Source organism: Ruegeria sp. J8 (genome assembly GCF_056531925.1).
Genome location: NZ_JBQFMR010000003.1, coordinates 285469 through 400811, shown reverse-complemented (window position 1 = coordinate 400811; position 115343 = coordinate 285469). Strand labels below are relative to the sequence as shown.

At 57.0% G+C, this 115343-nt stretch carries 109 protein-coding genes, 1 tRNA gene and 2 pseudogenes (1 of these 112 running past the window's edge); 48 read left to right on the top strand and 64 right to left on the bottom strand.

Going from position 1 to position 115343, the window contains the following annotated elements:
* Positions 1-331: 331 nt before the first annotated feature.
* The 9 genes from ACR0L1_RS08625 to ACR0L1_RS08585 all read left to right on the top strand — a co-directional run bounded on the left by ACR0L1_RS08625 (position 332) and on the right by ACR0L1_RS08585 (position 6216).
* A complete protein-coding gene (locus tag ACR0L1_RS08625; RefSeq protein ID WP_170772661.1) occupies positions 332-1267 on the top strand; it encodes an aspartate carbamoyltransferase catalytic subunit in 936 nt (311 codons plus the stop codon).
* A complete protein-coding gene (locus ACR0L1_RS08620) occupies positions 1264-1782 on the top strand; it encodes a hypothetical protein (RefSeq protein WP_480858264.1) in 519 nt (172 codons plus the stop codon). The genes ACR0L1_RS08625 and ACR0L1_RS08620 overlap by 4 nt, the downstream gene beginning before the upstream one ends.
* Positions 1767-2153 carry a hypothetical protein gene (locus ACR0L1_RS08615; RefSeq protein ID WP_170772665.1) on the top strand — a complete coding sequence of 129 codons (387 nt, stop codon included), beginning with the start codon at positions 1767-1769 and terminating at the stop codon, positions 2151-2153. Before ACR0L1_RS08620 ends, ACR0L1_RS08615 begins: the two co-directional genes overlap by 16 nt.
* Positions 2150-2602 carry a hypothetical protein gene (locus tag ACR0L1_RS08610; RefSeq protein ID WP_480858262.1) on the top strand — a complete coding sequence of 151 codons (453 nt, stop codon included), beginning with the start codon at positions 2150-2152 and terminating at the stop codon, positions 2600-2602. Before ACR0L1_RS08615 ends, ACR0L1_RS08610 begins: the two co-directional genes overlap by 4 nt.
* Complete coding sequence (pyrC, locus tag ACR0L1_RS08605) at positions 2599-3879, top strand: dihydroorotase (protein WP_480858260.1); 1281 nt, start codon at positions 2599-2601, stop codon at positions 3877-3879. Before ACR0L1_RS08610 ends, pyrC begins: the two co-directional genes overlap by 4 nt.
* Positions 3879-4484, top strand: a complete 606-nt coding sequence (gene plsY / locus ACR0L1_RS08600; RefSeq protein ID WP_480858258.1) for a glycerol-3-phosphate 1-O-acyltransferase PlsY — start codon at positions 3879-3881, stop codon at positions 4482-4484. The genes pyrC and plsY overlap by 1 nt, the downstream gene beginning before the upstream one ends.
* Positions 4481-4750 carry a hypothetical protein gene (locus ACR0L1_RS08595; RefSeq protein WP_480504449.1) on the top strand — a complete coding sequence of 90 codons (270 nt, stop codon included), beginning with the start codon at positions 4481-4483 and terminating at the stop codon, positions 4748-4750. The genes plsY and ACR0L1_RS08595 overlap by 4 nt, the downstream gene beginning before the upstream one ends.
* A 194-nt stretch (positions 4751-4944) precedes the next feature.
* Entirely contained in the window at positions 4945-5421 is a 477-nt protein-coding gene (locus ACR0L1_RS08590; protein ID WP_170772674.1) for a YHS domain-containing (seleno)protein, read from the top strand.
* A 261-nt stretch (positions 5422-5682) separates the two neighbouring features.
* Positions 5683-6216: an outer membrane protein gene (locus ACR0L1_RS08585; RefSeq protein WP_480504448.1), complete on the top strand. Its 534-nt coding sequence runs from the start codon at positions 5683-5685 to the stop codon at positions 6214-6216.
* A 53-nt stretch (positions 6217-6269) separates the two neighbouring features.
* On the opposite strand, the gene ACR0L1_RS08580 is transcribed toward ACR0L1_RS08585, so the two are convergent.
* Positions 6270-7253, bottom strand: coding sequence for a quinone oxidoreductase family protein (locus ACR0L1_RS08580; protein WP_480858255.1), 984 nt, complete (start codon positions 7251-7253; stop codon positions 6270-6272).
* Positions 7254-7446: 193 nt separating this feature from the next.
* Between ACR0L1_RS08580 and ACR0L1_RS08575 the strand changes: the two genes are divergently transcribed.
* Complete coding sequence (locus ACR0L1_RS08575) at positions 7447-8304, top strand: DUF2189 domain-containing protein (RefSeq protein ID WP_170785008.1); 858 nt, start codon at positions 7447-7449, stop codon at positions 8302-8304.
* A 15-nt stretch (positions 8305-8319) separates the two neighbouring features.
* On the opposite strand, the gene ACR0L1_RS08570 is transcribed toward ACR0L1_RS08575, so the two are convergent.
* Positions 8320-9306, bottom strand: coding sequence for an NAD(P)H-quinone oxidoreductase (locus tag ACR0L1_RS08570; RefSeq protein ID WP_480858253.1), 987 nt, complete (start codon positions 9304-9306; stop codon positions 8320-8322).
* Positions 9307-9369: 63 nt separating this feature from the next.
* On the bottom strand, positions 9370-10062 hold the full coding sequence (locus tag ACR0L1_RS08565) for a COQ9 family protein (RefSeq protein WP_480858251.1): 693 nt from the start codon (positions 10060-10062) through the stop codon (positions 9370-9372).
* Positions 10063-10173: 111 nt separating this feature from the next.
* Here ACR0L1_RS08565 and rpsU point away from each other — a divergent pair, with 111 nt between their 5' ends.
* On the top strand, positions 10174-10380 hold the full coding sequence (rpsU, locus tag ACR0L1_RS08560; RefSeq protein ID WP_005614280.1) for a 30S ribosomal protein S21: 207 nt from the start codon (positions 10174-10176) through the stop codon (positions 10378-10380).
* A gap of 114 nt (positions 10381-10494) precedes the next feature.
* Here rpsU and ppk2 read toward each other — a convergent pair whose 3' ends face one another.
* Entirely contained in the window at positions 10495-11412 is a 918-nt protein-coding gene (gene ppk2, locus ACR0L1_RS08555; protein WP_170785014.1) for a polyphosphate kinase 2, read from the bottom strand.
* 281 nt (positions 11413-11693) lie between these two features.
* Here ppk2 and ACR0L1_RS08550 point away from each other — a divergent pair, with 281 nt between their 5' ends.
* The gene (locus tag ACR0L1_RS08550; protein WP_480858249.1) at positions 11694-12533 is read left to right on the top strand and encodes a CPBP family intramembrane glutamic endopeptidase; all 840 of its coding nucleotides are present in this window, start codon (positions 11694-11696) and stop codon (positions 12531-12533) included.
* Between the two features lie 2 nt (positions 12534-12535).
* Here ACR0L1_RS08550 and ACR0L1_RS08545 read toward each other — a convergent pair whose 3' ends face one another.
* Positions 12536-12994 (bottom strand): Lrp/AsnC family transcriptional regulator, encoded by a 459-nt coding sequence (locus tag ACR0L1_RS08545; RefSeq protein WP_170772689.1) that lies wholly within the window; start codon positions 12992-12994, stop codon positions 12536-12538.
* Between the two features lie 136 nt (positions 12995-13130).
* On the opposite strand from ACR0L1_RS08545, the gene ald reads away from it, so the two are divergent.
* Positions 13131-14249, top strand: coding sequence for an alanine dehydrogenase (gene ald, locus ACR0L1_RS08540; protein ID WP_480858247.1), 1119 nt, complete (start codon positions 13131-13133; stop codon positions 14247-14249).
* Between the two features lie 190 nt (positions 14250-14439).
* Here ald and ACR0L1_RS08535 read toward each other — a convergent pair whose 3' ends face one another.
* Positions 14440-15201, bottom strand: coding sequence for a mechanosensitive ion channel family protein (locus tag ACR0L1_RS08535; protein ID WP_480504545.1), 762 nt, complete (start codon positions 15199-15201; stop codon positions 14440-14442).
* A 263-nt stretch (positions 15202-15464) separates the two neighbouring features.
* On the opposite strand from ACR0L1_RS08535, the gene ACR0L1_RS08530 reads away from it, so the two are divergent.
* Positions 15465-16163 carry a glutathione S-transferase family protein gene (locus tag ACR0L1_RS08530; protein ID WP_480550339.1) on the top strand — a complete coding sequence of 233 codons (699 nt, stop codon included), beginning with the start codon at positions 15465-15467 and terminating at the stop codon, positions 16161-16163.
* Between the two features lie 40 nt (positions 16164-16203).
* Here ACR0L1_RS08530 and ACR0L1_RS08525 read toward each other — a convergent pair whose 3' ends face one another.
* The 10 genes from ACR0L1_RS08525 to ACR0L1_RS08480 form a co-directional block, all read right to left on the bottom strand.
* Positions 16204-16653 (bottom strand): YtoQ family protein, encoded by a 450-nt coding sequence (locus ACR0L1_RS08525; protein ID WP_170785024.1) that lies wholly within the window; start codon positions 16651-16653, stop codon positions 16204-16206.
* 62 nt (positions 16654-16715) lie between these two features.
* The gene (locus ACR0L1_RS08520) at positions 16716-17675 is read right to left on the bottom strand and encodes a hypothetical protein (RefSeq protein WP_480858244.1); all 960 of its coding nucleotides are present in this window, start codon (positions 17673-17675) and stop codon (positions 16716-16718) included.
* A 262-nt stretch (positions 17676-17937) separates the two neighbouring features.
* Positions 17938-20334: a phenylalanine--tRNA ligase subunit beta gene (gene pheT / locus ACR0L1_RS08515; protein ID WP_480858242.1), complete on the bottom strand. Its 2397-nt coding sequence runs from the start codon at positions 20332-20334 to the stop codon at positions 17938-17940.
* Between the two features lie 78 nt (positions 20335-20412).
* Positions 20413-21216: a CE1 family esterase gene (locus tag ACR0L1_RS08510; RefSeq protein WP_480858240.1), complete on the bottom strand. Its 804-nt coding sequence runs from the start codon at positions 21214-21216 to the stop codon at positions 20413-20415.
* Between the two features lie 98 nt (positions 21217-21314).
* On the bottom strand, positions 21315-21899 hold the full coding sequence (locus tag ACR0L1_RS08505) for a hypothetical protein (protein WP_480858238.1): 585 nt from the start codon (positions 21897-21899) through the stop codon (positions 21315-21317).
* Between the two features lie 38 nt (positions 21900-21937).
* Positions 21938-23011 carry a phenylalanine--tRNA ligase subunit alpha gene (gene pheS, locus ACR0L1_RS08500; RefSeq protein WP_480858236.1) on the bottom strand — a complete coding sequence of 358 codons (1074 nt, stop codon included), beginning with the start codon at positions 23009-23011 and terminating at the stop codon, positions 21938-21940.
* Between the two features lie 70 nt (positions 23012-23081).
* The gene (locus ACR0L1_RS08495) at positions 23082-24452 is read right to left on the bottom strand and encodes a glutamate--cysteine ligase (RefSeq protein WP_170772705.1); all 1371 of its coding nucleotides are present in this window, start codon (positions 24450-24452) and stop codon (positions 23082-23084) included.
* A 64-nt stretch (positions 24453-24516) separates the two neighbouring features.
* A complete protein-coding gene (locus ACR0L1_RS08490) occupies positions 24517-25044 on the bottom strand; it encodes a hypothetical protein (protein WP_480858234.1) in 528 nt (175 codons plus the stop codon).
* Positions 25041-25889, bottom strand: coding sequence for a GNAT family N-acetyltransferase (locus ACR0L1_RS08485; RefSeq protein WP_480858232.1), 849 nt, complete (start codon positions 25887-25889; stop codon positions 25041-25043). The genes ACR0L1_RS08490 and ACR0L1_RS08485 overlap by 4 nt, the downstream gene beginning before the upstream one ends.
* On the bottom strand, positions 25886-26611 hold the full coding sequence (locus ACR0L1_RS08480) for a 16S rRNA (uracil(1498)-N(3))-methyltransferase (protein WP_170772709.1): 726 nt from the start codon (positions 26609-26611) through the stop codon (positions 25886-25888). Before ACR0L1_RS08480 ends, ACR0L1_RS08485 begins: the two co-directional genes overlap by 4 nt.
* A gap of 11 nt (positions 26612-26622) precedes the next feature.
* Between ACR0L1_RS08480 and ubiA the strand changes: the two genes are divergently transcribed.
* The 3 genes from ubiA to ACR0L1_RS08465 all read left to right on the top strand — a co-directional run bounded on the left by ubiA (position 26623) and on the right by ACR0L1_RS08465 (position 29870).
* The gene (gene ubiA, locus ACR0L1_RS08475) at positions 26623-27585 is read left to right on the top strand and encodes a 4-hydroxybenzoate octaprenyltransferase (RefSeq protein ID WP_480858229.1); all 963 of its coding nucleotides are present in this window, start codon (positions 26623-26625) and stop codon (positions 27583-27585) included.
* Positions 27586-27649: 64 nt separating this feature from the next.
* The gene (locus tag ACR0L1_RS08470; protein WP_480858227.1) at positions 27650-29548 is read left to right on the top strand and encodes an OmpA family protein; all 1899 of its coding nucleotides are present in this window, start codon (positions 27650-27652) and stop codon (positions 29546-29548) included.
* 1 nt (position 29549) lies between these two features.
* Positions 29550-29870, top strand: coding sequence for a hypothetical protein (locus ACR0L1_RS08465; protein ID WP_170772712.1), 321 nt, complete (start codon positions 29550-29552; stop codon positions 29868-29870).
* Between the two features lies 1 nt (position 29871).
* Here the strand turns inward: ACR0L1_RS08465 and ACR0L1_RS08460 are convergent, their stop codons facing one another.
* Genes ACR0L1_RS08460 through pgsA form a run of 3 tightly spaced genes read right to left on the bottom strand, consistent with a single transcriptional unit; the run spans position 29872 to position 31237 of the window.
* Complete coding sequence (locus ACR0L1_RS08460) at positions 29872-30318, bottom strand: molybdenum cofactor biosynthesis protein MoaE (RefSeq protein ID WP_480858225.1); 447 nt, start codon at positions 30316-30318, stop codon at positions 29872-29874.
* 1 nt (position 30319) lies between these two features.
* Positions 30320-30565 carry a molybdopterin converting factor subunit 1 gene (gene moaD / locus ACR0L1_RS08455; protein ID WP_170772714.1) on the bottom strand — a complete coding sequence of 82 codons (246 nt, stop codon included), beginning with the start codon at positions 30563-30565 and terminating at the stop codon, positions 30320-30322.
* Between the two features lie 3 nt (positions 30566-30568).
* Entirely contained in the window at positions 30569-31237 is a 669-nt protein-coding gene (gene pgsA / locus ACR0L1_RS08450; RefSeq protein ID WP_170772715.1) for a CDP-diacylglycerol--glycerol-3-phosphate 3-phosphatidyltransferase, read from the bottom strand.
* Positions 31238-31408: 171 nt separating this feature from the next.
* Between pgsA and ACR0L1_RS08445 the strand changes: the two genes are divergently transcribed.
* A complete protein-coding gene (locus ACR0L1_RS08445) occupies positions 31409-32293 on the top strand; it encodes a DMT family transporter (protein WP_480858223.1) in 885 nt (294 codons plus the stop codon).
* On the opposite strand, the gene uvrC is transcribed toward ACR0L1_RS08445, so the two are convergent.
* The 7 genes from uvrC to ACR0L1_RS08410 all read right to left on the bottom strand — a co-directional run bounded on the left by uvrC (position 32290) and on the right by ACR0L1_RS08410 (position 38982).
* Positions 32290-34164: an excinuclease ABC subunit UvrC gene (gene uvrC / locus ACR0L1_RS08440; protein ID WP_480858221.1), complete on the bottom strand. Its 1875-nt coding sequence runs from the start codon at positions 34162-34164 to the stop codon at positions 32290-32292. The two genes, ACR0L1_RS08445 and uvrC, sit on opposite strands and share 4 nt — an antisense overlap.
* Before the next feature lie 290 nt (positions 34165-34454).
* On the bottom strand, positions 34455-35234 hold the full coding sequence (locus tag ACR0L1_RS08435) for an SDR family oxidoreductase (RefSeq protein WP_170789637.1): 780 nt from the start codon (positions 35232-35234) through the stop codon (positions 34455-34457).
* Between the two features lie 18 nt (positions 35235-35252).
* Entirely contained in the window at positions 35253-36215 is a 963-nt protein-coding gene (locus tag ACR0L1_RS08430; RefSeq protein ID WP_170772722.1) for a calcium/sodium antiporter, read from the bottom strand.
* The gene (locus ACR0L1_RS08425; protein ID WP_170789458.1) at positions 36212-36403 is read right to left on the bottom strand and encodes a hypothetical protein; all 192 of its coding nucleotides are present in this window, start codon (positions 36401-36403) and stop codon (positions 36212-36214) included. The genes ACR0L1_RS08430 and ACR0L1_RS08425 overlap by 4 nt, the downstream gene beginning before the upstream one ends.
* Positions 36384-37181 carry a S49 family peptidase gene (locus ACR0L1_RS08420; RefSeq protein ID WP_480504431.1) on the bottom strand — a complete coding sequence of 266 codons (798 nt, stop codon included), beginning with the start codon at positions 37179-37181 and terminating at the stop codon, positions 36384-36386. The genes ACR0L1_RS08425 and ACR0L1_RS08420 overlap by 20 nt, the downstream gene beginning before the upstream one ends.
* Positions 37182-37294: 113 nt before the next feature.
* Positions 37295-38056, bottom strand: coding sequence for an ABC transporter permease (locus ACR0L1_RS08415; protein ID WP_170772727.1), 762 nt, complete (start codon positions 38054-38056; stop codon positions 37295-37297).
* Positions 38053-38982 carry an ABC transporter ATP-binding protein gene (locus ACR0L1_RS08410; RefSeq protein ID WP_480858218.1) on the bottom strand — a complete coding sequence of 310 codons (930 nt, stop codon included), beginning with the start codon at positions 38980-38982 and terminating at the stop codon, positions 38053-38055. Before ACR0L1_RS08410 ends, ACR0L1_RS08415 begins: the two co-directional genes overlap by 4 nt.
* Before the next feature lie 148 nt (positions 38983-39130).
* Here ACR0L1_RS08410 and ACR0L1_RS08405 point away from each other — a divergent pair, with 148 nt between their 5' ends.
* Complete coding sequence (locus ACR0L1_RS08405) at positions 39131-40240, top strand: CaiB/BaiF CoA transferase family protein (protein ID WP_480858216.1); 1110 nt, start codon at positions 39131-39133, stop codon at positions 40238-40240.
* A gap of 62 nt (positions 40241-40302) precedes the next feature.
* Here the strand turns inward: ACR0L1_RS08405 and hemE are convergent, their stop codons facing one another.
* Complete coding sequence (gene hemE, locus ACR0L1_RS08400; RefSeq protein ID WP_480858214.1) at positions 40303-41337, bottom strand: uroporphyrinogen decarboxylase; 1035 nt, start codon at positions 41335-41337, stop codon at positions 40303-40305.
* A gap of 106 nt (positions 41338-41443) precedes the next feature.
* Here hemE and hemC point away from each other — a divergent pair, with 106 nt between their 5' ends.
* A complete protein-coding gene (gene hemC / locus ACR0L1_RS08395) occupies positions 41444-42403 on the top strand; it encodes a hydroxymethylbilane synthase (RefSeq protein WP_480858212.1) in 960 nt (319 codons plus the stop codon).
* 216 nt (positions 42404-42619) lie between these two features.
* On the opposite strand, the gene ACR0L1_RS08390 is transcribed toward hemC, so the two are convergent.
* From ACR0L1_RS08390 to ACR0L1_RS08360, 7 genes are all read right to left on the bottom strand, one after another.
* Positions 42620-43900 (bottom strand): aspartate aminotransferase family protein, encoded by a 1281-nt coding sequence (locus ACR0L1_RS08390; protein ID WP_480858210.1) that lies wholly within the window; start codon positions 43898-43900, stop codon positions 42620-42622.
* 1 nt (position 43901) lies between these two features.
* A complete protein-coding gene (locus tag ACR0L1_RS08385) occupies positions 43902-45005 on the bottom strand; it encodes a mandelate racemase/muconate lactonizing enzyme family protein (protein ID WP_480858208.1) in 1104 nt (367 codons plus the stop codon).
* 109 nt (positions 45006-45114) lie between these two features.
* Positions 45115-46230, bottom strand: a complete 1116-nt coding sequence (locus ACR0L1_RS08380; RefSeq protein WP_480858206.1) for a mandelate racemase/muconate lactonizing enzyme family protein — start codon at positions 46228-46230, stop codon at positions 45115-45117.
* Positions 46227-47333 (bottom strand): mandelate racemase/muconate lactonizing enzyme family protein, encoded by a 1107-nt coding sequence (locus ACR0L1_RS08375; RefSeq protein ID WP_480858204.1) that lies wholly within the window; start codon positions 47331-47333, stop codon positions 46227-46229. The genes ACR0L1_RS08380 and ACR0L1_RS08375 overlap by 4 nt, the downstream gene beginning before the upstream one ends.
* Positions 47330-47905, bottom strand: coding sequence for a dimethylsulfonioproprionate lyase family protein (locus tag ACR0L1_RS08370; RefSeq protein WP_480858202.1), 576 nt, complete (start codon positions 47903-47905; stop codon positions 47330-47332). Before ACR0L1_RS08370 ends, ACR0L1_RS08375 begins: the two co-directional genes overlap by 4 nt.
* Positions 47902-48984, bottom strand: coding sequence for an alcohol dehydrogenase family protein (locus ACR0L1_RS08365; RefSeq protein WP_480504421.1), 1083 nt, complete (start codon positions 48982-48984; stop codon positions 47902-47904). The genes ACR0L1_RS08370 and ACR0L1_RS08365 overlap by 4 nt, the downstream gene beginning before the upstream one ends.
* Positions 48981-51437, bottom strand: coding sequence for an FAD-dependent oxidoreductase (locus tag ACR0L1_RS08360; RefSeq protein ID WP_480858200.1), 2457 nt, complete (start codon positions 51435-51437; stop codon positions 48981-48983). Before ACR0L1_RS08360 ends, ACR0L1_RS08365 begins: the two co-directional genes overlap by 4 nt.
* Positions 51438-51505: 68 nt before the next feature.
* On the opposite strand from ACR0L1_RS08360, the gene ACR0L1_RS08355 reads away from it, so the two are divergent.
* From ACR0L1_RS08355 to ACR0L1_RS08340, 4 genes are all read left to right on the top strand, one after another.
* On the top strand, positions 51506-52393 hold the full coding sequence (locus ACR0L1_RS08355; RefSeq protein ID WP_170772749.1) for a MurR/RpiR family transcriptional regulator: 888 nt from the start codon (positions 51506-51508) through the stop codon (positions 52391-52393).
* Positions 52390-53481 carry an aromatic ring-hydroxylating oxygenase subunit alpha gene (locus tag ACR0L1_RS08350; RefSeq protein ID WP_480858197.1) on the top strand — a complete coding sequence of 364 codons (1092 nt, stop codon included), beginning with the start codon at positions 52390-52392 and terminating at the stop codon, positions 53479-53481. The genes ACR0L1_RS08355 and ACR0L1_RS08350 overlap by 4 nt, the downstream gene beginning before the upstream one ends.
* 78 nt (positions 53482-53559) lie before the next feature.
* Complete coding sequence (locus ACR0L1_RS08345) at positions 53560-53943, top strand: carboxymuconolactone decarboxylase family protein (RefSeq protein ID WP_480504419.1); 384 nt, start codon at positions 53560-53562, stop codon at positions 53941-53943.
* Between the two features lie 35 nt (positions 53944-53978).
* Positions 53979-54764: an alpha/beta hydrolase gene (locus ACR0L1_RS08340; RefSeq protein ID WP_480858195.1), complete on the top strand. Its 786-nt coding sequence runs from the start codon at positions 53979-53981 to the stop codon at positions 54762-54764.
* An 823-nt stretch (positions 54765-55587) separates the two neighbouring features.
* Here ACR0L1_RS08340 and ACR0L1_RS08335 read toward each other — a convergent pair.
* Positions 55588-58719: a CHAT domain-containing protein gene (locus ACR0L1_RS08335; RefSeq protein ID WP_480504417.1), complete on the bottom strand. Its 3132-nt coding sequence runs from the start codon at positions 58717-58719 to the stop codon at positions 55588-55590.
* A gap of 82 nt (positions 58720-58801) precedes the next feature.
* Here ACR0L1_RS08335 and ACR0L1_RS08330 point away from each other — a divergent pair, with 82 nt between their 5' ends.
* The 4 genes and pseudogenes from ACR0L1_RS08330 to ACR0L1_RS08315 form a co-directional block, all read left to right on the top strand.
* Positions 58802-60118 (top strand): tetratricopeptide repeat protein, encoded by a 1317-nt coding sequence (locus ACR0L1_RS08330; RefSeq protein WP_480504416.1) that lies wholly within the window; start codon positions 58802-58804, stop codon positions 60116-60118.
* Positions 60119-60377: 259 nt separating this feature from the next.
* A complete protein-coding gene (locus ACR0L1_RS08325) occupies positions 60378-63977 on the top strand; it encodes a FecR family protein (RefSeq protein WP_480858193.1) in 3600 nt (1199 codons plus the stop codon).
* Between the two features lie 418 nt (positions 63978-64395).
* Complete coding sequence (locus ACR0L1_RS08320) at positions 64396-65202, top strand: hypothetical protein (RefSeq protein WP_480504414.1); 807 nt, start codon at positions 64396-64398, stop codon at positions 65200-65202.
* A gap of 63 nt (positions 65203-65265) precedes the next feature.
* Positions 65266-65557 (top strand): annotated as a pseudogene (locus ACR0L1_RS08315) (transposase); the annotation flags it as partial.
* A 58-nt stretch (positions 65558-65615) separates the two neighbouring features.
* Here the strand turns inward: ACR0L1_RS08315 and ACR0L1_RS08310 are convergent.
* A pseudogene (locus tag ACR0L1_RS08310) lies at positions 65616-66285 on the bottom strand (IS6 family transposase); the annotation flags it as partial.
* A gap of 275 nt (positions 66286-66560) precedes the next feature.
* Here ACR0L1_RS08310 and ACR0L1_RS08305 point away from each other — a divergent pair.
* A complete protein-coding gene (locus ACR0L1_RS08305) occupies positions 66561-67214 on the top strand; it encodes a hypothetical protein (RefSeq protein WP_480504413.1) in 654 nt (217 codons plus the stop codon).
* 517 nt (positions 67215-67731) lie between these two features.
* Here the strand turns inward: ACR0L1_RS08305 and ACR0L1_RS08300 are convergent.
* The 6 genes from ACR0L1_RS08300 to ACR0L1_RS08275 form a co-directional block, all read right to left on the bottom strand.
* A complete protein-coding gene (locus ACR0L1_RS08300) occupies positions 67732-68058 on the bottom strand; it encodes a hypothetical protein (RefSeq protein ID WP_480504412.1) in 327 nt (108 codons plus the stop codon).
* Entirely contained in the window at positions 68051-69592 is a 1542-nt protein-coding gene (locus ACR0L1_RS08295) for a YfjI family protein (RefSeq protein ID WP_480858191.1), read from the bottom strand. Before ACR0L1_RS08295 ends, ACR0L1_RS08300 begins: the two co-directional genes overlap by 8 nt.
* A gap of 322 nt (positions 69593-69914) precedes the next feature.
* Positions 69915-70475, bottom strand: a complete 561-nt coding sequence (locus ACR0L1_RS08290) for a tyrosine-type recombinase/integrase (protein WP_480858189.1) — start codon at positions 70473-70475, stop codon at positions 69915-69917.
* Between the two features lie 53 nt (positions 70476-70528).
* Positions 70529-71230, bottom strand: a complete 702-nt coding sequence (locus tag ACR0L1_RS08285; protein WP_480858187.1) for a DUF6538 domain-containing protein — start codon at positions 71228-71230, stop codon at positions 70529-70531.
* A 373-nt stretch (positions 71231-71603) separates the two neighbouring features.
* Complete coding sequence (locus ACR0L1_RS08280; protein ID WP_480858477.1) at positions 71604-71852, bottom strand: DUF3604 domain-containing protein; 249 nt, start codon at positions 71850-71852, stop codon at positions 71604-71606.
* Between the two features lie 245 nt (positions 71853-72097).
* The gene (locus tag ACR0L1_RS08275; RefSeq protein ID WP_480858186.1) at positions 72098-73147 is read right to left on the bottom strand and encodes a GFA family protein; all 1050 of its coding nucleotides are present in this window, start codon (positions 73145-73147) and stop codon (positions 72098-72100) included.
* Positions 73148-73480: 333 nt separating this feature from the next.
* Between ACR0L1_RS08275 and ACR0L1_RS08270 the strand changes: the two genes are divergently transcribed.
* Complete coding sequence (locus tag ACR0L1_RS08270; RefSeq protein ID WP_480858184.1) at positions 73481-74461, top strand: nuclear transport factor 2 family protein; 981 nt, start codon at positions 73481-73483, stop codon at positions 74459-74461.
* 143 nt (positions 74462-74604) lie between these two features.
* The gene (locus ACR0L1_RS08265) at positions 74605-75558 is read left to right on the top strand and encodes an ornithine cyclodeaminase family protein (RefSeq protein ID WP_170825526.1); all 954 of its coding nucleotides are present in this window, start codon (positions 74605-74607) and stop codon (positions 75556-75558) included.
* Positions 75559-75701: 143 nt separating this feature from the next.
* On the opposite strand, the gene ACR0L1_RS08260 is transcribed toward ACR0L1_RS08265, so the two are convergent.
* From ACR0L1_RS08260 to ACR0L1_RS08240, 5 genes are all read right to left on the bottom strand, one after another.
* Positions 75702-76820, bottom strand: coding sequence for a tetratricopeptide repeat protein (locus ACR0L1_RS08260; protein WP_170789618.1), 1119 nt, complete (start codon positions 76818-76820; stop codon positions 75702-75704).
* A complete protein-coding gene (locus ACR0L1_RS08255) occupies positions 76814-77356 on the bottom strand; it encodes an adenylate/guanylate cyclase domain-containing protein (protein ID WP_170789617.1) in 543 nt (180 codons plus the stop codon). Before ACR0L1_RS08255 ends, ACR0L1_RS08260 begins: the two co-directional genes overlap by 7 nt.
* Before the next feature lie 337 nt (positions 77357-77693).
* Positions 77694-78158, bottom strand: coding sequence for a CoA-binding protein (locus ACR0L1_RS08250; RefSeq protein WP_170789616.1), 465 nt, complete (start codon positions 78156-78158; stop codon positions 77694-77696).
* A 3-nt stretch (positions 78159-78161) separates the two neighbouring features.
* On the bottom strand, positions 78162-78527 hold the full coding sequence (locus ACR0L1_RS08245) for a 2Fe-2S iron-sulfur cluster-binding protein (RefSeq protein WP_170789615.1): 366 nt from the start codon (positions 78525-78527) through the stop codon (positions 78162-78164).
* Complete coding sequence (locus ACR0L1_RS08240) at positions 78524-79879, bottom strand: selenium-binding family protein (RefSeq protein ID WP_480858181.1); 1356 nt, start codon at positions 79877-79879, stop codon at positions 78524-78526. Before ACR0L1_RS08240 ends, ACR0L1_RS08245 begins: the two co-directional genes overlap by 4 nt.
* A 69-nt stretch (positions 79880-79948) precedes the next feature.
* Between ACR0L1_RS08240 and ACR0L1_RS08235 the strand changes: the two genes are divergently transcribed.
* The 3 genes from ACR0L1_RS08235 to ACR0L1_RS08225 all read left to right on the top strand — a co-directional run bounded on the left by ACR0L1_RS08235 (position 79949) and on the right by ACR0L1_RS08225 (position 83222).
* Complete coding sequence (locus ACR0L1_RS08235; protein WP_480858179.1) at positions 79949-80710, top strand: IclR family transcriptional regulator; 762 nt, start codon at positions 79949-79951, stop codon at positions 80708-80710.
* A 96-nt stretch (positions 80711-80806) separates the two neighbouring features.
* The gene (locus tag ACR0L1_RS08230; RefSeq protein ID WP_480858177.1) at positions 80807-81160 is read left to right on the top strand and encodes a putative quinol monooxygenase; all 354 of its coding nucleotides are present in this window, start codon (positions 80807-80809) and stop codon (positions 81158-81160) included.
* 298 nt (positions 81161-81458) lie between these two features.
* The gene (locus ACR0L1_RS08225) at positions 81459-83222 is read left to right on the top strand and encodes an adenylate/guanylate cyclase domain-containing protein (RefSeq protein WP_480503374.1); all 1764 of its coding nucleotides are present in this window, start codon (positions 81459-81461) and stop codon (positions 83220-83222) included.
* Positions 83223-83225: 3 nt separating this feature from the next.
* Here ACR0L1_RS08225 and ACR0L1_RS08220 read toward each other — a convergent pair whose 3' ends face one another.
* The 6 genes from ACR0L1_RS08220 to ACR0L1_RS08195 all read right to left on the bottom strand — a co-directional run bounded on the left by ACR0L1_RS08220 (position 83226) and on the right by ACR0L1_RS08195 (position 89246).
* Positions 83226-84479 carry an NAD(P)-binding domain-containing protein gene (locus ACR0L1_RS08220; protein WP_480503375.1) on the bottom strand — a complete coding sequence of 418 codons (1254 nt, stop codon included), beginning with the start codon at positions 84477-84479 and terminating at the stop codon, positions 83226-83228.
* Positions 84480-84503: 24 nt separating this feature from the next.
* Positions 84504-85064 carry an OsmC family protein gene (locus tag ACR0L1_RS08215; RefSeq protein ID WP_480858174.1) on the bottom strand — a complete coding sequence of 187 codons (561 nt, stop codon included), beginning with the start codon at positions 85062-85064 and terminating at the stop codon, positions 84504-84506.
* A gap of 457 nt (positions 85065-85521) precedes the next feature.
* Complete coding sequence (locus tag ACR0L1_RS08210; RefSeq protein ID WP_480577071.1) at positions 85522-86190, bottom strand: hypothetical protein; 669 nt, start codon at positions 86188-86190, stop codon at positions 85522-85524.
* A gap of 354 nt (positions 86191-86544) precedes the next feature.
* Positions 86545-87525: a CobW family GTP-binding protein gene (locus tag ACR0L1_RS08205; protein ID WP_480577068.1), complete on the bottom strand. Its 981-nt coding sequence runs from the start codon at positions 87523-87525 to the stop codon at positions 86545-86547.
* Positions 87526-87529: 4 nt separating this feature from the next.
* Positions 87530-89002: a guanitoxin biosynthesis MBL fold metallo-hydrolase GntH gene (gntH, locus tag ACR0L1_RS08200; RefSeq protein ID WP_170786520.1), complete on the bottom strand. Its 1473-nt coding sequence runs from the start codon at positions 89000-89002 to the stop codon at positions 87530-87532.
* A 10-nt stretch (positions 89003-89012) separates the two neighbouring features.
* A complete protein-coding gene (locus ACR0L1_RS08195; protein WP_170786518.1) occupies positions 89013-89246 on the bottom strand; it encodes a hypothetical protein in 234 nt (77 codons plus the stop codon).
* Positions 89247-89345: 99 nt separating this feature from the next.
* Here ACR0L1_RS08195 and ACR0L1_RS08190 point away from each other — a divergent pair, with 99 nt between their 5' ends.
* Positions 89346-90680 (top strand): tetratricopeptide repeat protein, encoded by a 1335-nt coding sequence (locus tag ACR0L1_RS08190; protein WP_480858171.1) that lies wholly within the window; start codon positions 89346-89348, stop codon positions 90678-90680.
* A 234-nt stretch (positions 90681-90914) separates the two neighbouring features.
* On the opposite strand, the gene ACR0L1_RS08185 is transcribed toward ACR0L1_RS08190, so the two are convergent.
* On the bottom strand, positions 90915-91826 hold the full coding sequence (locus tag ACR0L1_RS08185; RefSeq protein ID WP_170789599.1) for a LysR family transcriptional regulator: 912 nt from the start codon (positions 91824-91826) through the stop codon (positions 90915-90917).
* Between the two features lie 107 nt (positions 91827-91933).
* Between ACR0L1_RS08185 and ACR0L1_RS08180 the strand changes: the two genes are divergently transcribed.
* From ACR0L1_RS08180 to ACR0L1_RS08160, 5 genes are all read left to right on the top strand, one after another.
* A complete protein-coding gene (locus tag ACR0L1_RS08180; protein WP_480858168.1) occupies positions 91934-92710 on the top strand; it encodes a CmcJ/NvfI family oxidoreductase in 777 nt (258 codons plus the stop codon).
* 12 nt (positions 92711-92722) lie between these two features.
* On the top strand, positions 92723-93688 hold the full coding sequence (locus tag ACR0L1_RS08175) for a TIGR03571 family LLM class oxidoreductase (protein WP_480858166.1): 966 nt from the start codon (positions 92723-92725) through the stop codon (positions 93686-93688).
* A gap of 12 nt (positions 93689-93700) precedes the next feature.
* Positions 93701-94489: an SDR family NAD(P)-dependent oxidoreductase gene (locus tag ACR0L1_RS08170; protein ID WP_480858164.1), complete on the top strand. Its 789-nt coding sequence runs from the start codon at positions 93701-93703 to the stop codon at positions 94487-94489.
* 92 nt (positions 94490-94581) lie between these two features.
* Positions 94582-95427 (top strand): enoyl-CoA hydratase/isomerase family protein, encoded by an 846-nt coding sequence (locus ACR0L1_RS08165; RefSeq protein ID WP_480503386.1) that lies wholly within the window; start codon positions 94582-94584, stop codon positions 95425-95427.
* 81 nt (positions 95428-95508) lie between these two features.
* Positions 95509-96495 carry a zinc-dependent alcohol dehydrogenase family protein gene (locus tag ACR0L1_RS08160; protein WP_480503388.1) on the top strand — a complete coding sequence of 329 codons (987 nt, stop codon included), beginning with the start codon at positions 95509-95511 and terminating at the stop codon, positions 96493-96495.
* Positions 96496-96756: 261 nt separating this feature from the next.
* Here the strand turns inward: ACR0L1_RS08160 and ACR0L1_RS08155 are convergent, their stop codons facing one another.
* Positions 96757-97398, bottom strand: coding sequence for a TetR/AcrR family transcriptional regulator (locus tag ACR0L1_RS08155; protein ID WP_480503389.1), 642 nt, complete (start codon positions 97396-97398; stop codon positions 96757-96759).
* Between the two features lie 186 nt (positions 97399-97584).
* Here ACR0L1_RS08155 and ACR0L1_RS08150 point away from each other — a divergent pair, with 186 nt between their 5' ends.
* The 3 genes from ACR0L1_RS08150 to ACR0L1_RS08140 are packed head-to-tail and all read left to right on the top strand — an operon-like array spanning position 97585 to position 101468.
* A complete protein-coding gene (locus ACR0L1_RS08150) occupies positions 97585-98646 on the top strand; it encodes an efflux RND transporter periplasmic adaptor subunit (RefSeq protein WP_480550232.1) in 1062 nt (353 codons plus the stop codon).
* Positions 98647-98658: 12 nt separating this feature from the next.
* Entirely contained in the window at positions 98659-100056 is a 1398-nt protein-coding gene (locus tag ACR0L1_RS08145) for an efflux RND transporter permease subunit (protein WP_480858161.1), read from the top strand.
* Entirely contained in the window at positions 100026-101468 is a 1443-nt protein-coding gene (locus ACR0L1_RS08140) for a recombinase family protein (protein WP_480858159.1), read from the top strand. The genes ACR0L1_RS08145 and ACR0L1_RS08140 overlap by 31 nt, the downstream gene beginning before the upstream one ends.
* Before the next feature lie 360 nt (positions 101469-101828).
* On the opposite strand, the gene ACR0L1_RS08135 is transcribed toward ACR0L1_RS08140, so the two are convergent.
* Positions 101829-101918, bottom strand: a tRNA-Ser gene (locus ACR0L1_RS08135).
* A gap of 346 nt (positions 101919-102264) precedes the next feature.
* Between ACR0L1_RS08135 and ACR0L1_RS08130 the strand changes: the two genes are divergently transcribed.
* Complete coding sequence (locus ACR0L1_RS08130; RefSeq protein ID WP_480858157.1) at positions 102265-103218, top strand: FecR family protein; 954 nt, start codon at positions 102265-102267, stop codon at positions 103216-103218.
* A gap of 34 nt (positions 103219-103252) precedes the next feature.
* The gene (locus ACR0L1_RS08125) at positions 103253-105487 is read left to right on the top strand and encodes a CHASE2 domain-containing protein (RefSeq protein WP_480858155.1); all 2235 of its coding nucleotides are present in this window, start codon (positions 103253-103255) and stop codon (positions 105485-105487) included.
* An 11-nt stretch (positions 105488-105498) separates the two neighbouring features.
* Here ACR0L1_RS08125 and ACR0L1_RS08120 read toward each other — a convergent pair whose 3' ends face one another.
* Entirely contained in the window at positions 105499-105816 is a 318-nt protein-coding gene (locus ACR0L1_RS08120; protein ID WP_170408475.1) for a DUF3775 domain-containing protein, read from the bottom strand.
* A 342-nt stretch (positions 105817-106158) separates the two neighbouring features.
* Positions 106159-106932 carry a DUF1365 domain-containing protein gene (locus ACR0L1_RS08115; RefSeq protein WP_170789585.1) on the bottom strand — a complete coding sequence of 258 codons (774 nt, stop codon included), beginning with the start codon at positions 106930-106932 and terminating at the stop codon, positions 106159-106161.
* 146 nt (positions 106933-107078) lie between these two features.
* Here ACR0L1_RS08115 and ACR0L1_RS08110 point away from each other — a divergent pair, with 146 nt between their 5' ends.
* From ACR0L1_RS08110 to ACR0L1_RS08100, 3 genes are read left to right on the top strand one after another with little or no spacing between them, the layout of a single operon-like run.
* The gene (locus tag ACR0L1_RS08110) at positions 107079-107735 is read left to right on the top strand and encodes a sigma-70 family RNA polymerase sigma factor (protein WP_170773067.1); all 657 of its coding nucleotides are present in this window, start codon (positions 107079-107081) and stop codon (positions 107733-107735) included.
* 10 nt (positions 107736-107745) lie between these two features.
* The gene (locus ACR0L1_RS08105) at positions 107746-108396 is read left to right on the top strand and encodes a ChrR family anti-sigma-E factor (protein ID WP_170789584.1); all 651 of its coding nucleotides are present in this window, start codon (positions 107746-107748) and stop codon (positions 108394-108396) included.
* Positions 108397-108450: 54 nt separating this feature from the next.
* Positions 108451-108852, top strand: coding sequence for a hypothetical protein (locus tag ACR0L1_RS08100; protein WP_480858153.1), 402 nt, complete (start codon positions 108451-108453; stop codon positions 108850-108852).
* A 3-nt stretch (positions 108853-108855) separates the two neighbouring features.
* Here ACR0L1_RS08100 and ACR0L1_RS08095 read toward each other — a convergent pair whose 3' ends face one another.
* The 6 genes from ACR0L1_RS08095 to ACR0L1_RS08070 form a co-directional block, all read right to left on the bottom strand.
* On the bottom strand, positions 108856-110085 hold the full coding sequence (locus ACR0L1_RS08095; RefSeq protein WP_480503401.1) for a DNA recombination protein RmuC: 1230 nt from the start codon (positions 110083-110085) through the stop codon (positions 108856-108858).
* Positions 110086-110137: 52 nt separating this feature from the next.
* The gene (gene mutL, locus ACR0L1_RS08090) at positions 110138-111997 is read right to left on the bottom strand and encodes a DNA mismatch repair endonuclease MutL (RefSeq protein ID WP_480858151.1); all 1860 of its coding nucleotides are present in this window, start codon (positions 111995-111997) and stop codon (positions 110138-110140) included.
* 254 nt (positions 111998-112251) lie between these two features.
* On the bottom strand, positions 112252-113181 hold the full coding sequence (locus tag ACR0L1_RS08085; RefSeq protein ID WP_480858149.1) for a metal ABC transporter permease: 930 nt from the start codon (positions 113179-113181) through the stop codon (positions 112252-112254).
* The gene (locus tag ACR0L1_RS08080; RefSeq protein ID WP_480858147.1) at positions 113178-114383 is read right to left on the bottom strand and encodes a metal ABC transporter permease; all 1206 of its coding nucleotides are present in this window, start codon (positions 114381-114383) and stop codon (positions 113178-113180) included. The genes ACR0L1_RS08085 and ACR0L1_RS08080 overlap by 4 nt, the downstream gene beginning before the upstream one ends.
* Positions 114384-114386: 3 nt before the next feature.
* On the bottom strand, positions 114387-115190 hold the full coding sequence (locus ACR0L1_RS08075; protein WP_480858145.1) for a metal ABC transporter ATP-binding protein: 804 nt from the start codon (positions 115188-115190) through the stop codon (positions 114387-114389).
* 3 nt (positions 115191-115193) lie between these two features.
* On the bottom strand, positions 115194-115343 hold the end of the coding sequence (locus ACR0L1_RS08070) for a metal ABC transporter solute-binding protein, Zn/Mn family (protein WP_480858143.1). Its footprint extends 804 nt past the window's final position; only the last 150 of its 954 coding nucleotides appear in the window; its start codon lies off the right edge, out of view; it ends in the stop codon at positions 115194-115196.

Here is a 115343-nt window from a genome sequence, read left to right as displayed (position 1 = left end):
TTAACCTGCCCCGCCCACAAGCCAGATGTGACGACGGCAGCACCTGCGCCAGCGGCACAAGTTGCTTGCCGGGCGGCGGCTGCACCCGTCCGGGCTGGTTCCTATGCGAAGAAACCGGCTCGCAATGTCGGCAAGGATTCAAATGCTCAGCCAATCAAGGCTGCGTCCCGGTCAAGGCCGTTGATTGCGGCAATGCCAAATGGTGCAGACCCGGCGAGCGTTGCCTGCCCGAAGGCGGGTGCGAGAAACTGCCCGAGGGGTCGGAACCATAGGTTGCCTTAGCCCCCGCAGGTTTCTATAAGCGGCTCGATTGTCAGACAGGAGCCCGCCCATGCGTTTCGCCCATCGTCACCTTCTTGGCATCGAGCATCTGTCACAATCCGATATCACCGCCATCCTTGATCTGGCCGAGACCTATGTCGACATGAACCGACAGTCGACCAAGCATTCCGACGTGCTGTCAGGGCTGACGCAGATCAACATGTTCTTTGAAAACTCGACCCGAACGCAGGCCAGTTTCGAACTGGCGGGCAAGCGGCTGGGCGCGGATGTGATGAACATGGCGATGCAGGCCAGCTCAATCAAAAAGGGCGAGACTCTGATCGACACGGCTATGACCCTGAACGCGATGCACCCCGATCTGCTGGTGGTGCGGCATCCGCATTCCGGTGCTGTGGACCTGCTGGCGCAAAAGGTGAACTGCGCTGTGCTGAATGCAGGTGACGGCAAGCACGAACACCCGACGCAGGCGCTGCTGGACGCATTGACCATCCGCCGCGCCAAGGGTCGTTTGCACCGTCTGAACATCGCGATTTGCGGGGACGTCGCGCATTCGCGTGTGGCACGGTCGAACCTGATCCTGCTGGGCAAGATGGAAAACCGTATCCGCCTGATCGGCCCGCCGACGTTGGTGCCTTCGACCTTTGCCGAGTTCGGGGCCGAGATTTACGACGACATGAACGAAGGTCTGAGGGACGTCGACGTCGTGATGATGCTGCGCCTTCAAAAAGAGCGGATGGATGGCGGCTTTATCCCCTCGGAGCGCGAATATTACCACCGCTACGGGCTGGATTCGGCAAAACTGGCGCTGGCCAAACCCGACGCCATCGTCATGCATCCCGGCCCGATGAACCGCGGCGTGGAAATCGACGGCACGCTGGCCGATGATATCAACCGCTCGGTCATTCAGGAACAGGTCGAAATGGGCGTCGCCGTCCGCATGGCCGCGATGGAGTTGCTGGCCCGCAACCTGCGCGAGGCGGCATGAACAACCTGACCGTCGCCCCCCATGAACGCGGCGTGATCCGCCTATTCACGCTGGATATGCGCGCTGAGGAGGCCAAGTTCCTGCGCGAACCCGGTGCCGCCGATCAAGTTCTTGGGGTCGATGGTCTGGATACAGGGCAGATCGATATCTTTCCCGTTTCAGACCTCGAAGACCTCGGGCTTTATGGATACCTGCACGAAGGTTGCGGTGTGTCCGAGGATCAGCTGAACCGCGCCACGCTGGACGCCATCGAAGGCTGGGTGATGGTGGTGCGCAGTGCCGCGTTTAACGATCGCGCGGCCAACTTGACGCCTGACGCCCGCCTTCACCTGCAAGGACTTTATACCGAAGAGGCCACCAACTGGACCGGCGGCGCGATCGACACTGAAAGCGCGCGGCCCTTCTCGGCCCCGCAATCCCCGATCGAGACCGGCGCACCCAACCGCATCGGCTCGGCCCTGTTGGCGGTGATCATCTTGTTTGTTGTCGGAGGTGCCCTGTGGCTGATCCTGTAGTCTTCACCCCGAACAAGCGCGCCTATATCCAAACCAACCTGACCCTGGCCGCCATCGCCATGGCGGGCGCGATGATCGTGCTTTGGCTGATCGGAAACCCCTATGTCTGGACCGGAGCGCCCGCCGGGCTTGCAGCCATCGGCATCCGCGCGTGGTATCTGGCGTCCGAGGAACTGAGCAATGCGTGGGAAATGTCTGACAGCACCCTCACCGGTCCCGGCCCGCGCAAGGTTGCGCTGAACCAGATCGAAGCCGTCAACACGATGGGCAGTTTCGTGCAGGTCGTCACCAAAAGCGGCGACAAGCACCTGATCAAGTACCAAGCCGACCCCGCCGCCACCAAAGCCGCCATAGAAAGGGCCATGGGATGAGCGACGACCGGTGGCGCAAGAAAATACCCGACACTGAACAGGTGCTGTGGCATGGGCGGCCTGACCAGGGATATTTTCCTCCACGCCTGAGATGGGCATATGGCATTCAAATTGCCTGCCTTGCGCTCAGTTGGATTGCCAGCCCATGGTTTGCGGAGACTGTGCGCGATTATTGGAAGCTTATCGGTTGCACGTTGTTGTTGGCGTTTTTCATGTGGTGGGAACGGTTGATCCGCACGCGGCGCGTCTACGTCGTGACCAACCGCAACGTCTGGTGGATCAGCGAGATATTCAAAGCAAAATCCTTATCCGTTCATCCCGACCTGAAATTCTATCGCAACGGACACAACATCGTTTTTTCGCAGCTGCGGTTTCTGGTATTCGAATACCTGCCCGACCCGGACGCCGCCATGGCAGCCCTGATCAAAGCCCGAGAGGCCCAGACATGACCGACCAGATTTTCACCAATGCCCGCCTGATCGACCCCGAGGCCGGAACAGACACAGTTGGTTGGCTGCACGTCTCGGAAGGCCGCATTGCTGGCCTCGGCGAAGGTGCCGCTCCGGCCACAGACGCACAGGTGATCGACTGCGGCGGGCAATGTCTGGCCCCCGGCATCGTCGATATCGGAGTCAAGGTTTGCGAGCCGGGCGAACGGCACAAGGAAAGCTATAAATCCGCCGGCTTGGCTGCCGCAGCGGGCGGCGTAACCACCATCGTTACCCGTCCCGATACGCTGCCCGCCATCGACACACCCGAAACGCTGGAATTCGCCACGCGCCGCGCGCAGGCGGATGCGCCGGTCAATGTGCTGCCCATGGCCGCGCTGACCAAGGGCCGCGAAGGGCGCGAGATGACCGAGATCGGCTTTCTGCAAGATGCAGGCGCTGTGGCCTTTACCGATTGCGACCACGTAGTCGCCAATACCAAGGTTTTTTCCCGCGCGCTGACCTATGCCAAATCCTGCGGCGTGCTGGTGATAGCGCATCCGCAGGAACCGGGACTCAGCACCGGGGCCGCCGCTACCAGCGGCAAGTTCGCCGCGCTTTATGGGTTGCCTGCCGTTTCGCCCATGGCAGAACGCATGGGGCTGGACCGCGATATTGCTCTGCTTGAGATGACCGGAGCCGCCTACCACGCCGATCAGATCACCACCGCCCGCGCCTTGCCCGCGCTGGAGCGCGCCAAGCGGAACGGGCTGAATATCACCGCAGGCACCTCGATCCACCACCTGACGCTGAACGAATTGGACGTGGCCGACTATCGCACCTTCTTCAAGGTCAAGCCGCCGCTGCGGTCCGAGGATGACCGGCAAGCCGTAATTGAGGCGGTGCGCACTGGTCTGATCGACATCATCAGTTCGATGCACACGCCACAGGACGAGGAAAGCAAACGCCTGCCGTTTGAAGAGGCAGCATCGGGCGCAGTGGCGCTTGAGACGTTATTGCCTGCCGCACTGCGCCTCTATCACGCCGAGCAACTGGACCTGCCGACCCTGTTCCGCGCCATGGCCTTGAACCCGGCCAAACGGCTGGGGCTGGAGAGCGGACGACTGGCCGAATGCGCACCAGCTGATCTGGTGCTGTTTGACCCGGACGTGCCCTTTGTGCTGGATCGCTTCAGCCTGAAATCGAAATCGCAGAACACTCCGTTTGACGGCCAGCGGATGCAGGGTAAGGTCACGGCAACCTATGTCGCAGGCCAAGAAGTATACCGGAGACCCTGATGCCCCCAATTGACAGTTCCACGGCCCAACTGATCCTTTGGGCCGCATTTGGCTATCTGATAGGGTCGATCCCTTTTGGTCTGATCCTTGCCAAGGTGATGGGGCTGGGAAATCTGCGCAATATCGGCTCGGGCAATATCGGCGCGACCAATGTCCTGCGTACCGGGAACAAACGCGCTGCTGCGCTGACCCTGATCTTTGACGCCGCCAAAGGCGGGGTCGCTGTCCTGCTGGCGCGCGCACTGGCCGGAGAAGACGCCGCTCAAATCGCCGCCCTGGCTGCGTTTTTGGGCCATTGCTTTCCGGTCTGGCTGGGGTTCAAGGGCGGCAAGGGTGTCGCGACCTTCCTCGGCCTGTGGCTGGCATTGGATTGGCGCGTCGGCGTAGCCTGTTGCCTGACATGGCTGGTGACGGCGCTGATCTGGCGCATCTCGTCTCTCGCGGCTCTGATGGCTGCGGCGATGTCGACAATCTGGATCATGGTGCTGACTGAGTCCTCGACATTTGGGCTGGGTGTTATCCTGACCTTGCTGGTCTACTGGCGCCACAGCGCCAATATCGCGCGCATCAAAGCTGGAACCGAGCCAAAAATCGGTCAGTCTTGACCGCCTCGGACACGTTTCTGACCGCATTCTTCGCAATCCCTCTTGGCACGTCTAAGGGGCAGAGCGGCGCCAAATCCTATGTCGTCAGTCGATCCGAGTTGGCAGGTGGGAAATCCCACAAACTGGTGGCCCGTGAACGCGGTGGGCCGGACTATATCAGCCTGAACCTTTATCTGACCAAAAACAGCGGCGCCCTGCTGCGCCCCTGTGAGATGTCGGCACAAAAAGTCACTGAATTCGTGATTTCTTTTCAGCCCGAAAAGTAAGCATCGCCCTTTATTCATGGGCGAAACGCGTTTGTTACCTCATGATCACATTTGATTGTTTTGAACGTGATCAGACCGGCCCCCACTTCGGGGTCGTGACGGCCAATTACCGACCGCACAGAACAAAATCGACAGGGTTGCCCAGATACAATTACTGTGTCGTCCGGTGGCTCAATTCACGAAAGGTGAACACCATGAACAAGATCAAATCCCTCATCGGCGGCGTTGCGCTGTCCGTCGCAGTTGCAAGCACGGCTCTGGCCGCTGGCGTTGAACTGAACGCAAGCTCGACCGGCCTGGCGCTGCAGGGTTATGACCCGGTTGCCTATTTCACCGTTGGCGAAGCCACCAAGGGCGACTACCGCATCACCACACTGCACAACGATGCGCTGTACCGCTTTGCTTCGGAAGAAAACAAAGTTGCATTTGAAGAAAACCCCGAAGCTTACCTGCCCGCATATGGCGGCTACTGCGCATTCGGCACCGCGATGGGCTTCAAGTTTGACGGCGACCCGAACTACTGGAAAATCGTTGACAACAAGCTGTACCTGAACCTGTCGGCCGACATTCAGGAACGCTGGGAAGGCGACATCCCGGGCTTTAACGAGCGCGCAGACGCCAACTGGAAAGACATTGCCGGCAAAACTCCGGCAGAGCTGCAAGCTCAATAATCCACTCACGGATTACCTCGGGGCGGCGGCAGAGAAATCTGCCGCCGTTTTTCGTTGGACAGCTATCTGTAGATAGTTTCCCTTCCGCAAGCAAACTTTCAACCGCACGACGCCCCTATGCCACGTCGGTTCGGTGAAAACCCCCTCCTTCGCTAAATCACCGAGTGATCCAACCCTTCGCTCAAACGTATTCAAATATGCAAGTGCGCGATCCAAACCGGGAAAGGCGCAATAAACCGAGCTGAGGGAAAGAAGCACGACATGAGAAAAAAGATTTTGGCGGCCACTGGCCTTGCGTTTCTGGCGGCGGGATCAGCCGCTGCGCAATCTTCAGGCGACTGGACGGGGTTCTATGGCGGTCTGCAAGTCGGATATGCCGATATCGACACAAACATCTCGGGCATCGACGGCGGCGGTGCGATTGGCGGCATCATTCTGGGCTATGACTACGATCTTGGCGATTGGGTTGTTGGCGGCGGCTTCGACTACGATTGGACAGACGTTGATCTGAGTGGCGCAGCCACGGTCGAGGATGTTTGGCGCATCAAAGCGCGCGCGGGTTACAAAGTCACATCGCAAGGGCTGCTTTATGGCATCGGCGGCTTTGCCGAAGCCGGAACCGATAATCTGGGCAGTGACGATGGTTGGTTCATCGGTGCCGGGTACGAACAGATCGTTGCCCCGAATGTAAGCATCGGTGGCGAAATCCTGTATCACGAGTTCAACGACTTCAATTCATCCGGCGTCGACGTCGATGCGACCACCTTTCAGGCCCGCGCCGCATACCGGTTCTGACCCATTCCTTGCGCACAAGCTTGGTCCCGACCAGAAGTCGGGGCCATGTCAGATCATAGTTCCAGGATGGTGCTGCCCGTTGTCTTGCGTGCCTCAAGCGTGCGATGCGCCTCGGCCACCTGATCCAGCGGGAAACGCTGGTCGATGTGGATTTTGACCTCGCCCCCATCAACTTTGTTGAACAGACGGCGCGCCATCGCCTGGCAAACGCTGTGATCGGCAATATGCGTGAACAAGGTGGGCCGTGTGATCTTGATCGAGCCTTTCTTGGCCAAAATGCCGATGTCGATAAGCGGTACCGAGCCCGATGCATTGCCAAACGAGATCATCATCCCCAGTGGCTTGAGACTGTCGAGCGAGCCGTTGAACGTATCCGCTCCGATCGAGTCCATTACCACGTCCACGCCTTTACCACCCGTGATCTCGGCCACGCGCTCGGCGAAGTTTTCGGTGCGGTAGTTGATGCAATGCGCCGCCCCGTTGAACTTGGCGAGGCTACATTTTTCGTCCGTTCCTGCGGTCCCGATCAGTTTAATCCCCTCGGATTTGGCCCATTGGCAGGCGATCAAGCCTACACCTCCGGCAGCGGCGTGGAACAGAACCGTATCCCCGCGTTTCAACGGCGTCGTGCGATGAAATAGATATTCGACCGTCATCCCCTTGAGCATCATTGCCGCAGCCGTGTCAAATGAGATGCTTTCAGGCAGCGGGCACACTTGCGCCGCAGGCATCACCCGCGCCTCGCAATAGGCCCCGGCTGGCATTGCGGCATAGGCCGCGCGCTGACCGGGTTCCAGATGGGTCACGCCTTCGCCCACTGCCTCGATCACGCCCGAGGCTTCCATTCCCAGCGCGTGTGGCAGCTCAAGCGGGTAAAGACCCGCGCGCTGGTACACGTCGATAAAATTCAGTCCGCAGGCACGGTGACGAATGCTCACCTCGCCCGGTCCCGGCTCGCCCACCGGGCGATCTTCGAGGGTCAGAACCTCGGGGCCACCATGTTTGTGAATGACGACTGTACGTGCCGTTTGCTGCATACTCACCTCCTGTACCCTGACGACAAGCTAACACGCTTGTGACGCAGCGCAATCGGCACAAAAGCGCAACCCGGCGCAAATCGGGAAAAACTGTGCTATACTCGGGGGTAAGCGTTGCCGGCGGGTCCGGCCCAGGGCAACCGATGCCGGATTCTCTCTGCTGCGCCAAGCCGCAAAAGAGGAGGGGATGACGATGGCGAAAACGATTGGAAACCCGGTAAGCTGGGCTGCGCGAAATCTTGGCGCTACCAGCGATCACATCGCGGAAAGCGTCAACAGCCTTGGCAGTGCCGACACACGAAAACTGCCAGTTGTTCGAGATCTGACCATGCAGGACCTGCGGGAATGTTTGAAGGCCGGGGGTCGCGACTTTCTGGAAACCCGCGCGGATGCGGTGTTTGTCGTGCTGATCTATCCGATTGCGGGCTTGCTGATGTTTGGGTTGGGGCTGGACCGCAACATGATCCCTCTGCTGGCCCCTCTGGTCGCAGGGTTCGCGCTGATCGGCCCTGTGGCCGCCGTTGGCCTCTATGAGATCAGCCGCACCCGTGAAAAGGGCGGCGAGGCGCATTGGCTGGACGCGCTGTCTGTATTCCGCTCACCTTCCTTCGGCGCCATTCTCGCGCTGGGGTTCTATCTGGTTATGTTGTTTCTGATCTGGCTGATGGTGGCGCAGAGCATCTATGTGCGAACCCTTGGTCCTGATCTGCCAGAGTCGTTGGGCGCATTTCTGACCCAGACCTTCACGACCGGCGCGGGTTGGACCATGATCCTGTTCGGCAACGCGGTCGGCTTTTTGTTCGCCCTGATCGCGCTTGCGGTCAGCGTTGTCAGCTTTCCGCTGTTGCTGGACCGCAAGGTCGGGCTGCCGGTTGCTGTGGTGACGTCGGTCCGGGTGCTGAGACAGAACCCCGCCGTCATCCTGGGTTGGGGATTCATCGTCGTCGGAATGCTTATCCTGGGCGCGATCCCGCTGCTGCTGGGGCTGATCGTGGTGATCCCGGTTCTGGGCCACGCCACCTGGCATCTCTACCGCCGCGCCGTGGCCTGAACAGGCTGGCGGTGTTTAGCCGCCCACCTTCAGAACGATTTTGCCGATATGGCCCGAGCTTTCCATCCGTGCATGGGCCGCTGCGGCCTCGGCCATATCAAACTCGCTGTCCATTACCGGTGAAATCTTGCCTGCATCCAACAGCGGCCAGACTGCCTCGCGCAGGTCCTGGGCGATTTTGGCCTTAGCCAGATCGGATTGCGGGCGCAGGGTGCTGCCGGTCAAGGTCAGGCGTTTCACCATCATCATGGCAAAGTTCAGCTCGACCTTGGGGCCTTGCAGGAAGGCGATTTGAACCAGCCGCCCATCCTCGGTCAGAGCCTTAACGTTGCGCGGGATATAGTCCCCGCCCACCATATCAAGGATTAGGTTCGCCCCGCCTTCGGCGCGCATGGTGGATACGAAATCCTCATCCCGGTAATTAATCGCCTTTTCGGCCCCCAGTTTCTCGCAGGCGGCACATTTCTCGGCCGATCCGGCGGTGGCAAAGACCCGTGCGCCGAACGCATTTGCAAGCTGGATCGCCGTTGTTCCGATCCCGCTGGACCCACCGTGAACCAAAAACCGCTCGCCCGCTTTCAGACCGCCGCGTGTGAACACATTGGACCAGACGGTAAAGAAGGTCTCGGGCAGACACGCAGCCTCCTTAAGGCCCATCCCCTCTGGCAGCGGCAGGCAATGGGCAGCGGGCGTGGCAACGTATTCGGCATAGCCACCGCCGGGCAACAAGGCGCAAACCTGATCGCCGATGGCGACACCTTCGACCCCTGCGCCGAGGGCAACGACTTCGCCCGACGCCTCAAGCCCCGGCAGATCACTCGCGCCCGGAGGCGGATCATACGCGCCCGCACGCTGCAAAGCATCCGGGCGGTTAACACCCGCATAGGCCACTTTCAACACCACCTGACCAGCGGCGGGCTCGGGCACTGGGCGTTCGGTCAGTTGCAACACATCCGGGCCGCCGGGCTTGGTGATTTCAACGGCGCGCATCATTTGGGTCATAGGCAAGTCCTCCTTGGCGCAATGCCTAGCAGGCGAAATCGGAAAGGCCCAGACACTTACGTGCTACTTGCGTGGGTTCAGCATTCCCGGCAGATCAGCCCGCATCTTCATCGGCGCTTTCACCTGACCGGCCAGCCAATTCGGAACCGCAAGGAAAGGTTTGAACAGAGGGTTGCCGTTCACCTGCGCCTTGAGCTTTTCAAACTGCATGACGTTATCGATGCGACGATCCAGAAACTCCCACGTCTTCTGATGATCCGGCGAATCATCCCCCAGCCAGAACAGCACGGTCGAGGAATAGACCCCCGACAGCGTCGCCCGCTTGGTGTACCAGTTCACATCATTCGAGGTATCCCCCAGCGTGTTCCAGATCAGGTCGCAGGTCTGCCACATCGCCTTCGCCCCATCCGCCGCATGCATCGGCAGCGAAAACAGCGTCATGCCGCGGCGCACCAATTCCTTATCATCGACGGCCTGTAGGCGAAACCGGACCGCAGCGGCGATACGGTCGCGGAACTTCAGATCGCTCAAATCCTCGGTTTTCAAGCGTTCCACCATGGCCGCATCCCCCTGGGCATGAAAAGCCAGCGCCATATCGGCCGCGCCACGGGGGCAGATTGAGCGGGCCAGCGCCTCATCAATATCGCAATCACTGATGGCCATGCGAAAGCTGGTTTCCGACCATCCGTCAAACGGGACATGGTCCAGCATCGCATTCAATAGCTGCTCTTTTGCGTCTTCATAAGTGGTGGTCATGGCGGTTCTCCGGGTTCTGGCACCAGTACTAGACAAGTTAGAACGGCTTTGCTATACGGCCACTTCCTGCAATTTCCTTGCAACTCTATCTAGAAAGGTGGTGACAACCACATGCAGGTTAGTGTTCGCGACAATAACGTCGATCAGGCGCTTCGTGCCCTGAAGAAAAAGCTGCAGCGCGAAGGCGTGTTCCGTGAAATGAAGCTGAAGCAACATTTCGAGAAACCGTCCGAGAAAAAAGCGCGCGAGAAAGCTGAAGCGATCCGCCGTGCCCGTAAACTGGCACGTAAGAAAGCACAGCGCGAAGGTTTGCTCTAAAACCCCGCTCGTCCAGCTTTGGATGACACTATTTGACGACCCCCGACGCATCGCTCGGGGGTTTGTCGTTTCTGGCCCAAAGAAAAACGCCCCGGAACATCAGGGGCGTCAGGATCAGTAGATTTTGGGCACGTGCAGCTCATCCGGCAGAACACGACGTTCATATTCGGGGTTGTACTTGCGATCCGGCAGATTGACCTTTTCCTGCGGTACATCGGTGTAGGGGATCTTGGTCAACAAGTGTTCGATACAGTTCAGACGTTCGCGCTTTTTGTCATTGCCTTCGACGATGTACCACGGCGCTTCCGAGATATTGGTGCGGAACAGCATATCCTCTTTGGCCTTGGTGTAAGCCTCCCACCGGATGCGGGATTCCAGATCCATCGGCGACAGCTTCCACTGTTTCATCGGATCGTGAATACGCATCAAGAATCGCAATTGCTGTTCTTCATCGGTGATCGAGAACCAGTATTTCAGCAAAATGATGCCCGAGCGCACCAGCATCCGTTCAAATTCGGGAACATCCTGAAAGAACTGTTCAACCTGATCCTCGGTGGCAAAACCCATGACCCGCTCGACGCCCGCGCGGTTGTACCATGACCGGTCAAACAGCACGATCTCGCCCGCCGCCGGCAGGTGCGGAACGTAGCGCTGGAAATACCACTGGCTTTGTTCCCGGCGACTGGGCGCGGGCAAAGCCACAACCCGCGCGACCCGAGGGTTCAGACGCTGGGTGATCCGCTTGATCACGCCCCCCTTGCCCGCGCTGTCACGCCCTTCGAACAGGATACAAACCTTGGCCCCGGTATGCTGTACCCAATCCTGCACCCTGATCAGTTCAGCCTGAAGGCGCAGCAGGTTGCGGAAATAGACCTTGCGGTCCAGCATCTCAGGGTGCTGATCCTTATAGATCTTGCGGATCTCCATCGAGAGCATGGGCTCGCTAAACTCGATCTCGAAATCTTCGTCTAGCGTGTCTTCCAGCTCGGCCTCAAGCCAGTCTTTGGGGGCGTCGTTGTATTCGTCAGCCAAGGTCTGCTCCTTACTAGTAACCGGGTTCGGACCCTATCGGGCGCATGTAACCGCCTGATATCATCAGATGAATTGATGAAAGCCCTTTCCTATGCTCATCGGACCGTTACGGCAAGGTCGCGGGTCGGACACGGAAACGGCACCCTTTCCAAATATGTGGACCTGAAAACGCCCAAATGCAAGCAACGGAATTGCCGCATTGCCAATGGGTTGCACTCCGCCGGCTTGCATCAACGTACCCTGTTGCTGCATCAAGGCCGGGTCAAAACCGCGAGAGGCCTGTGGCGTATTTCCTTTCCCTTCTGCCCCTTATTTGGCCCTGGTTCATCCTGATCGCCGCTCAGATCAGCGCGATATCCGGTCGATGGCGTCTTGGCGCATCGTTGCTGAGCCTGTTCGGAACAGTCGCCTTCGCGCAGGGGCTGGTTTCAGCCAGCGCCTTAATGGTCGCGATTGCCGGGCTTGCGGGGGCCGCAGCGCTGCGCCGCACATCCGGGCTTTGGTCTTTGCCCGGCCATTTCGCGCTGATCTTATGGTGTGTGGCCTTGGGTGCGCATATCGTTTCGGGGTTCAACAATCTTCTGGTGCTTGATCAGGTGCAGGCCGGACCCGGAAGTACCGATTTCTCCATGTATATGAATCTGGACAAACCTTTGGTTCTGTTCGCCGCACTTCTGGTCTGGCCCGGACAGAATGCAGGCTTGCCCGCTATTCGCAAAACGCCATTGATCCTGGGGATTTTGACCTTGCCCGCTTTATTTGCGCTAGGCCTGTCCCAGCAAGCGGTGCGCCCCGAGGTTGGTCTGCCACATTGGTGGCTGATCTTTGCGCTGTCCAACCTGTTCCTAACCTGTTTGGCGGAAGAGGCCTTTTTTCGCGGCTATCTGCAATCGGCCCTGTCCTCAAAGCTCGGCGCGGCCTTTGGTATCGCTGCGGCCAGCTTGTTGTTTGGGCTGGTGCATTTTGCCGGTGGCCCGTCGCTTGTCGTGTTCGCAGCTATTTTGGGCGCGGGATGCGGATTGGGATATTACGCGACCAACAGGCTATGGGTGCCGGTTCTGATGCATTTCGCCTTCAACGCCGCACATCTGGCGCTGTTCACCTATCCCGGCCCCGCCTGACGTCAGACCGGCAGCGCCGTAGTCTTGAACACAGTTCTCAGCGCGAATGAGCTTTGCATCTGCGCCACACCCGGCAAGCGCGAAAGGTATTGGCGATGAATGCGGGCAAAATCCTCGGTATTTTCGGCCACAACTTTCAGAATGTAATCCGCCGTCCCGGCCATTAGATGGCATTCCAGGACATCGGGGATACGGGCAACGGCTTTTTCGAACGCGTCCAGAACTTCTTCGGCCTGCCCCTGCAAGGTGATCTCGACAAACACCGTGGTCGGTACGTTCATCTTACGTGCGTCCAGCAGGGCCACATAGTTGCGGATATAGCCCTCAGCCTCAAGCCGTTGGACTCGACGATGGCAGGCCGAGGGCGATAGATTCACCTGCTCGGACAGCTCTGCATTAGACATCCGGCCATTTTTCTGTAACGAGGCCAGAATCTTTCGATCCGTCGTATCTAGGCTCATGGGCGCAACTCCTTTGCGTGGTTGGAGCATCATACAGGAAATTCTCCCGAAAAAAACCGCAAGGACAGGCAGAGTTTCACAGAAATTGCAGCGCAGTTTGCCCATTCTTTAGGCAGTTTATGAACGGAGAGACCAAATGAAAATCGGTTGCCCAAAAGAGATCAAACCGCAGGAGTTCCGCGTCGGCATGACTCCGAATGCTGCGCAGGAAGCGGTTGCGCGGGGTCATGAGGTGATCATCGAAACAGGCGCGGGCCTGGGCTCGGGCTTTGACAATGCCGACTATGTCGCTGCTGGCGCACAGATCGTAGACACCGCCGCCGAGGTATTCGCCACCGCTGACATGATCGTCAAGGTCAAGGAACCACAGGCAGGTGAGCGCAAGATGCTGCGCGAAGGCCAGTTGCTGTTTACCTATCTGCACCTCGCCCCCGACCCGGATCAGACCCATGACCTGCTGTCCTCGGGCTGTACTGCTATCGCCTATGAGACAGTGACGGACGCGAGCGGCGGCCTGCCGCTGCTGGCTCCTATGTCCGAGGTTGCCGGGCGTCTGGCCCCGCAGGTCGGGTCTTGGACGCTGCAAAAAGCCAATGGCGGACGCGGTGTGCTGATGGGCGGCGTGCCAGGTGTCGGGCCCGCAAAAGTGGTTGTGATTGGCGGCGGTGTGGTCGGCACGCATGCGGCCAAGATCGCTGCGGGCATGGGCGCGGATGTGACGGTTCTGGACCGCTCGCTGCCCCGCCTGCGCTATCTGGATGACGTGTTCGGCGGGCAGTTCAAGAACCAGTATTCTACCGCTGGTGCCACCGCCGAGCTGATCCAGACGGCAGATATGGTGATCGGCGCGGTTCTGATCCCCGGCGCAGCGGCACCCAAACTGATCACCCGCGCGCAACTGGCCACCATGAAACCCGGCGCGGTTCTGGTCGACGTTGCCATCGACCAGGGCGGCTGTTTCGAGACGTCGAAGGCCACCACGCATGCCGATCCGATCTACGAGGTCGATGGCGTCATGCATTACTGCGTTGCCAACATGCCCGGTGCCGTGGCGCGCACATCGACCATCGCCCTCGGCAATGCGACGATGCCATTCATGCTGGCTCTGGCTGACAAGGGCTGGAAACAGGCCTGCCAGGACGATCCGCACTTGATGGCCGGTCTGAACGTCCATGCAGGTCAGCTAACCTACTATGCGGTTGGCAAGGCTCTGGGGATTGACGTCGTTTCCCCCAACGTGGTCATCAAAGCCTGAACGGCTCCCGCCCCTGAGAGCGCCCTCTCCCGAGGGCGCCTACAGCGTTGGGCATAGCGCCGCGTCTGCGACGCGGCGCGGAGGGCACAAGACGAACGCTCCCGCAAAACGCAACAGCGCCGCGCGATTAGCGCGGCGCTGGGCCCAACCGGAAAAGGGCATTTCAATGCCCGTATGACGGGCGGGAGATTTACGCCTGCTTGTGAATCTCGACCGAATGCGGGTAAGGGATCGAAACGCCCTTGGCGTCGAATGCCTCTTTCACAGCTTTGGTCAGCTCGAATTTCACGTCCCAGTAATCTCCCGCGTCACACCATAGGCGCGCTGTCAGGTCGACCGAGCTATCGCCCAGATTTGTCACACGTACCCAGGGCTCCGGGTCGCTGTGAATACGCTTGTCGGCTTTGGCCACGTCCAGGATGATCTGCATCGCGGCATCCGCACTGTCGCCATAGTCGATCCCGAACACCAGATCGACGCGGCGCGTGTCATGGGCCGAGAAATTGGTGATCACGCTGCCCCAGGCCTGCCCATTGGGCACGATGATCTGGACGTTGTCAGGGGTGACCAGTTCCGTTGTGAACAGGTTCAGATCCTTCACCGTCCCGGCAGTACCGCCAATATCGACATACTGACCCAGCTTGTACGGCCGGAATACGACCAGCATCACCCCGGCCGCCAAATCGCTGAGCGTCCCCTGCAAGGCCAGACCAATGGCCAGCGAGGCGGCACCCAGAATAGCGACGATACTTGTGGCCTCGATCCCGAAAATGCCCAGAACAGCGACCAGCACCATCGCCAGGATCGCCCACTTCACCAGGCTGGCAACAAAATTCCCTAGCGTCGGATCGATTTGTGGGGTTGCGTTGATGCGACGCCGCACCACGCCCGCGATCATCCCAGCTACGGTCCAGCCCAATACCAGAACAACCAGTGCCTTCACGGCATTCATCACCAGCGGCGCAAAAGCACCGACCTGTGTAGCAACTTCATCCACGCGTTTCTCCTTCTACAAGCCATAAGAAAACCCGCGACGCGCGCGGAGATCACCAAACTGTGAGCGATAAATGCGCGTCAGTCTAGGTGCGGATTTCTCTGCTTTTCCCCGCCTGTTCCCGAATGCACAATATCTGACCAGTAACGCACAGCGCGCGCCACTGGTAGATCGGCACCGCAACACCTAACTGTGTTCGGAACCTTCATACAGGAGCCCCTATGCTGGACGCCGCAAACCACCCGATCACTGCCCGCTGGCCCGCACAGTCACCGGAAAAACTGCAACTCTATTCCTACCCCACGCCCAACGGCGTCAAAGTCTCGATCATGCTCGAAGAGATCGGCCTGCCCTATGAGGCGCATCTGGTCACGCTGGCGGACTCAGACGTAAAAAGCCTCGAATTCCTTTCGCTGAACCCCAACAACAAGATCCCGGCCATCATCGACCCGAACGGACCGGATGGCGAGCCGGTCTCATTGTTCGAAAGCGGTGCGATCCTGCTGTATCTGGCTGAGAAAAGCGGTCAGCTGATCGGAAAAACCGCGGCGGACAAAGCACGTGTGACCCAATGGTTGATGTTCCAGATGGGCGGGCTGGGTCCGATGTTCGGGCAGCTTGGCTATTTCCACAAATTCGCTGGCAGCGAGATCGAAGACCCTCGCCCGCGCGAGCGCTACATCAACGAGGCCAAGCGTCTGTTGAACGTCGTTAACACGCAGCTGGACGGGCAGGACTGGATCGCCGGGGACTACTCGATCGCTGATATCGCCATAGTCCCATGGCTGCGCGGGTTGGACTACTACGGCGTCAAAGACCTGCTCGGATGGTCGGATTTCGCCAATCTTCAGCCTTATGTGGACCGTTTCCTGGAACGTCCAGCAGTCCAGCGCGGATTAACTATACCTGCGACAAGCTAAGGCAGATCGGGGGCGAGGCATTGCCCCGCCCCGACGCCCGCTATCCGGGCAGTTGTCCGGTCAGAACATAGCGCAGCACCTCGACCACCTGAGCGGGGTGCTCGGCGACGGCCAGCGCTGCGGCGTCGACCTCTTTCAACGCGTGCTGATGATCGGAGCCGTGCAGCACGATCAGCGATTTGCCCAACGCGGCGGCGTAACCCGCATCAAACGCGGCGTTCCACTGTTTATACTTGTCGCCAAACCGCACAACGACCACGTCGGCATCCGCAATACCCTTTCGGGTGCGAATGGCGTTGACCATCGCACCTTTGTGGTCGTGCCAGTATTTGTTCGACTCTGCCCCCAGAATGGCCACGCCGCAATCGTCGCTGGCGGCGTGATCGGTGACGGGGCTGTTGAAAGTGACATCCAGCCCCTTGGCGCCATCGATGATCTGTTCCCGCCAATCGGTATGGATTTCACCCGAGAGGTATACGTTCAGGCCCATAGTTAACTCCTTGTTATTTGTCTGCGACCCTAGTCAGAAATCGGTGGCAACCCAAGGGGCGTTCAGAAGCGTAACCGCCAGAAAATCGGCTGATCCTCTTTCACCGCCCGCCGGGCTGTACTGCGATGTTTGCTGCCCAGCATTGGGGGCATCTCGCGCGTTTGTTGGAACCCGAATGCACGCGGCAGTCGGGTATAGATCGAACGCGGCGGTAGCCGACCCCATGTAATCCCTTTCAGTTTAGCGCCGGACTCTGGCTGGTGCATCCAGACATCACGCACGGCAAACTCATCCCGCAGCAGCATCAGGACCGACAGCATCATCACATCGGCCCAGATTTTGGCGTATCTCTGCTGCAGGCTTTGCTCATAGTCGCTGGTCAGCCGCAATGCCCGCGACCGGGGCGCACGATGTTGCAACCGCCGCCGGGCGCGACCTACGAAACGCAGCCAATCGGACTGGATCTCTTCGATCAGGCAATGGCCGCTTTGCAGGTCCAGATCCAGACGACACCAAGCCAGTGTCGGGCGCCCGTGTCTGCGAACCGGGTGCAGGCTGCTTTGATAGGCGCCAACCTCAGCACGCTGTTCGAATTGCCACAGTAACGCCGCGTGTTCGCTTGGGAACCCAAGCTGAACCACCAGATTGTGGTCTTTGCGTGTCGTCTGCTCGCCGGACCAGATGTCGAAGCTCAGGCAGAAATCCAGCCAATCGGATTGATACGCAACCTCCAGCCCCCTTGTCGCCGCCGGGCCCAAAGCCCCAAGCCGCATCGCGCGGTCCGCATGGGCCACGGCCATCACATCGTGCCGCCGCAGGACCCCGCCACAAGACGCCACAATCGGCTGCACCAATGGGCGCGTTAGCAAGCGGGAAAGGTCGGACTGTTTAAGGTCCGAGATCGGCATCTCAGCCTGCATCGACTGGCACAGCAACCATGGGCTTTGCCGGTCCGGATAATAGGGAAAGGGCATCTCTTGCGGCAATATCTGCCGGAACATCGAGATGTCTTGACGTTTCATGACAGCTCTCCAACGGGAAAAAAGGCCCGCCGGAATGCTGGCGGGCAATCAGAAAATGAAAGGCGCTTGGGCGCGTTTGGGATCTGGCATCTGGCAGACTCCGGGGTTTGATTGCGTTAGGAGCGCGTAAATAGGGTGGCTTGCCGATTCTGCTCAACCCCCTGAAAGGGCCCACAGCTTTCTGTTGCGACACGGCAACACCATCCCCAGAAACGAGAAAAGCGCGCCCGCAGGCGCGCTTTGCATTTGGATCAAGGCCGGTTTAACCGCGTAACACGCCGCCAGTGGCCTTGCCGACCTTGGCGATGATCTTCTGGCCAACCGCCTCGATATCTTCTTCCTTCAAGGTTTTGTCCGTCGGTTGCAAACGCACGGTAATGGCCAGAGATTTCTTGCCCTCACCCAAACTACCGCCGATGAATTCATCGAAAACACGCACATCCTCGATCAAGGCCTTATCCGCCCCCGCCGCTGCATTCACCAGCGTCAAAGCCTCGACATCCGCATCGACGACAAAGGCAAAGTCACGCTCGACCGCTTGCAAATCGCGCAGCTCCAATGCCGCACGGGTCGCCCCGGATTTGCGGGGCAGAGGTACCTCGTCCGGCCAGATGGTAAACGCCATCACCGGGCCCCTGATGTCCATCGCCTGCAAAATACGCGGGTGCAGCTCACCGAACACACCCAGCACCTTTTTCGGCCCCAGGCAGATCTTTCCGTGCCGTCCTGGATGCCACCACGCATCACCATCGCGCTGGACCTGCACCTTGGCGGGCGCTCCGATGGCGGCCAGCACAGCCTCGACATCGGCCTTGACGTCGAACACATCCACGGCGCGCGCGGCCCCATGCACATCCTTGGGGCCACCGCGGCCCACCAAGAGACCGGCAATCTGGGTTTTCTGATCGCCGGGCTCGCCATCATGGAAGACCGGACCAACCTCGAACAGAGCGACATCCGCAAAGCCGCGCGCCTGATTGCGGGCGGCCGCCTGCAGCAGACCGGGCAGCAGATCGGGACGCATGTGGCTCATTTCCGAGGAAATCGGGTTTTCCAGCTGCGTCGCGGCATCGCCACCCCCAAACAGGGCGGCCGAGGCCTGATCAATGAAGGTATAGGACACACATTCATTGTATCCCAGCGCCGCGCAGGTCCGGCGCGCCATCGACTGACGGCGCTGCGTCGGTGTCATCACCGCCTTGGGGATGCCATCAGTCACACGCGGCAGCGGTTTGCCCTGCAGCTTGGTCAGGGAGGCGATCCGCGCGACCTCTTCCACCAGATCGGCCTCACCCATGATATCGGGACGCCAACTGGGCACATGGGCCATCTCACCCTCAAGACGGAAACCCAGACGGGTCAGCGTCTGGCGCTGTTCGCTTTCGGGTATCTCCATCCCGACCAGAGACTGCACCCGCGCCGCATCCAACTTATAAGCACGCGCGTGGTTCGGAGCCTTCCCGGCCTCAACAACCGAGGACACTTCACCGCCGCAGATATCCAAAATCATCTGCGTCGCCTGCTCCAGCCCTTCACGGGTGAATTGCGGGTCAACGCCGCGTTCAAAGCGGTAACGCGCGTCCGAGTTAATCTTCAGCGCGCGGCCCGTCAGGGCGATCTGCACATGATCCCAGAAGGCGCTTTCGAGGAAGACATTGACCGTCTCATCGGTACAGCCGGTTTCCTCGCCGCCCATGATACCCGCGATGGATTCCGCGCCCTTGTCGTCCGAGATCACCATCATACCGCGCTGCAGAGTGTATTCCTTCTCATCCAGCGCCACCAGCGTTTCACCACCCTTGGCGCGGTGAACCCGCAGGTTGCCCTGCACCTTGTCGGCATCGAAGACGTGCAGCGGGCGGTTCTGGTCAAAGGTCATGTAGTTGGTGATATCCACCAACGCCGAAATGGGCCGCAGACCGATGGCCTTCAACTGATCCTGCAGCCACTGCGGGCTGGGACCGTTCTTGACGCCCCGGATCACACGACCGGTGAAATGCGGCGCGCCGTCCAGTGTGTCGTCATCAATCGTCACCTTGATCGGGCATTCGAAATCCCCCGGCACTGGCGCGTGGATATGCTCTTTCAGCGTGCCAACCCCACGCGCTGCCAGATCACGAGCGATGCCAGCCACACCCAACGCATCGGGGCGGTTCGGCGTGATCGCAATCTCGATCATCGGATCGACCTTGGACGGATCATTCTCGGCCAGCCAGTCCACGAACCGATCACCGACTTCGCCCGAGGGCAGTTCGATAATGCCATCATGCTCGTCCGACAACTCCAGCTCGCGCTCGGATGCCATCATGCCAAAGCTTTCGACGCCCCGGATCTTGCCGACGCTGATGGTGATATCCAGACCGGGGATATACATGCCCGGCTTGCAGACCACGACGGTGATGCCTTCGCGCGCGTTGGGGGCACCGCAGATGATCTGCAGATCGCCTTCATCCGTCGCCACCGTGCAGACGCGCAGCTTGTCGGCGTCGGGGTGTTTCTCGGCATGTTTCACATGGCCCAGCGTAAAGCCTGCCAGCCGGTCCGCCGGGTTCACAATCTCTTCGACCTCAAGGCCAAGGTCAGTCAGCGCCTCAGCGATCTCATCCACCGACGCATCGGTATCGAGGTGGTCTTTCAGCCAGGACAGAGTGAATTTCATTGCTCGGGGCCTTTTTTGGCAGATATCCAGTCGGCACAGGCAATGACAAAGATTGCGCCAAGGTGCAAGCGCTGCGCGTTACGGATAGGTGGGGGTGCGGCCCAAAAGCTCGTCCAATTGGCGCCCGATCCAGCCATGGGGGATGAAATGCCCGCCCGGATGCGTGTCCAGCGTCACTTGCCCGCGCGCGCAATCGGTCCACTCCATCCGGCTGAGGGTCAGGATCGGCACCACGCTCCAATCTCCGCGCGGGGTGGCATCGTGGCAATCATACGCCGCTCGCCACAGCGCCACCGGGTAGGTGGTGTCGCCGTTGGTGCCATAAGGAAAATCCATCACCGTATCGCTGAGGCCGTGCACATGGCGCGCCTCACGCGGGGCTTCGGGGCACTCTTCAGTCTGGCGGATGCTACCCGCAACGGCCAGCAAGGCGGCAATGTCATTGCCCGACTGGCACACATAGCGCCACGCCATCGCGCCGCCAAAGGAATAACCCGACACGTAGATACGGTCAGGATCAACCGGATAGCGCATAGCCACATCCTCAAGCACCGCATCGGCAAAGGGCACATCGCGCGTGTCCGATGTCCAGAAGTCCCAGCTTTTGCCTAACCCGTTCGGAGCCACCAGCAACACGCCGCGCAATTTTGTGGCCCCAGCGATGCGCTGATGGTTCACCACCACGGTGCCCTGCCGCGCCCAGCCGTGGAAGTGCAACAGAACGGGAAGAGGGGTCTCCCCGTCCCATTCCTCGGGCTCTAACACATGGTACGAGCGGTCACCCAGATCACAGGCGGTGTCGCCATGGCAATCGGATTTCCACGGACCCATGGCGAGTGCAGGGGTAGCGGTCAGCAGCAGGAACAGCAGTCGGTAGATCATAAGCCGGAGCCTAGCCGCCTGACGCGGACTGTCACGTCACAACCGTGTGCGAGTTTGTAATAAGTCACGCTATATTCGACACACCGCAAAAACCTACTTCAATCCGATGCTGAGTGGCGAACATACGGCAAAAGTCTAGTTTCAATCGTGTCCAAAGCCGTAGACAGTTTCTCTGTCAATGAATTAGCCGTCCGATCATACCCGTCCCATATTGCGTCTTCGTATCTCTCAGTTCTTTGAAAATCTTTTTCGGATAACGTGCGCCCATAGTGTGTGCTGTCCCTCATCGCATCTCTAATCTTCCCTTTGAGAGCGACAATCAGTTTTATGCGTGCATCAAATATTGCATCTATCGCCTCTTGAACCGCACTATCTCCAACGAGTGCTTTTTGGCGCACCCCAAGCCGCCTCAACTCGGCATAGTCGTCATTGAGATCAGCCAGTTCATTTAGCCTACGACGGAAGTCATAGGTTCCGTCTTCATCCTCACCGGCCGGTGCTGCAAAGCCCATCGGGTTTCGAACCGCCTGAAATTTACCAATCAGTTCAGTAGCATGAGATATCAATTCTTCCCCGAGATCTGCACGCTTCAGCGTTAGTTTTTCGCCTTTCCATGAATGAAGCTGGCGGTAAGCTACCCATACGCCGGCGGCGACTGAAACTGCGATCGCTACTTGGCTCATAGCAGCAATTCCTTCGAAAATGCCGCTTGATGTCACCGTCACCGCGACAAACCACCATGCAGGTTCGGCATATCCAGCGCCGCGAACCCATAGTGCCGCAACCAACGCAGGTCTGAATCAAAGAACGCCCGCAAATCCGGAATGCCATATTTCAGCATCGCCAGACGGTCGATCCCAATCCCAAAGGCAAAGCCCTGATAAACCTCGGGGTCGATACCACCGGCGGCGATCACCTTGGGGTGGACCATACCCGAACCCAGAATCTCCATCCAGTCGTCGCCCTCGCCGATCTTCAGCTGACCATTGTCCCAGGAACAGCGGATGTCGACCTCGGCCGACGGTTCGGTGAAGGGGAAATGCGAGGCGCGGAAGCGCAGCTCGACCTCGTCGACCTCGAAGAAAGCTTTCACGAACTCTTCCAGAACCCATTTCAGGTTCGCCATCGAGATGTTTTTGTCGATGGCCAGCCCCTCGACCTGATGGAACATCGGCGTGTGGGTCTGGTCATAGTCGGCGCGGTACACGCCGCCCGGGCAGATCACACGGATCGGCGCGCCTTGTTTCTCCATCGAACGGATCTGCACCGGAGACGTATGCGTACGCAGCACATGCGGCGGACGATCGTCGCCCTCGGCACGGTGCATGTAGAACGTGTCCATCTCGGCCCGCGCGGGGTGGTGGCCGGGAATGTTCAGGGCGTCGAAATTATACCAGTCGTCCTCGATCCGGGGCCCTTCGGCCACAGAGAAACCCAGCTCGGCAAAAATCGCGGTCAGTTCCTCGGTCGCCTGGCTGATCGGGTGGATTGAGCCCTGACGGCGTGCGCGGGTCGGCAGGGTGACGTCCAGCCATTCGGTACGCAAACGCTCATCCAGCGCGGCATCGGCCAGCGCGGATTTTTTGGCGGCCAACGCCGAGTTGATCTCATCCTTCAGGGCGTTCAACGCGGGGCCTGCGATCTGGCGTTCCTCGGGCGTCATTTTGCCCAGCTCGCGCATCTTCAGCGCAACCTCGCCTTTTTTGCCCACGGCAGCGACACGGATCGCCTCAAGCGCGTTTTCGTCACCGGCCTCGGCGATTTGGCCCAGATATTTTGCCTTAAGATCGTCCATGACGCCCTCTGAATTTGGTCGCCAACCTGCTATCGGGCCAGCCCTGCGAATGCAAGCGGGACGGTGCGGATCAATAGCTGTATTCGGGATAAATCCGGGTCAGATCGCCGTTCCAGTCGCCATTGTAGTGATCCAGCAACTCATCGGCGGGGACTTTCCCTGTATCGATGCTTTCCTTCAGGGCGTTCAGGAAATGCGTCTCGTCCGGCACCAGCCCGCCTGCGCCGGGGAAGGCGCGGGATTTCAGACCGGCCTCGGAAATCGCCACGACCTCGCGCGCCAGATCGTGCATGTTGATAACGCCAACCTGCGCCTGAAGACCCTGAACGGCAGCCTGAACGCGCAGTTCTTCGCGGGTTTCCGCATCCCAGCCTTTGACCAGATCCCATGCCGCATCCAGCGCGCCTTGGTCATATGTCAGACCAACCCAGAAGGCAGGCAGTGCGCACAAACGCCGCCACGGGCCGCCATCCGCGCCGCGCATCTCCATGTATTTCTTGATGCGAGCCTCGGGGAAGGCGGTTGTCAGGTGGTCGGCCCAATCAGACAGCGTCGGGGTTTCACCGGGCAGCGCAGGCAGTTTGCCCTGCAGGAAATCGCGGAAAGACATGCCCAGCGCGTTAATATATTGACCGTCGCGGTAGACGAAATACATCGGCACATCGAGCGCGTACTGCACATAACGCTCGAACCCAAAGCCCTCTTCGAACACAAACGGCAGCATGCCCGTCCGCGCATCATCCAGATGCCGCCAGATATGGCTGCGCCAGCTTTTCTGGCCGTTGGGCTTGCCCTCAAAGAAAGGCGAATTGGCGAATAGCGCCGTCGCGACCGGCTGCAGCGCCAGCGCCACGCGCAGCTTCTGGACCATGTCGGCCTCGGACCCAAAGTCGATATTGACCTGAACCGTGCAGGTGCGCCGCATCATGGCGCGGCCCATGGTGCCGACCTTTTCCATATAGTCGTTCATCAGCCGATAGCGGCCCTTGGGCATCAACGGCATCTCGTCATGGGTCCAGATCGGAGCCGCGCCCAGTCCGATAAAGCCCACGCCGATCTCATCCGCGATATCCTTCACCTCGCGCAGGTGGGTGTTCACCTCATCGCAGGTCTCGTGGATCGTCTCCAGCGGAGCACCCGATAGTTCCAGCGCACCGCCGGGTTCCAGGCTGACATTCGCGCCGTCCTTTTCCAGACCGATAAGGTTGTCACCCTCGCGCACCTCGGCCCAGCCATGGCGGTCGCGCAGACCTTCCAGCACAGCGACGATCGAGCGTTTACCCTCGAACGGCAGCGGTTTCAGCGTGTCCTTGCAATAACCGAACTTCTCATGCTCGGTCCCGATGCGCCAATCGGCTTTGGGCTTGCAGCCCGATTCCAGATATTCCGCAAGCTGTTCGTGGCGTTCGATCGGCCCGCCGCCGGACTGGGGGATGGACATGAACCGCTCTCCGATCCTGATGTGTCTGTCTTTGGGTGAGTCGTGGGGTGAAATGCCGCCAGTGTCAATGCAGCCGCAGATGCGCCGGTCGCATCGGGCGCTTTTCCCAGATCACCACGGGATGCACCGCACCGCCGTTCAATTCGGCCAGCATCTGTTCGGTTTTCAGCCCCGGCAGGTTCGAGAACACATCAAAAAGCGCCTCGGCCCCCTCGGCATTCACGGGAATGTGAAGCGTTGGCTGGCCCGGCTGAGACAGTACCCAATGCGCCGGGTTCGAGGTCGGGTCCAGTGCCAGCCGTTCGATCTCGCGCGAGGCGACCATGCCGCCGTCCAGCGGGCCCAGATAGGTGATCTGACCTTCGTCGATGGTGACAACGCCGGGGCCGCCTGCCCCCGTGCGAAATCGCGCGCGCTGAAAACCTATGACGGCCAGCGCCACGGCCACGGCAACCAGAACCCAGCCCATCCAGCCCAGCAGGCCACCGGGACCGCCAATCCAGCTCAGGCCAACCAGCAGGACGGCCACGGCAACCAGCACTTCGCGCCAGCGCCACAGGGTCAGTTTGGCTTCGGTTCGGATGAAACTCATGCCGGGTCCTTCGGGTTCTTGAACAGGATCAGCGAGAACTGTCCTGCTGGTTTGAATCCGATTGCCATATAGGCACGCGCCGCCGAATTGGAAGCCGCAAACAGCACCGCGCGCGACACGCCGCTGGCATTTGCCTCGAGCAGATGCAAGGAAACAGCCAACCGCGCATAGCCGCGCCCGCGCAGCTTGGGCGGGGTATAGACCCCGCCGATCTGAACCACATCGGGCAGGCGCGCATTGAACCCTGTCATCGCCACGGGCTGACCATCGACCACAAGTACCCGGTGCGAATTTAGGTCCAGATAGGTCACATAGTCCTTACGCGCTTGCTTCCGCGCGCGGTCAGGAGCGAAATCCATCGCCTCTATCAAATAGTCGCATCGCCATTCTTCGGTGATGTCTCCGTTGAACCCACCCAAAGGCTCAAGCATCGCACCGGTGGTATCGGGCACCACAAGTTGGGTCAGGTCCAGAGTGAACCCCGGCTCGTCACTATTGAGTGTCGCGGGACGGCCCGCCCAGCCCGCAAGCTGCATGATCCGCCGCGCTTGGGTCGCCTCGGCTGCAATCCCGAACAGCGGCCTGCCGCGGATCAGGTCGATCGCGGCCAGCAGATCGGCGTCGGAACAATCGGGGCATTGTGGCAGAATCATACCTTCGTTGGTGATGGCAAAAACGGCCCACGGATCGTCACCCAACACCCAGGCACTCAGCGCGCGCGGGCTGGTTCCGCCCAAGCCGTATTCGCGCAGATTGGCCAGCGGAAACATCGAGGTCTGGACATGCCGCGACAGAAACCGGCGGATCGCAGGCACGTCCGTCGTATCAGCCGGTCGCCAGTTCATGACCAATCCCCCAAGGCCTGCTGCCACATGGTCAAGGCCGCCACCGCCGCCGTATCGGCCCGCAGGATGCGCGGCCCAAGACTGACGACATGGGAAAAGGACAACCCGGCCAGGCGCGCGCGCTCTCGATCCGAAAACCCACCCTCGGGCCCGATCAAAATAGCCCAGGGCTGGCCCGACTCATGGGCAGCCAGACGCAAGGCCGAGCCGACCTCGGCCTCATCACAGAACATCAGCTGACGGTCCTCGGGCCATGCGTCCAACAGTCGGTCCAAACGTTGCAGATCGGCAACCTCTGGCACGTAGGTGCCGCCGCATTGCTCGGCTGCTTCGACCGCGTGGGCCTGAAGACGGTCTTGCCGGATACGCTCGGAATTGGTGAATTCGGTTTGTACCGGCAGAATGCGCGCAGCCCCCATCTCGGCCGCTTTTTCAACGATGAAATCAGTACGGGCCTTTTTGATCGGCGCGAATAGGAACCACAGATCGGGCGGCAGTTGCAGCGGCTTGGTCTGGCGGGCGCAAGTCAGCACACCGCCACGCTTGCCCGCCTCGGCAACGTCGGCCAGCCACTCGCCATCTTGGCCGTTGAACAAGGACACTTGTCCGCCGACGGCCAGCCGCATGACGCCGAACAGGTAGTGGGCCTGATCACGCGTCAAAGGAACCGATTGCCCCGCACCCAAAGGGTGCTCTACATACAGTCTGATCTTTGCACTCATGAGACCTTAATATGCAAGGCAATGCCCCAACACCAGATGGTCAGGTCGCTGATGCCGTCAGCGGCAACTGGGTCGACACTCACGCGCCCGCCTTTACCCGCCCCTATCTGCGCCTCAGCCGCGCGGATCGACCCATCGGCACTTGGCTGCTGCTAATCCCTTGCTGGTGGGGCCTTGTGCTGGCTGTCCTCAGCGACGGCTCGCCCCGGTGGGAGGATCTATGGATCGCCGCCGGATGCGCCATCGGCGCCTTCCTGATGCGCGGCGCGGGCTGCACATGGAATGACATCACCGACCGCGAATTCGATGCGCAGGTTGAGCGTACCCGCTCGCGGCCCATCCCCTCGGGTCAGGTCACGGTGCGGCAGGCGGTGGTCTGGATGGGGCTGCAATGCCTGTTGGCTTTGGGCATTCTGCTCAGCTTCAATCAGACGGCCATAGCAATGGGCGTCCTGTCGCTGCTGCCGGTCACGATCTATCCCTTCGCCAAACGGTTCACGTGGTGGCCGCAGGTGTTTCTGGGGCTGGCCTTCAATTGGGGTGTTCTGTTGGCCTGGGCCGCACATACCGGATCCATCGGTATGCCTGCGATTTTGCTCTATCTGGCCGGGATTGCGTGGACGCTGTTCTATGACACGATCTATGCCCATCAGGACACCGAAGATGACGAACTGATCGGCATCAAATCCACCGCGCGTCTGTTCGGAGAGGACACGGCCAAGTGGCTGAAATACTTCCTTGTGGCCACCGTTTCCCTGATGGGTCTGGCGATTATTGACGCAATAACCACGCAGGCCTCGATCATGGCGCTGTTTGTTGCGCTGGCCGGGCCGTGGGCAATGGGCTGGCACATGGCGTGGCAATTGCGCGGGCTGGACACCGAGGACAACGCCAAGCTGCTGCAGCTGTTCCGCGCCAACCGCGACACCGGCCTTATTCCGCTGATCTTCCTGTGCGTGGCACTGTTGGTTTGATTGCACCTCGGCGCGGGGCTCTGTAAGAGTCCCCCCAACCACCCGAGGAGTCGTCTGCCCGCACATGCGCCTGCCCTATTTCTTAGCTGCTGCCCTGATTTTCCTCGTTTCGGCCGGGTTGTCCCTGCTGGCCGCTAGCTATGCGGTGACCGCGGTCGAGGAAGCATCGGAATTTGCCGTCCGCCGCGGGCTGGACCTGAAAGGCCATGACTGGGCCGAGGTCGAATCGGACGGGTTGCGCGTGGTGCTGACCGGTACCGCGCAGGACGAGGCCACCCGGTTCAGCGCCCTGACCGCCGCCGGGACCGAGGTTGATACCTCGCGCGTCATTGATGACATGGAGGTGGCGCCGACAACGCAGCTGGCCCCACCGAAATTCTCGGCCGAGATTTTGCGCAATGACAGTGGCATCTCGGTTATCGGCCTAATCCCCGCCACCCAAGATCGCGATGCGCTGATCGAGCGGTTGCGCCGCCTGGATGCCGACAACGTATCGGACCTGATGGAAACGGCCGACTATCCCACCCCTAAAGGTTGGGACGACGCGCTGGATTTTGCCATCGAAGCGCTGGTCCGCCTGCCCCGTGCCAAGATCTCGGCCAGTCCGGGGCTGGTCAAGATCACCGCCATCGCGGATAGTCGCCATGAAAAAGAGCGGCTGGAACAAGAGCTGACGCGCGCAGCCCCACCCAGCTTGCGGATAGGGCTTGCAATCTCGGCCCCGCGCCCGGTGATCACGCCCTTTACCCTGCGCTATTTGATCGGAGCCGAGGGTGGTCAGTTCGATGCCTGCTCGGCGCAGGATGAAGATGCCCGTACCACCATCATCGCCGCCGCGCAGGAAACCGGCATGACTGGGCCCTATAGTTGTACGATCGGACTGGGTGAGCCGTCTCCTCGGTGGTCCGAAGCAGCGATTCTCAGCATTCGGGCGCTGGCACAGATCGGTCAGGGGTCTGTCACCATGTCCGACGCAGACATCACGCTTGTGGCCGCAATGGGCACAGACCCAGGCACTTTTGATCGGGTAGTAGGCGAGCTTGAGACAGCCCTTCCCGACGTCTTTGCCCTGCATGCCGTGCTGCCCGAACCCGAAGAAGACGCCCCTGCTGGCCCGCCCGAGTTCTCGGCCACGCGCAGCCCCGAAGGTTTGGTCCAGATGCGCGGACGTCTGGGTGACGAAACCCTGCGCGACATGGTCGACAGCTTTGCCCGCGCGGCCTTTGGCTCGGAACAGGTTTATACCGCCACAAGGATCGCACCGGACCTGCCTGCCGACTGGCCCGTGCGCGTGCTGGCTGGGCTGGAAGCATTGGCGCAACTACACAACGGCGTTCTGACGGTGACACCTGATGACGTCGCCCTGAGCGGCGTCACCCATGACCCCGACACACGGGCCGGGATCACCAGCCTTTTGTCGGACAAGTTGGGCGACGCCCAGGAATTTAACCTGTCGATCACCTATCAGGCCCCACCCGAACCCGAGGACACACTTCCTGACCCCGAACAGTGCGAAGAACAGATCGCGCAGGTCCAGTCCTCCAGCAAAATCGCCTTTGAACCTGGGTCTGCCACTGTCGCCGCTGACTCGCGTGATACGGTCAACCAGATCGCCGAAATCCTGCGGGACTGCGGCCCAATCCGGATGGAGATTCAGGGCCATACCGACAGCCAGGGCCGCGAGGAAATGAACCAGCAGCTCAGCCAGGCACGGGCGCAATCCATCCTGAACGAGTTGCGCGGCCGCCGGGTTCCAACCTCAAGCTATACCGCTGTGGGCTATGGCGAAACGCAACCCATCTCCGATAATGACACCGAAGAAGGCCGCGAGGAAAACCGCCGGATCGAGTTTCGCCTGATCCGTCCTGAACCCGTCGCTGCGACGGAAACCGGGCTTGAGGCAATGGAAACGGACGCCGAACCGACAGAAGACGCCACAGATACCGGCGCGGGGGACCAATAAGTTGAACAGACTGGAATTCATCATCGCCACGGCCATCATCCTGTTCGGCGCGTTCTGTATGGGATGGTTCGCCAATTGGCTGGCCCACCGTCTGTCCCGCGTGCGCCAAAGCGACGTGGCCGATCTGGACCGCATGAGCCAAGAGCTGCACGAGGCCGAGGAAACCCGCGATCAGGCCATAACCTATCTGCAGCAACGCGAGGCCGAGTTGACCAATCAACTGACCCAGACCGAGGCCGAGCTGTCCGCCGCAATGGAAGGCCTACGCGCCGCCCGGCAAGAGGCCGAGGAACTGCGCGGACGCATCAACAACGCGGATTAAGTCACCACCGGCTCAGCGCGTCTTCGTCTTCGTCCTTGGCGGCGACCCAATCGGCGCCTGCGTTGGTGATCTCTTTCTTCCAGAACGGCGCGCGGGATTTGAGGTAGTCCATCAGGTACTCGGCCGCCTCGAACGCATCTTTGCGGTGGGGCGAGGCGGTGGCCACCATCATGATCCGATCTCCTGGAGCCAGCCTTCCGTGGCGGTGGATCACCAGCACATCGCCCAGCGACCAGCGCGATTGCGCCTCGGTCGCGATCTTGGTCAGGGCGCGTTCGGTCATGCCGGGGTAGTGTTCGATCTCCATCACGTCCAGATCGCCCGTGGCCAGGTCGCGCACAACGCCGGTAAAGGTCACGATGGCCCCGTTGGAAGCATCATCCCCAGCAGCAAAGGCGTTGGCTTCTGCCCCCATGTCAAACGGGGCTTCCTGTACGACGATCCGCATCTCAGCCGCCTGTCATGGGCGGAAAGAACGCAACCTCGCGCACGCCCGACAGCGGGGCGTCAAAGTCCGACAGTTCCTGATCCAGCGCCACGCGCAGGGCCGACAGATCAGCGAAGGCAGCAGCATAGCGGTCTTCGCGCGCGCTGAGTTCAGCGACCAGATCGCTGACCGTCGCGGCCTGCGTTTCGACCTTTTCCTTGGGCAGGCCGATGCGTTCGCGCACCCAGGCGAAATACAGCACGTCCATCGCTTAGCTCTCCTTCAGATGGGGCATGGCTTTACGTAGGTAGTCATAGCCCGTGATCAATGTCAGCGTCGCAGCAATCCACAGCAGCCACAGCCCAATACGGCCCGACCAGAACATGCCTTCCAAATGCCAGCGGAGGTGGTTGTGGTCCTCGACCTCGCCAGTCAGGACCTGATCTATGATCGTGGGGTCCATGCCGAAAGTGGCCATGACGAAATAGTGCTCGAATATCCCCTGCGAGAACAGGATGGCAATCGCCACCATCTGCGCCGTGGTCTTCCACTTGGCCAACTTGGTCACTTTCAAAGTTCCGGCTACATCGCCCAGATACTCCCGCAGGCCCGAGACAAAAACCTCGCGGAACAGGATCACGGTAGCGGGCAAAACCAGCCAAGGCGTCCAGTGTTCTGTCGAATAGCCCACAAGGATCATCAGCGCGATCACCACCATCGCTTTGTCGGCAATCGGATCCAGCATCGCGCCAATCTTTGTTTCCTGCTTCCAAGCACGGGCCAAGTAGCCATCGAACCAGTCGGTGATGGCGGCGGACATGAACAGGATCAGGGCAAACCAATCGGCATAGGGCCGGGTGAAATACAAAAACATCACGGCCAGACCTGGCGCCGCCAATAGGCGAAGCACGGTCAGGATATTGGGCAGGTTCCACTTCATGGTTAAAACTTTACATCGCCGGTTCAGGACATGAAAGATGGCCCGTTGAAAATCTGCCCCGATCACAGGCGGTTGCAGTGATTGCGGTCAAAGGGTCGCAACCCCGTTTCCGCGACTTGGCGCGCACAGTGTTTGCGGCCAGATTGGCGACTGGTTCAGACAGAGCGAAACATGACAACCCACATTCAAACCGACCCACGATCGAACCTGATCGGCAGTGCATGGATGATCGCTGCGATGGCTCTGTTCGCGCTTGAGGACGCGCTGATCAAGGCCGCCTCGGCAGCAATTCCGATCTGGCAGGTGCTGGTGCTGTTCGGCGCAGGCGGCGCGGTGATCTATGCGGTGGTGGCCCTGCTGCGCGGCACGCGACTGTTTCAGCCGGATGTGTTGTCGCGCCCAATGAAAGTGCGCGTGGTGTTCGAAATACTCGGACGGTTGTTCTATGTGTTGGCCATCGCACTGACGCCACTATCCTCGGCTACGGTGATATTGCAGGCCACGCCTCTGGTCGTTGTTGCGGGCGCTGCTCTGGTCTTTGGCGAAACCGTCGGCTGGCGCAGGTGGAGCGCCATTCTGTTCGGCCTTGTCGGCGTCGTCATCATCATCCAACCAACCGGAGACAGCTTCTCGGCCCTGTCCATCCTTGCGGTGCTGGGAATGTTGGGGTTCGCAGGCCGCGATCTGGCCAGCCGCGCCGCGCCCGCGTCACTGGGGACCGAGGTGCTGGGGTTCTACGGTTTCCTCTGCATCATCGTCGCCGGGCTGGCCTATCGGTTCTGGGAGGGCACACCGATGCAGCCCCTAAGCACGCAAGTCAGCCTGCACATGGCCGGTGCAATCGTGATGGGCGTCATGGCCTATGCCTCGCTGATGAAGGCAATGCGCACGGGTGAGGTCTCATCCGTCACGCCTTTCCGCTATTCCCGACTGCTGTTCGGCATCGGGTTGGGTGTGGTCATGTTTGGTGAGCGGCTGGACCAGACCATGTGGATCGGGTCGGCGCTGATCGTGGCCTCGGGGCTGTATATCCTGTGGCGCGGGCGGCGGGCCTAGCCCTTGTCGTGGAAGAAATCATAGACCTTCTGCGCCAACCCGGCTGAGATCCCGTCCACCGCTTTCAGATCCGCCAGATTGGCCCGGCTGACCGCCTTGGCGCTGCCGAAATGGGTCAGCAAAGCGCGTTTGCGCGCCGCGCCCACGCCGGGGATTTCATCCAGAGGCGTCGCCCCAACCGCCTTGGCCCGTTTGGCGCGATGGGTGCCGATGGCGAACCTGTGCGCCTCATCCCGCAGGCGTTGAATGAAATACAGCACCGGATCGTTGCGCTTCAGCGCAAAGGCGCGTTGGCCGATACGGTGGAATTCCTCTTTGCCGTGGTCGCGGTCCACACCCTTGGCGACACCGACCATCGGGATGTCTTCGACGCCATGTTCGACCATGATCTCATGCACCGCACTCACCTGCCCCGCGCCGCCATCGATCAACAGCAGGTCGGGCCAATGACCCTTGTCTCGGTCTGGGTCTTCTTTTTGCAAGCGGGTGAAACGGCGAGTCAGAACCTCTTTCATCATGCCAAAATCGTCGCCGGGGGTCAGATCATCGCCCCGGATGTTGAACTTGCGATAGGCGTTTTTCATGAACCCCTCAGGACCGGCCACGATCATGCCGCCCACCGCGTTGGTGCCCTGAATATGGCTGTTATCGTAGACCTCGATCCGCTCGGGTGGCGTGTCCAGATCAAACGCCTCGGCCACACCACGTAACAGTTTGGCCTGCGTGGCGCTTTCCGACATGCGCCGTGCCAGTGACTCGCGTGCGTTGCGCAGGGCTCCGGCGACCAGTTCTTGTTTCTCGCCCCGTTGAGGGACAAGAATTTCAACCTTGCGTCCGGCTTTTTCCGACAGCGCGTCCTGCATCAGATCGGCATTCTCGATCGCATCTGACAGGATCAACTGACGGGGCGGTTCCTTGTTGTCGTAGAACTGACCGAGAAACGCCTCCATCACCTCGGCAGGTGACACATCCGCCCCGACCCGAGGGAAAAAGTCTTTGTTGCCCCAGTTCTGGTTGGCCCGGATAAAGAACACCTGCACACAGGCCTGCCCACTATCCATATAGAGTCCGATCACATCCGCCTCGGCCACGCCGCGCGGGTTGATGCCTTGGGACGTCTGCACCTGCGTCAGCGCGCGAATACGGTCGCGCAGGCTGGCGGCGCGTTCGAACTCCATCGCCTCGGACGCGGCCATCATCTGTTTGGCCAGTTCTTCCTGCACCTTGGTTGACCGGCCCGACAAGAACCGTTCCGCATCCTTGACGCTTTCGCCGTAATCGCTTTCCGAGATCAACCCAACACACGGCCCAGAACAGCGCTTAATCTGATACAGCAGACAGGGCCGCGTCCGGCTGTCGAACATGGAATCCGAGCAGTTACGCAGCAGGAACGCTTTTTGCAGCTGGTTCAGCGTCCGGTTCACCGCTCCGGCGCTGGCGAATGGGCCAAAATAGGCGCCCTTTTCTTTCTTCGCCCCACGATGTTTCTTGATCTGCGGAAACCCATGATCCTTGGCGACCAGAATGTTCGGAAAACTCTTATCGTCGCGCAGCAGCACATTGTACTTGGGCTTGAGCTGCTTGATCAGGTTCTGCTCCAGCAGCAGCGCCTCGGTCTCGGTCCGCGTGGTCAGAAACATCATCGAAACCGTCGCGGCGATCATCTTCTCGATCCGCCCCGAATGTCCGGGCCGCGTATAGTTCGATACCCGCGCCTTCAGGTTTCGCGCCTTGCCCACGTACAGAACCCGACTGTCCGCATCCAACATCCGGTACACACCGGGCGAGCTGTCCAGCGTTTTCACATATCGCTGTATACATTCGTATCCAACGCTTTGGGTTTCGGAGTTCGATTCGTTCTGGACGGTCATGTGCCTGAAATATGATTCCCTCACCATGGCTGCAATCTTGAGCGCCTCAGATCAAGAGAAAACAAATCCACGGTTTCTGTGGATAAGTATGAAGATAAGTTTCCGGGTATCGCGATTTTCCCTTAATTCATTAAGGATTCCTTGATTTGCACAAAAAATAGGCAGTAGACTAACTTCTTGTTTTTAATTGATATTTTTTCATACACAGGACAAGTGCATGAAAAACAATACATTTTTGTAACGCGTTGGTAACAGAAATGAGAGCGGTGCAAAACTTATCTGAGAATTACCTATTCAACGCCCAAAACATCCGGTGTTTGCCAACCAAGATGCTGCCCGCCATCCACGCATAAAAGCTGTCCGGTGACGGCGTGGGCATCCAGAAAATAGCCCAGCGCAGCGGTGATATCAGACGGGTTTGCGCCGCGTTCCAACACTGTGTTTCTTCGCTGCGCGCTAAAGTGATCGGCGCTTTGACGATGTCCCTGCATCGTCGGGCCGGGACCAATCGCATTGACGCGGATAGCCGGGGTCAGCGCCTGCGCAGCGGTACGAGTCAGCGCCCAGAGACCCATCTTAGCGATAGTGTAGGACATAAATTCGGGCGTCAGCTTACGCACGCGCATATCCACCATGTTGACGATCAGGCCGGTCGCCACCGGTTCTCCTGCATCGTCTTTTTCAGGTTCCAACCCTTGTTCAGCCATGGCCTGCGTCAGAACGAAGGGCGCGCGAAGGTTGCTGTCCATGTGGCGGTCCCAGCTTGTTCGAGTGGCCGTCTGAATGTTGTCATATTCAAAGATCGAAGCATTGTTGACCAGACATGTTATCGGTCCACCCAGCGCCTCAGCCGCGCGGGGCAACAAGGTCTGAACCTGCGTCTCATCCAGAACATCGGCCTGTAGGGCGATCGCGCTGCGGCCCATGGCTTGAGCCTTGGCCACAACATCCAGCGCTGGTTGTTCCGAGGTCGCATAGTGGATGGCCACATCATACCCGCGCTGTGCCAGATACAGGGCCATAGCCCGACCAAGGCGAATGCCTGCTCCGGTTACGAGGGCACGAGTCATGATTGGGTCTCCGTCAGGTTAGGCCAGCAATGTGACGATGTAGACCACATACAGCAGGGTCAACAACAGGCCCCACCCGCGGGTGATATCTTTCTTGAAAAAGACGAAGGGGATCAGCAGCAGCGAGGCCGCCAGCATCACCCACAAATCGAAATGCAAGAATTCGGGATCGACCGGGATGCGCCCGACAAGCGTGGCAATCCCCACAATGGCCAGCAGGTTGAACATGTTCGACCCGATGACGTTCCCCAAAGCAACATCCGCCTGACGGCGCAGCGCCGCCATCACGGTCGTCGCCAGTTCGGGCAGAGACGTCCCGACCGCCACCAGCGTCAACCCGATCACCGTTTCGCTGACCCCATAGGTGCGGGCAATGACCGTCGCGTTGTCGACCAGCAGATGCGCACCCATCGGCAATCCGATCAGACCCAGCACAAGATAGATCGAGATTTTCCAATAGGGCATATTCGGATCAGCCTCTTCCAGGCCGTCCAGATCATCATCGTCTGCGCAGGCGTCACCACAGGCTTTGCGGTGTGCATGCGCCTCGCGGAACGCGTTCCACAAGACTAAAGCCAGCGCCGTCAACAGGATGGCCCCGCTGAGCAAGTTGAACACGCCGCAAAAGGCCAACCCGATGAACAGCACCGTTGCCATGATCATGAAGACATAGTTCTTGCGGCTGTCACATTCGCTGGTGTGCAACGTGGCCAGCAGCGCAGGCAGGCCCAGCACCAACAGGATATTGGCCGTGTTTGACCCGACCACATTGCCAAGCGCGATCCCCGGTGCGTTTTCCTGAATCGCGCTGATCGCAATCAACAATTCAGGCGCCGAAGTGCCAAAAGCCACAATGGTCAGGCTGACGATCAGAGCAGGCACGCCCAAGCGCAGGCTGAGGTTCACGGCCCCACGCACAAGCGCATCACCCGCCAGCAGCAGGATCAGCAGCCCGAGCCCCGAAAGCAGCCATGCCGTCATGTACGGCCTCCTTTTTCGCAGGCGCAGGGGCCTTTGCCGATCCTGAACCGCCCGCAGCGCGGACACCGGGATGATTGCAGCCTCTTTTGACCCGGAAAGCGCAGCTTGCCGAACATGGCCAGCACGCCCATGGCAATCAGGAAGAGTGTGACAATCTTGATGATCACGTCACAGACCAAAACGCGCATAGGCCGCGCGCTCCTCAAGCCCTGCAATCGCGTCTTGCGCCACCGACGCACCAACCCGCGACAATAGCGGCTTGCGCAGGCCATAGCGGCGGAATTTGACCTTGTCGCCGAACCGCTCCTGCATCTTGGGTTTCAGATGCGCAATGCCGTCGATCAGACCCAATTCCTGTGCCCGCCGCGCCAGCCAGATTTCGCCAGTAAACAGGTCCTGACTTTCGTCCAGCTTCCCTTCCCGCCGGGTTTTCACATGGGTGATGAAATTTTCGTGAATGTCGCCTAACAGACGTTCTAGACGAGCCACATCTTCTTTCTTTTCGGGCGAGAACGGGTCGAGCATGGACTTCGACGCTCCGGCTGTATGAACCCGCCGTTCGATCCCCTGCCGTTTCAGCAGCACATGCGCGCCAAAACCGGATGAAATCACGCCAATCGAGCCCAGCACCGAACTGTCGTCGGCATAAATTTCATCTGCAGCTGCCGCCAGCCAATACCCACCCGAGGCGGCGACATCTTCGACAAACGCTATGACAGGAACGTTCAATTCCTCAGATAATCGCCGAATCCGCGCCCCGATCAGTGAGCTTTGAACGGGCGATCCACCGGGCGAATTGACCTCAAGCGCGACGGCGGCTGGTTTGCCTTTTCGAAACGCTTTCTCAAGAACTGGCGCTAGCGATGTATCGGACATCGAGCCGCGCCCCGTCATTCCGATGGCGCCAGACAGGCGAATAACGGCCACACAGGGTTGTTTTTTGACGAAGGGCAGGCGCAGTTTCATGGGAGCCGATGTAGAGTGCGGCCCACCGGTAAACAAGGGACGGTTTGAACCTTGGATGCGGGAGGGTCACATTTCTCGGCGTCGATGGGCAAAAATGCAACGTCGATCATTGGCTAACTCCGGATGCGCCAACCGGTTTTGAAAATCCACCAAATGATGCCAAGGCAAATACCTGTGAAGGCAAGAATGGCCAGCAGACTGAACACGATCGGAACGTCAGCCAAACCGTAGAACGACCACCTGAACCCCGAGATCAGATAGACCACCGGATTAAACAACGTGATCGTTTGCCACACCGGCGGCAGCATCGAGATCGAATAGAACGTCCCTCCCAGAAAGATCAGCGGCGTGACCACCAGTTGCGGCACCAGCGACATCTGCTCGAAGTTACTGGCCCAGATGCCGATGATGAACCCCAAGAGCGAGAAACTAAGGCAGGTCAGCACCAAAAAGGCCACCATGGCCAGCGGGTGTTCGATCCGTAAGTCCACAAAGAACGTCGCGGTGATCAAAATCACCACACCCACGAACAACGCCTTGGTTGCAGCCGCTCCCACATATCCGATCACGATCTCGATGAAATTCACCGGGGCCGAGAGCAGCTCATAAATCGTGCCAAGGAATTTGGGGAAGTAGATGCCGAATGACGCGTTCGATATACAAAGCATCACCACTGACAGCATGATCAGCCCCGGCACGATGAACGCCCCGTAGGACACGCCCTCGACCTCTTGAATACGACTGCCGATGGCGGTGCCGAAAACCACGAAATACAACGAGGTCGACAGGACCGGTGACAGAAAACTCTGCGCCAGAGTGCGGAAAAACCGGGCCATTTCGAACCGGTAGATGGCGGCGATGGCGGTCCAGTTCATGCAGGATCTCCTGACACAAGATTGACGAAAATCTCTTCCAGGCTCGATTGCCGGGTCTGCACGTCACGTAACACCAACCCCGCCTCGGCCACGTCGTTCAACAAGGTAGTGATCCCGGTACGGTCGGCATTGGTATCATAGGTATAGACCAGCGAGTCCCCATTGCCATTCAGCGTCAGGTTATGCGCGGCCAGACAATCTGGGATGGCCTCAATGGGTGCGGTCAGCATCACCTCGATCTGTTTCTTGCCCATCTGAGCCATCAAGGTTGCCTTGTCCTGCACCAGCAGAAGCTCGCCCTTGTCAATTACACCGACGCGGTCGGCAATGGCCTCAGCCTCTTCAATGTAATGGGTAGTCAGGATGATTGTCACACCCGCTTGCTTCAACTCGGCCACGATCTCCCACATGTCTTTGCGCAGCTCGACATCGACGCCTGCGGTGGGTTCGTCCAGAAACAGCAAGCGCGGCTCGTGGGCCAGCGCCTTGGCGATCAGCACCCGGCGTTTCATACCGCCCGATAATTCCTTGATGGCGCTTTTACGTTTGTCCCACAGCGACAGCTTGCGCAGAATTTCCTCAATCCGGGCATTGTCGGTGCCATAGCCAAACAGCCCGCGCGAAAACCGCACGGTGTTCCAAACCTTTTCAAACGGCTCCAGCGCGATCTCTTGCGGTACAAGGCCAATCATCCGACGCGCGGCGCGGAAATCCGTTTGAATGTCGTGACCGCCAACCGTCACACTGCCCGAGGTTGGAGTGGTGATTCCACAGACGGTGGAGATCAGCGTCGTCTTACCGGCCCCGTTGGGGCCCAACAACGCCAGAATCTCGCCCTGCTCGATATCCAGTGACACGCCTTTCAGCGCCTCAAAACCTCCGGCATAGGATTTCCGCAAATCCCGGATCGACAGAATTGGTGTCATACATATTCCCCGTTCTGGCAGGGACAGTATCGCGCTGCGCCGGAACAGAACAGAGCCATTTCACAAGCGAGGTACAACCCTGCCCGCTCAAAATCCGCCTTGCAATTCTGCCCAGCCCCGGAAACCCTGCCCTGAAAGGGAAAACACCATGCTGACCGGAACACGCATCATCGAAATCGAAGGACTCGGCCCCGCCCCTTTCGCCGCAATGCTTCTGGCCGATCTGGGCGCCGACGTCATCACCATCCACCGCAAAGGCGGCGCAGTAACGCCAGGTATGCCCGAACAATCGCTTTTGGATCGAGGCAAGCGATCCATTGCGCTGGACTTAAAGGACCCCAACGACCTGAGCACCGCCAAACGCCTGATTGCCACGGCCGATGCCCTGATCGAAGGCTTCCGCCCCGGTGTGATGGAGAAGCTGGGCCTCGGCCCCGCCCCGTGCCATGAGGCGAACCCGACGCTGGTCTATGGTCGCATGACCGGCTGGGGCCAGAACAGCCCTCTAGCGCAGGCGGCCGGACACGACCTGAACTACATCGCCCTGTCCGGCGCGCTCTGGTATGCATCCTCCCCCGGCGACGCACCGCAAACACCAGCCACCCTTGTGGGCGATATCGGCGGCGGCGCCATGTATCTGGTAGCGGGTCTTCTGGCCGGGCTGTTGAATGCGCAGAAAACCGGGCAAGGCACGGTCGTTGACGCCGCCATCTACGACGGCTCGGCCCATATGATGAACCTGCTCATGAGCTTGCGGCAGACCGGCAACCTGCATGACACGCGGGGGCAAAGCCTGCTGGACGGCCCACATTGGAGCCGCACATACGCGTGCTCGGACGCAGGATTCGTCACCGTCCAATGCCTGGAGCCCAAATTCTACGCCGAATTCTTGCGCAAACTGAACCTGTCTGACGACCCGGATTTCCAACAGCAATACAACAGGGAACTCTGGCCAATGCTCACCAATCGCCTGACCGACATTTTCGCCCAACACCCACGCGATCACTGGGCACACCTGTTCCATGGCTCCGATGCCTGCGTCGCCCCGGTCCTCAGTCCCGAACAAGCGCTCGACCATCCAATGAACCAAAGCCGCCAAACATGGACGGCGCAAGACGGCACGCTGCAAGCCATGGCCGCACCACGGTTTTCAACCCATGACTGGCGCCTTAGACCCAGCCCCAAACGCGGCGAACACAATGACGAAATCCGCGCCGAGATCGAAACACAGCCCGAATCCGCCCCTTCATCTGGCTAAAAATATCCCGGGGGATGAATTGGCCAAAGGCCAAGAAGGGGGCTGGCCCCCTTCCTCCCAACTTACCGCGAGCGCACCGTATCAATCATCAACTGAACATTCTCGGGATCCGCATCCGGCGTGATCCCATGTCCAAGGTTGAAAATATGCGGTCCCTTGGAAAACGCCTCTACGATCTTTCGCGTCTCATCCACCAAAGCCTGCCCACCCGTCACCATATGAGACGAGGCCAGATTGCCCTGCACGCAGCCATCCACTTGCACATTGGCCGCCGCCCAATCTGGCGCGACCGAGTTGTCCAGCGCCACACAATCCACGCCGGTGGCCTTGGCAAACCCAACATAGCCCTCTCCGGCCTCGCGCGGGAAACCGATGACCGGAATACCGGGATGGCGCTCCTTGATGGCCTGTGTGATCACTCGGCAGGACTCAACCGCATATTTCTGGAATGCCTCGCCCTTCAGTGACCCGGCCCAACTGTCAAATATCTTGACCACCTCGGCCCCGGCCTCGATCTGGGCCGAGAGATACTCGATCGTCGCCAGCGTGATCCGCTCGAGCACCGCCTCGAACAATGCCACATTCCCCTCGCGCAGCGCATGGGCCGGGCCTTGGTCCGGCGTGCCGCGCCCGGCGATCATATAGGTGGCCACCGTCCAGGGCGCGCCTGCAAAACCGATCAAAGTCGTCTCGGACGGCAATTCCCGCGACAGGATACGCACGGTTTCATAGACCGGCGACAAAGTCTCATGAATCGCATCCACGGGTTTCAACGCATCAAACTCGGCCTGCTGGGTGATGGTCGACAAGCGCGGCCCCTCACCGGTGACAAACCACAAATCCGCGCCCAGCGCCTGTGGCACTAGAAGAATATCGGCAAAAAGAATCGCCGCATCGAACCCATAGCGGCGGATCGGCTGCAACGTGACCTCGGCCGCCAGTTCGGGGTTATAGCACAGCGACAGGAAATCCCCCGCCTGCGCCCGCGTCGCGCGGTATTCGGGCAGGTACCGCCCGGCCTGACGCATCATCCAGATCGGCGGCACATCCTGCACTTCACCTGCCAATGCGCGCAGTATCTTCTTTGTCTCGGCCATCTTTGCCCCCAATCATCCGGTTTGCGCCACGGGTCGGCCCTCAGTGGCAATTTGTCAAGCTCTGCCCCCATTGTCAGGGCAATGTGACGCGATTAAAGCTTGCGCCATGACACTGACCCTGCCCTCCCCCGACTCACCGCTCAAGATCGGAACACGCGGATCGCCGCTGGCGCTGGCGCAAGCCCATGAGACCCGCCAAAGGCTGGGCACCGCATTTGATCTATCCGAAGAGGCGTTCGAGATCGTGGTGATCAAGACCACCGGCGACAACCGCGCCATGATCGACGCGGACCGCCCGTTGAAAGAGATCGGCAACAAGGGGCTGTTCACCAAGGAAATCGAAGAGGCAATGCTGCGCGGCGATATCGACATCGCGGTGCATTCCACCAAGGACATGCCGGTGGAACAGCCCGCAGGTCTGGTGCTGGACACGTTCCTTCCGCGCGAGGATGTGCGCGACGCCTTCATCTCGCCAAGTTTGAATTCAATTCACGACCTGCCGCAGGGTGCGACCGTCGGTACCTCGTCCCTGCGCCGCCGGGCCCAATTGCTGAACCGCCGCCCCGACCTGAATGTGGTTGAATTCCGAGGCAACGTGCAAACGCGACTGAAAAAACTGGCAGACGGCGTGGCTGATTGCACCTTTCTGGCCATGGCCGGCATCCGCCGCCTGAACATGGAGGACGTCCCCGCCACCGCCATCGCGCCCGAGGACATGCTGCCTGCCATCGCCCAAGGCACGATCGGTATCGAGCGTCGCAGCGACGATTCCCGCGCAGCGTGTATTCTTGAGGCGATCCACCACGCCGAAACCGGACAACGTCTGGCGGCCGAGCGCGCGCTGCTCGCGGCGTTGGACGGGTCCTGCGAAACGCCCATCGCGGGTCTGGCCGAACTACAAGGCGGCCAATTGCGCCTGCGCGGCGAGGTGCTGCGCCCCGATGGATCCGAGGCAATTGCCGAGGAGATCTCCGGCGCGGTGGAGGACGGGGCCGAAATGGGCCGCGCCATGGCAAGTACTCTGCTTCAAAGGGCTGGCCCTGGTTTCTTCGACTGGAAAAATTGAGAAAAAATAGCGGTATGTGATCTAGTTCACTGCCAGCGCGCAAAAATCCGCGCATATTGGGATCACACCGATTGAGAAGTTGAGTTGGTCTCGAATAAGTCGAAGTTTTTTGTAAGTCTGTCCATTTTAAGTGGTATTCGAGGGGGCGAGACGCAACCCTGATATCCGATCTGTTAGGGCCGTTGTCAGCGATGACAGCGGCCCGTTTCCTTTCCATTAACCTGCGCGAAGGATTACCTCGACCGCGTTTCGCACTGCATCACGGGTCAGCTCAAGATCGGCATCTTTTACGGCCAAAGACGGGTAGAGCTTACCCGGTGACTTGAAGACACCACTCGCCCTTAAACTGTTATTGTAGAGCGCGTTGCGCTGGGGGTCATCGTGACGGGCACTGCGATAATCACGGCAGGGGCTATCGGTGAAATAGATGTCGAAAAGGGTCTCATCCCCGCAGATCTGATGTGGGATCCCCGCGTCGGTCAGGGCATCTGTATGCATTTTCTGCAGGGCCGCACCGGTCACGCGCAGTTGGTCATAGACGCCGTCGCGCCGCAGTACCTCCATCGTTTTCAACCCCGCGACCGAGGCCACCGGGTTGCCTGATAGCGTGCCCAACTGCATCAGCCAGCCAGCCTCGCCCACCTGATCCTTGTCGAAATGCTTCATGATCTCGGTGCTGGCACCCAGCGCAGCCAGGGGGAAGCCGCCCCCGATGATCTTGCCCATGGTGCAGATATCAGGGGTGACGCCATATTTCTCCTGCGCGCCGCCGTAGGCTAGACGAAAACCGGTGACGATCTCATCGAAGATCAGCAGGACTTTGTGATTGTCACACAGGTCGCGCAGCCCTTGCAGATAGCCCGGCAGAGGCGGGATGATCCGTTGCAGCGGCTCGACCATGATAGCGGCGATGTCGTCATGTTCGCTCAGCAACGCCGCGACAGCGTCCAAATCGTTGAAGGGCGCGATCAGCATCTGCTCGGCCACGCCAGCCGGAATACCCGCGCTGTCGGGCACCGCTTGCGGGAAGTTGACCTGTCGGCTGGGGGCGAGGCTCATTTGCGCCTCGGCGCTCATGCCGTGATAGCCGCCCTCGAATTTCAAGATCTTGTCGCGCCCGGTATAAGCGCGGGCGAGGCGGATGGCGTACATATCGGCCTCACCACCCGAGGCCACGAACCGCACTTGTTCGCAACACGGTACGGCCTCGACAATGGCTTCGGCCAGTTCGATGCCTTTGGCGTTGTTGGCGAAGAAGGTCATGCCCTTGGGCAATTGTTCCAGCACCGCCTCCATCACCTCGGGGTGGCCATGGCCCAGCAGCATGGGGCCGGATCCGATCAGATAGTCGACATATTCATTGCCATCCTCATCCCAGACACGGCTGCCTTCGCCACGGGCGATGATGATACCCGGGTCGAAATTACCAAACCCCCCTGCGGGCAGAACAGCGTTGGCGCGGGCGATCCATTCGGATTGGGTGTTGATCTTGAGCATCTCAGGCGATCTCCAATATCGGGGAACCAAGGATTTCCAGGTCAGGCGTCACGCCCAGACCGGGGCCTTCGGGCGGGGCGATGCGACCGTCTTTGCGGCTGGGGGCATCCGGGCAGAGGCGCGGGCCCACGTATGAGGACAGATCGCAGGTGTTCATCAACGAGCCATGCGGGGTCGAAGCCGCGAAATGCAATGCGGCGGCGGTGACGATATCGGACCCCCATGTGCATTCGGCGCAGATCTCGGCCCCCAGATGCACGGTCAGATCGCGTGCGCGGCGCATGGCCGACAGCCCGCCAAACTTGGACAGTTTCAACGCCACCGCATCCATGCAGCCCAATTCATGCGCACGCAGCAGCGAGGCCAAATCATGGGCGTTTTCGTCGATCTTCATCGGCAGGCCGGTGGCTTGCCGGACGGCGGCGCAATCCTCCAGCGTTTTGCAGGGCTGCTCCAACATCACATCCAGATGCGCCACGGCGCGGCCCGTGCGTGTGGCCTGCAAGCGCGATGCGCCGCAGTTCCAGTCTCCGTAAACGATAGGCCCTGGCCCCACAGCCTCGCGCACTTTGGTCAGGCGTTCGGCATCGGCCTGCCAGTCGGCTTCAACCCCCAGCTTGACCTGAAACTGGCGAATACCGGTCTGATAGGCGGTCTGCGCGATGCGGGCCATCTCATCGGGGTCTATGCAGGTAATCGAGTGATAGAGCGGCATGTCCTTGCGCGTGCGCCCGCCCAGCAGCGCATAGACCGGCTGGCCTGTGGCCTGGCCGAATAGGTCCCATATGGCAAGATCGACGGCGGATTTTGCGTAGCTGTGGCCCTGTAGAAACCCGTCGAGCTTGCGCATCGGGGCATCGGCCCCGAAGGGCGACATTCCGAGGATTTCCGGGGCCATTTCGGTGATCGCCGCTGGGACGCCATCGGCATAAGCGGGCAGATAGTGGGGAATCGGGCAGACCTCGCCCCATCCTTTAAGGCCAGTATCGGTTTCAAGGCAAAGCACATGGGTTTTGACGGTGGCGCAGGTTTTGCCCTCGGCCATGTGGTAGGTTTCGTGGCTGGTGAGGTCGACGGACCAGAGGGTGATGGCGGTGATTTTCATTCAGGCCGTCCTTGGGGTGTTGATGTCGTGCAGTCTGAGGGGCCAGCCCCTCTCTTGGCCTTCGGCCACTTCACACCCCGAGATATTTCTAGCCAGATGAAGGGGCGGATCATCGCGGGGCCTCGTAGGTTGCGATTGGGAGACCGAGGGTATCTTCGTCGGGGTGGACGCCAAGGCCCGGGGTTTCGGGCAGGTGGAGATGTCCGTTATTGTTGCGGGGACCGCGACCGTTGGCGATGTCGACGGTGATCATATCCTGGCAGGCCCAGACGGCATGGCAGTTCTGATCTGGGATGGTGGCGGCCAAATGCAGGGCCTCGGTATCGGCAAGAACGGTGCCTCCGGTGGCCATGACGAACATGTCGATCCCGTGGGCCAGGGCGATATCGCGCATTCGGGCTGCCTTGGTCAGGCCGCCGACGCGGTTGAGCTTGATGCCAAAGACCTCGGCCAGCCCGTCGCGGGCGATGCGGGCGGCGTCTTGCAGAGTGACGAGGCTTTCGTCCACCGACACCGGCGACGCGTGGCGGGGTGCGATCGCAGCGATGTCATCGAGGGATTCGCAAGGCTGTTCGAAGATCACCTGCAAAGGCTCGCAGGCCTTCATCACGCGCAGCGCCTGTTGGCGAGTCCAGCCCCGGTTCACGTCATAAAGGACAATTTCGCCGGGGCGGCGGAAGCTTTCAACATCTTGAACGCGGGCTATGTCGCGTTCGACGTCTCCGCCGATTTTGACCGAATGGGCGATGTAACCACGGTCGCGGTAGCGGGTCATCACCTCGCGCGTTTCTTCAGCGGTTTTGGCACCGACGGACGAGGCAATCGGGCGCGGGGTACGGGACCCGCCGCCCATCAGGTCGGCAATTGGCAGGCCCGCAGCCTGCCCGGCAATATCCCAACAGGCCATGTCGATAGGGCTTTTGGCATAGAGATGGCCGGGGAGCGCCGTATCCATGGCGCGTTCCACATCCAACACGCGACGTGGATCGAGGCCCATAATAAAGGGGGCCATGGTTTCAATCCCGGCACGGATGCCTGGGCCGTGGGCGGGGACGTAGGTATGGCCCCAGGGCGTGCCCTCGCCCCAGCCGATCAAGCCAGTATCGGTTTCAATCTTCACCAGCGTTGCGTCCAGCGTTTCGAATTTCAAACGCCCGCCAGACAACCAATAGGGATGCTCAAGCGGCAGGTCGATTTGGTAGACGGTGATGGTTTTGATCTTCATAGAGTGTACTCCGCCACGGGCGCGCCGAGGCTTTTGAAATCCGGGGTGACACCCAAACCTGGCGCATCTGGCGCGTAGAGTTTGCCGTTTCGCGACACAGCCCCGCCGCATCCGGTCGAGCGGGTGTTGTAGTTCATCAGGTCTGTGGTGTTTTGCAGGTATTCCTCGGGCGTAGAGGCGGCAAAATGGGCGACGGTGGCAGTGGTGATTTCACCGCCCCATGTATCCTCGGCCACCACTGGAATACGGTTTTCAATCAGAAAATCGCGCACCCGCCGAGCCTTGCTGAGCCCGCCGAGATTGGAAAGCTTCAGGCAGCAGATCTCGGCCCCCTGATCCGCGACGATCCGCTGCGCCATGTGCATTCCGGTCAGGCATTCATCCAGCTTCATCGGCTGTTCGGCCACGCGGCGGACCTGCTGGCATTCCTCGTACGTTCTGCAGGGTTGTTCGAGGATAAAGTCCAGGTCGCGCGTCGCCCGAGCCACCCGGATCGCGTTATCCATGCGCCAGCCCTGATTGGCGTCGGCCATGGCGATCTCACCCGGTTGCAGCAAAGGGACCGTGGCCCTGATGCGGTCGATATCCGTGGTCCAATCTACGCCCACCTTGATTTGGAACTGACGGTAACCCTGATCGCGATAGGTGTTCATCTCTGCCACGGTCTCATCCACTGCCTTCTGAGGTGCCACCCGATACATCGGGGCACCGTCCGTCAGCTTGCCACCCAGCAACATCCAAACGGGCTGCGAGCAGGCCTGCCCCAGAATATCCCAGCACGCCGCATCAAACGACGCATTGGCATAGCCGTGCCCCTGCACCAGATGGTCCATCAACCGTTCGATCCGCCCAATCTGACGCGGGTCCTCACCCAGCAGAGATGGGGCCACCAAACGCGCCAGCGCGGGCACGCCTTGGGAATGCGCGACCATGTAGTTTTCGCCGCAAGGTGTGAACTCACCGCAACCCTGCAACCCAGCATCGGTGTCGATCACCACAATCGAGGCGATGGCCGTCTCAATCGCGTTGCCCGCACCCCAGACATAGGCCCCGCCGACATAGGGCAGCCCGGTCTGATAGATGCGGATGCGGGTGATTTTCATGCGGCGTCCATTCGGGGCAAGGCGTCCAGCCCTTCGCCGCGCCACAGCACGTAGGTCAGGATGGGGCTGTCGGTGGTTGTCATGGCGTGGCTTTGCCAACTGGTGTGCAGACGAGTTTGGTTGGGTGTTAGTTCGGCGTCATTGCCAGCGACGTGAAACCTCGCACGGCCGGCGGCGATGAGGTACAGTTCTTCGGCCTGATGGCTGTGCCAATCATAGGCTAATCCCTCACCCCAAAAAGCCACGTAACCCCGCAGCTTTGTCGAGTGGAAATGGCCCGTGGGACCGAACAGTTCATAATAGCCAAAACGGTTCAGGAAGTCGGCACCGACTTCGTCTTCAGTGTAAGTCAGCTTCCAATTGGCGAGATGCGCGGTTGCGCAGATCGCCTTCGTAAGGGCTTGGGTCGGCCCGGCATCGGACTGGATCGCCTGCACGAGAGGAACCGCCGGGATCGCGTTTGGCGACACGTCAACAGCGCACAGATCATCTGGCCAATCACCGAACGCAGCCAGATCAGGATGCGTTTGGTGCAGCTGTCGCGCGGCGTTCAGCACATCAATCAAAGTCATGGGATCACCACGATATTGCCCGTGTGCTGCTTGGCGATGAAAGCTGCTTGCGCCTCGCGCAGCTCCTCCAGAGGATAAGTCGCGGCAAGAGCCGGTTTGATCTCACCCGCCTCGATATATTTCACGAGGTTCTGCATGACCTGCGGGTCAATCACGGTCGAGCCGGTAAAGGTCAGGTCGCGCAGATAGAAGGTGCGCAAGTCGAACTCAACCATCGGGCCCGCGATGGCTCCGGAGCAAGTATAGCGTCCGCCGCGCTCGAGGATGTCGATCAGGGTCGGCCAATAGGGGCCGCCTACTACGTCGGCGACTACCGTGATTTTTTCACCACCCAGCGCGGCACGCAGGTTTTCTGGTGCGCGCGGCAGGATCATGTCAGGACCAAGCTCAGCGACGTCGGCATGTTTCGCCTCGGACGCCATTGCGACAACGCGCGCGCCACGCCGTTTGGCCAGTTGCACCAAGGCGCCGCCGACACCGCCCGAGGCTCCGGGCACCAGAACCGTGTCTTTGTCGTTGACGTTAGCGCGGGTCAGCATCCCTTCGGCGGTTGAGTAGGAGCAAGAAAACGTCGCCAGTTCCGCATCCGACAAATCAGAGGTAATCGGCACTGCATTCACGGCCAGAGTGGTGGCATATTCGGCAAACCCTCCGTCCCGTTCCGAGCCGTAGTAGCCGGTTTTGTCCTTGTTGCCGGGATCATCCGGGTCCCGTAACCAGCCATCGGTGATTACGCGCTGACCGATACGGGCGGGGTCGACACCTGCACCCACGGCTACGATATAGCCACAGATATCCGCCCCCTGGATGCGCGGGAAGGTGATCGGGTTGCCGCCCCAGGTGGGGTCTTCCTCACCCACCTCATCAAACGCGCCACCGGTTGTCGCGTCGGTGACTGTCTTGGAATACCAACCCGACCGCGTGTTGACGTCCGTGTTGTTCAGACCGCAGGCGGCGACCTTGATCAATACTTCATGAGCCGCAGGTTCGGGGCGAGGCCAGTCTGGGTGAAGCACCATCTGCTCGAGACCGCCATGGCCCATCGTGACCATGGCTTTCATTGTATCAGGCAGAGTCATTGTGCGGCCTCCAGTACGGCGTCGGTTCGCGGCAGCAGGCTTTGCGGATCATAGGCTGACTCACCCAATACGCGGGCCGCACGGGATTGACCGTGGATCACGACCTGCAATGCGGTGCCGGGCGTGGCGGCCTCGGGCTTGATGTAGGCAAAGGCGAGGATCTTGCCGACGGTATGCCCATAGACCACTGAAGCGGTCGAGCCGACCACGCGACCATTCAGCATCACTGCCTCACCGCCATGGCCGTCGATCTCACCATCCGGTTCGATTTCCAGATAGGCGCAAATCCACGGAAGGTCGGTGTTCAGGGTCATGTCCTTGCCCAGATACTCCTTGTCGGTGCGCGCAAAGCGCAGCACGTCCGCCTCGGCCAATGTGACTTCATTGGTTAGTTCACCCGCGCCTTTGAAGCCTTTCTCCATCCGCATCACGTTCATGGCAAAGCTGCCGTAGTCGGCGATGCCATGCGGCTCACCCGCACCCCAAAGTGCGTTGTAAACGTCGAGGCAAGCGGCGTTGGGCATGTGCAACTCCCAGCCCAGTTCCCCGGCATAGGACATGCGGAACGCCCAGACCTTGTGGCCTGCGATTGTGATTTCCTGCGCGGACAACCAGCGGAACCCGACATTGGTCAAATCGGCATCGGTGCAGCGCGCCAGTACGTCCCGCGATCGGGGACCGTTCAGCGACAAGGCTGACCAATCGGACGAGAGGGCGGTAATCTGAACATCCTCATCCGCCCGCTGTTGCGTCAGGTGATCCAGCAAGCGCTGTTCGAAGAACGCGGCGCATACCAGATAGAAGCGATCTTCAGCCATGCGGACAATCGTGGTCTCCAACTCGATCCGGCCCCGGCGGTTCAGCATATGGGTCAGCGTGATCGAGCCCACTTTTTGCGGCATCCGGTTGGCCGTCAGCCGATCCAGCAGGGCGTAGGCATCCGGCCCCGAAACCTCGACCTTAGTAAAGGCGGTGACATCCATGATGCCGACGCGTTCGCGCACCGCTTTGACCTCGGCCGCGACCATGTCGTCGGCGGGCGTGCGGCGGAAGGAATAATGGTCGCGCTGTTCAACCCCATCGCGGGCGAACCAGCGGGGGCGCTCGAACCCATAGACTTCCTCATGCACCGCGCCCTTGGATTTCAGCAATTCATACAGGGGCGATGGCTTGATCGGACGCCCTTCGAGACGGTTGAAATGCGGAAAGGGGATTTCGTGGCGCAGGCAGTAATCTTCCTCGGCCTTAATCACCTGCCAGTCCTTCGTGGCATAGCTGCCGAACCGGCGCGGATCGAACTCGCGCATAGAGATTTCGGCGGCCCCATGCACCATCCAGCGCGCCAACTCACGCGTCAGACCCGGCCCCCAACCAATGCCGATCTGCGTACCGCAGCAGCACCAGTAGTTCTGCACACCCGGCGCAGGCCCGATCAGCGGGTTGCCGTCCGGCGGGTGCGAGATCGCGCCGTGCACGTCACGCTGAATGCCCAGTTCGGCAAAGATCGGCATACGGTTCAGGCTTTCCTCAAGCCACGGCATCACCCGGTCGTAATCCGCGTCGAACAGCCAGTTCTCGTATTCCCACGGGCAATGATCATGCCAGACCGAGTTTGGGTTCTCTTTCTCGTAAATCCCGATCAGCCCGCGCTGTTGCTCCATCCGGATATAACCAGAGACCTTACGGTCGTCGCGGATCACCGGCAGTTCCTTGTCCAGATTCTGGAACTCGGGCACAGGCTCGGTCACGAAGTAATGGTGCGTCATCGAGGTCATCGGCAGTTGCAGCCCCGACCATTCACCCATCTGACGGGCGTAAGTGCCGCCTGCGTTCACCACATGCTCGCAGGTTATGGTGCCCAACTCGGTCTCAACTACCCACCCGCCATTCTCGGCCTGCGTGATGTTGGTAGCGCGGCAGTTGCGGAAGATGCGGACGCCTTTTTGGCGCGCGCCCGTCGCCATCGCCATGGTCACGTTGGTCGGGTCCACATGGCCGTCGTCGGGTGTATGCAGCGCGCCCAACACACCGTCGAGATTGTAGAACGGGTGCAACTCGGCCACCTTCTCGGGGCCCACGAGTTCGATGTTGAACCCCAGCGACCGCCCCACCGATAGGGTATGGCGCAGCCAGTCCATCTCATCCTCGGTATAGGCCAGGCGGAAGGAGCCGCAGCCATGCCATGTCACCGGTTGACCCGTTTCGGCCTCCAGCTGACCGGAATAGAGACCGATATTGTAGTCCACGCATTTGCCCAGCCCAAAGCTTGAGGTCGAATGCGTGATCTGGCCCGCCGCGTGCCACGTGCTGCCGCTGGTCAGCTCGGCCTTTTCCAGCAGGACGGTGTCATCGCCCCAGCCCTCATGCGCCAGATGATAGGCCAGACCGACCCCCATGACGCCGCCTCCAACAATGACCACGCGGGCGTGGGTGGGCAATTTCTTCTCGGACATGACATTTCCTCTTCCCGAGTCGCTTTTCTGCTCGACAGGCTAATTCCACATTTGTACCATCGTCAATCATGAATGACACAAATGTATCATCAATCGTTCTCGATCGCCTCACGGAGGAATGGGAGGCCCTGACGCCCGAGGCGCAAAAGGCCGCACGCTATGTGTTGGAAAACCCCACGGATGTTGGGGTTTCGACCGTGCGCGAGATCGCCGAGGCGGCAAAAGTAAAGCCCAACACTTTTGTCCGCATGGCCCGGCAGGTGGGGTTCGAAGGATACGAAGATTTCCGCGCGCCCTTCCGTGATGCGATTCGCCGGGGCGGCGTCTCGTTCCCCGACCGTGCACGTTGGCTGCAGGATATCGGCAAGTCGGGTGAGCTGGGCGGGCTCTATGCAGACATGATCGGTGCCGCGATCCGCAATATCGAAGAGACCTTTGCCGGAATTGACGCCGCCAACCTAAAGGCGGCGGCCGAGGATATCTGGACCTGTCGCCAGATTTTCACGCTGGGCGTGGGCGTTAATAACGCGAACGCACGGAACTTCACCTATCTAGCGTCAACGGGGATGAAGCAATTCCACGCTATTCCCCGCCCCGGATCAACCCCTGTGGACGATCTAGCCTGGGCTGATGAACAGGACGTGCTGATTGCCATCACATGCCATCCCTACCGGACCGAGGTGATCGACGCCATCAAACTGGCTCGGCAACAGGGAATGACTGTCGTAGGAATCTCGGACAGCCCGGCCAGCCCGGTCATTCTGAACGCGCAGCACGGCTTTGTCGTGGCAGCTGATACACCGCAATTCTTCCCCTCCTCCGTCTCGACCATCGCCTTGCTGGAAACGCTGCTGTCCTTCGTGGTGGCCGTCTCCAGCGACGAAATCGTCGAGAGGGTTGAGCGGTTTCATCAACGCAGACACCAACTTGGCCTCTACGCGGAGGAGCCCGAATGAACGCACCCCTGACCCATTCACTGGACGCGCGATACTATACCGACCCCGCGATTTTCGCGCAGGAGCTGCAGGGGCTGCTGGCCCGAACCTGGCAATTCGCGGGCCACGTGGCGCAGGTGCGCGAACCGGGTGATTACTTTGCGTTCGAGATCGCGGGGCAAAACCTCTTCTGCATTCGGGGTCGCGACGGGGAAATCCGCACATTCTACAATGTGTGCCAACACCGCGCGCACGAGATGGTCAGTGGCGCGGGTAATACCCGCGTGGTCGTCTGCCCCTATCACTCTTGGACCTATGAACTGACGGGCCAATTGCGCGCCGGCCCGAATATCAAATCGGTTCCCGGTTTCGACCGCAGCGCGATCTGCTTGACCTCGGTTCGGACCGAAGTGTTCAACGGTTTCATCTTCGTCAACCTCGACGATGACGCCGCACCCATGGACGACTGGTACCCTGGCGTGCGCGAGGAAATCCGCGCGTTTGTGCCGCATATCGACGCTCTGGAACCGCTGGAATGGGTCGAGATTCCGGAAAACTGCAACTGGAAGGTCAGTATCGAGAACTACTCGGAATGCTATCACTGCCCGACCAACCACCCGACTTTTTCCGAAGGCGTCGTCAAGCCCGAGACCTACGACATTCAGCCCGACGCCAGCGGCGGCTATGTCCTACGTCATACGACCGAGTGTCAGAGCCTCGACAAGATGACCTACCCTATCGACATGTCCGTGCCTCATGCGGGCGACTACCAGTCGTGGTTCCTGTGGCCGATGTTCTCGTTCCAGTGCTATCCGGGTAACGTACTCAACACCTATCACTGGCGCGCGAATGACGCCGATCACTGCACCGTCTGGCGCGGATGGTATACCGAGGGCGGATCGGAAAGCGCCGTCATCCGCCAACTGGCCGTGCAAGACCGCGAGACAACGGTCGAAGAGGATATCCGTCTAGTCGAATCCGTCCACCGCGGCCTGAAATCCCGCGGCTATCGCCCCGGACCGTTGGTGCTGGACCCCGGCTGTGGGGTTATGTCCGAACATTCAATCGCACGGTTGCAACAATGGATGCGCGACGCCATTGATGACTGACCTACCCGAGGGCGAAGAAAATTCGACGAATTTTCTCGGCTCAACACACAACAATTGTCCACGACTCCCGAGGTGAAAATGTCAGACCTGTTCAACGAAAACTTGTTTCTAAAAGGACTAGAACAACGCAAGAGCACTCTTGGCGTAGAATATGTGGAAAAGAACCTCGCGGCTGCTGACGACTTCACCCGCCCGTTCCAAGAAGCGATGACAGCCTGGTGCTGGGGTTTTGGATGGGGCGATGATGTCATCGACGCCAAAACACGGTCGATGATGAACCTGTCGATGATCGGCGCCCTGGGCAAGATGCATGAATGGGAGATTCACTGCAAAGGCGCGATCAACAACGGCGTTACGCCCGAAGAGATCCGCGCCATCATCCATGTGATCGGAATCTACTGTGGTGTACCCCAAGCCCTTGAATGTTTCCGCGTGGCGCGCAAAGTTCTGGGGCATACGTAAATCACGCCCCAAGCCCATGCGGATCCGAGCACGCGATGACCGACGAACCCCTGCCACCCGTCCTTTTGCTGACCGGAACAAATGCCGCTGCCTGGACGATGGCGCCCGTCCGCCAAGTCTTCGAACAAGCGGGTTATAGCTGTCACAGCCTGACCTATCGCCACCACGATCTGCCTCCGGGCCCGGATCGGGACGCCAAGCTGATCGGGCTTAGCATTGCCGACTATGTCGAAGATGCACGACGCGCCATCAATGAGATCGGACAAACCCCGATTGTCGTTGGCCATTCGCTCGGAGGCGTGGTCGCTCAGCTTTTGGCGGCACAAGGTCTGATACGTGCCGGAGTTCTGCTGAACAGCAGTATCGTCGATGGTGTCCTGCCCACCACCGACAGAGAGCGCGATCTTGGAAAACTGTTCATCTCTGCCGGAGCTTTCTGGGATCAAGCCTTGGGTCAGGATTTCGAGCTTTTGGCAACCTACGGGTTGAACACTCTGCCAGAGGCGCTGCAACACGACATCCACCAGCGGTTAGGCACCGAGTCCGGTCGGGTGCTGTTCGAATTCGTGTTCTGGATGTATGACAGCGCGCAAACGACCCTGATCGACCCGCACAATGTGACATGCCCGCTCTTGTTCGTTTCTGGCACGGAAGACAAGGCCGTGGCGACCAGCACGGCCAAGGCGATGGCGAACCGCTATGACTCAGCCGAGTTCATGCCCGTCGAGGGGGCCTGCCACTATATACAGTTTGACGCTCAATGGAACAAAACGGCGCAAACTGTGGTGGATTGGGTCGGGCAACTTGACGGAATTAAATGACTCTTTTCTCAGTAAGATGTTTTGTGTGCCGCGCACCAACGCGTAACCGGACTCCGGTAATCCGGTGCAACCCCAAATCGCTGACCAAAGGTATTTTTGGCCCCAATGTAAACAAATGGCGGAGACGAAGGGAGTCTAGACAAAGCGATAAAGTTCAATAATTTATATATAAAACAGATGTTTAACAAGTTACTGATCATTTTTCGCCTTAGAAGCTATGCGGGATTTAATGCGGGAAAATTTGGAAACTAAATCCGAGCACTTGGGGCCAATTAAGCTGGAAGCGTTCAAACGGCATGCCTCCAATGCCAACTGACAATAGTCGTCCTTTTAGTATTTGCTTGCCGTTCCTTCGCTACTGAAAGCTGCGATTTTGGCTCCTCTCGCGATGCGGTCTGTCAAACCGGAATTTGACCGCAGCTGCGAAGCTTGGGCGTAGATGAGCTCACACAAGGCGTACAAAGCTGTTTTTGACAGGCGCGCTTTATGCCGAAGCCCAGACTGGGGGGGCGTTTCCCGTTACAGCTGCGGGAACTTCTTTTCCTCATTTGGGGCATCGGCAGCACTGTTGAAGCGTTTGCGCCTTGCTATAGCTCTTTGGAATGTTAGGCTGAAGCCGCGCCGTCCGCTTATTGGTTGGCCAGAATATATTGTTTATTATACATGCCTGAAACCCAAGAGCTTGAGTCATGCAGCCGGGACGGCGGCAATCAAAAAAATAAGTCCAGAACCTAGCGCCAAATGTTCCGGGCAAAATTATTCTCCGCGTATGTTTCAAGCAAAGCCTGAGAAACAGTTTGCTGCCCATATCCATATATGGTCTTCAATTCACGCCTATAGCAACAAATGGGCCCCAAACTGCCGGATGTGCCAGCTGTTCTGGACCTTCGCGTTCAGCAATAGCTTTCATGGCAATTTGCAAAGCCTCAGCTGTTGAATAACCGCGCGAGTTGCCGCCAATCAGTTGCGGAGTAATAAGCAAAGACGACACGGAAAGGATGGTCCATTGGGTCGCGACGACAGATTGTGATCCGGCTTGAAAAAACGCACTTGCAAGCCCCGAGAAACCTGGCGCCCCCGCTCGTCCAGAAGACGCTCCGGTGTTGCATGCTGACAATACCACCAATCGCGCGCCAATTTTCAGCTGTGCTATTTCGCTAGCTAAAAGCAGACCGTCATCTTGCCTTGTTGGAGCGTCTGGCGGGGTCAGTATCAAAGCCGGTTCCAACAAGCCATCAAAATCGCTTGCAACGACTGCATGGGTAGCGAACACCAAAGTGTCGATGTCTTCAAATTCCATTTTCTTCAGCACGGCTTCGGAGGCTTTGTCGCCTAAGTATAATTCAGTGCTTTCGGAACCATGCATGCGTTCCATTTGCTCAAGCTCCCAGCGACTGTCCTCTAGTGGCTCAAACATCTCCTTTAGCACCGCAGGGTTGGCGAAGCCCCGAGTTGTATCGAATGCATCGTAGTAACCTCTCGCGCCAAACTCACCATCCCCACTCAGAACCGGATCTCCGAAACCGATTAACTTGTCTGCCTGCTCGCCAGCGGGAATGTTCGCGCCCATTAGCAGTTCAAGGTTTGGCAGCAAGGATATAGGGACAGTATGCCCCAAGAAATTTAGATCACGGTTACTGTTTTTGTTCTGAAGCGGACGCCCGTCCTTACGGTCAATTACCAATGTAGCAAGTGACACGGTCTGCATGGCGCCGTCCGGCATAGCATAGAGGTGCTTTGTTTCTGTCAGAGAGTCCGCAAACGCCCCGAAGTATTCCCTAAACAGGTGATGGGCGGGTTTACTCGCAAAATCTGGGAGCGGATTGTTGTTTGCAATGTCCAGGCTTTTTCGTATTTCAATAGCAAAGTCGTTTAGCTCGTCCGCGCCAATTCTTACGCGACGCATGTCTACGGTTTCCTGAGTTATCCAAAATACGTAGCTTTCATTGTCAAAAACAGCCTGCATCCAAATAGCCTGACCTTTATCCAGGGCTGCTTGGAGTTTTGATAGCGGTACGGTCTGCGGCGCGAGAAATGCCATGAGGTCGGGTCGCGAACTCCTGATTTTGGCATCTATTTCCGCAAGATCAGTTTTTCTTTTTGCAATTGAACCGGTTAGGTCAGCAACAATACTGTTGTTGATATGCTCTCGGCGATATTCATCATGAAGTCGTCTCTCAGCAGACCTGATTTCCTTGATCAACTCGTTTCGATTGAAAAGGTCTCCGTCTTGGCTGTGCATCCAGGCTCTTTTGGTCTGCATAGCCGCGCGTCCAGTTTCGTTGAGATGTAGCAACTGTGCTGCTTCAAACAATGTCGAGGCTGCCGACGATCCAGAAGTTTCCCAGACCAACCTAAAATACTGTCCGAGTTGTTGCCTCAATTGCCTGGGTTCGAATTCAGAGGTCACGCTTGACGCAAACGCTGCCTCCCTCATTTGATTTTCGGCATCGGCTTTGTTTTGTGACGCGAGTTCGAGGGCTTCGGGAATACGTTGCAAAGAAATGAGCGCTTCGGCCGTAATTCTGCGGGCTTCTGCGATGCGAGCGATGGTGGCTGCGCCAGTTTCAGTTAGTATTTTTTTAGACCTCGAAGCCAAGTCCAAAGCGTTTTCGTAGTTTCCGTGAACGATCTCTACTTGTGCTAGCGCGTTGAGCGTTGGCGGTGCATCAACCAGGCCGTAATGGCCTTCTGCCCATGCCTCAACTGCCTCTTGCAAGTGCGGCTTCGCTTGATCCAAGCGCCCTGCGCGGAAGAGATTCAGACCGAGCGCAGATACGGCTAGAAGCTTGCTTCGACCCTCCAACAAACTTGGGTCAACTTGCCGAATGGTTTCCAGCGCGTCATCATAAGATCCGGCCAAGGATTGGGCGGTGGACAGCTGAAGAGTTGTGGACAACCAAATTGGATGCTTGTTATCGAATACATTTTTTATGTGTCTTTGCGCAGCTTTGTACAAGGTTATGCTGTTCTCGAGATCTCCGGTCTCCTGAAGTAGTACAGCGCGACGGTGCGTGGTCTGCGCAATGACGTAATGGTCCGCACCCAAAGCAGCGACATAGGCGTCTTCTGCCAAAAAGTTTGTCGCTTCAGCGTTTTGGAAGTCACCAATCGCGAAGTAGACTTCTGATAAGTTGTACAGGGCGGACGCCCTAATCAATTTGGTTTCTTCATCTTGGCCGACTGCAGCGTCAGCGATTTCGCGCAAAGCGACTTCCGCTTCGTTTAACTCGCCGGTAACCAGCTGCAGGCGCGCGTTCAGCAGCTTTTCTTTCAAACCGCCTTCACCTAATTCCGCCAACTGTGAAAGCTCTTCAGAGGCCTCTGACAATTCGAACTCTTGCAAGCTCAAACCCGCTTTCAACTGTAAGATACGACGCAGTTGTTCAATTGTAGAAACTCTGGTGCGTGCCAAGACTTCTGCTTCGTTCCATGAATTTCTGGCGGCGGATGCTTCGCCTAATGATTGAAGCACAACACCATATTCCGTAAGGATGTGCATTTTGATTAAAGTAGTTTCAGCGCCTTCTAGTAATGCAAGACTTTCTATAAAGCTGAATTTTGCCATTTGGTATTTTCTTTGATCCGCGAATACAAACGCTTGATTGGCGAAATAGACCGCCAATGTAGATGCGCTTAAGTTGGAGCGGATTCCGTGAAAAATCGCGATCTCGGATGAAGTCTGGGCATACTCCAGACGGCCCACTGCGCGGGCTTGAACGGAAATCTCATTATTCAAAAACGCAAGAAATTCATCACCTGCCAGATTGGAATTCGCGACAGATGCGAGCAAGTCCTCATAGATACCCAATGCGGTAGAGTTGTCTCCCTTTGCAGCAGCTTCTCTTGCTCTGGCAATTATCAATGCCGGATCTTCTGAGTTGGACTGTGCGTCCGCCGAAGCGCTGGAAACACTGCAAAAAAGACACAACAAAACCACCAAAAAATAACGCATAATGGCAACGTTGTTGCTTCAAATCGTAGGCACCCAGTAACATTTGAAAAAAATTTTCGTGGGGTCAAGGGGCTAATTTTCTATGCCAAATTTTCGTTTTTTCGGTCGTGCGACTGCAGTTTTGACATTAACTGCAGTGAGTTTTATGTCGCTGAACGTGCTCCCGGCCACGGCTCAAGAGAATAGAGCTTTTGAGCAATCATTGTCTCGCGTCCTCGCTAATCCGGCAGATCCCGAGGCTTCGTTTAATTTTGCTCAAGTTGCCTCACAAGAAGGTAGGTTTGACGATGCGATCGCTGCTCTGGAACGTGTTTTGATCCTCTTTCCAGAACTTGCAAACATTAAGTTAGAGCTCGGCGTGTTGTACTTGAGGGTCGGTCAAAATCGATTGGCGGAAAGCTTCATTACTGATGCATTGAATTCGCCCAGCGTCCCTCCTGAAGTGCGGCAGCGTGCACAAGAACTCCTGGCTACTGCGAATGACCGAAATGAGCGACTTACATTCAGTGGTATAGCGTCGTTCGGCCTCTCGTACGACACAAACGCAAACGCCGGACCGGAGTCTGGCGTTGTTCCTGAGGATGAAGGCGAGGAGTCTGCATCCGCGTTTTTCAGGCTTGGCGGCGAATTTTCTTATGACCTCGGTTTTCAAGCTGGCCACAGGCTCGTAGGTCAAGCGGAGTATTTTGGTCGTAGGTACAATGAAACCAGTGATATCAACTTGGATAGATACGTCGCGGGTTTAGGCGTTCTTTTTAATCTGCAGCCAACACGTGAACTACCCACAACCTTACGCCTTACTTTTGATGCCTTAAAATTTGACCGCGACGGCGAGAGTTTCCTGAATGAGTACGGTCCGACAGCGACCCTTTCATTTGCCTACTCCGCAAGCCACTTTGGCCAGGCTTTGGTGAGCTGGCGTGATCAAGACTTCAAGAACACTTCGACCGACCGTGTAAATGATTTACGCGATGGCGATCAGTTGTTCATAGGGTATTCTGGTAGATACGTTATTTCTGAGACACATTCCTTAAGATACGGAGCGTTTTATTCGCGTAAAACAGCTGAGATAGATTCAGAAGCTTATGATTTATTCGGAGTATCGTTGGGTTATACAATCTTAGGCCCGGCGCCGTTTAAACTAAGTGACAAACCGTGGGTTTATTCAATTAATGGCCGGTACGCGTGGCGCGACTACGATGGCTGCCTGCCTCAGGTGTGCGCAGCGCTCGGCATCGAAGAAACGAACAACTACAGGGTCGTTCTCAGTGCTCGTGTGCCTTTAGAGAACCGGTTTGAAGTTATAGGAGAAATCGGCACGAACGGCGCGGTATCGACTTACGACTTTAGAGAGTTTGACAATAATTTTGTGGCCGTAACGGTAAATCGCCGCTTTTGATCAAAGACTAAGTGCACGCCTTAAAAATCGCGCTCAATGGGCTCGAAAACTTAAGACTTGATTTCGAGACGCCTCAAAACCTATAATTTTAGGGAATTTTAAAAAATTAATAGCGCTAACGGATTCTAACGGCCGTTAGCCAATGAACGACTGTAAGTTCAAAAAAACAAAAGGACTTAAACAACTTAATAATTGATTTCACGGGGGATATATAATGTGTGGGTCAAAAGTACTGCGCTCCGTCTCGGCGGTGGCGCTTTTGGTTTCAATGGGCACTTCAACTCCGATTTTCGCGCAAGAGCGAGGTGAAGTCAGGCACATTGTTAATTCCTGCTATACGCCGTGCAACGTGTCGACCAACAGTGGTCAAACGGCTGAGATCATTCTACCCGATGGGACTTCGGTCATTTTCTCCCCCGGAAGTAAGGGGCGCGTATCGCGGGACGCAGACGGCAAGGTCATTGTTAACATCGAACAGGGGCTATTTCGCGTCGCGGGCGGCAAGCAGAATGATACGGTCCCCATCCTTATCAGCACGCCCCATTCAGAAATGGGGCTGTCAGATGGCTCAGCCATTATTGCCGTTGGACAGGAGGGCACGCGCAGTCATCTTTTGCATGGCCAGGAACTGGTCGTGGCAGCGGCCGGGCGCACGCAGCGGCTTTATCGTCCCGGCTTTCAGATCTTTTCGTCAGGCTCACGTGCCACATCGCCGCGTCGGATGGAGTCGTCAGCGGTCATTGCTGACCTAAAAGGCCTAAGTACCGGTTTGACCACAGGATTGCGGCCTCGTGTGACGTCTGGACGAGTGACGCCGACCGCCACTACCCCACGGGTTGCGTCGCTGCGCACGGAAGCGAACAACGCGGAACCGGGCGAAAACCGAGACCTGCTGGCGCGTCGGGATCTCGATAACCGACCCACGCCAATACCTCCGCCTCCCGAACGGGTTCAGGTCTCATTTGGCACACCGGGCGCTGGAGCAATTGGGAACTTACCCGCCGCCTCCCTTGGTGGGAATCTTGTTTCAGTCGGCGAGTCAGAAACGTCGTCAAGTTTTGGAAACACTTACACAAGAATCCAAAACTACGATCCCCAAACGAATTTTAGAGACGGCGTACTTCCAAATGGTGGCACGCCTTCTCCACTCGCAGTAGGGCCGAGCACAAATCGTATTTTGACTAAGGGAGATGGACTTTTTTCGGGGTCTTGGTCATCAGATGGCGCACTTCCGACACCTGGACAACTTCTTTACCCTTATGGTTTTTTCAATGAAGAAACCTCCGAGTTTGAATATATTGTCACTCCACAAGAAGTACGCGATGGTGATTATGACCCTGTGCCCCTCGCTTGGTTCACAAGTGGTGCTATCGATGCCCAGGGCAATGGTGGATATGGTATGTGGGGGTATCGCGCCAAGGACGCCAATGTAACATTCGGTTCCGGGGTTGACGGCGGGGTTGTGTTCGGCTTGATCACTGACGACTTAGTCAGTGACGGAGTTGGGACCACTCTGCCAAGAATTGTAACCGGGGATGGTACAAAAAAGTGGTACTTTTTTGATGCAACGAGCATCCGAGAACGTTTTCAAGACGACCCAGACGGTAGGTTAATAGGGTTTTCTCGTGTTGGTGACCCCGTAGATCTTCCTGGAATAATTTCACCGACGAATGAGCCACTAAGTAGCTTTGTCCCTGATGGGTATTTTGCGGCGATTAAACGCGAATTATCCAGCGGGAGCTCCGAAGAGACACCTGCTTTAGGTATCGGGGCCTTCGCCCAAGGGATCACTTCGTTTCGAGATGGTTCCGGTCGAGGCGAAGAGTTTTTTGACCCAAACAGCGACTATTTTCTGTTGACAGAAGTTGTACCCGCGGTCGCCATGCAGTTTTATATTTCCGACCTAGAGGCGCGATGCCTGGCGGACCCAGATTGCGGGAACTTTTCTGATCCAGAGGATCTTAGGAGAGAGTTGGAGAAGGCGCTTAACAACAGACCTGGCAATGCGGGATGGGTTACCGGCTTCGCTGATTTTGATTTTGAAGAAGGTATTTTGGTGCTTTCACGCTTTGAAGATCCCGGGTACCGCATTGTTCTCGCAACAGGCGATTTGAATGGTCTCCCCGTGTCGGGAGAAGTGGCGAATGTACTCGACGGCGCAAATACCGATCGTTTCGTTCTTGGCGGCAGCGTTGACGCTATACGAAATGCGGTCAGTGGCACGATGTTGGATCGAGCAACGCTCCCAAGTCCAACCTGGACGAACCTTGGCGGAGACAATGCGAACGCGATAAGCGAGCTTCAGGATAGCGGCGTTATCATAGCCTATCCTCAGGCCCCGGTGCTCGGCGACGGATCCAAGCCCGTTCGGGTGTTGCATGCAGATTTTGGGCTGAAGACTGTTGGTGGGCGGCAAGTCTCATCGCTTTCAGCGACCATCGGCACGCTGAGATATGGCGCGGCGCCAACGGAAGATGGCTCTCGCGGCAGTGTCGACGGAATTATCGATGCGTATACGATCGGGACGTCTCAGGCTGGCGGAGCTTCTACAGTTTACAATGGGCCGCTGAAAAGCTCGGCAGTCGGCGGAGGCAACATCGCACTTGAAGGCGATATTGCAGGCCCTGCCTCCGATCCAACTGGTTTTGAGAGCGGTGGACGCGCCGGATTTTTTGTCTGGGAGAATGCGGGTATCATCGTCGATGACGTGAACGGAAATACCCCTCTTAACGGAGGCACAGCTGAGAACCTCAGAGGTGACACTCAGAGTTTTGGTCTGCTTCGCATAGGCGTTGGCGTAGATACGGATGACGCAAATCCACTGGGCGATAATGGAAATTTCAAGTTAACCAGTCGGACGATAGGCTATGCAACTGGCATGCTAGAGCGGTTGAATTCAGCCGGAAATGCCCAATTTTCGCGCTTCACAGTGCCATTTGGTACGACTCCAGTTCAAAGATTCAGCGATTTTCAAAGCGCGAACAGACAGGCCGCTGACGAGCAGAATATAAGCATATTGAGCTTTGCAGGAGATATCGCCGCCTTCAACAACCTCGGGCTTAAGTTTTCCAATCTGGATGTCACCGAAGTAAATCCGGACAGCAGAACTTTCGGGATTGTGCTGGACTCGCCGGATGGCAGCAAGATTACGTTCGGCGCCGACAAATCAGCCTATGTGTCCGGCAAGGAATTTGGCGCTTGGTCCGAGGGCGAAAATGGTAACCTCGCATTGATTTCAGGCGAGGTCGGTTCGGGCGCCGACAGTGGCGGTGCGTCGATTAGCAACGCGCTCGAGGGTAAGTTCACGAAAACCAATAGTAGTGATCCAATACCCGTACCAAAGTCCTCCGAACACACCCAATGGGGCTTTTTCATGGGCGATCAAATTGTTGGCGGCGAAACCGGGCACATTCATGCCGGTGCCTTTACTGCGGGTGATCGTATCGACATGACAAATGTCACCATACCCAATGTAACGGCTGTGTATGAGGGGCATGCTGTTGGAACCGTTGTAGACAATGGATCGTCTCGCTTGGTGGTAGGAACCTACACGGACTCCTTTGACTTTGAAAACAACCAGGGCCGATTCAACATGGACTTTGACCAAAGGGTTTACTCTGGCGAAACATCCGCCTTCAACGCAGGCGCAGGGGGACTGTTGTATGGAGGAATAGGAGGAACCGCAAATGGATCTCATTCGGCAACAGTTTCGGGTGAATTCGTGCACAATTCAAACAGTTTGCCGGACAGCGGCAGCCTCGTTCCCGGTGGACTGATAGGTGCATTCGATATCACCAACGGTGTAGGAGGTTATGAAGCGACGGGATCCTTCGGTGCAAACATGATCGGAACAAGATGAACACCCCACAGCTGGCGCTATTCGAGAGGACGGCGCCAGTTTGGCCAAGATATTGCTTTGGATACTTGGCCCTCGCTTCAGTATTTTGCGTCGCTTTTGCTTGTTCCGCAGTGTTGGTCCACCCGTTTCTTCCATTAGTCCACAGGGCTTTTGAAATTCAAACTATTTTTTTGCATTACCACCTGGGGTAATCTCACCAATTCTTGAAGGAGTGAATGAGCAAATTAGAACGACTTTTCCCACCGAAGACCCGGACATGCGACAAATGCCCCAGCAAATAGTCCGTGCGCGACTGACAGGATTTGTTTTCTGCAGGGATAGAACGACGACTGTTGGACGCGCTTCGCGGCGGTGGGACTTAAGGCCAACGGCCTAACTTCTCAAGGGAGTTTTTCACTGAGTAATTTCGGAGGTGAAGATGTTAAAGGAATCAAAGGAAACAGATAAAAAGACGGCCAAAAGCAGAATAAAATTACAAGTTTCTACAGCAAAAATCTCAAATGGTTGCTACAAAATTAAATGCTCTGGCGGAAGTGTAGGATCAAAAATTGCGCTTTGTCTCGGCACAAATCGCGCGGTGATCGACATATCCAAGGGCTACAGTTATTCAAATTTGCCGAGTCTTCTGAAAGTCATTGATCAAAATAAACTCTGGTCTAAAACAGTAAATGCGTACGCGATAAACTACGAAAGCACAAAAGAAACTCCCGGAACTCGGTCGCTACCGGTTAAGATGGCACTTCCCGTGGAGCCATATAAAGGCGTTTTGTCACTTGAAGCAATCGGCAAGGACCGAAATCTTTCCTATACTGGAATTCAAACGGGCAGGATGCTTCATACAAAAAAAATCAACGGATGGCACCTTATTAAGTTTGGGGGTTTTGCAGAAACTAGCAATAAATTCCGAGGCCTGAATTGCATCACCTATGTTGGCGCTGCATTCGGTAAAGAAAATGGGATGAATGGTTATGGAACTAAGTTGGCCAATGCGCTCGGCGCCAAAAAATGTGAGATGGAATGCAAGTTCAAAAGTGAATTGATAGATTTCTTCAACTCAAAAGGAAAATCCGGCGCTTACATAATGTGGGATCAAGGACATGTCGTAGTTGTCAAAAATGGAATGGTTTACGAATTTACCAATAGAAAAGGCATCAACGGTTTCTCACGCACGCCTGTGAAAACATGGGGCTTCAGCAAGCGACCGTATTGGGTTCGAAAGCTATAGGCTTAGGACCCATTGATTTCCACAATGTGGCGTGATTCATCTCGTTCGAAACGAGCGGGGGACATGCCTGATCTTTTCTGGTTAAACGACGAGCAGATGGCGCGTCTTGAGTTCTTCTTCCCAAAGTCCCACGGCAAACCTCGCGTTGATGACAGGCGTGTCATAAGAGGGATTATTGATCAATCGCAGAGGGTTACAGTAGTGCGATGCACCCAGGGAATATGGATCAAACAAGACGCTATACATTCGTTGGAAGCTACGGAGTGACAAAGGCATCTTCTTCCAGATGTTTGTCGGTTTGGCCACCAAGCGGAGCGAAGAAAAGAAGGTCTTGTTCGATGCAACGTACCTCAAGGGGCTTTGTCGCAGACTTCTCTGAAGAATAAAGGCGGGTTGGAAACTGCTGCGTTGAAGCGGTTAACTTCGCGAACTTTTTGAATGGGCAGTCTCCGACTCCGGATTGGCCCCGTCAGACAATCTGCGCAATATTTATCCCGTCAAGCGTTGCGTAGGCGACCGCAAACGATTTGAACCCGAGCATCGGGCGGACTCGACGTTTCATGAAACGGTGATCTTAGTCCACAAAATAGCTAAGGAACTTTCGTCCAACCATCTCAATCGGAACAGGACAACCAAAGCCCTTCAGCATCTTGTTGATAGTGGCCGAGTTGGCTCTGCTTTTGTCGATCACCTTCTTTCTCAAGAGCCTGTTTAGATCCAGTGCACGAGCGAAGCATTTTGTTGCTGCAGCTTTGTTCAGGCTCTCGGACAGCATGCAATCATGATTCTTTCCGTGTTTCTCGACCGCGCGATCCAGGTAGACTCACTGACCTTGGATCCGCACATAGGAATCGTCCATTCGCCGGGATCGATCGCATAAGCACTTCTTACGACGCACCCGGTCGGCGATCAGTGTCGCATACTTGACGACCCAATTGTTCATTGTCACATGATCGACCGAAAGGCCTCATTCAGCCAGGATTCCTCCGGCTCCCGGCACGGCACTAAATACCGAAGATAGAAGACGATCGCATGAAGGATCACGACTTTTCGGAAATGCACTCCCTTGAATGAAACTGTCACGGCATGCCCCTGTCTGTTTTGGGCACGCGTCTATCAAAACTTCATTCGACCTAGCAGGTATATTCAGAGTTTGCGACAAAGCCACGTGGCTGATAGACGAATGATTTAAGGGCTACCCTAATAATACTTGAATGATGACCATTTATTACATCTGTAGGCTATTGAAGCTCCCTGCCCATCCCAAGCTCCGTTCTACTAACAACACCTTGTTTCCTTAAATCCAGATTTTTGTTATGCTTGGAGCTGTTTCGTTTTTGAGTGGCTTGGAGTTCAAAATGGCTATTTCAGCAGAAATCGATGACCCATTTGAAGGATTAATGGTATATTTGGCAAAGATTTCTTCAAAGATTAAGTCTGACAAGGCGGTTTTGTATCATGGAAAAATTAGTGGTGTCGAAGTCTGGAAGAAATTGGAAGGTATACCTACGAGAGGCTTCCCGGAGGTTGGACTTAAGCAGGGCGATAGAAAAAAAGTAGAAATGCTTTCGGACGTTTTGAGAAGAATAAAACCTCCATCCAACTCCGCTGTAAAATCGAAGAATTTGTTCGAGTACATTGAAACACTAGCTAAGAAAAACTCGAGAGGAGCAAGGCTTATTAGCCCAGATGAAGAAAAAACAATTTGGGCTTGGCTTTCGAAAAAATTCGCAGGAAACTCAAAACCTCTCATGATAATAATGGGGAACAACTTAAAGCTTCACAGCAACTTAATGGAAGTTGAGTTACCGTTGGTGTATGCAAAAAAAAACCTTAGTGAAGAAAAAAGAAAACGGTTAGGGGCAATTTTGAAAAAAAAGAATAAATTAGATAAAGAAGTAGCTGATTTCGATAAAGAGATTTATAATTTCTTGGTAAAAAGGGAGAAAATTTTAAAAAGGTATAGCATCTCTCCTAATTATGCCGGCCTCGGCAGTAGATACTGGAACTAGTTTTTCCTGTGAAATCAATCAGGCCTTGAGCGCCCAAAGTGGATTTTTGTTCCCTAATATTAACTTTCCCGCGCTCACAACTACTTCTCCGCCTTTTGATTTGGCGAAGCCGTGAGCTGTACCATTTATTGCATATCCCTGATGGTTCGCGCAGCAAATATGAAACTCGCCTGACCTCCTTCGCTTTTGACAAATTCAATAGATTCTTCTTCATCCACCAGACCTTTAGGCTGTGTTGACAATAGGGGTTCACATCGTTCAGCGGGTATAATTCAAGCTGGTATCGACGATGGAGACCAGCTTGACACGAGACTAGATCAGCTTTTGCGTTGGGCTTCCGCCTCGGCCACCTAGTCGGCGCGGATGAAATCGCGGAGCACAGCGACTAATAGCTTCGTTGTCCTCCCGTATATCAACAACCCCAATGAAAATGCCCACTCGTCAATTCCTCGAAACTGACTAACACAACACGGCGCAAACAAACCCACGTTACATCCACCGAGAAGGACCCAAACCGCTAGGCCCTCTCCTGGTATTCTTTCATCACCGTCCTAAACGCCTCCAATTCAGCTTCTTCCCTGGATAATCCCTGATCAAATTCTAGAATTGCAGCTCTCTCCTCGAATGCGTGAAGTGCAATCGGATCTAGAGCCATGTACTTTGCGACAAGCGACATTTGCGACTGGTGCTGCAAATGTCCTTGGTGATGGGCACTGTAACCGACTGTTGAGAGTGTTATCGCCGGTTTTGGGGAATTGAGTTCATTGTGAGTTTGACTGCGTACAGACGCTACACGTGGATCCAAAACATCTTCATCAAGGTCAAAGCTGAACAGCTTACTCATTGTGGCACAGCCCCCATTCTTCACGGGTCTCATGCCCATTAATCACAGTTCCGACCGGCAATTCACAAATGTGCCGATGCTCTGCCAGAATGCACAGCAGGCGTTTTACAGTCTTAGTATCCCTAATCGCGCCTGGTCCAAACCTTACGATCGTTCTCTTATCGAAAGGTTCAACTGGATACCGCGCCTTTAGCCAATCGAGCAGTTCCTGCGCCAGTTCCAAAGATTTATCGACAGGACCTGCATCCAAGAGTCGCTGAGCTTCTGCAATGTACCAAGAAGCAAGTTTGATACCGCATGCCATGTCGCGAATGGACAAAGACTCTGCGTCTGGATCAGAAAAAACCGCCAGAACACCGGCAATTCGTACTGCTTGCTCCGCTGCCTTAGATGCAAAGCCAGTTATGTGCGACAGAGATTCATTTGGAAGTTGTTGGGTTTCAACTTTGTTTGCAAATCGTATCAAGAGTGTCTTCGCATCAGGATCTAAAGGCAAAACTCTTGGCTCAAGCTCTAATTGATTTGCACCAGTATTTTTGGATCGGCGTAGAAGTGAAGCCAGCTGATTGTGGTATTTGGTAGGCTTACTTTCGGCCAAACGCCGTTTTTCTAGATAATCATCGGAAATGACAATGAGCCGTTTGCCAATTCGGCTTTGGGGCCAAACGATAAGCATGCGAGAAAGAAGCCCCTGATCTCGTAGAACGTCGTTTCGCAACACACTTTCCGCGATACCTGGTTGAATCATCAAATGAAGAGCTCCGCGCCTGCGCCGATATGTGACTTGCGGGGAACCGGCTCTGGTCCGGTTTAGGGGCGCTGCGTCCCAGAGTTTTGATAACCCGGCTGCGGTCTTGAGCTGATTGTCCTTGCCCATACCGTGTCCACCAAAGAACTGGCCACCTTCGTCGGCGAAGATACCAATCGAGGGATCGCCGTCCTCGAAATGGCGAAGAACGCCTTCAAACGTAATATCGGGCAGTAGCTTTCGAGGCACGACAGGTGGAACAGGCGATTGAGGGGCGGCGTTTTCGACGACGCAACCTTCCTCTGTCTGTGCCTTCAGCGCTTGTCGCTTCATGTTTTCGTATATGGACAACTCGAATTCGTATGCTCTTCGAGCGTCTTCATAGGCCGGGGCTTGAGCTTCTTCCCAGTCCTGAATCGGTTTGGATGCGAGTTTATCGCAAGTCGATTTTCTTTCCCCCGAGGATGCAATGGTAAGCAGAAATAGACTCAATGGAGCTGAACCAGCCAAGGTTTCTACGTCACGAATAGTCTGCGTCGCAAGTGATGCCATCGCCAAAACCGACTGGAACGCAATTTCGATTGGCGCATCAGTTAGGAATGCTATTGCCTCAGTAGCTTCCCGCAACGCACCAAGATGATCTTCGGGCAGAGCTAATCCTAGGTCTCTTTGGCGTAGAAGGGGTTCCGGTGCTTCGTTTTTCGGGTGGTGTTTTGCGGCAGTCGCAAATTGGTTTGAAACAGAGGTTTCAGACACAGCTTCGCCCTTGCCTATTTTCATAGACATTTTTTGAATCCTTCAGTTTTATGCGTAGTTCGATGTGCGAATTACGTCAGCGCCCGCTGGCCACTTTGGGGAGGTGCTTTCGCCGAGACGTAAGTTCATTCAAGGTATAGACAAAACTTGAAGAACGATGCTCATCTAATGGAGAAACCAGACAGAAAGTCAGCAGGTCGATAATCGCAAGATTATTCGACTTCTGAGTTTTCTGGTCTGGGTGAGTTCTTTCGTTGCAAGTGGTGTCATGAGTGACCTCCGTGTATGTATGCAACAATCAAATAATAGCAGATTTTATTGATAATTTATTACAGTACGGTTCGTTGCCATTCTAAAATGCTATCATTGCCAACGCTTCTTTTCGCATCTTTAAACCTCCACCAGTTCCATAGACTGGCCGGGCATATTTGTGCCCCAAGATATCTGCACGCACTCGATCATCGATCCCTGCACTCAAAAGTGCGTCTTCAACATAGTGCCTCAAACTATATACCGTGTGCTGCGGCGTTTCTTTCAAACCGTTCGTTTCCAAATACTTGTTGGCAACTCCAGACCAGGCGTTGGCCTTGTGAGCGTATCTTTTGATACCACCTCGACGGACGATGCGCGTTGCAGCTTCCAAGGATATTCCCAAAAGTGGAATATCACGCGCAGAGTGTCGTTGTTTGAGTTCACGTCCGTGAGCGGCCACGCGAATGAACGGGATTTCACCTTCGAGGCAAAAGTCTTCTAGTGGACATGATAGTACCTCCGAGGGACGCAAACCTGTATTGATAAGCACCAATAGTGTATCCGCGGCTTCAGCGTTCAACCCTTTAAACGCACCGGTCGCCAATAGCTTTGTGTTTACCCACTCCTTGGAAAATGGAGGTCGAGAAATCACGGGATCCACTGATTTGTCAAAGCGCAACCGAGCAAAAGGGTTTTCAAGTGAGTGGTGCCCTTTCAGCTCGCACCACTCTCGAAAAACTTGAGAGAGGTGGCCAAAGTCTTTGTTAGCGGTCTCCGCTCGCGTTTCTCCTGATTGAACCCGCTTCGACCACCATTCGCGGAACGCCAACGCATCTTCGCGTGTGATCTTATCGATGCCAGTAGCTCTTCTTTTGGGAACTGCTCTTTCGAAATTTGAGACAGCTCGCTCTCGAGGTAGCCACCAAAGATGCCGTTGTTGATCCGACTTGCGCAAATGTCGTGTTTTTGTAAGTCCACATATTCTTGGAGAACCTTACGCAATGGGGGCAGAGCGACATTCACGCTGCCTAGAAGCGCCTCAACCACTTCTGGTGGCTGGTGCGAGCACACTGTTCCCGCTGCCGCCATTAAACGCGGCAGGTTCTCATCAAAGGTTCTCTTTAGCAATACTTCGCTCGGAACATAGTCAAAACCATGCGCTTCTGAGATCTGTTTGGCTGCTTGGTATTTCTCGTATGCCAGAGCTTCCTCGCCTAATGCCAGGAATTGCCACTCAGCTCTTTTTAGTTCTTCGAGCTCAAAAGCTTTGCGCTTAGCCACACTCAAATCCGCTGTTTGGAGTGCTTGTCTGATCTGCTTTACTGGCTGCCCATTCTTGCCCAGTACTTTGCCAAAAAGATGCTTTGGGACATTCATTACAAAGTAATAGCGGCCTCGATCCAATGTGATGCCCATGTCAGTGCACTCCTTCAAATTCCGCATCCATGCGGGATTCTATGCGGGATTTCATGCGGGAAACACTGGCATGCGCCGGTTAAAGAAACCTTACGCGTTTGAAAAGAATGCGTTTTTTCCTGAAGAATGCCCATGGTATGGGCAGTTTAGTGGCGGAGACGAAGTCAGCATAATTAAGCCCATAAGATACTGTTAAGTGAGAAATAAATTAGAAGTATCAGGAGAAATACCACGATACCTACCACACACAACTCGATGTCAAGTGATAGGACGTTGGTCAAATACGATAGCAGACTCTCACGCGGATTGCTTCAAACAGCCGCTTTGAGCCCGAAGCAAACCATGCGAATGGCCGTATTGGATTATCAAAAAATCATCTGCGAGGTATGTACCATATTGGCGATAGGTTAGCTCGTTCCTGTAGCGAATGCGGGGCTTCGTTAGGGATCTGCGTTCCGAACACCTTTGCATCGTATGTCGTCCACCGCGGTGTCGGTATTGCCAACACTCTCACGTAGTAGAACGCGCTTTGCGTCGGGTCGTAGTCCGGGTCTTCCCAATATCCGGCGAGAATTGCCTGGCCAATGTCATTTGTCCAAGACGCGTTCTTTACATCCACTATATTGCCAACCGAGCCGTCACACGCCGCGTTTACAAGTTCAGGTACCTTGGGGTCGAACTCGACGACGCGTTGAGCATCGCGGAGAAGATCGACATCTGACGGTTTGACGGACGGCAGCAGCCGTCCGTCATCTCAAAACGGGTTCCGAAGGTTTAGGCGCGAACGGCCGCTCCTCCGGATACCAGACTTTGGATTATTTGCGTTGAATGACCGCCATGCGGGATAAAGCAGAAATCGCTCGGTCACTAAAAAACCTCAGGCGGCTTAGCCAAAGGTCCCCAAGTTTCAGGGTCTGGTAGACCGACACTTGACCACGCTTCTTGCAAAACTCTGGAGTCTGAAGATCTTGTCCGCGGCAAATCATCCAAAATATCAAACCAAGGCATTTTGCTTTCCATTCCGGAGTGGACTGAAGGAGCAAAGTTTTCCGGTTGGTCGAGGCTCGAAGTATGCAGGACCAGATAGGCCGTTTCTCGTGGCTTCACGAGCTTATAAGTTAGGCTTGCCCCGCATCTGGCACAAAAGCCACGATTTGCTATCGGCGTAGTTGCGAAGTATCGAGGTTCCTCGGTGAGAAATCGAACAGCAGAAGCGGGAAAAGCCGCCCATGCATTAACTGCTGAACCAGAAAATTTCCTGCAACAACTACAATGGCAATACCCGGTGCTTATGGCAGGCGCGTTTATTTCATACCGTACCAACCCACAGATGCAGCCACCAGTTATTAAAGTTTTGGCCAATTCATCTTCATCAAAATCCAGAAAACCTCCCTCTTCTCCGGGTTCTGAAACGGTCATGTAGACATGTATTGGACTATCAGTTCTCTTGAGTCTTTTGTGACCGCAATCCGCCAGCGGAAGATCTATCTTGCCCGCTATTTGCGCCATTACTTCTCCTGAAACCGCGATTCCACCTGGTTCCGCTATTGCTTCAAGCCGTGCCGCAGTATTTACGCCGTCTCCGAGAATATCGTCGCCGTGTACAACGACATCACCGAGAGAAACGCCGACGCGTAAGATGAGAGGGTCCTCACTGTTCGACCGGCGTGCTTCGCGTGCGCAGGCTCTTTGAATGTTAATTGCACAATTGACCGCCTCAAAGACACTCGAGAACTCAGCCAAAAACCCATCGCCAGTAGACTTAAAAACACGACCCCGGTTTGCTTCCACCTGCATGCCGATGATTTCACGTTCTAGTCGAACCAACTTAGCTAATGTTCCGCTTTCATCGCGTGATACCAATCCCGCGAAACCGACTATATCGGTGGCCAGAATGGCCGCTAATTTGCGTTCCATCTCCGTTGCTCCGAGCCAACAATCACCAATTGATGCCTGCTTACTTTAACATAAAATCGGTCGCAGCGAGCCACGGTAGCTGAGGTGTTATTTCCAGTTTTGAAAGACCGTTCAGGGCTCAATGCGGTCGTTCGCTGCACCTTGCTTGAACGTCTACTTTGCGGACAAAGCTGACTATGTCTTTATGGCCGCTCCGGCTTGGCCTACACTGACAGGACCTCAGAAATGGAGATCTCGGGAAAGGTTATGCCATGACACGCTTCAAAAGGAACGGGACGTGCGAAGGTCATATTTTTCGAAGCAGTTTTCTGGCCGTCGACGCGACGTTCTGACATGAGAGATACGATCAGCCCCTCACCAGAACTGGCCGCTATAGTGGCACGATGGATCAACGCCTACGGTCGGGGCGATGGTGAGACGGTGGCACATCTTTTTTCTGATGACACTGCCCTGTCATACTTTGGCTCAGCACAGGGCGAGGCTTGGAAAGGCGATGCGCTGCGTCGCGGTATGGAGCAATACATCGGGGAGGTTCCACGGTTCAAGTGGCACCCAAAAGACCTGAGAGGATTTGAATGCGGATCACTCGGTTGGGTCGAATGGGAAGCAAGCATTGAGGGTATTGAAACAGGACAGATCGCGCACCTACGCTCTACGGTCATTCTGAAACTCGACAAAGGATCCTGGAAGATTGTGCACGTTCACAATTCCCTACCGGTCAACAACGTAGAGGGATTTGGGTATGAGGCCAGAGGCTTTGAGGAACTGCTTGATGCCGCCCTCTCTACACCCCACGAACTCGGCCAAAGTGGTATAGCGACCATCATGTTCACCGATATCGCGGACAGCACAAAAATCGCTGAGGCTATAGGCGATACGCTTTGGAGCGACGCCCTCGGAAGACATCTGCGACTTGTCGAAACGCAGATCGTCGGGAGTGGTGGACGTACGGTGAAATCACTGGGAGACGGGGTGATGTCGTCTTTTGCTTCCGCAAGGGCAGCATTGCTGGCAGCTCAAAATATTCAACAGGCGAACGCGGCGGAAACAAACGAGCCAAAGTTGCGGGTTCGCATCGGCTTGCATACCGGCGAAGTGATAACTTCTGATGCTGATCACTTCGGGACCGTTGTCAACAAAGCAGCACGTATAGCCGCCCTGGCAGCACCAAGTGACATCCGCGTCTCGGATGCCACACGGATCATGGTGGGCGGATCACAGGAGTTTCAGTTTGCCGAGCAAATGACTGTTCCGCTTAAAGGTCTCGAAGGAGAGCATACAATTTTCAAACTCAACTGGCTTGAGACAACTTGAGACCGTAGGCATGAAAACAGAAATCCCAATGCAACGAATAATGTACTCGAGCGAGGTCCCAATCTAGACACCCAAAGCTTATGTTAACATGCAATTTGATAGCCTAATCGGGAAGCCGGTTTGCAAAGCGGAGCGGCGCCAACATGACTTCTGAAAGCAAAATAACTTATCTTTCTGACGAAGACTTGGAAGGTTTAGGGATCCAACCTTCGGAAGTTGCCGACGCGATTGAATCTGCGCTGATAGCCAAGGCAAGTAAGCAGCTTCATACGTCCCCTAAGACAGCCATTTTGCCCGGGGATGGACGGTACGCAATGTCGACCTTGGCAGTAGGAGATGATGGGTTCATCGTGACCAAACAGGTAACGGTGTGTCCGAACAATCCGGCAAAAGGGCTCCCTGCGATTAACGGCGCTATCATGGTAATGGACGGGCAAACCGGGGTTCTCCGGGCAGTCTTAGGGGCAAATTGGGTAACGGCTGTTAGAACAGCGGCGCTGTCAGTCGTCGCCGCGCGTCGACTTGCTGATCCCAATGCTGAGACAGTGGCTTTTGTTGGGGCCGGCGTGCAAGCTCACTCCCATTTGCTTGCGTTCTCCGAAGTTTTCCCCTTGAAAAGCATTCGTGTGTTCGGACGTGGCAAAGCGAATGTCGACAAGCTTTGTCGCCGGGCTCGGGACATGGACCTCGAGGCCCAAACAGCCACCAGTGCCAAGGACGCCTTGCGTGATGCCGATCTGGTAGTGACATCAATAACTTTGGACTATTCCATCGAACCTTTTCTGGATGCCCGATGGCTAAAGCCGACTGCCTTCGCCGCCATTACAGATGCCTGCATTCCGTGGCTTCCAGAGGGTATGACCGCTTTCAAAACTGTTATTGTTGACGACCGAAAACAGGAATCTGAAAGCGACAAACCAATGCTGCCATATCAGCGGGTAACAGGGGACTTGACGGAAATTGTCTCGGGAGCAGTCGATACCACTTTAAGCGAGAAACCGGCTGCATTCGCTTTCAGAGGGATTTCTTTGGGAGATTACGCAACAGCGGTACTCGCAGTTCGTCGGGCCGCCGAGGTACGAGCTCGGCAAAAGTAGGAATCTTTCGGCTTTGGGCTCAGAGCAGCCGTTCGCAGAATTTTCTCTAATGACCGCTGAGCGGACAGAGCCGACATGAAATAAGGCCAGGTCAGGGTGGCTTCCGTTTTTGAGGCAGCTGCCTGCCACCGCATTTCCCACGACTAGAAACCTTCTGTTGGGACGAGAGCTTCCAGCAGGGCGGCGCGCTCGGCTCGCAGCAACGGCTTGAGAAAGAACATCGTCGGTTCTTTTGACAGAGCATCGGCAACGGCGTCGTTTGCTGCGGCGGCGTCAGTGTCGCCAAGTTTTCTCAGTACGATTGCCTTGAACCGATGGAGCGTCCAGAAGCCGGGCTGAAGCTGGATAACGCTGTCCAGAGCATTGGCACAGCCCTGAAAGTCGCCGGAACAATACAGGCAGACCGCGAGATTGACCTGCCGCATTGGTTCATAGGACTTCTCGGTTGCCAACCCCTCCACCTGCTCCAACGTTGCAAGAGCATCGTCGAATTTGCCTTCCGCGATCTCAACCATGGAGAGGATTAAGCGGCCAAAATAATAGGTCGGGTTGAGCTTCAGCGAGTGATGGCAGTCGCGCTTGGCGCTTTTGAAATCCTTTTTGCCGAACAAATAGCACATACCGCGAACGGCAAACAGGTAATCGCTTTTGGGCATTGAGACCAACGCGAGGTTCAATGCGCTTTCCAGCAATTCGGCTTTGCAGGGTTCAATTTCCTCGAACCTCGTTCGGGCAAACAGGATATCCCCCATAGACGACATCGCCAGAACCATCGGATGGTCCGGGTTCAGTTCCAGCGCCCGGTCCAGATATTTCCTGGCGTCGAGCCATTCTTTGTGTTTGCCTGACTGACCGGTGCTCGCGACGCGTGCCAGAAGGTCGGATATGCCCATTTCCTCGATCGGCATATGTTTCACACGCTCGGCATCAAAATTGTTCAGGTGGTTGCGGATATCCGCGTTTACTTGTGCAGCCGTTTCGTCGAAGAACGCAAAGATGTCCGCAGTTTCACCTTGATAGTTCTGCGAGAAAGAAGGCTCGCCGGTTTCAGACAGCACCAGAGATATACTCAGCCGCGCTTTGCCCGCCGCCATCCGCAGTCTGCCGCGCAGAAAATAGGTTGGGTCAAGCGTCATCGCCGTGAGCGCGTCCACAACCCGAATACCGGTGCGTTTCGACAGGTTCATCAAGAGCTGGTCACGCAACTCCAGCGCTGCGGCCTTGGTTTCTTCGTCATTTGGCCCGAACTCTATCTTCACCACGACGATGACGGGGCGCTTATCCTCTTCCGGTGCGACCTTTGTCTTAGGCGACCAGTAAAAAAACCCTCGACCGGGTCGGGAATGTTTTTTAACTCGAGCAGCCCCGCGCTTTCGAATTGTGCTGCCAGACTGCCGCTAAGCTGTCGAAAGAGGTCTTGCGAAATCATGATGCCGCCAGGTGGTGCCTCGGCCTCGAGCCGGGCCGCAAGGTTGATCCCGGTGCCATAAAATTCGTCTTCATCCTCGGTAATTTCACCCAAATGGCCGCCGATACGTAACTTTTTCATTGGTTGTTTGGCCAGCTTACTCTGTATCTCAGTGGCACATTCCAGAGCCGCCATGATCGACCCGAATGCAATGATCCATCCGTCGCCCAAACGCTTGAGGATTTCGCCCCCATGGCGATCGCAGATCGGAACCAGCTTGGCGTCGTTGATCTCTTTGACTGTCGCTATCCCTGACTTTTCGTCGCGGGCCATCATCCCGGAATAACCGACAATGTCCGCTACGATGATCACTGCTAAACGGCTGCCCAAGTTTCGTCCTCCATTTAGATGGTCGGGCTCAGCGTCAACCCACGCGGCAATTACTTATACAAATGCTGGTATGATCCAACAATCGTCGTAACCGCTTATCCAGGTCGCGGCAGGACAAAGCTGCCGTTCGCCGCTGCGCAGCGCTGGGATGTAACCTAAATATCTGGTTCGTGGACAAGGTGGCCGTTGGTTCTATAAACAAAACGGCCATTCTTGGGTTTAGAGAACCTGGATTTCGTAAAGCGGGCTGGATTACGTGTCTTCTCTTCCGTAAGCACAGTATCTCAATTGGCACCATTATTGGATGCTGAGGAGGTCGCTACCAATCGAATTTCCATCATATCTTTAGGTCCAGGCGCGGCTTCCAAAACGGGCGGAAGAGTTCAATCTTGGGGCATCGGTTCATCACGACTTTAAGGCCCGCCGCTTCGGCGAGTTGCGCTGCTTTGTCGTCGTACACACCGATTTGACCCCAAAGAACTTTTGCCCCGATTGCGATAGCCTTCTCGGCAAAGGCATAAAACTCTTCCTTCGGGCGAAAAACGTCAACCATATCAACATTTTTGTCGATCTCTTCCAGCGAGTGGTAGACCTTGAGCCCTCTAATTTCCGAAACATTCGGGTTAGGATTCACCGGTAGAATATCATAGCCGATTTCACTCAGCTGTCGCAGAACGCCATAGCTAAATTTCGTTTTGTCCGCGCTAGCCCCCACCATTGCAATGGTTTTAACCGACTGCAGGATGTCGGCGAGGTATTTGGGGTCGTAATCGTAGATGCGGTCAATATCTGCTTCGGGCATCGGTTAACCTTCCTTCGGCGTCGCAATGTCAGCCTTGAGTTCGTGGGGTTTGAGAGGGTCGAGAAACGGATTGCGGTACAGCTTGTCATGGCTCTCGACCCCGATCTCAAGCGTGATGTCGGATGTCGGACGCGCGACGCAAAGGATCACATAGCCGTTCGCGATTTGCCGATTATTCAGCGCAACCTGTCGGCGTTGATCGATCGCGCCAGTCTTTAGTTTTGCTGCGCAGGTAATGCAGCCGCCATACTTGCACCCAAAAGGCAAGTCGACGCCTTGTTCTCTCAGCGTTTCCAAAAGTGGACGCCGCGCATCCACACAATATTGCGCGCCATCTCTGTTCGCGATCGTCACGGTATACGTAGTCATAGCCAGATGTCGCTTGTGCAATCACCGCCCGGATACCGGCTCTCGTGACAGCGCGATGGACCATTCGGTTCTGCGCCAAAGTCCACAATGAAATCCTTATTGATCTTCATGCCACCGTTTTCAGGGTCGCAATCGATCATCACCATAACCCCGCCCTTTTCGCGGATCTCGGGATAGAACTGATTGTCCCAAGTCGAGAACAGCGAGGTCGTGACATAAAGCCTTCGTCCGTCGAGAGAGAGCTGGAACATTTGCGGACCACCCGCGACCTCGACCCCGTTAACGATCGGAGCTTTACCCAAAAGGCCCCCCATAAACACTTGGCCGGTCAGCTTGGGATTATGCGGGTCGGTGATGTCATACTGGCGCATATCTCCATGCAGCCAGTTGTTCAGGTACAAGTATTTGTCGTCCATCGAGATCAGGATCGCTGACATCACCCCCGGCAACGGGATCGGCCATTCGCGGTGCATCTCGTTTTCGACATCGATGATCTTTTCCCACTGCCACTTTTTAGCATCGTCTTGCCACCAATGGATCACATTGGTCGAAAGAGCTGCGCCACAGAACCCATGCGTGCTGTCGGGGTCATGGTGGAACTTGACTTCCAGTGGCAACAGCCCGTCTTCACCCAAATAGAAGCTTTCGACCGGTTCGCGCTTTTCAAAATCCCAAAAATGCAGCTCCCGCCCATATTTCAGATGGCCAACTTCTTCCAGATCGAAGCCTGGCATGAAGGTATTGGGCGCAGCCCATTCTGAACTGACCATCACGTTGTGGCGTGGTTGGTACCAGAAGTCATAGCCGAATTTGATATCGCCCATCGAGGTTTCCCAGCGACCGACGATGTTGAACTCTTTGTCGAGATGCAGATAGCCTCCAGGAGCCTCACCCTTGGCATTTCCAAGGAAGGAAATGATGATTTCCGAGCCCAAACAATGCACGGTATGCGGTCCCGATAAATCTGCCTTGGCCTTGATCTCGGCCCCGTCGATGACCTTATGTAACCGCGGCGCACGCGGGTCAGTGGCTGTATCAACGATGTGAAGGTTGTTAGAGCGTACGCCTGGCAGGATCAGGTATTTGCGGGACATCGAGCCGTCGTCGTGACAGGACGAACAGGCGTTCCACCCCATGTGGTGAAGCTCGTCCCCAATCCCCGGCATTTCCAGCCTATTGATTACCTGAGAATAGGTCGGGCTGTCAGGGTCGACATCCACTGTAGCAAGGTAATCAGGTTTCTGGATCCCTGTCCCGGTGTAGATGGCGATCGTGTAGAGTAGCTTTTCTCGGGGGGCTTTGATGGCTTCTTGCGGACTCTTGAAGCCCGGTCCACAGCATTGTCCATCCATCGAGTGCTCCTCCCTTGATTCCCTAAATTGTATCGTATATCGAAAACTTAGTTATCAAAAAGTGAGAAAATGCATCTCGAACGATTAGCGCTGATTTTGGAAATCGTGGGTCAAAAAGGACGTGCGTCCGTAGCGGATATCTGTGCCCAGTCCGAAATACCTAAACCGACGGCCTACAGGCTGGTTCAAGACCTTGTTTTGTCCGGCCTCCTTGAATCACCAACCCGCGGTGAGTTCGCGATTGGGATTAGGCTAAAGCGTATCACGTTGAGCGATCACTCTGATCCCGCTATTTTGCAAGTGATTGCGCCTGTCCTCTCTGGCGCCGCGAATGACTATGGCGCTGCGTTTTTCTTGTCTCGGCTACGGGGCAATTGGGTTGAGATTATTCATGTGGAAACGCCGCAGACGGGCGTGTCTTTTCTTCATCCAGGTATGGGCAAACGACCAATGCACGCGTGCTCTTGCGCCAAGGCAATCGCCGCCGTGTCGCCTGAGCTGCTGTCTCAAGACCGATTGGATGGGCAGCTTAAGCGGTACACAGATCGCACGATTACAGACCCTAAGGATCTGGCCACGGAACTCGATGTCATTCGAGCCAAAGGGTATGCCATGTGTGTTGAAGAGCTCGAGCGCGGGATCAGTTCTGTCGCAACAACGCTGACTAAGACAGGTGTTGGTGCGACGCTTTCAATCGGCGCTACGGCGTCTCTTCGGGTGTTTACACCTTCGAAGCGAGAAAAGATTGGCCATACACTTACCACAATGTCACACGAACTTGCACGCGCGCTAGGATGGGGTGAAGCAGATAAAGAAAGGATACCCGCTTAGGTTCATGGGTATCGCAGTGCTGTAGGTTAACGCCATCCAGCAGGACAGGTGTGTTTTGCGACCTTCGCCGCTTTTAGATCAATGAAGGAGACAAATATGGACGATGCAATGTTTGGTGGGTTCTTCGTGATCAACGTAAAACCTGAGTATCGGCAGCCCTTTTTGGACGCCAGCATCTTCCAAGCGCAAAATGTTGTCAGTGAAGAACCCGAAGTTTTCCAGTTTCATATTATGGTGGATGAAACAAACCCAAATCGTTTCTATTTCTACGAGGTGTTCAGGAACGAAGCCGCGGTCCAAGATCATTGGGAATCTGAAACCTTCAATAACTGGTTAAACACTGTCCGAAAGATGCTGGATGGTGAGATCGAACTTGTTGCCAGGATGCGCTCGCTTTTTCCGACGCCAAAAGGTTTCGAGGCGCAAAAAACAAGCCTGCTACTATGGTAAAACTGACCGACGTTTGAAGCTATCGCCGGTGCGAGAAAATTATGGATTTTGGTGCTGGTCTGCGTTGGGCTCGGTGCACTCGTATGCTGCATCTGGCGTGAACGACTGCTATGCGGACAAAGCCGTCGTCGTACATTGAGCACGGCGGCGATGGCTTCAGAAGTTACAAATTGCTTTTGCAGATTCTGTATGTTCCTCGCGAATTTCCAGAGTGAACCATCAGACAGGCTTGGAATGATTGGTTGGCATCCAGTCGATCTCCAGATTATTGTGGTTCGAACAGCTATGGCGCGGTTGGATGTCTCAGGAACGAGTTCGAAGAAGGCTATCGGCGATTCTTGCGGTCGACGTCGTTGGTTACGGCCGACTAATGGCGGCGGATGAAGTTGAAACATATGCCGCCCTGCTGGACTGCCAGAAGTCTATCCTGGATCCCTCGGTGTCAGGCCACAGTGGGCGCGTTGTCAAGCTGATGGGAGATGGCGCGCTCGTCGAGTTCCAAAGCGTAGTCGATGCCGTTGAGTGCGGAATTGATATCCAGGCGGGATTTTCAAGACGCAATGCCGATCTGCCCCAGGCCAAGGCCATCTTGGTTCGCATCGGCATCAATCTGGGCGACATCATCATCGATCGCGGCGACATCTTCGGCGACGGCGTCAATATCGCGGCCCGGCTTGAGGCAATCGCAGATCCGGGCGGCATATGCATCGCCGGTTCGGTCTACGACCAGGTCAAGAGCAAAGTCGACGTCAAATTCGAAGACCTCGGTGAACAGACTGTCAAAAACATCGCCGAGCCGGTCCGGGTCTATCAGGTGAAGCCAGCCGGAAGCATCACGATGCCGTTTGCGACTGCGGCGTCGGCCGTGACGGTCCGACCGTCGATCGCAATCTTGCCATTAGACAATCTGTCGGGCGATTCCGATCAGCGATATTTTTGCGACGGTGTCAGCGAGGATCTGACGACCGGGCTGTCGCGTTTTGACTGGTTGTTTGTGGCTGCGCGCAATGCCGCCTTCCGATATCAGGGCCAGCCTGTTGACGTGAAACGCGTCGGACGCGAACTTGGCGTTCGCTATGTGCTCGAAGGCAGCGTTCGCTCGGCCGACAAGCGGGCGCGGGTGAACGTCCAGTTGATCGAGACAGAGCGTCAGGGCCACGTCTGGGCCGACATGCTGGATGCAGACGTGGCAGATCCGTTCGAGGCTCAGGACGATGTCGTTACGCGTATCGCGTCGACGCTCGGACCGGAAATAATGCAAGCTGAAGTATCGAATGTCTTGCTGAAGCAAAACCAGGACCACACCGCATGGGACCGCTATCTGCTGGCACTGCGCGGCTATTTCACAATGACCAAGCAGGCGCTGGAGGAGGCGATCACACACCTCGACAAGGCAATCGAACTGGAGCCGGATTTCGTTATGTCCTATGGACTGTTGGCACTCTGCCATGGGCAGATGGCAACTCATGGCTGGACGCGGCCGGCGCGAGAGGGTTTCCGCCGGGCACTGGACCTCGCCAACAGAGCCATTCGGATGGCACCGGCAAGCCCCGAAGCGAACCAGGCACTTGGCTGTGTTCTGATGTACACTGGCAAGGCGAAGGACGCCGTGACCTCTGCCCGGCGCGCGATCGAGCTTAATCCTTACTATGCCGAGGGCCACGCCGTACTCGGACATTCGTTGATCATGTGCGGCGAACTCGAAGAGGGCATCAAGGCTTGTCAGACAGCGCTCAAAAGCACGCCACGGGACTTCCGGGGTAGCTGGTTGCTCGATGCGATTGGTCACGGTTATTTCTTCCGTGGCGAATACGAAAAGGCCATCGATCTCTCGAACCGGGGACTGCAAAGCGACCCCGGTTTATTCGGTGCGCTGGTCACTCTGGCCTGCGCGAACGCCCGGCTCGGTCGGATGGATGAGGCGAAGCGCGCCATCGACCAACTTCTGGCCGATATCCCCCGCTATTCGCTCAGTGCCGTTCGCAAGAACCCTATGTTCGTTGACCCAAAACTCGTCGACGAGTTGATTGACAGCCTTCACCTGGCTGGTCTTCCGGAATAGCGCTCAGGCCGATTGCACGCGCCCGTCCAGCCAGTCTGCCAAATGGGCAGCCAGATCGTACGCATCTTCCCCGGCCCCATCGATCAGAGAGGACTTACGTCGGCGCAGAAACTGCATTCCCATCAGGTACATTCCCGGCCAATCAACCACGCCACCGTTGTGTCGGACCCGGCCCTTGCGGTCGAAGACAGGGACATGCAGCCAGGAATAGTCGGGGCGGTAGCCTGTCGCCCAGACGATCGAGCGGATCCCCTCGGCACGCAGTTTCATGGTTAGCGGCGGACGATTCGGTACGCGGGTTGCCTCGAACCGGTGCGGAACGGGCATCGTGCTGTCCAGTCCTGCTTCGGTGGCCCATTCATCAACGGTCGTGAGAAGCCGGTTCATCTTGAGATCGGCCAACGCACAGACGTTATTAAGCGAACCGGAGAACAGCGCTGAGCCGTCGCGCAGGCCTGCAAGCTTGCCAACCAGCCTGACCCCTTCATCCGTCAGCGCATTCAGATCCAACGTGTCGCGCGTGTCTGTGCCCGTCAATTGCAGCGAGGGCACGGTGCGCGCGCGTTCGAGATCCTCGACCTCGAAATAGGTCTCGTCCTGCAGCCCGCAGGCATCCATCCACCACAGAATATCACGGCCCCGATAGACCCGTGGCAGACGTACATGTTCGCCAGTTGAAAGGACCACGGGCCGCCCGGAACGGTGAATCTCGCGGGCAAGCTGTGTGCCGGTCGCCGATCCGCCGACCACCATGACACCCCCGTCCGGCAGGTCTGAAGGTCTGCGGTAAGTCTTGGTGTCGATCGACAGGATATCATTGGGAAGGTCACCTGCCAGCTTCGGAACAGCCGGAAGGTTACAGGCGCCCGAAGCCAGGACAACGGCGCGACAGTGCCAGGCCCCGCGATCGGTCTCGACCCGAAAGCCGGGGTCTGCCTCCCGAACTGAGGTTACCGTCGTACCCGTCTCCACCGGGGCCGAGATTACAGTGGCATACTCGCCAATGAAGTCGATCACCTGAGCCATGTTCATGTAACCGTCGGGATCGTCGCCGCCATATGCGTAACCGGGCAGCCGGCTGCACCAGTTCGGCGTCAGCAGACGAAGCGAATCCCAGCGTTCGGTTCGCCAAGAATTCGCCACCTCGCCACGTTCAAGAACAACGTGATCGATACCGCGCTCGGCGACGCATCGGCTCATGGCAAGCCCGGCGTGGCCGGCGCCGATCACAACGACTGTGGTCAGGCGATCAGACATCGAATGCTTCTAAGGCCCGGCCCGCTACTTCACAGTCACCGAGACATTCGTCGGATTCGTGATGATGTCGAAGACTGCCGAGCGCTTTTGCGATTGCGCCACCAGCGCCTCGATATCCTCACGGCTTGCGTCGGCATCGATTTGATAAATCACATTGATGCCGTCAAAGCCATTTCGGACATCGGAATCGATCCCGAGAATACCCTGCACATCCATGTCACCTTCAAGTGTCGCCTTCACCGAGCGCAGCTGGATTCCTCGGTGTTGCGCAACCGCGGCTATGCCTGCAGTCAGGCAACTGGCAAGTCCCACCAGCACGTACTCAACCGGTGTCGCTCCATGGTCCTCGGAGGCGAACAGCTCCGGATGATCCGAATTGAATGTAAACACCTTGCGGTGCCGCTGCTCTTCGCCGAGGCCGAAGAAGCTTTCGACGCTTGAGTGGCTGTGCGTGCCATTCTTCCATTCGCAGTCGGCGCGCCACTTGAACCTTGCGGCTTCCGGCGTGGCAGTCAGTGCTTCACGTGCTTCGAGAAGTGCGCCAACGTTGACGCCGTTGTCCACAGTTTGCTCAGTCGGTTCCATAGAGTTCCCCCGGCATTTGAAACATCCACAGTTAATAACACAAAAAACAATCTTTTGCGCGCCTTGACATTTGGATTCCGGAAGTGCGCTCGCCGACGCCAAGACATGGCCCAGCAGAGCCGCAAATCTCCGGACAGCGAAATGCCTGAAGTCTGATGGGAAATGCTATGAATCGAGCATTGCAATTTACGCAACTTTTTTCTTGAATGACCGCTTCGAGCTCAGAGCAGCCGTTCGCTGCGTTCTGTCTTAATGACCGTTTTGCGGACTTTGCAGCCATCCGCATTCTTGCTCTAAAGGACCACAATCAGCCCAAAGCGGACCTTCAAAACCGAGTTTGCAATGTCCGAGAGGCGAACAAGTCCGTTCATTCGCATTTACCGCTGCAATACCCGCAACCGGCCCGGCCGGGCATTTTCGGCTAAAAGTCCATTCGAACAAACCTTAAAGCAGTTTGTTAATTGGGTTTTGAGACAAATACGCTGGTTTCAGGGTTCAGATCATCATTCGGGTCTGTCAGAATACCAGCCGGGAAAGACACCGAGATAGGTCGATCCTTTGTATCAAGGCAGAGCATGTGGTTATTGTCCCCGTCACCCAGATCGGCAAGCGCGGCGGGCGTAACTGTGCGTTGAGATCCTTCTTCGGCCTCTACGATGATACTGTACAGATCACGTTCCACATCGCCAGGTTCCTTGCCGTTCGCCAGCGTAACGCCACCCGCCCAAGTTACCCGAATGGCCTGTACGATGTTTTCACTTGGACAAAGGCTTCCTCTAGTTCGGCGTGGCCCCAAGTTTCCGACCAAAGTCCAATCCTCGACAACCTCGGCAAGGATCATTGACGGCCCGTCTTCCAGCGGAGTCACGGCGACAGTGGCACCGCGAAAATCAAGTGTTCCAACGATGGAATGAAGGTGTCCAATAACTTCGACTGCAACCGGTGGATCCTCGGAAACGTTCCCAAAATCCCCGATGAGAAGCACCGTGCGCAATTCACCGGGATCGGTAGCAGGCAACGCTGACGCGCAATGCATTGTTCCGATCTGGCCTGACTTTGTTACGACTCTGAAGTCGCCAGCCTGCAACGTTTCCAAATCTACCTCGGTTGTAAAGATGACAGGCATCCCGTCTTTGCTCCCAGAACCTCTGCAAATGAGATTTGCTACACGAGGCAACGCCTCGAGCCCGTGGAACGCGGAAAGCAACTCGGCATCTTGTCCTCCTGCTGAATTCGGCAATCCGAGGTTTGGGGTTGTATCTTCAAGTTCTCGACTTGAAACGTCTTGCGCGCGCGCAGCCGCTCCCGACAAGACAAACGCAGTGGCAAGTGCAAGCAATCTGATCGCTTGACTCCATTTCCTAAACTGCTTCAGCAATTAGGTTTTTCTCCATTTTTGGTCCGCGGTGCTGCGGGCTTTCGAGCTGTTACGTGTTGGAGTTTTACAAACACACGCAAACAAGTTTGGTCTAACTTGCTGCTATGCGGTCGCCAACAACGCATCGGAAAGCTCGTATTCCGAAAGGGCCCCTGGTGCACCTATTGCAACAAGCCTTGTTTCGGGTTTTCGGTGGCCCCATGCGCCATCCCTTGCGATGTCCATGCGTTTTCCGACGACCTGTACAAGAATGCGATGATCTGGATCCTCCTCGCTAAAAACAAAGCCCTTGAGGCGATAAACGTCGCCAGGAAGCTTTCGAATTGCACTCCGAAGAGAAGACAAGCTTATAGGGCTTTCAGCTTTCATCATAGTTGTTGAGAAGCTTTCCGAGTGATCAGAATGGTGGCAACCACAATCCGGTCCATGCTCGTGATGATCGGGTATTTCTGTTTCGAGCTGTTCGGCGGCAAAGCGGCCAACAGAAAGAAGAATATCCAGTGGGACATCCGCATTGACAGCTTCGACAAGACGATACCGACGGAAGCGAGACCCGAGCCAATCGTGCACCCTTTGAACAGCCGCCCTGTCGACGAGGTCGACCTTGTTCAAAATAACCATGTCCGAGAACGCGATTTGACGGAGCTTCAGTTCCATTTGTTCCGGCGCAGAAAAGAGCTGTTCAGCATCGACCAGGCACATAAGGCTGTCCAAGCGGATCATGTCCCGAAACTTCTGATCGGTGAATGTCATTGCAATTGATGACGGGTCCGACACTCCGCTTGCTTCAAGGACGATGTATTCCGGTTTCTCGGGCCGGGCGAGAACGGCTTCTACCGTTTCGATCAGGTCATCTCGGATCGAGCAGCAAACGCAGCCATTTGCCAAACTCATCACATCATCCTCGAGACCGACCACCAAGTCGGCGTCAACATTTATTGATCCAAAGTCATTCACCAGAACCGCAACCCGCAACCCGTGATTGCCTGTCAGGATGCGGTTCAAAAGTGTTGTCTTACCGGCTCCGAGAAAGCCGGTAAGAATCGTTACGGGGATTGCAGATGACGACCCAAACTCGATCATGTCGTTACTCCGCCTTCTTCTTGCGGTTTGGGATGACGTCATCGACCTTGATTACGAAATCACTGGGCCACTCTGGATCGGGGGCTCGGAATACGTCAGCTGGATAGTATTCCTTGGGATCAATCTCCATATCGCGGTATTTCTGGTCCTGCTGTTCGGCACGTGATGATCGCGGTGCTGGCGGTTTGATTTCATCCGGCAACGTGATCTTGCCTTCTGCTTCCATCTTGCCCAATTCGCGGAATGGCGCGACCGAGCCAGATTTTCCGGGAAGCGTCGCCTTCCGATACCAGATTGCATCCTTGGTTACGTTGACGACGGCGACATCCAACCCCCAGGCGAACAACCCATCATAATGGGCTCGGATTCCCGCGAGCATTTCGGCATCGATATCCTCGTCTTGCGTATAGTGGGTCACCATAGCAAGCCGTGGGCGCGCCTCAGCCATCATCTTACCAACAGCGTAGTGAGAAGTATGGTGCGTATCGATTGTGTAGTTAAACAGCTCTTGAGGCAGACCGTATTTGTAGGTCATCAATTGCCCGATGTCCTGTCCCGACATTTCGGTCACAAACACATCGACGCCTTTTCCGTATTCAAGGCTCAGTTCATCGGGACGTCCATCGCCGGTCCAAACAAAGCTAAGCCCGTTCCAATCCAACCGATATCCGACAGCGCCGTCCTTGGCATGGCTGCGCGGCCAGGAACGTATAGTCACGCCATCTTCATCATAGACGATGCCACCTTCTTGGCGGAAATCGAATTCATTGACTTCGATCTCGTAGCCATCGCCGATTGGGAAAACATCGAAAGCTTCGAGATGCCATTTGAGCATCTGCTGCATACCTTTCACCATTCCGGCTGTACCAAGCTCGGGTGTCCGACCAGATGGACCGTGAATGCGCAGCGGTGTGTACCCGCCGGACCAAGCCCGAAACGGGTAGATGTAAGGAATGTCGGCATAGTGATCGACATGCAGGTGCGTAATGAAGATGTCGTTGATCAACTGACCCGGAACCTGCATCCCGATAATGTTGCGGACGCAGCCCGAGCCGAAGTCGAAGAAGAAACGCTTTCCGTTACCCAGTTCGACCATGATACAGGTGCCAGCCTGATCTTCGCGGGGCGGAAATGGGGTGGAACCACAGAACGATATCCGCATTTCGTCGGGCCCGAGGTCCTCGGATAGCGGGAAATAATTCGCGTTCGAGCCTGTCATGTATTTCGTGGGACGGAAGTACTCGGGCAAAGTGATACCCCCGGCAGGCCGGCCGCCGTACGGGTTTTTTAGGCTTTCGCCTAGTGGTCCATCGCTGGGGTGTGCCTGTGCAGCTCCTGAACCGTAGCTAACTGCGCCGGTTGCGACCGCACCTGCTGCCAGTCCCTGCATAACGTGTCGCCGGGAAGGGTTTTCGATGTCGTCAGATTTCTGGGTTTTTTCGTTCTTAAGTTCTTTGCCGTTGTCTTCTTTTGTCATGGCTGTGCCCTTAGTTGGAAATGCTACGAAGGTTGCGCTTCACCATCCGGCGAAGCTCGTTCACGAGTTCGGATCTGATGTGGGCCCATTCCGCGCGTTCTGTGGCTGTGATCGATGTGTCATCCAACAGCGCAGTAACTTTCCTTAGGTCCTCGATTGCCTCGCTGAGCAACGCATCCGTTTCGGTACGCCCTGAAAGCGCATCGGAAAGATCTGGAAGCTCGTCACTCAATTCCCAAGTCACTGGATAATCCCCGGTTCCCACTATCTATTCTCACATCAAGATGAGTGCGGTTGACGATATACGCCAAGTGAGTCACCGTGAGTTGGGGGTGAGTTTGCTTTGAACCAAGCTAATGAATTGCCGATAGATCAAGATGTTGCACCGCCATCGCCGGAGCTTGTCCGACAGGCACTTCAGAGCGTTGTTTCCAGCGTTGTGTTCCGGGCTTCGCCTCGACTCCAGCAATTTCTTACTTACGTGGTCGAAGAGACTCTCGCGGGTCGTGGCGCCCAGATTCGCGGCAAAGCAATCGCGGTCGAAGTCTACGGCCGGAGCATTGATGGCACCGGTGGTCGGAATCTTGTCCGCGTCGAAGCCAGACGGCTGCGTCGACTACTACATGAGTTTTACGAAGATCAATGGGATGGTCAGGGAGTTCGAATTTTTGTTGATTCCGGCGGATACAAACCACGGTTTTCGCAAGCAAGGACGACAAGAGGCGACAACTCAAGGGTTCAGGACAGCGATCTGCTTGGCGGGCATCGACGTCTACGGCAACTGCTGCCAATTGGGCTGGGTTGCCTAGTGTTGATTGCGGTGGCTGGCTTTTGGTTCACTCGGGATAACAAGGTGGTTTTGCCCACAGCTCAATCTATCGAACAGGCTGAGCGAACTGCTCTTGGTGAGCAATCTTTGACAAGGCTTCAGGCGGCTAATCTTGCGGATCAAGCCCGAGGGATGTTTTTTCCTGTTTTTGATATCAAGCGCCAGCAAATAGCACTGGGAATGTTTCAGCATACCGCAGAGCTCGACCCCGCACTCTCCGACGGTTATGCCGGATCGGCACAGGTCCTTGCGACTTTGGCCATGCTGTCCCCTGACAAGGCGCAAAGAGATGACCTTTTTAGCCAAGCTTCCGAGATGTCGGAAAGAGCGCTTGATCTATCTCCCACCGATGCGTGGGCAAACGGTGCAAATGGTTGGGTACTGGCCACCCAAAACAAACCGGTCGAGGCGGTGAAATATGCAAGACTGTCGGTCGAGCTTGCGCCGAATGATGGTCATATTCTGGATCTTGTTGGCATCACCGCTATCATGGCGAACGCTCCGGATCTTGCGGCTGAGGTTAGCAATCCAGAAAGACTAAGGTCAGGATCGGGCCGCTTTGGCGCACGAAATATTTGGGGTGTATCGCAACTGATGCTCGGGAACTACGAGAAGGTTGTCGAGGCTTTTAAAGGAGCGCCCGCAGCCGGTGCGCCTGTAAGTGCTCCTTCTCTCCTGTTCCAAGCCGTTGCGCAGGATCAGTTGGGACATACCGAAGAAGCTCAGCGACTTATCACCGAAATGCGCAAAACGTGGCCGGAGTTTCCATCTGAGTTTCTCGCCGGCAGGATCTTCCACAATAATGACGCAACGCGGCAAGCGATACTTGATACTCTGATCAGATACTGATGAAACGCGTCGCATGGTTGGGTATGCAAAGTCTGCTTTCTGCGCATTGCTGTCATTGGGGCATAGAGCAGCATCGGTCAAAGTGGGCTCGGCGCGATCTTTCGCTACGATCTGTCTGAGGGACCGCTATGCCGACAAAGCGGACTTTTGTGATTTGACAAGGCATATACGCTCAACGCCTATCTCCAACACTGGCGTCGGGGTATTTGACAGCGCGCTAAACTTAATTTGAGCTCATGTTTCCCAAGGAGGCTTTGCGCCAATCTCTGCGACGAGAAAGTCCATGAACACCCGCACTTTGGGGGACAGTACGTTGGACTTGGGATAGATCAGCCACAAGACATTGTCCTCTGCGGCTTCAAAGTTTGGAAGAACCCGTATCAAACGGCCTGATTTCAGTTGGTCATGCACGCTCCATAGAGCGTTCAAGGAAATACCGGCCCCGGCCAATGTGGCGCGGACCTGGCTTTGACCGTCGTCAATTATCAATTGACCTTTCGCCGATGCGGGGTCGAAAACCGCGTTCTCACCTTCCAGTCCTGTCAACAGGCGCGGTTGGCGGTTTTGGAAAGCAATCAAGTGGTGGTTGTTTAGATCATCAGGAGTTTTGGGCGTGCCGTGCGTGTAGAGGTAGCTTGGTGCGGCGCAAAGAATACGCTGGTCATCGGCCAGTTTGCGACCCTTGAGGCTAGTGTCGACGAGTGGCGCGTTCCTGAGTGCCAGATCATAACTTCCCTCGATCAAGTCGAACTGCACATCCGACAGACGCAGATCGATTGTGAGGTCGGGGTGCTGTTCAAGGAACTTGGGCAGAATTGGCGCGATATAGAGTTGTGCAAAACTGCTAGGCGCGGCGAAGCGCAACGTTCCTTTGATGGTTGTTCTTTGCTTGCCTAAAGCAGCAAGTGCGGCCTCTTCCTGCGCGATGATCTCTCGGGCGAAGGGCAGGAAGTCAGCACCTTCGACCGACAGTGACACTTTGCGCGTTGTGCGGTGGAGCAATTCGGAACCCAAGTTTTGCTCCAACTTGGCGAGTTTTGCGCTGGACACGGCCGGTGCCATGCCTAATGCGCGCCCCGCCGCGCTTATGTTCAGTATTTCTGCTGCCCTGACAAACAATCGCAGCGCATCTGTATCAAGTCCCATTATATAGCAAACCCGAATTATTATTCCACCGATGGGCAGTTTATATGCAAATAGATTGATGTTAAATCCCTGTAATCGATGCAACACAGCATAGACAGGAGGCGCACATGACGCGGACAGCCACAGTCAACTACCACGTCCATAAGCCCTATCGGCAAGCCTTTGAGTTAGATGCAGGCGGGATTGCAGGTAACCTGGTTTCCCCCGAATTGGGCACAACAAGCGTTACGTTGGTCGATAATCGCGCGACGACCAATACAGTTAAATTTGCGTCTGATTCTGTTGAATTCGTAGCGCTTATAACGCAGGTTCAGCACTTTACAGGAGCCGCCTGGAAACCGATATACGATGCCGAGTTGACGGCGATGCTTTCTGACAGGCTGGGCGCGCGCGAGGTTTTGGTTTTCGACCATACGGTTCGGAAAGACGACCCGAGTGCGACGCGCAAACCCGCACGTAACGTTCACAGTGACTACAGCAAGGACGGAGCGGAACAGCGGCTTGCTGACCTGCTGGGTGCCGAGGTCGCGGCGGAATGGGCGCGGGGTCACTACGCTTTTGTCAATGTGTGGCGTCCTATTGAGCATCCGATCAATTCAGCACCTTTGGGCTTTGTTCGTCCGTCATCCGTTGATCCGTCCGACTGGATTCTGCTGGACCTGATCTATCCTGACCGCAAAGGGCAAATCATGGGGCTGGTGGGAAATCCCCGGCATGAATGGGTCTATCAATCCAAGATGACGCCTGAGGAAGTCGCGATCTTCAACATCTATGACAATCAAGGACTGCCATCAATTGCCCATAGCGCGCTGGACATGGTCGAAGATTCAAGCATCACGACCACTCGCAAAAGCATCGAGAGCCGCACTCTGGTTCGCTATTAAAGGGGTACTGACATGTTGGATGAAACGCAGCCCTCCGAGTTTGCCCAGATCAACGTAGCCTACAATCGGGTGTTCCGACCCAGGCGGTTGAGTATTGGTCTTGTGTTGCCGCTCGAAACATATGCAGTTGGCGCAGAGCCGACGCTGCGTGGGCATTTAGAAGCGGCTCATAGGGCAGAGGAACTTGGGTTTGCAGCACTTTGGTTGCGCGACGTACCCTTCAATGTCCCTAGCTTTGGAGATCCGGGCCAGATTTTCGATCCCTTTGTCTATCTGGGGGCGTTGGCAACTGCGACGGATCGGATTGCACTAGGAACGTCGAGTGTAGTCCTGCCACTGCGTCACCCCGCGCATGTAGCCAAGGCGGCGGCGACGGCGGATGTGCTCTCGGGCGGGCGGTTGTTGTTGGGCGTTGCGTCCGGTGACCGCCGCGAAGAGTACCCGGCGATGAACCGAAGTTACGATGACCGAGGTCAACGTTTCCGCGACGGCATTGATTACATCCGCGCGGTCGGGTCGGATTATCCCAAACATCAAAACGCTCAAGGTACTTTGTCTGGCGGAATTGACCTATTGCCCAAGCCGCATGGTACACGACTACCCGTGCTTATTACCGGTGGTAGCCAGCAATCCTCCGATTGGGTGGCGCAGAACGGCGACGGTTGGATGACCTATCCACGCAATACGTCTGCCCAGGGGCAGGTGATCGCGGATTACCGAAGGCGTGTGAAAGCGGCGGGCCAACCGGATAAGCCGGTCATGCAATCGCTCTACGTCGATGTCGTTTCCGACCCAGCCGCACCTCCGCGCCCGATCCACCTTGGGTTTCAGTCCGGCGCCGATTTTCTGAACAGCTACCTGCGCGAGATTGAAACGCTTGGTGTCAATCATGTTGCGCTGAACCTGAGGTTCAATCAAGCGCCGATCGACGCAACCCTTGAACACCTGGCGGACACCGTGCTGCCTGACTTTTCGTAAAGGATTCAACCGATGACCAAGACCATTCTCATCACAGGCTCAACTGACGGCATTGGCTTGCTAACGGCCAAGAAGCTGGCCGCCGACGGGCACAACGTGCTTTTGCATGGCCGCAGTATATCTAAACTGGAGAGCGCAGCTACCGCAGTCGGTGGCGATGTCGAAGTCTTTGCCGCTGATCTGAGCGACCTGTCCGCAGTGCGCGAACTGGCCGAGAACGTGCGTGCGAAACATGACAGGTTGGATGTTTTGATCAACAACGCGGGGGTGCTGAAAGCCGCGCAAACCGTACTTGAGAATGGGCAGGACATTCGCTTTGTCGTCAATACTCTTTCACCGTATCTGCTGACCGACTTGCTGTTGCCGATCATTCCGGCAAACGGGCGCGTCGTGAACCTGTCATCGGCCGCACAGGCCCCGGTGAACATCAAAGCCATGCAAGGCAAAGTGCCGCTGACGGATATGGAAGCCTATGCCCAAAGCAAATTGGCGATCACCATCTGGACCCGGGAATGGGCCAAATCCCATGCTGATGCGCCGGTGATGGTTGCGGTAAATCCCGGATCACTTTTGGCCTCGAAAATGGTGCAAGAAGGGTTTGGCCTCGCCGGGAATGACATGAATATCGGCGCGGATATCCTGATAGATGCCGCCTTGGGCGCGCGGTTCGCCGACGCGTCAGGGACCTATTTCGACAATGACAGTGCTGCTTTTGCAAACCCGCATGCCACAGCATTGGACAAAGATCACGTTGCTGACGTCATGAACACAATCAAAGGCTTGATTGCCCAAACGGGCTAAGCAAAGCGGCGCAAAAACGCCGCGCACTTCCACCTTTAACGTTCCCCCACCCCTCGCGCATGCCGCGTCGAGGCCCAAGAAAGGACTGCCTTATGAAATACGAGAACTTTCAAACCTTCGATGTCGTCGTTGAAAATGGCATTGCCACGGTCACATTCAACTTTGGCACTGTGAATGTGCAAGGTCAGGAAATGCTGGCCGACCTGAACAGTTTGGCTATGCGGTTGGAGCGCGACCGCGACACTAAAGTCGTGATCTTTCAATCCTCCAATCCGGAAATCTGGGTCTGTCACTACGACACCGAGCTGCTCAAGGACATGTCGACCGAGGCGGTATCCCGTGAAGATGCACAGCTTTTGGACCTGCAATCGGTCTGTGAGCGGATCAGCAAGGTTCCGCAGGCCACAATTGCAAAGCTGGAAGGGTTTGCCCGCGGCGGTGGACATGAATTGGCGTTGGCACTCGACATGCGCTTTGCCGCGCGGGGCAAGTACAAGTTCATGCAGATGGAGGTCGGCATGGGCATCTTACCCTGCGGTGGTGGCGCTTCGCGCATGGCGCGTCAGACCGGCCTGGGCAAAGCGCTTGAGATCATCCTGAGCGCACAGGACTATGACGCGGATGATGCCGAACGTCTGGGCACCATCAACAAGGCGCTGGAGCCGGATGAAATTGGCCCATACGTGAGCGCTCTGGCTGAACGGATCGCGCAATTCCCGGCAGAGTCGATCAATGCCTGCAAACAGATGGTCTACGAATCGATCGACAAACCAATTGATGAAGCGCTGAAAGCCGAAGCCTATTGGCTTTATCAGGCCACCAGCAAAACCCCGGCCGTCAAACGGTTCGCCATCGCGGATGAACAAGGTTTGGAGCACGACATCGAAAACCAGCGTAAATGGGGCGATCTGGTGATGCAGGTACAGGACATCAACTGACCTACCCCCAACACAAGTATCTAGTCAGGTGTGCGTTGTTTCGACGTGCCTCTGGCGTGGCGTTACAAAAGGAATACACCAATGAAAGCAATGGTTCTAAATTCATATGGACCCGAAGCACCGTTCGAGCTCGCAGAAATGCCTGATCCGGTGGCGACACCTGGACATGTGGTGGTCAAAATGGCCGCAGTCAGCGTTAATACCGTCGACACTATGATCCGAAGCATGGGTGCGGACCTGCCGCTGTCCCCCAAATTGCCCGCTTTGCTTGGCATGGATTTTGCAGGCACGGTTATCGCAATTGGTGAAGGCGTGACTAACTTTGCCATAGGCGATGAGGTGTATGGCTGCGCTGGAGGTTTGATGGATTTGCCTGGCTCTCTCGCGGAATACATTAACGCGGATTCCCGTCTGATCGCACACAAACCCAAGACGCTTAGCATGCGGGAAGCTGCAGCGCTGCCTCTCGTCGGTATCACCGCCTATGAAGGGTTGACACGCGCAGATGTGAGCGAAGGGCAAACCGTGCTCGTCCAGGGCGGCGCTGGTGGTGTGGGTCATGTTGCGGTTCAAATCGCACGCCACCTTGGTGCAACAGTGTGGGCGACAGGTCGCGGCGCAGATCAGATGTCACTGATCGAGGGTCTCGGCGCGCGCCCTCTGGATTTCACAACGCAGAGTGTCGAGGACTATGTTGCGGAGCATACCGGTGGCGTCGGCTTCGACGTAGTGTTCGACAGCGTAGGTGGGTCGAACATGACGAACTCTTTCGAAGCAGCCAAGCTTAATGGCCATGTGGCCTCAACGGTCGCGATGGTCGAGATTGATTTGACGCCTGTGCATTTCAAAGGTCTATCTCTGCATGTTGTCTTCATGCTGATCCCGATGATGCACGATGTCGGGCGGCAAACACATAGCGACATCCTGAGGATACTGGCAGATCTGGCGGAAGATGGCGCGCTCAAACCGATTGTTGACGAACATAAGTTTGGGTGGGCCGACGTCGGTGCAGCTTACGCGCATCTGACGAATGGATCTGCGGTCGGAAAAGTCGTTGTGGAATTGTGATCTGATCCGGTTGGACTTAGGGCGCGCATAATTACTTGGCACACCAAATCAGTTTTCGCTGCAGTTGACGTCGCCTATCATTGCATAGCTGGCTTTGGTGCAAATTGCAGAACAGGTTGCTTTTGGCTGGGAGCAGATGTTCGGTAGAATTCGTTGAACATCTGCTACGCGGAGCAGAGTAATCGTTTAGGCGTAGGCGTGATAGCAGCTTGGATCGTCTGCTCTCAGTGCTTGGTTGAGTTCGTTTTGGCGTTATAACGCTCAACTCAGCATTCTTTCCGAAACGTCCTCAAGAAGGGTATTAAGATCGAACTCTTCGCCTTTCTCCGCAAGCCCTTTGTCATGCAGAATGAAAGACAGCCCGTGCACGAAACTCCACAACAAAAAACCACGGCGGCGAACTTCGCCTGTGATTCCCGGTTCACCGAGACACTTTGCTACCTCAGTCAAAAGAATCCCGAAGCTTTGCTGGCCGCCTTCCTCCAGCCGGAGGTCCGCGATACGGTCTGTGAAGCCGCCAAATTTCAGTCTGAAGATCCCCGGCTCATTTAACGCGAAGGCAATATACTCCATTCCTATGGCAGTAATGCGCTCGGGAGTTCCTTCAGGAACACCTTCCAGCGCAGCCAGCATTTTGTCTCGGTGCCGATCCATTCCTTCAAGGACAGTGGCAACCAGCATTTCTGTCTTGTCTTTGAAGTGCTTGTAAGGTGCCGCGGTTGATACGCCCGCGCGTCTGCACGCCTCGGATACAGAAAAACTCTCCGGACCTTTTTCTTCAACCAACTGTCGGGTTGCTTCGATCAGTGCAGCGCGGAGATCGCCGTGATGATAGGCTTTCTTGCTAACGGACAGACCAGCCGCTTGTCTGTTTGTCGGATGATTTTTTTCGGTGCTGCTCATGATCCAACATGTGCCAGATCACGTATCTCTTGTCAAAGTGAGAACTTCTAACATATGTTAGAAACGCTAACTTGATGAGGTCCCCAAATGCCGAATCCTGCAAATTCATCTACTGAAGCGACCAAACCGAGCCTACTTGCACGTGTGTTGCGCAGCACTGTGCGCCTGGGAGTAACCGTCAGTATTATGGCCGTTGCAGCGGCCGCCGTTTACTTTGGCGCATCCGAGCTCACCCGTAGAGCGGACGCCGTACCCGCACCAGATGCCGCTGCTGTGACACCGGTGTCCGTGACACCGATCACGTCCGAGAGCGCATACACAGTCGACCGTGTATTCATCGGGCAGGTCGAACCTCAGCGTTCGGCAGATATCTCTTTCGAACTGAACGGGACGCTGGATCAAATTCTGGTGGATGAGGGCGACGAGGTTGCCAAGGGTCAACTTCTTGCGACACTGGACATCGCACTGCTGGAGGTCGAACGCGACCGTCTGACAGCATCACGTGACGCCATTGCAGCCCAACTTTCATTTGCAAAGAAAACAGTCGAGCGAAACGCGAAACTCATTGAAGAAGGCTTTACCAGTCAAGCCCGTTTGGACGAGGCCGTTTCTCAGCAGGATGAATTGCTATCCAGGATTGGCGAGTTAGATGCCGCCTTGAGTGATGTGACCGTTCGGATCGAGAAATCCAGTATCGAGGCTCCGTTTGCCGGTCAAATAACCGCGCGACACGTGGATGGCGGTGAAACTCTGCGCTCGGGCGAGTTGGTTTTGGGTATGGTCGAGGTCGTGTCGCCGCAGGTTCGGATCGGTATCCCTCTCGATGTTGATCCGGCGCTGTTGACTGACGTTGAAATCGAAATTGCAGGTCAAAGCTATCAGGCTGAGCTTGCAACTTTGCGGCCCGATATTGACCCGGTGACCCGAACCCGCACCGCGCTGTTCGGTTTGAAGTACGCGCCGGACGTTGTTTTCGGACAAACCGCACGTGTGCATGTACTCGAACCCGTCCCAAGTGCGGGGACCTGGGTGCCTACAACATCTCTGAAGGAAGGAACTCGCGGGCAATGGACACTGCTCGTTGCCGATGCGCAAAAGACTGTGCGCCTGGCGACTGTCGAAGTTCTACATGCCGAAGATGACCGCGTCTTTGTGCGTGGCGCGTTTCCGAAAGGCACCGTCTTGATTGATCAGGGGCCGCAGCGAGTCAGCGTTGGTCAGCGCGTTGTCTTCAACACTGGCGAGTAACGGAGCGATTTGATGGAAACTCTTACCTTTCGCCATCCCCGACTGGTCGCCCTGATCATTTTAGTGCTTGTATCTGCAGGTCTGTCTTCGTTCCTATCACTTGGGCGGCAGGAAGATCCTACGATCACCAACCTCTTCGCAACTGTAACGACACAGTTCCCGGGTGCAGATCCAGAACGGGTTGAAGCGCTGGTGACTGCAGAAATCGAAGAAGAGCTGCGGAAAATCGCCGAGGTGGATGAGATCAGTTCTGTATCCCGTTCGGGCGTGTCGGTTGTTTCGGTAGAGTTGCTGGAAACGCTAGATGAAGCCACCATTGAGCAGGTTTGGGCCGAGGCTAGGGACGCCGTTGAAGATGCGCGCCAGATTTTTCCCACAGGAGTATTGCCACCGGAATTCGATGCCGAGGGCATTTCTGCCTATTCTGCGGTCATTGCAGTTGCGGCCAAGGATCCAGACTTTCCGTTAACTTTGCTGTCACGTCATGCCGAAGCACTGGGCGACAGATTGCGTGCGATACCTGCCACACGAGCAGTGGACTATTTCGGTCAGCCAGAAGAAGAGGTGCTCGTAAGTGTGGATATGGACAAGGCCGCTGCGCTTGGGCTTGGCGCTGCCGAGATTTCCCGGCGGATCACCGAAGCAGACGGAAAGGTTCAGTCTGGGCGGTTGCAATCTGATGTCGACCTGACCATCGGCGTCAGCGGAGAAATTGAGAGTTTGGATCGCATTCGGAGCATCGTCCTGCGTGAAAACGCAGGCGGTGCCGTGGTGAAGCTCGGAGATATTGCCAGCGTAGATCGTGGCGCACGCGAACCGCAGTCCTCAATCGCGTTCGCCAACGGAAAGCCCTCAGTTTTGGTCGGGATTCTGGCGCAGGACGGCGTACAGATCGACCGTTGGACAGGCTTCCTTCGGGATGAGCTTGATGCCGGCGCCGCGTCGGTTCCTTTGGGCATGCAGGAAATACTGCTATTTGATCAAAGCCAGTACACGACGGATCGTTTGTCAGAGGTTGGGGTCAACATGGCCATTGGCGTGGCTCTGGTCGTGGCAGTTTTGTTTGTTACGTTAGGGGTTCGGGCAGCCGCGATTGTGGCTTTGGTTTTGCCGGTTGTCTCCTTGGCGACCCTGGCGACGATGAACATGATTGGATTGCCAATTCATCAGATGTCTGTGACCGGACTGATTGTTGCCCTCGGACTGCTCGTTGACGCAGCCATCGTGATGACCGATGAAATCCGACGTCGTCTGCAGGATGGGATGGAGCGACTTGCAGCCGTGCGAGATGCTGTTCGCAGGTTGGCCGCGCCATTGCTGGCATCGACCGTGACAACGGCGCTTGCCTTCTCGCCGATATCGACGCGGGCTTCGTCCGGATGGTCGTGGTCTACAAGATCGACCGTCTGACCCGATCCCTCGCCGACTTTGCCAAGCTGGTTGAGCGCTTCGATGCCGCGGGCTGTTCCTTCGTCTCGGTCACCCAGGCCTTCAACACCGCTTCGTCCATGGGCCGACTGACCCTCAACGTTCTGTTGTCCTTTGCTCAGTTCGAGCGCGAGGTCACGGCCGAGCGGATCCGGGACAAGATCGCGGCCTCGAAGAAGAAAGGCCTCTGGATGGGTGGCGTGCCGCCGCTCGGGTACGATCCACATCCAGCTCCCAAAACCCGCGGCCTCGTCGTAAACACCGAAGACGCGGAAACGGTGCGCACGATCTTCGCGCTCTACGATGCCATCGGCTGCCTGAATGCGGTCATGCGTCGTGCAAGTGAGATCGGCCTACGCTCGAAGCGGCACAGCTTCAAATCCGGGCGTGTTCAGGGTGGAAATCTATTCTCACGCGGCCAGATCTATGCGGTTCTGCGCAACCCGATCTACATCGGCAAGATCCGCCATAAGACCCAGATCTGGGACGGACAGCATGAACCCATTCTCGACGAGGACCTATGGGAGAGAGTCCAGTCAAAGCTGCAGGTCGCCAGCGCGCGACCAAGGGGCCGGGATACAGCTACCCGGCAGCTCGGTGCAACGCCTGCTGCAGCACTCACCGGAAAGCTACGCGACGAAACCGGCGACCGCCTGACCCCAACGCACACCCGGAGGCATGGACGGCAGATCCGCTACTACGTCTCGAACCGGTTGATCTCAGGAGGTACGGATCCGCGAGGCTGGCGATTGCCCGCGCCGGCATTGGAACAGGCCGTAGCCAACGCCATTGCAGGGCACATCGGCGAGGTTGCCCGCCGCCACCAGATTTGCACAAGGCCCGATCTGCAGCGCAACAATGCCATCAAAGCAAAAGCACGACGACTCGCCAGTCGGCTCTCAGAGGGCGCGCCTGAACTTCTGCGGAAGATCTTGGACGATGGGCAGATTAAGAAGCAGAGCATTGTCTTGGGGCTGAATACAGATGGTCTGGCCGAGGCGTTGGAAATCCAGCCAAATGAGATGGACCGCGCGGTTCGGACGATCGAGGCTCCCTTCGAACTGCGCCGGCGCGGTGTCGAAGGAAAGATTGTCATCGGCGACCGTGAGCCCCAACCAGATCGTACGCTGCTTCGCGCTCTTTGCCATGCGCATATTTGGGTCGCTGAGTTGAGAGGCGGCAGGCCCCTCAGTGAGATCGCCGCTGCGACAGGGCATGCAGAATCCTACATTCGCACCCGATCGCAGCTGGCGTTCTTGTCGCCCGAGATCCAGGGCGCGATCCTCAAAGGACGTCAACCGACGGACCTGACCCTCGAACGGATTATCCGAAAACCGGTGCCGCTCGATTGGGTTGCCCAGGCCCGATTGTACGGCTTCGAAAGCGGTCAGTAACATCCCTGATCTGGACGTGGCGTTCCCTGTTCCTCCGAAAAATTTCCCTGATAATCGCGAAAATGTTCCCTGTTATTTTGCGCAGGGAATTCTTATGCAACGTACTGAAAACACGTGATGATTCAGGAGCCAAAATCAGCCAAAAGGCCCAAATCTGAAGTATTTCCCTGTTAATTCCCTGTTAGCAGGGAATTTTGGCCCTAACCGAAGCGCGTGATGGTGCTTTCAGAGACAGTGCTGGCAAATCGCGATTGAACAGGGAACTGCGGTCGTCTCTTTGGAGAATGGCATAGCCCAACCGCCCGGAAAAACGGGAGAAAACAGGGAAAGAAAGACTGTGCTGAAAGAGATAGGGGTGGGTGGCGGAGACGAAGGGATTCGAACCCTCGAGACGGTTTCCCGCCTACTCCCTTAGCAGGGGAGCGCCTTCGACCACTCGGCCACGTCTCCGCTGGCCGGTATATCCTTGCCGGACGGCCAGATACAAGGCGATTTTCAAAGGGTTTCGCATTTTTCTTCCCAGCACCATCCGATTGCCGGGAACGACGACGAAAACCCAACCGCTCTGGGGTTGGGGTGGGTGCACAGACGACCCAGGATCCCCCCCTCACCAACATCAATTTTAGAAAACTTGCCAAACATGTGCTGTTTAAGGCATATTTGATCAGACATAAACTTAATAAATTTAATATTTTGAATATATAGGGGGCACAAAACCGGGCAGTGAGCAATTTGCTCACCATACGAGCTATGGGGGAATGGAAGCTTGGCCTGGTTAAGAGTGCTATTCGTTTTAATGTGTCTATTGCTGGTGCCTGCACAGGTGCTGGCCAATATTGGAAAGGTGATTGGTGTCAAGCCAGGCGCGGAAATCACCCGAGGTGGAAAATCACAACCGTTGCTAGCCGGAATGGATGTCGCGTCGGGAGATTCGATCTCGACCGACGGGAATGGGCTGGTGCAACTGGTCTTTGTCGATGAAACCAAAATAGCCATCGGGCCGAATGCCAGTATGGTCCTGGACGTGACGATGCTGCGCGGCAATCGCAAGGCAAAATCATTTGCGGTGCAGGCATTGGGCGGCAGTTTCCGCTTCATTTCAGGCAAAAGCAAAAAGCGGGCCTATTCGATCAAGACCCCGACGGCGACGATGGCCGTGCGCGGGACAACGTTTGACATGTGGGTCATTCCGGGCGCTCAGAGCGCCATGTTGGTGCTCGAAGGCACGGTCCGCATGTGCGGAAATGGCGGTTTTTGCCACTCGGCAGGCAGACAGTGCAGTTTGTTTGCAACCAACCAGCGGGGTGGAGTCGGGCGTCCGGTGGATCAGGCACAATATGATCTGGCGCTACAAACCGGATTTCCCTTTATCCAATCTCAACAGGACCTGCTGAGCCCTCTGCAGGTCGGTATTGGTGGGTGCGCGGGCGAAGCGGCCCCCTTGCCCGTGCCCAAATCCGATCCGCCGCAGCCACCACAATTCGTGCAAGAATCAACGCCTCAACCGGTTGTGCTGCCTGAACCCCCGGCTCCCGAGCCACCCGTCCCGGATCCAGAACCGGATCCAGAGCCTGAACCTGAACCGGAACCTGAACCTGAACCTGAACCTGAACCCGACGTGAAAGGCAACCGTTCCGGTCAGGCCGACGGTTCCAATCCCGGCGGGCAGAGCGGCAACACGGATGGGTTTGACAATCCGGGGAAAGCCAAAGGTAAAGGTAAAGGCCGAGGCAAGGGCAAACGCGCCTGAATAGAAACGACGCCAGATTTAGTCGGAGGCCGACTTGCGTTTGAAATCCAAAGAGAGAACGGGACGGCGACGGGCGTTTCGCCTGGTCGGGCTTGGCCTGATTCTGTTTGGATGCTTCATCCGGATCATGGACCCTTACCCAGTGCGGATGTCGCGGATGATCTATTTCGATTTGCTGCAACGGATGTCGCCCCGCGAATACACACCTGACCTGCCGGTGCGAGTCGTGGATATTGACGAAGAGTCTCTGGCCAATTGGGGCCAATGGCCCTGGCCACGCACATTGCTGGCGCAGATGGTCCAGAACCTGGGTGAGAATGGCGCAGCGGCTATTGCTTTTGACATGCTGTTTGTCGAACCGGACCGATACTCACCCGCCCGGTTGCTCAACGACCCTGCGCTGGACGGCGTTCTGACCGTGGAACGTCATGCACAGAAGGTGGACTATGACGTGCTTTTCGGGCTCGAAGCCGCCCATTGGCCGGTGGTGATGGGCACGGCGGCTCGTATCTCGCAGGAGGGCAGCAATGTTGCCCCCAAGGCCGGGATCATCGAGATCGGAGAAGCACCGACCTCCGGATTGATCTCGGTCCCTCATTGGACCCCGATCGCGCCTCCCTTGGATCGCAGCGCTGCGGGGATTGGCGGGGTAAACGTCTCGCCACTGGGTGGTACCGGGATCATTAGACGCGTCCCAGTTTTGTGGGGCGGTCCGAACGGTCCGATGCCCGGTTTGGGGATCGAAGCGCTGAGGGTCGCGCTGGACGCACCGTTCATTCTGACCGAGGGCTCGGCAGATGAGGAAGGGATCATGCTCGCGGTTGAGCTGGGAGATTTCCGCCTGCCGACCACCGAAAACGGTGAGGTCTGGGTCAGGTATCGACATGACCAGCCGGACCTTTACCTATCGGCCGACAGGGTCATGCAAACCCCAGGTGATCCCGCACTCAGGGCGGAGATCGAAGGACGGATTATCCTTGTCGGTACCTCGGCGGCGGGTCTGTTCGACATGCATCAGACCGCGCTGGGCGAGTCGGTGCCGGGCGTGTCGATCCACGCGCAGTTGCTGGAGCAGATTTTTACAGGTGAAATGCTAAACCGGTCGGATGTGACGGCAGCACTGGAGCTGGTGTCTTTCGTATTGCTAGGCCTGATCGTGATTGCAGTGATGTCCAGTTTTGGCGCGGTCGCCTCATTCGTTGCTGGCGGGGTGGCAGCGGCCGCGGTTTTGGGCACCAGCTGGCTTGCTTTTCAGAACCAGCTCACCCTGTTTGACGTGACCTTTCCGCTGCTGGGTGGAATGGCCAATTTCGGCTTACTGGCGGGGTACCTATTTGTCACGACCGAGCGGGAAAAGCGGGAAATCCGGCAGGTGTTCTCACACTACGTTGCCCCGGAAATTCTGGATGAGATGGAGGTTTCGGGCCATCGCCTGCAACTGGGTGGCGAGACGCAGGAAATCACCGTCATGTTCTCGGACATCAGAGGGTTTACGCCGCTGTCTGAATCCGTGTCGGCCACTGATCTGGTGGCATTGCTGAATGAGCTGTTCTCACAGGTCGGAGATCAGATCCTGCACGAACGGGGAACCATCGACAAGTTCATTGGCGATGCGGTCATGGCGTTTTGGAACGCGCCGCTGCCAGTCGAGGATCATCCCTGCCGCGCCGCCCATTCAGCGCTGTTGATGCGGCAGGCCTTGATCCGGTTCAACGCCTCCGATGTCATGAAGGGTCGCCCACCGATCGCATTGGCGACAGGATGCGCCACCGGTCTGGCTTGTGTGGGCAATATCGGATCGCGCAGCCGGTTCAACTATACGGTCATTGGCGATGTGGTGAATGTGGCCGCTCGGATCGAACAAAGCTGCCGCCACGTGGAATATGACATCCTCGTTTCCAGCTCCGTCTACAAGGCCGCGCGGCAGGATCTGGCGATGCTCGAAGCTGGATTTGTCGATCTGAAGGGCAAGTCCGAGCTTGAGGCTGTTTTTCTTCTGGTTGGTAACACTACGCTGCGCACTTCGCCTAGGTTTATGGAACTCGCGGCGGCGCATGGCGATATGATCGCAGCCATTCGACAGCGGCAATCCTATGTGCAGATCAAGAAGCACTGCAACCTGTGCGCAACGCTGGCGACCGAGGTCGAACCGGGGCTTCGCCCGTTCTATCAAGCTGTTCCGGGTCGGGCGGCTGATTTCCGGTCAGATGTACAATCGGACCAGATCATGTTCAGCCACCGCGCACAGGCGAACCTGCCTTCGGCTTAGATCCGACCTGGTTACATCAGGTCGTTTTCCACATCCTCGGCGGAAATGCCCAAAGCGTCCAAACCGTTTTCCAGATGATCCGACAGATGTGGCGTTCCGATCAGGTAATCCGCGCAGGGGGTCGAGGCCTCGGACTTGGCGGTGGCGATGGCTTCGGCCAGATCTTCGGCGAAAAAGCTTTCGCGCCCGATCCACATGACCGCAACCAATTCGGCCTGCTCATCTTCGCCCATCCGGTCGATGAAAGCGCGCAGCTCGCCCTCGGCCCGGTCCAACTCACGTCCCATCATGGCGACCTGAGCGATTTTTCTTGCCGAGATTTCCAACATGTCCCAACTCCTCGTGTTCGCGGTCTCTATAGTACCACAACCACCCTCGCCGGGCAGAGTCTTTGATCTTACGCAAACTAGGGCCAGGAGCCATTAATCTTGCGCCACTGGTTTGACTGATTTTGGTTCTGACAAGGCACATCCTTGCTGGAATAGTGGTTCTATTTCTAAAGGATGTAACGCAGCTCAGAGGCAAAATCAGTCAAATCCTTCGGACGCGTGAACCACTGCAAAGCAGCGGCTTTGATCGCTTGAAATTGACACCGCCAGTCCCTGCGCGCCCAAAAGCACTGCTTTTTTGCCATTCGCGCGCCAGTGGCGCAAGATTAATGGCTCCTGACCCTAGGGCTCGCGAATGCGCGAAACCGGATGATTGGGCACGGGTGCATGGCGGAACGGACGAAAACGCGCCTTCTTCAACTTAAGCTTCAACGCCTGCCAAAGGATCAGGAAAAACGCGCGCCGCGCGCCGAAGGGACGCCGGACCAAGGACCATAGGATTGTCCGATCCGACAGCGGTGCGCGTGGGCCGCTGAGGGTCGCAATCAACCCGCCTTTCTCGCGGCCATAATCGATCCAGACACCCACCTTGTCAGGCCGATAGTCGAAGCGAAATGTATAAGATCCTTCGATTTTCTGGAACGGTGAGACATGCATCAACTTGTCCGCCACGATCCGGTCCGAGGGCTGAATGGGCGCGAAATTCGGGTTGTGGCACAGATAACTGTGCCGCGTGCCAAAGGTATTCGTTACCTCGGCCACGACAGCGTAAAGCTGATCATCCTCATCGAAACAGAACCAGAAGCTGACCGGGTTGAATACGTGACCCAGCACGCGCGGCTGCGTCAGCAGGGTCAGGGTTGCGGGTTGTGACACACCCAACTGTGTGAACTGATCGCGCAGCCAAGCAGCCCCCTGGCCTTTCCCCGGCGCACCGCCGTGATCGCGTTTGCGCCAGTTGACGATGTTCGCGCGGTCCAATGAAAACAAACGTGGCGTCTGAACCTCGGCCTCGGGGTTCAGCAGGATATAGTCGACCGAGTATCGGAAGGCATTTTCAATCGCCCCCTTCCGGCCATGATAAGTGTGGCCTGCGATATGGTCGATCCGGTTCATGCCACTTTTTCCAATCTGCCTGTAAACCGTTCAATCGGCGCTGTTTTCGCCCGTCCTTGGATATTCACATTACGCTGAAAACACTGCAACGGATTAAAATTATCTGTGAGAGTGATCCGACTTGGGACCTTCCACGTAATATGGTTATGTTTACCGAGAGCGATACCGCGCGCTTGGATGAACCGGTGGCCGATGGGCCCGTAGTGAGGCCATTGCGCGTCAAGCGACGCATCAAGGGACGACCGGTGAACCACGCAAACGGCAGTTGTGAGACCAGAACCGAATGGGTGGGCCATGTGGCCCGCATCCGGGACGCGCAGGATCAGGCGGCTTTTGCCGAGCTGTTTCAGCATTTTGCGCCTCGGGTTAAAGCGTTCCTGATCAAGTCGGGGTCGGATGCGGCCATGGCCGAGGAATGCGCTCAAGAGGTGATGGCGACCTTGTGGCACAAGGCGCATCTGTTCGACCCAACTCGGGCGACCGTGGCCACATGGGTGTTCACGATTGCACGGAACAAGCGCATCGATGTGCTGCGCAGGCAACGCCGCCCCGAGCCCGAAGATCTGGGATGGGGTCCCGAGGCCGAGCCGGATCAGCACGACGTCATGGCGCTGCAACAGGAAACCGCGCAGCTGCGCGACGCGTTGACCGCGTTGCCCGAGGCGCAAAGAGAGTTGATTGAAAAGGCCTATTTTGGCGACCTGAGTCATCGCGAGATCGCCTCGCAGACCGGATTGCCGCTGGGCACGATCAAATCACGTATTCGGCTGGCGCTGGACCGCTTGCGCCATGCTATGAACTGAGATGACGATGATGAGCAACAAGATCAAACATCACCTGACTGACGACCTGCTGATGGCCTATGCGGCAGGCACCCTTCCCGAGGCGTTCGACCTGATGGTCGCCACGCATCTGACCCTGTGCGACCATTGCCGCGCGCGGGCTGAAAGCTTTGACGCGGTGGGCGGGTGCGTGTTGCAGGAACAGGACGCCACCGTCAGCATGAACGACGGGTCGCTGGCCGCGACTATGGCGATGATCGCCCAAGGTGCCCCTGTTGCCAAGCCGGTGCGTCCGGGCTGTTCGGTCCTGCCGACTCCGTTACAGGATTATGTAGGCGGCAACGTCAATGACATCAAATGGCGATCGATCGGCATGGGCGTGAAACAGGCGATTCTGCCGACCACCCATGAGGCGACTGCGCGTTTGTTGTTCATTCCCGCCGGGGCTGCCGTGCCGGATCACAGCCACAATGGCATGGAATTGACGATGGTGCTGCAGGGCGCATTTTCGGATGAGGTCGACCATTTCGCACGTGGCGACGTGGAAATCGCAGATGAAGACCTGCACCACACGCCGACTGCAGATATTTCTGAGGATTGCATTTGTCTGGCCGTGACCGATGCGCCACTGAAATTCAACAAGCTGATGCCGCGCCTGTTCCAGCCGTTTCTACGGATCTGAAGATAGGTGTGCATCGTGCTCAACTGACCTTGCTGAACGGAGGGTTCTTGTATGATGAAACACCTGATCTTTGTCGCAGCGACCTTGGGGCTGACCTTCCCGGTCTCGGCCCAGAGTGTTGCCGAGGTCAAATTCCAACCCGGCAACTATGGCACGATGGTCAGCGGCACCATCACCGGGAATGAATATTTCGACTATTTGCTCGGCGCGCAGGCCGGGCAGGAGATGTTTGCCGAACTCAATGTCAGCGACACAAATGGCAACGGTGTGATCTATTTCAACATCCTGCCGCCGGGCAGCGAGGGCGAGGCAATTTATATCGGTTCCATCGACGGCAACACGGCGCGTATCAATCTGCCTCAAAACGGAAACTATACGATCCGGGTCTACCTGATGGGCAATGACCGCGATACCGGCAAGACAGTTGGCTATAATCTGGATCTGTCGATCCAGTAGCGCCTACCCCTCGGTCTTACCCAGGGGCACCACGTTGGTGTGATCGTCCGGGGCCAGTTCCTCGAAATCGAAATTGTCCAGCCGCTGCGCCCGGCGGCCAGCCTTTTCGGCGCTTATTTTGATATCTGAGATATCCTTGGCGGCCTGCCCGAAGTGTCGATCAAGGTTCGAGACGCGGTCGCCCAGACGTTCGACATCCTTGTGTAGCATGCCCAGTTCCTTGCGAATGGCACCGGCCTGTTCGCGCATCCTGGCGTCTTTCAGGATCGCGCGCATGGTGTTCAGCGTGGCCATGCAGGTGGTAGGTGACACGATCCAGACCCGTTTGCTGAAACTCTCCTGCACCAATTCGGGGAACTTTGCGTGCAACTCGGCATAGACTGCCTCGGACGGCAGGAACATCAGCGCGCCATCTGCGGTTTCGCCGTCCAAGATGTATTTCTCGGCAATGTCGTTGATATGTTTGCGCACGGTGCTTCGGAACATCTGCACCGCCGCTTTTAACTCGGCATCATTGGTGGACCCGATCAGCGCCTCATAAGCCTCAAGCGGGAATTTGCTGTCGATCACGATGGGACCCGGCGGGTTCGGCAGGTTTATCAGGCAATCGGCGCGCCGCCCGTTCGACAGCGTGGCCTGCAATTGGAAACTGTCCGAGGGCAGCGCCTTCGACACGATGTCATTCAGCTGAATTTCCCCAAACGCGCCGCGGGTCTGCTTGTTCGACAGGATATCCTGCAAGCTCAACACATCGCCCGACAGTTTGGTGATATTGTCCTGCGCCTTGTCGATGGCGGCGAGGCGCTCCTGCAATTGCGTCAGCGAGGTAGCGGTCTGTTTCGACGAGCCATGCAGCGACTCCTTCATCCGTTCCTGCATTTCGGCCAGCGCACGGGCAGATTTCATCGCGTTATCCGCCAGCCGGTCATTCATCTGCTGCTGGACTGAGGACAGGCGCGACTCAACCGTTTGAATCACCTGCACCTGCGCATTGGCCTGCGTGTCTGACACATGCTGGAGCCCCCCGCGCAATTGTTCCTGCCCCTGCCCCAATTGCTGCACATGCTGACCCAAATGCGCCATCTGCCGCGCCAGCGGCTCGGCCATGCGTGCCGACTGCTGCGCCGCCCGCAGTGACAGAAACAGCAGCAGCAGGATCAGCGCCACCACGCCGCCCCCAATCAGGATCACGGGGTCGTTCAGGGCGATTTGGGTGCCAGCAATCTCGATCATGTCGCCTCCGATGTTCTTGTTTTATTCTTCATATCGCGCGCACGCGGCGGGATCAACTGCGCCCGAACAGACGTTCGATATCTGACAGTTTCAGTTCCACATAAGTCGGCCGCCCATGGTTGCATTGACCGGAATGGGGCGTCGCCTCCATCTCGCGCAGCAAGGCGTTCATTTCCTCGGCTCGCATCCGACGGCCCGACCGGACCGAGCCATGACAGGCCACCCGGCTGAGGATCGCCTCGATCCGCGCCTGCACAGTCTGGCTTTCGCCCTGATCAGCCAGTTCATCAAGGATATCCAAGATCATCGCGCGGGCGTCGACTTCGCCCAGAATGGCCGGGGTTTCACGCACGGCGATGGCCCCGCCGCCGAAGGGTTCCAACATCAGGCCAAGTCGGGTCAGGTCGTCGGCCACGGCCAGCAGCCGCGCGCAGTCGCCGTCGGACAGTTCCACGATCTCGGGGATCAGCAGCGCCTGCGCGGCGACGCCGTTCTCAGCCATCTGGTGTTTGAGCTTCTCATAGACCAAGCGTTCATGCGCCGCGTGTTGATCGACGATCACCATGCCATCGGCGGTTTGGGCGATGATGTAATTTTCGTGCACCTGCCCGCGGGCCGCGCCCAAGGGCAAGTCCTGTGCCGGAGGTTCCTCCGCGGCGACCGGAGCGGGTTCGACAATGCTGCCGCTGTAATCCTGCGACAGTTCCGCAAAGCCCGGCGCCTGGGCCCGGTAGGCCGTGTGCCGCGCCGCTGCTGAGGGTCGATCCATTTGATACACCCGCGCCGGAGCGGGCTGCGCAGGCTGCGCCGCTTCCGGCCGCATCGCGCCCAAAGTCGCGTTTGCCACGGTCGAGGAAGCACGATGCCCTGCCTCGGCCAGCGCGTGGCGCAGGGCCGAGACGATCAGCCCCCGCGCTACGCCGGGATCGCGAAACCGGACCTCGGACTTCGCCGGATGCACGTTCACATCCACCAGCGTCGGGTCACAGTCTATGAACAGCGCCGCCGCCGGGTGGCGGTCACGGCTCAGGAAATCGAAATACGCCGCCCGCAGCGCCCCGGTCAGCATCTTGTCCCGCACCGGACGGCCATTGACGAACAGGTACTGCGCCACCGCAGCACCGCGCGAATAGGTCGGCAAGGCGGCGTATCCGTACAGCCTGATCCCCTCACGCGTAGCGTCGATCTGCAACGCGTTCTCGGCAAACTCGCGCCCGATCACGTGAGCCAGACGGGCGTGCAAGGCATCGAACAGATCGCCATTCTCTCGGTCGGCGCGGAAGGTCACGCGCCCCTCTCCCCCGCCCGATACATCGCGCAGGGTGAAGGTGATCGCGGGCTCTGCCATCGCCAGACGTTTCACGGTGTCGGTGATCGCCTGTGCCTCGGCCCGGTCGGTGCGCATGAATTTCAGCCGGGCGGGCGTGGCAAAGAACAAGTCGCGCAGCTCGACCACCGTGCCCGCGCGCAAGGCTGCGGGTTTCACCGCCTCCATTCTGCCACCCGAGACGTTAACCGACGCGGCCTCGGCCCCCGGCACGCGACTGGTAATGGTTAGTCGACCTACGGCCCCCAGCGAGGGCAGCGCCTCGCCCCGGAACCCAAATGTGTGGATGTTCAGCAGGTCCGAGCCGTCGATTTTCGAGGTCGCGTGCCGCGACAAGGCCAGCGGCAGATCATCCGCCGCAATCCCGCAGCCATCATCGGTGACGCGAATCAGCGTCTTGCCGCCATCGGCAATATCAATGGCAATTCGGGTCGATCCCGCATCAATCGCATTCTCGACCAGCTCTTTCACAGCCGAAGCGGGGCGCTCAACAACTTCACCCGCCGCGATACGGTTGATCGCTGCGTCGTCCAATTGCCGAATTACGGGACGGGAATCGCTGATATTGGGGTTTACCTGCGCCATACCCCCAGACCTAGCACAGGCACGCACGATTCTACCACTGGTTTGCAGAGGTCAATTTTCTGATTGAGGGGGCGTTCGGACAATCGTCGTGTCACCCAACAAAGCAACACAGAGGCAACGATTGTCCGAACGGTCCAATGTGAGTGGTGGTCGTTCGCTTGATGCGGCGTTCGTAGCACGAAACGGCTATTGAGGCTTGCGAACTCTGGCCAGTCAGTGGTGTTGGGCAAAGTTCAGCCGACATAAGCGCGCGTTTACGCCGATCCCGGCGCCCCGGCGCGCGTCCGGCATGGCCCCCAGATTGCCGCCACGGCCAGGATCAGCCCAGCTACCGTTGCGATCATGCCAGCCGCACTGACGGCATCCGCCATACCCAACCACAGGGGGCCATATCCGGCCAGCACATAGCCCAGCACGGCCGAGGTCACTGCAAAGGCGACGGACCAGGCGATTTGCGTTTCCAGCCGATTGGTCATCATCCGCGCGGCTGCGGGTGGGCAGATAAACATGGCGATCACGATGATCGACCCCACCGCATCAAACGCTGCTACGGCAGCGATGGCAGCGGTGATCACCAGCGCAAACCCAAGCGGGCCGGTCCGGATACCGATGGTGCGGGCAAAGCCCTCGTCGAAGGTAGAGATCTTGAGCGGCCGCCAGAACAGCCATGTAAACACAGACACCGCAGCCAGCGTCAGTGCGATGCGCAACAGTTCAGGCGGCAGGCCCGCCAGTGCGTCAATATCCAAAAGCGACGACCAACCCACTGCGTCCAGCCAGATCAGGCTTTCCAGATTGCCGTAAAGCGCATGTTCCACGTCCAGATGCACGGTCGAAGTATCGGTCTGCTCCAGCAATAGCACCCCGGCGGCGAACATGGTGGTAAAGACCACACCCATCGCGGCACCGGATTCGATCTGGCCCAGCCTCCGAATCGCCTCGATCATCACCACGGCGACAACCGCGGCCCCTGCCGCACCCAGCATCATGGGCCAGGTCGAGATCACTCCGGTCAGGATAAAGGCCACCACAATTCCCGGCAGCACCACATGGCTGATCGCATCGCCAATCAGCGCCTGTTTGCGCAGCACCAGAAAGTTGCCCGGTAACGCGCAGGCAATCGCCGCAAAAGTGCCAATCAGCAAGGGCGTTAAGGACAGGGGTACAAACTCTTCACCGCTCATGCCACCACCCCCTGCGGGCCGCCGATCTGGCGATCGATCTCAGCGATCTGGTCGCGGGTCAGGACGGTCTCAATATCACGCAACCCGTCATAGAGCGCGGCTGTCGCCTCATGCGCCTGATCGGCGCGGACGATTTCCCAGCGTTTCTCATCCCGTAGGGCCTTGGCGGCGCGCGCCTTTCCGACCTCGGTCGCGACGCCGTCGGCGCGGGCCAGACCTGCGCGTTTCAACAGGCGCAGGGTCAGGGGTTCGTAGATCTTCTGCCCCTGCGCCAACGCCAGCAGGCCTTGACGAATATGAACCCGGCGCTGAAAGCGCAGATGACGCAGCACGGCGGCCAGAACGCCACGCACCGGAGCAAGCAACAGCGACAGGGCAAACAGGGCAAAGCTGACCAGCACGATGATCGGACCCGTCGGCAGGTTCGGGGCCGAGGCCGACAGCGCCGCGCCGACATAGCCCGAGACCCCTCCGGCGACCCCGGCCAACAGGACCACCCGGTCGGACCGTTCAGTCCAGAACCGTGCCGTGACGGCAGGGATGATCAACAATGCCACGATCAGGATCAGTCCGACGATTTTCAAGCCGACCACGGTGACGGCCATCACCAGCCCCATCATCGCAAGGTCGATGCGATGCACCGGCAGCCCTCGGGCGGCAGCATATTCAGGGTCAAAGGCCACCATCGTCATGGGTCGGCGCAGGATCATCACCAGTACCAGCGTCGCAGCGCCTCCGACAGCGATGATCAGTGCATCCGCCCACAGCATCCCGGCGGTCGAGCCCAACAGGAACCCTTCCAACCCCGCCTGACGACCCACGCCCATAGTCTGGATCACAGTCAGCAGTACGATACCGAAGCCAAAGAACACCGACAGAACCGCGCCGATCGCGGCATCCTCGGCCAACCGCGTGTGGCGGGTCAGCCAGTTCATGCACAGCAGGCCCACCCAAGCCGACAGGGCCGAACCAGCCAGCAGTCCCAGCAGGTTGCGTCCGTCGCCGCCAAAGGCAACCAGCACCATGAAGGCCAGACACACACCGGGCAGCGTTGCATGGCTGATCGCATCGCTGACCAGCGCGCGTTTGCGAAGAAACAGGAACGTGCCCGTCACCCCCGCCGACACGCCCAGCAGCGCAGCCCCAATGGCAACAAGCGAGGCGTTATAGCCCAGCTGAAGGGTCAGAGCGTCCCAAAGCATGGATTATCCCAGCGCGCGCGAAATCTGGTCGATCTGAGCGGTGGCCAGACGGCCCCCATAGGCGGCCTGCAAAGTCTCGGCTGTGAAAGCCTGATTCACAGGACCTTCCGCCACCTTGCTGGTATTGATCAGGAAGACATGGTCGAAATAGTCGGTGACGGTGGCCAGATCGTGATGCACGACGACCACGGTCTTCCCAGCCTCTTTCAGCGCTTTCAGCACTGCAATGATGGCCTTTTCGGTGGCCGCATCGACCCCGGCAAAGGGTTCGTCCAGTAGGTACAGATCAGCATCCTGCGCCAGAGCGCGCGCCAGAAACACCCGCTGTTGCTGACCGCCCGAAAGCTGACCGATCTGACGGTCCGCGAAATCACGCATGCCGACACGGTTCAGGCAATCCATCGCACAAGCCATATGCCGAGCACGAACACGGCCCAACAGACCCAACTCGCGCGAGAAGCCCATCAGCACCACGTCGATCACGCGGGTCGGGAAATCCCAATCCACGCTGGCGCGCTGCGGGACATAGGCGATGTGGGCGCGTTGGGACTCGAGCGGTTGACCGTTGACCGTTACCAGCCCCGAAAGCGGCGACACGATCCCCAGCGCGGCTTTCAACAAAGTCGACTTGCCCGCGCCGTTTGGCCCGATAATGGCCGTCATCGCGCCGGGCTGCACCGTCATATCCACCGAGAACACAGCGGGTTTCTGACCGTAGGACACAGTCAGACCGCGAATGGCCAGCGGACTTCGTTCAATCCCGTTGTCCTGAACGGATACGCCCTGATGTGCTGCAAGCTCCAGCATCGCTCAAAACCCCGCCGACAGTTTGCCGTTCATGCCCAGCGCCGGCGCATCCGCACCCAATGCAGTGGCAATGACGGTGATATTGTGATCCAGCATTCCGATATAGGTGCCCTCATAGGTGCCCGGCTCGCCCATGGCGTCGGAATACAGCTC

Coding starts and splice junctions, on each gene's coding strand:
- ACR0L1_RS08115 (WP_170789585.1), bottom strand. CDS start 106,932: ATGAACCGGATCGACCATATCGCAGGCCACACTTATCATGGCCGGAAG.
- ACR0L1_RS08420 (WP_480504431.1), bottom strand. CDS start 37,181: ATGAAACTGCGCCTGCCCTTCGTCAAAAAACAACCCTGTGTGGCCGTT.
- ACR0L1_RS08085 (WP_480858149.1), bottom strand. CDS start 113,181: ATGAGCGGTGAAGAGTTTGTACCCCTGTCCTTAACGCCCTTGCTGATT.
- ubiA (WP_480858229.1), top strand. CDS start 26,623: ATGCAAGGCAATGCCCCAACACCAGATGGTCAGGTCGCTGATGCCGTC.
- pheS (WP_480858236.1), bottom strand. CDS start 23,011: ATGGACGATCTTAAGGCAAAATATCTGGGCCAAATCGCCGAGGCCGGT.
- ACR0L1_RS08405 (WP_480858216.1), top strand. CDS start 39,131: ATGCTGACCGGAACACGCATCATCGAAATCGAAGGACTCGGCCCCGCC.
- ACR0L1_RS08185 (WP_170789599.1), bottom strand. CDS start 91,826: ATGGGACTTGATACAGATGCGCTGCGATTGTTTGTCAGGGCAGCAGAA.
- ACR0L1_RS08535 (WP_480504545.1), bottom strand. CDS start 15,201: ATGAATGCCGTGAAGGCACTGGTTGTTCTGGTATTGGGCTGGACCGTA.
- pheT (WP_480858242.1), bottom strand. CDS start 20,334: ATGAAATTCACTCTGTCCTGGCTGAAAGACCACCTCGATACCGATGCG.
- ACR0L1_RS08170 (WP_480858164.1), top strand. CDS start 93,701: ATGACCAAGACCATTCTCATCACAGGCTCAACTGACGGCATTGGCTTG.
- ACR0L1_RS08525 (WP_170785024.1), bottom strand. CDS start 16,653: ATGGGCCTGAACGTATACCTCTCGGGTGAAATCCATACCGATTGGCGG.
- ACR0L1_RS08265 (WP_170825526.1), top strand. CDS start 74,605: ATGACTTCTGAAAGCAAAATAACTTATCTTTCTGACGAAGACTTGGAA.
- ACR0L1_RS08530 (WP_480550339.1), top strand. CDS start 15,465: ATGCTGGACGCCGCAAACCACCCGATCACTGCCCGCTGGCCCGCACAG.
- ACR0L1_RS08345 (WP_480504419.1), top strand. CDS start 53,560: ATGTCAGACCTGTTCAACGAAAACTTGTTTCTAAAAGGACTAGAACAA.
- ACR0L1_RS08430 (WP_170772722.1), bottom strand. CDS start 36,215: ATGACGGCATGGCTGCTTTCGGGGCTCGGGCTGCTGATCCTGCTGCTG.
- ACR0L1_RS08490 (WP_480858234.1), bottom strand. CDS start 25,044: ATGAGTTTCATCCGAACCGAAGCCAAACTGACCCTGTGGCGCTGGCGC.
- ACR0L1_RS08495 (WP_170772705.1), bottom strand. CDS start 24,452: ATGTCCATCCCCCAGTCCGGCGGCGGGCCGATCGAACGCCACGAACAG.
- ACR0L1_RS08075 (WP_480858145.1), bottom strand. CDS start 115,190: ATGCTGGAGCTTGCAGCACATCAGGGCGTATCCGTTCAGGACAACGGG.
- ACR0L1_RS08180 (WP_480858168.1), top strand. CDS start 91,934: ATGACGCGGACAGCCACAGTCAACTACCACGTCCATAAGCCCTATCGG.
- ACR0L1_RS08140 (WP_480858159.1), top strand. CDS start 100,026: ATGGTCGTGGTCTACAAGATCGACCGTCTGACCCGATCCCTCGCCGAC.
- ACR0L1_RS08565 (WP_480858251.1), bottom strand. CDS start 10,062: ATGACCACCACTTATGAAGACGCAAAAGAGCAGCTATTGAATGCGATG.
- ACR0L1_RS08230 (WP_480858177.1), top strand. CDS start 80,807: ATGGACGATGCAATGTTTGGTGGGTTCTTCGTGATCAACGTAAAACCT.
- ACR0L1_RS08580 (WP_480858255.1), bottom strand. CDS start 7,253: ATGCAGCAAACGGCACGTACAGTCGTCATTCACAAACATGGTGGCCCC.
- ACR0L1_RS08120 (WP_170408475.1), bottom strand. CDS start 105,816: ATGTTGGAAATCTCGGCAAGAAAAATCGCTCAGGTCGCCATGATGGGA.
- ACR0L1_RS08245 (WP_170789615.1), bottom strand. CDS start 78,527: ATGACTACGTATACCGTGACGATCGCGAACAGAGATGGCGCGCAATAT.
- ACR0L1_RS08410 (WP_480858218.1), bottom strand. CDS start 38,982: ATGACACCAATTCTGTCGATCCGGGATTTGCGGAAATCCTATGCCGGA.
- ACR0L1_RS08370 (WP_480858202.1), bottom strand. CDS start 47,905: ATGACTTTGATTGATGTGCTGAACGCCGCGCGACAGCTGCACCAAACG.
- ACR0L1_RS08215 (WP_480858174.1), bottom strand. CDS start 85,064: ATGGAACCGACTGAGCAAACTGTGGACAACGGCGTCAACGTTGGCGCA.
- uvrC (WP_480858221.1), bottom strand. CDS start 34,164: ATGACCGTCCAGAACGAATCGAACTCCGAAACCCAAAGCGTTGGATAC.
- ald (WP_480858247.1), top strand. CDS start 13,131: ATGAAAATCGGTTGCCCAAAAGAGATCAAACCGCAGGAGTTCCGCGTC.
- ACR0L1_RS08425 (WP_170789458.1), bottom strand. CDS start 36,403: ATGCGCGTTTTGGTCTGTGACGTGATCATCAAGATTGTCACACTCTTC.
- ACR0L1_RS08460 (WP_480858225.1), bottom strand. CDS start 30,318: ATGCGGATCGTCGTACAGGAAGCCCCGTTTGACATGGGGGCAGAAGCC.
- ACR0L1_RS08270 (WP_480858184.1), top strand. CDS start 73,481: ATGAGAGATACGATCAGCCCCTCACCAGAACTGGCCGCTATAGTGGCA.
- gntH (WP_170786520.1), bottom strand. CDS start 89,002: ATGACAAAAGAAGACAACGGCAAAGAACTTAAGAACGAAAAAACCCAG.
- ACR0L1_RS08285 (WP_480858187.1), bottom strand. CDS start 71,230: ATGGGCATCACATTGGATCGAGGCCGCTATTACTTTGTAATGAATGTC.
- hemC (WP_480858212.1), top strand. CDS start 41,444: ATGACACTGACCCTGCCCTCCCCCGACTCACCGCTCAAGATCGGAACA.
- ACR0L1_RS08295 (WP_480858191.1), bottom strand. CDS start 69,592: ATGTCTATGAAAATAGGCAAGGGCGAAGCTGTGTCTGAAACCTCTGTT.
- ACR0L1_RS08505 (WP_480858238.1), bottom strand. CDS start 21,899: ATGAGCCAAGTAGCGATCGCAGTTTCAGTCGCCGCCGGCGTATGGGTA.
- ACR0L1_RS08330 (WP_480504416.1), top strand. CDS start 58,802: ATGCCAAATTTTCGTTTTTTCGGTCGTGCGACTGCAGTTTTGACATTA.
- ACR0L1_RS08155 (WP_480503389.1), bottom strand. CDS start 97,398: ATGAGCAGCACCGAAAAAAATCATCCGACAAACAGACAAGCGGCTGGT.
- ACR0L1_RS08145 (WP_480858161.1), top strand. CDS start 98,659: ATGGAAACTCTTACCTTTCGCCATCCCCGACTGGTCGCCCTGATCATT.
- ACR0L1_RS08105 (WP_170789584.1), top strand. CDS start 107,746: ATGAGCAACAAGATCAAACATCACCTGACTGACGACCTGCTGATGGCC.
- ACR0L1_RS08520 (WP_480858244.1), bottom strand. CDS start 17,675: ATGAAACGTCAAGACATCTCGATGTTCCGGCAGATATTGCCGCAAGAG.
- ACR0L1_RS08225 (WP_480503374.1), top strand. CDS start 81,459: ATGTCTCAGGAACGAGTTCGAAGAAGGCTATCGGCGATTCTTGCGGTC.
- ACR0L1_RS08235 (WP_480858179.1), top strand. CDS start 79,949: ATGCATCTCGAACGATTAGCGCTGATTTTGGAAATCGTGGGTCAAAAA.
- ACR0L1_RS08620 (WP_480858264.1), top strand. CDS start 1,264: ATGAACAACCTGACCGTCGCCCCCCATGAACGCGGCGTGATCCGCCTA.
- ACR0L1_RS08305 (WP_480504413.1), top strand. CDS start 66,561: ATGGCTATTTCAGCAGAAATCGATGACCCATTTGAAGGATTAATGGTA.
- ACR0L1_RS08250 (WP_170789616.1), bottom strand. CDS start 78,158: ATGCCCGAAGCAGATATTGACCGCATCTACGATTACGACCCCAAATAC.
- ACR0L1_RS08220 (WP_480503375.1), bottom strand. CDS start 84,479: ATGTCTGATCGCCTGACCACAGTCGTTGTGATCGGCGCCGGCCACGCC.
- ACR0L1_RS08110 (WP_170773067.1), top strand. CDS start 107,079: ATGTTTACCGAGAGCGATACCGCGCGCTTGGATGAACCGGTGGCCGAT.
- ACR0L1_RS08625 (WP_170772661.1), top strand. CDS start 332: ATGCGTTTCGCCCATCGTCACCTTCTTGGCATCGAGCATCTGTCACAA.
- ACR0L1_RS08160 (WP_480503388.1), top strand. CDS start 95,509: ATGAAAGCAATGGTTCTAAATTCATATGGACCCGAAGCACCGTTCGAG.
- ACR0L1_RS08415 (WP_170772727.1), bottom strand. CDS start 38,056: ATGAACTGGACCGCCATCGCCGCCATCTACCGGTTCGAAATGGCCCGG.
- ACR0L1_RS08175 (WP_480858166.1), top strand. CDS start 92,723: ATGTTGGATGAAACGCAGCCCTCCGAGTTTGCCCAGATCAACGTAGCC.
- ACR0L1_RS08350 (WP_480858197.1), top strand. CDS start 52,390: ATGAACGCACCCCTGACCCATTCACTGGACGCGCGATACTATACCGAC.
- plsY (WP_480858258.1), top strand. CDS start 3,879: ATGCCCCCAATTGACAGTTCCACGGCCCAACTGATCCTTTGGGCCGCA.
- ACR0L1_RS08275 (WP_480858186.1), bottom strand. CDS start 73,147: ATGGAACGCAAATTAGCGGCCATTCTGGCCACCGATATAGTCGGTTTC.
- ACR0L1_RS08435 (WP_170789637.1), bottom strand. CDS start 35,234: ATGACTCGTGCCCTCGTAACCGGAGCAGGCATTCGCCTTGGTCGGGCT.
- ACR0L1_RS08095 (WP_480503401.1), bottom strand. CDS start 110,085: ATGATCGAGATTGCTGGCACCCAAATCGCCCTGAACGACCCCGTGATC.
- ACR0L1_RS08375 (WP_480858204.1), bottom strand. CDS start 47,333: ATGAAAATCACCCGCATCCGCATCTATCAGACCGGGCTGCCCTATGTC.
- ACR0L1_RS08585 (WP_480504448.1), top strand. CDS start 5,683: ATGAGAAAAAAGATTTTGGCGGCCACTGGCCTTGCGTTTCTGGCGGCG.
- hemE (WP_480858214.1), bottom strand. CDS start 41,337: ATGGCCGAGACAAAGAAGATACTGCGCGCATTGGCAGGTGAAGTGCAG.
- ACR0L1_RS08390 (WP_480858210.1), bottom strand. CDS start 43,900: ATGCTCAAGATCAACACCCAATCCGAATGGATCGCCCGCGCCAACGCT.
- ACR0L1_RS08205 (WP_480577068.1), bottom strand. CDS start 87,525: ATGATCGAGTTTGGGTCGTCATCTGCAATCCCCGTAACGATTCTTACC.
- pyrC (WP_480858260.1), top strand. CDS start 2,599: ATGACCGACCAGATTTTCACCAATGCCCGCCTGATCGACCCCGAGGCC.
- ACR0L1_RS08445 (WP_480858223.1), top strand. CDS start 31,409: ATGACAACCCACATTCAAACCGACCCACGATCGAACCTGATCGGCAGT.
- ACR0L1_RS08590 (WP_170772674.1), top strand. CDS start 4,945: ATGAACAAGATCAAATCCCTCATCGGCGGCGTTGCGCTGTCCGTCGCA.
- moaD (WP_170772714.1), bottom strand. CDS start 30,565: ATGGACGTGCTGTATTTCGCCTGGGTGCGCGAACGCATCGGCCTGCCC.
- ACR0L1_RS08365 (WP_480504421.1), bottom strand. CDS start 48,984: ATGACTCTGCCTGATACAATGAAAGCCATGGTCACGATGGGCCATGGC.
- ACR0L1_RS08360 (WP_480858200.1), bottom strand. CDS start 51,437: ATGTCCGAGAAGAAATTGCCCACCCACGCCCGCGTGGTCATTGTTGGA.
- ACR0L1_RS08470 (WP_480858227.1), top strand. CDS start 27,650: ATGCGCCTGCCCTATTTCTTAGCTGCTGCCCTGATTTTCCTCGTTTCG.
- ACR0L1_RS08335 (WP_480504417.1), bottom strand. CDS start 58,719: ATGCGTTATTTTTTGGTGGTTTTGTTGTGTCTTTTTTGCAGTGTTTCC.
- ACR0L1_RS08300 (WP_480504412.1), bottom strand. CDS start 68,058: ATGAGTAAGCTGTTCAGCTTTGACCTTGATGAAGATGTTTTGGATCCA.
- ACR0L1_RS08320 (WP_480504414.1), top strand. CDS start 64,396: ATGTTAAAGGAATCAAAGGAAACAGATAAAAAGACGGCCAAAAGCAGA.
- mutL (WP_480858151.1), bottom strand. CDS start 111,997: ATGGCGCAGGTAAACCCCAATATCAGCGATTCCCGTCCCGTAATTCGG.
- ACR0L1_RS08545 (WP_170772689.1), bottom strand. CDS start 12,994: ATGAGCCTAGATACGACGGATCGAAAGATTCTGGCCTCGTTACAGAAA.
- pgsA (WP_170772715.1), bottom strand. CDS start 31,237: ATGAAGTGGAACCTGCCCAATATCCTGACCGTGCTTCGCCTATTGGCG.
- ACR0L1_RS08480 (WP_170772709.1), bottom strand. CDS start 26,611: ATGAGTGCAAAGATCAGACTGTATGTAGAGCACCCTTTGGGTGCGGGG.
- ACR0L1_RS08080 (WP_480858147.1), bottom strand. CDS start 114,383: ATGCTTTGGGACGCTCTGACCCTTCAGCTGGGCTATAACGCCTCGCTT.
- ACR0L1_RS08210 (WP_480577071.1), bottom strand. CDS start 86,190: ATGCCTGTCATCTTTACAACCGAGGTAGATTTGGAAACGTTGCAGGCT.
- ACR0L1_RS08165 (WP_480503386.1), top strand. CDS start 94,582: ATGAAATACGAGAACTTTCAAACCTTCGATGTCGTCGTTGAAAATGGC.
- ACR0L1_RS08340 (WP_480858195.1), top strand. CDS start 53,979: ATGACCGACGAACCCCTGCCACCCGTCCTTTTGCTGACCGGAACAAAT.
- ACR0L1_RS08485 (WP_480858232.1), bottom strand. CDS start 25,889: ATGAACTGGCGACCGGCTGATACGACGGACGTGCCTGCGATCCGCCGG.
- ACR0L1_RS08240 (WP_480858181.1), bottom strand. CDS start 79,879: ATGGATGGACAATGCTGTGGACCGGGCTTCAAGAGTCCGCAAGAAGCC.
- ACR0L1_RS08570 (WP_480858253.1), bottom strand. CDS start 9,306: ATGACCCAAATGATGCGCGCCGTTGAAATCACCAAGCCCGGCGGCCCG.
- ACR0L1_RS08380 (WP_480858206.1), bottom strand. CDS start 46,230: ATGAAGATCAAAACCATCACCGTCTACCAAATCGACCTGCCGCTTGAG.
- rpsU (WP_005614280.1), top strand. CDS start 10,174: ATGCAGGTTAGTGTTCGCGACAATAACGTCGATCAGGCGCTTCGTGCC.
- ACR0L1_RS08150 (WP_480550232.1), top strand. CDS start 97,585: ATGGCCGTTGCAGCGGCCGCCGTTTACTTTGGCGCATCCGAGCTCACC.
- ACR0L1_RS08385 (WP_480858208.1), bottom strand. CDS start 45,005: ATGAAAATCACCGCCATCACCCTCTGGTCCGTCGACCTCACCAGCCAC.
- ACR0L1_RS08130 (WP_480858157.1), top strand. CDS start 102,265: ATGTGTCTATTGCTGGTGCCTGCACAGGTGCTGGCCAATATTGGAAAG.
- ACR0L1_RS08575 (WP_170785008.1), top strand. CDS start 7,447: ATGGCGAAAACGATTGGAAACCCGGTAAGCTGGGCTGCGCGAAATCTT.
- ACR0L1_RS08355 (WP_170772749.1), top strand. CDS start 51,506: ATGAATGACACAAATGTATCATCAATCGTTCTCGATCGCCTCACGGAG.
- ACR0L1_RS08610 (WP_480858262.1), top strand. CDS start 2,150: ATGAGCGACGACCGGTGGCGCAAGAAAATACCCGACACTGAACAGGTG.
- ACR0L1_RS08510 (WP_480858240.1), bottom strand. CDS start 21,216: ATGATCTACCGACTGCTGTTCCTGCTGCTGACCGCTACCCCTGCACTC.
- ACR0L1_RS08100 (WP_480858153.1), top strand. CDS start 108,451: ATGAAACACCTGATCTTTGTCGCAGCGACCTTGGGGCTGACCTTCCCG.